Source organism: Bacillus sp. M6-12, from assembly GCF_002860285.1.
Taxonomy (GTDB): domain Bacteria; phylum Bacillota; class Bacilli; order Bacillales; family DSM-1321; genus Peribacillus.
The window spans coordinates 173,015-287,555 of the sequence record NZ_PGVF01000009.1 but is presented as its reverse complement, the minus strand read 5'-3'; the positions used below and the strand labels follow the sequence as shown (position 1 = coordinate 287,555).

The following is a 114,541-nucleotide window of genomic DNA, read 5'->3' as shown; positions in this document are numbered from 1 at the left end:
ATGCGGTTTTTGTATTCATTTGGTATTGGTGTTTGTGCCAGCAATTAACCAATAATTAAATCCCAATATGGTTCAGTGCTTTTTCAACATTTGTATACGATTCTATTGCAGTTAAGCTGCTTCCTATCGAAACACTTTTTGATGCCAGGTCGGGGCGGATTCCAGTGAATACCACTCTTATTCCTAATAAATTAAGGACCTTGTATAGATTAAAGATATGGTTTGCTGCCTCCGTATCAATATTTACGATACCGGAGAAATCAATAATCAGAGTTTTAACCCGGAGTTCACTAATCCTTGGGACAGTAATGGAGAACAGATGCTCTGCTCTTTCAAAATCGATTGAACCGATCAGCGGGAGGACGGCTATCCCATTGTGGATTGGCACTACTGGAGACGCTAGCTTCAGAATCTCCGCACGCCTTTTTTTAGTCTCCTCTTCCGTGTGGGTTTCAAAATCAATAATGGCCTTGGTTAGACCAAGATCGAGCATATAATTTAGCCTGCTTTGTATCATGGCTGCTTCATCTATAGATAAATGATGATTTTTGCTGATAATGGTCAGGCGTTTGTTAAAGAACAACCGGACGTCTGCATAAGGGGCTACAATGCTCGATACTTTCGCACCTGTAGCTGGCCGATTCTGCAGTTCGTATTTTTTATGCCATTTATTAAATTCTGATGCAACTTTCTCGTTATCCTCAATGGTAATAACCTTACCCAGCAGCTTAATGAAATCAGTCTGAAACATAATAGTATAGTTTCTTACGGCTTCGGGCACTTCAAACTCTAATTTATTGATATTATACTCAACAACTTCCACCGCAATCGTATTTGCATTTTCAATTAAATATTCAGAAACCTTGGAAACAGAATTCATTGGTCTCCCCTATCTTTAGGTATGTATATTTTTTATTTAATGATGTTTACACTTTAAAGATACAATAAACTTTAGGATTATAGCAAATATGCTGGAATACTTCACATCATCCGGATCGGAATCATAAGAGTAAACTGGCGCATATAAGAGCATACAGCCAATTTGAGCCTATGGTATGATTTCGTGACAAGCTTTAACAGCAATGCTGCTGGCAACAAATTGATGATGAAATGCCTGGAATGTTGGCTGGTATTTGTCTTCTTCTTTTTGGATAGAGAATGGATTGGCAGCTTGGTTTTACCTTTTTATTAGGAACATAAATAATTCGTGTAATAATAACAGTTATATAGGGTAAGGAATAATAGTAAGAATAACAGAATATAAATAAGATTTTATTGTTGTAAAGGTTAAAAAGCCTTAAAATAAAGATAACTTGTAATTGGTGGACGGTGGTTGGTCATGGATTTGATAAAAGATTTGTTTTTCAATCTTTCAATCATAACGCTATTAATGTTCATCTTTAATCTGTGGGCTGAAAAGTACAATACTGAACCACTCCCTCGTGTCCTCTGTGGAACCGGACTTGTTCTGTCGGTTTTGGTTTGCCTTTTATTTTCTACACCGCTGTATGGAGTAATGATAGATATGAGACAGATTCCTATTATTATAGGCGGGCTTTATTATGGATTTGGCCCTTTATTATCTGCTTTGTCTCTCCTTTTTAGAGGATTAATGTATGGTTTTGACAGTGGTTTTTGGACAATACTCCCACTCTATATCACTTTGGCCATTTTTTTATATTTTGCTCACCCTTGGTTCCAAATGCAAAACTCAAAAAAGCGTCTTTTTGTATCTTTATCAGCTTTGACTATCATGAACATTTTCATGTTATGCAGCTTATTAATATCCGGGCTTCCATTAGAGGGGTTTAAAGCTGTGGCTATCACAACTCTAATTCAATATATCGGGATTTGTTTGCTGTTTTATCTTATAGAAGAAATGAGAAAAAATGAATTTTTCCGGGAGCAGATGGTAAAAGCACAAAAAATTGAATTGGCCAGCCATATGAGCGCGGCTATTTCTCATGAAGTCAGAAATCCTTTGACCGCTGTCCAAGGTTTTTTACAGCTTGCTGCAGAGGATCAAAACATGAATGAGAAAACAAGAGGGTATATTGATATCGCTTTAACCGAGTTAACTGCAGCTGAGCTTGTTATTAAGGATTACTTAACATTTGCACAGCCTGCCATGTCCAAAGCAGAAAAATTTCAGGCGAGCAGCGAACTTAACCAGATTATTAAATCCCTGCAGCCGATGGCTAACATGAATTCAGTAGAAATTATCCAGGCAAACAGCGATAGTTGTTATATTTATGGAGATAAAAGCCGTTTTCGCCAGTGCTTCCTTAATATTATGAAAAATTGTATCGAGGCAATGCCAAATGGGGGCGTTCTAACCATTCTTACTAAAGTTATTAATAACGAAGTAAAAATCAGTATTTCAGATACAGGTATTGGTATGACAGCCGATCAGATTAATCGTTTAGGTGAACCGTATTACTCAACAAAAGGAAAGAAAGGTACTGGTCTCGGCCTAATGGTTTCCTTTAGCATTATTCGGGAATTTAAAGGGAATATAAAAATTAATAGTAAGCCTGGTAAAGGTACAGAGTTTTTAGTCACCTTCCCTGCTCTATAGATATGCCACCAATGAATAATTTTTTGTGCCCAGTTTTGATTGCACATATGTTTCTCTTGCTGTTTTCTCTTACAGAATGTAAGAGTTCCAAGGTTTACTGCTGCTTTATATCTTGGCTTTTTTCAAAATACTCCTCCTAAAATCCACTATGTTATAAGTATGTTAGGTTACACTTCTGTTATATTCCGCTGGATTATACCATTTTTGACCCTCCTTTTTTAAAGGCTTGTTTAAACGATTATGTTGATATTTGAATAAAGCGAACTGTTGTTCTATAATGGTTATATAAATAAGGACAAAAGTGAGTGGTTTCAAGTGGCATTAACGGACATTATTAAGGAGATTGAAAAATAAAAATCAAGACCGAATATAGGGTCCTTAATTTTTATTTGATTAACAGCAATAATTATTTAAAAGTGCTTTTTCAAAAAAATAGGAGAAGTTCAGAACTTCCCCCGCCAACGGCTGCTAATCGTATACTTTAGAAAATGCCGCGTATAATCCTTCAATCACATCTATCCTTACATTATTAATATCCAATTGAGAAAAAGAATGAACCCAATCATAAATAATGTTAGAAACCCCATGTTACTTTTGGTACAACTATATTCGCTATACAGTATTTTGTAATCATTTGATAGGACAGTGCTTTATTGTCCCTTTTTTTCAATTAATTCATTAACATGATGTACTGCTGATTCCAATCTTTTTTGATAATTACCTTTAATCGTTACAAATTCAATTCCATGCTCTTTTAAAATCGATTTAAGAAGTCCATTATTATTGTCACGTATTTCCTGTTGCCCAAATGATCTCGTTCCATCATCAACCCATTTAACATCTGGCTCTAAGAAAAGCCATAAATCATATTTTTGAAGTTTAATAATCTCATCTAAAATGGGTTGTCTTTTACTTAGGTATGCTTGCGAAAAATACTGAGTAACTGCAGCCTCTGTATCAACAAATAATACTTTGTTTGCTTTTTGAAGCTGTAGTTTTTCATGATACTTATGTTCAAACGCTATTTCTGGATAATCCTCAGGGATAGTAATTTCTTCACATCCACCCAGTCGTTCATAGAAAGTCCTGCCATATTCTTCAACATATGAAGTATTATATAAATTAGCTAAGTTCTTAACTAAGGTTGATTTACCGCAGCTTTCTGTACCTACAATTACAACCTTTTTTGCAAAGTATGGCTGAATTATTTTAGGAATCATCTCCCAGTGTTTCATTACACCTTCTTCGCGTAATTTAGTGCCTGAAATCGGATAGGCATCTCTTTCCGAATCAATGATGATATGCTGTGCATTTGGATACAATTTATTAAAAATTGAGCTATATGTGTGTTCAGAACTAAATACCACATCGATTGGCCGTCCTATCTTCTGTTTAATTCCCTCTGCACCTTTTTCCCAGTCAGAGAATTGTCCGGTTTGTTCTTCATAAACCTGATGTACATGAACATGGTCTAAATCATTTGTTAACTGAGTCCACCAGCGTAAACGCATAGTAAAGTCAACATGTTCAATTTTCCCGCCTTCACAAAGTAACTTTTCATATTCAGTATCATGAGAAACGATTACATGCAGCTCATCTACCATTGTAGAAGCTCTGATCATCGCATATACATGACCCAAGTGAGGAAAGGGAAGAAACTTCCCTCCATACATTCCAACTTTACCTGCTGTCAACTAAACCCCACCTGCTTCTTTGACATTCTTATCCAGTTAACATAGCCATAGATGCTATTTACTAAGAAGGCAGACCACATAACCATCATTGACCAATCATTTCCTCCAGTTTTAACAAGAGTAATGACCCATAGAATAATAGATAGTATGTTTACAACAATCCATAAAGCCCATTGTTCTGCAAAACGCTGTAGCATTAATAATTGAGCTACTATAGATAGCACAACGGCTACAGAATCCAGACGAACCTGCTGACCGCCAATTAGATGAAGAATATACGCATAGCCTGCTGAAGATACTGCTGATATTAAAACTAAATATACCCAGCCCTTTGCTGATAATCTCTTTACAACGACATCTTCACCAATGGTGCTGTCAGGGGTTTTATGTTTTGACCACGTGTAAATGCCGATAAATTGAATCGGAAAATAAAATAGGCCATTCAGCATCGCTTCTCCATATAGACCATATGTATAAGAGATATAGGCATAAGTCCCAGTTTGAATAATCCCGAAATAGTAGTTAGCTATTTTCCCTTTAGCGACCAATACGACACAAATCATACCTGTGAGTGAAGAAACAAACCCTAAAAGGGAGTCGTCCCAGGCAAAAAACAAATACACATTAATCAAAGTGAAAATAACAATCCATACCTTTTCAAATAGTGTCCAATCCTTAAATATTTTCATAACCTGCCTCCATTTGAAATTTTAAGTTATTTCTCTTACTGAGATTACCATATCTTGGAGTACTGCACTATGCCTTCTTAGGTGCTAAGTCGAAAAAGAAACCTGTAAAAAAGAATTATTTTACAAAAAGCAAAGCCCTTCTCGATTGAAAAGGGCTTCTGATTTATTATTCAATTGCTATTTTATTTGTTTAGCCCCCATAAAGAGCTTTTATCATGTTCTTGGATAATGGAATTAACAATGTGATCAGAACTCCATTCCCCTGATGAAAAAAGGGTGATTGGATATTTTTTAGGAAACAAAATCTTAGTAATATTACTTGGCGGCAATCCATCTTCGTGGAGCTTTTCCACTTTCCCTTGAAGCTCCACCAAATAATCCAGCTTTCTCTGCAGGGCAGCACGCCCTTCATTCAGGTATCCTGCATGACAGCAAAACACATCTCCAAAATCAAATGTTAATACCTTTTTTAAAGACTCAATAATATCAGGAATGTTTTCATCCCGTAAGATAACCTTTGTCCTTTCCTGACAAAATAAATCTCCGGTAAAAAGCTGACCTGTCTCACGATTGAAGAATGCAAGATGGTCCAAAGAATGGCCTGGCGTTTGGATGACATCCCAAGTGGCGTTGCGTGAAGTAAAAGTTTTCCCGATGGTTTTCGCATGAAACGGTTCCCGCTTACCCCAAAATAATTTACGGTACAACGGATAATCTGCCTTCTGTTTACAATTTTCAATATGTAAATCATTCATAAAAACAGGTAAATTAAACTCCTGCTGCAAAAACGCAGCACAGCCTGTATGATCTTCATGAAAGTGTGTGACTACGACTTGATCAATATCCATTTCTTTAAAAAATGATTGAAACTTTTTTTCTAGTGATTTTGCCCCTGTATCAATTAAAACGCCGTCTATGGCGAAGCAATATACATTTAATTGTATTCCTTGTAACGCTAGAGTTCCATTGCAAAATTGAACACCATTCACTGTCCCCTGTATGAAATTCTTTTTAATTAGCATGATGCCCCCCTCAAACCTTCTCTTTTCCATATTTTAGCACCAAATGAACGTAAGCTTCAAAAAATTACTCCATCATCATATATATAAGCTAATACATTTTTATTAGTTGAGCCTCTGTTTATTTTGTTATAATGTGGTTTGTTATCAAAAAAGCTTACAGAATGGAGAAAACATGAAAACAAAATTCATGCTGCTGACAGCAGTTATCATCAGCACATTTGTCCTGGCTTCGTGTTCAAATAGCGGATATGAGGATGCAATGGATAAGGGAATTAAGAGTCTTGGAGAAAAGGATTATCATGGAGCGGCGATTTATTTTGAACTGGCACTGGATGAAAATGAAGGTGATCAGAAAGCTTCCGCTTACTTCAATCAAGCCAAACAGATGGAAAAGGCCTTGGAAGCTGCTGAAGACAAAGAATTTGATACAGCGCTGGAATCACTTGATATGGTCATTGATAATAAAGACGGGCTGAAAACTGTTCAGACGGACGCCAAGAATCTAAAAAGCCAAATTAGCTCCGATAAGGATCTTATTACTTCGGTTGAGGAAAAAATTAAATTGGTTGAAAGCCTTATAGAAAACGAAAGCTACAATGCAGCACAAGAGCATATGCAGCTTTTGCAAAAGGAGATAGAATCAGAGGAAAAACTATCAGGCTACCAATCTGAAGTCACTGAGCTAAATGAACAAGTGGAGCTGGCTTTGAAGGAGCCTGAAATACCTGAAACTCAGCCTGCAGCAGAAAGGGAGACTAAGGAAAAGAAAACTGCAGGTAAGAAAACAGACGACAAGAACAAAAACAAAAAAATGGCTTACTCCTCTTATACCAATGGCCGTTTTGGCTTTAGCATGCAATATCCGACGGGTTTAGCAATGGATCCTCCACCAACCAATGGCGATGGAGCCAGATTTTATAATGAAGATTTTGAAGTCACAGCCTTTGCCGGCCACTCAAATGTTATTAGTGAGGGAGAAACGATTGAATCCTATTACCAGGATGACATCAACAGCATTCCGGTGGAAATTGCCTATAAAAGATTAGCAAAGGATTGGTATGTTCTCTCATATAAAGAAAACGGAAGGATTTATTATAAGAAAGTGTACTTTGGCCAGGTGGCCTTTAACACGTTTATCATTTCATATTCTGAAAGCATGCAGGAAACATACGGTCCAGTTACTGAACATATTGCAAAAACATTTAGTGCATCCGTTAATTAAACAAAAAAGGTCCCAGGTGTTGTACACTGTACCCTATAGAGTAGACACTTTTTGATAAGTAGCATCAAAGATATTGTTAGCTGTCTCTAACAAAAATGCCAGGAATCATCCCTTTTCGGGATTAGTTCCTGGCACTTCTTCTATTTATTTACTTGATTTGCTGCTCGGTGTGCAGGTTAGGCAGTTTTTGCTTCTTGCCTTTTTCCGCCTTAGGTCCCTGGTTTTCAGGGCGGACCAAATCGTACATGGCTGTTCCGACGATCTCGGCAACATCCTGCAGCTTTTCTTTGCTGATTTTATCAATTGTATCTTCTGGAGTGTGGTACCAAGGCTCAAGTGGTCGATGAATAAATGATGCTGAAGCAATTCCTGCTTCAGTGAACGAAACATGGTCGCTGCTTCCGCCTTTCTCCAGAGGTGTTGGTTCACCGTTTAATCGGGCGCTTGATGCTTGGGCGGTATCCGAGACGATATTTGGATTACCGTCAGCTACATTGATGACCAGATCACCCGCATCCCGGCTGCCAACCATATCGAGGTTAAAATAACCGACGAAGCGATTCTTTTCATCTTCAGAAAGCTGGCTTGCATAATAGTCTGAGCCAATCAGCCCCAGCTCTTCCGCACCAAATGTAATGAACCTCAGCTCTGTATTGGTCGGCAGATCCTTCATTACACGGGCAAGCTCAAGTGTCATGGCCGTACCGGACGCGTCATCATTCGCACCCGGTGCATACTCGACAGAGTCGTGGTGTGCTCCAAGTGCTACGATATCATTTGTAGCTTTGTTTTTATTGGTCGGATTCTTTGTGGCAATAACATTATGCGAGGTACGAATTCCTCCCTCGGCACCTTCAATATTAATGTTAGCAGAACGGGTCACAGTATTATTATTTAAAGAATTTTTGAGAGCTGTTCCTACTTCCTGCGTTACAGAAACAACAGGAACATATTTATCGTTTTGCCCACCTAGTGTACCGTTAATTACACCTGGAGCATTGTTAAAAATGATCACTCCCTCTGCACCTTTGCCAGCGGCGTTTAATACCTTTTCAGAAAACGAAATGGATCCGCGCTCTACGAGAGCAATTTTACCTGTTAAGTTTACATTAGCAACTTCCTCAGAAGTACCTAAACCTACATAAAACAGATCACCGGTAACATTGCCATTAAGCCCATATGTAAAGGACTTCGGCTCCAGCTCTCCAGCATGTCCGCTTATAGACAGTTCAACGGTTTTTGGTGCAGTGTAGCCATAGAATTCGAATTCCTGAAGCTTCGTTTTGTAGCCATACGATTCAAATTGCTCCTTCACAGAAATAGATTTATTTAATAGAAATTTAGACAGTAACCGGCATTTTTTTAAAAAATTTAATAGGACCACTGCCTGAAACAGCAATAGCCTCTCTTACCTTTTCAGATTGAGGAATAATCCCGCTGGAACAATTATTTTTTTCCTATTAGGGGTTGATTTTACAAATATCTACTTCATGTCTGGTATCCTGATTTGCAATTAAAATGGAAGCATGGATGGTAAATCAATGGTTGATGATACTATGTTTTACAATCTTAAAATTAAAGTACTAACCTTTACATAAAAAGTACAACATTCATACACTTTCTAGTTATTTCTAAGTTACTCACAAAATGCTCTTCACTCGAGGAACGTTTTTACATTTCTTTCGTCTAATACAATAAACAATGAAGCAATTTTTTATTTGAGGTTTCTTATGAGGTGGTTATTTGAAGAAAATCCTTTTGCTGACAACGTTTACTGTGGTTCTATTGATAGGCATTTTTATCTTTACATTTGGAAGTGCTTTAACTCAGGAGGGTAATCCTGCTCCAATCTTGACATCCATCATGAAACTTGAACTTTTTAATAATGGATATGAAAAAATTTCAGACAGCCATAATATGGTTACATATGTATCGGAAAAAAAAGGGAAATATGCATTTAGATTTACAAAGAAATTCATGAAAGATCACGGCTGGTCATTCAAAGAGCAAATTGGTTCTGGACTTTTATTTGTGAAAAATAAAAAAGTAGTGACCATTGAAACCAGGCAGTATACAAAGAATTATTATCTATGGAAGCTTCCAAAAGAAGCATTAAAATAAGATTGTAAATCTATAAAGATGGAATATTTTATGAAGGGTTCCCTTCATTTTTTCAAAATCCTTTATTACATTTCCATTGGCTTGACAGTAAATTATAATTTATTTATATGGACGATGTTAGGGAGGATTTATCTAATGATTGGCGATCGCATTAAAGCTTTACGGACATTTAAGAATATGACACAAGATAAACTGGTTGACGGGATTGCTTCTATTGCCTATCTAAGTAAAGTCGAGAACGGCCAGGCAAAGCCTTCTGAACTATTCTTAATGCAAATAGCTGAAAAGCTGTCTATAGATGCAGAGGTATTATTAAAGCCTTCTTTGTCTTCGGTAACTGAAGTGCAGGTTGAAAAGATTTTACATGATTACTGGAAAAGGAAGATCCTGCATGACCGGGATATCAGTCTATTTAAACTATTATCAACTGAGCTCCCAAACAATAAAATTTTGCTGATGGTTTTTTCTGTATTGATCAGATTCTATTACAGCGATTCAAGATTAGCCGAGGCTAAAGAAGCTTATTATTTTTCCAAACGGATTGTAAAGCATGAAGAAGTCACTGATGATGAGAAGGAAGCAGCTTTTTATTATCTGTATGCCTGTGGGGTTTTGCATATAGAATTATATGAATTTCAAAAAGCGAATGAGTATTTTTTGCGGACGGAAACATATCTCCCCAATGATAACCGCGAGAAAGCCAGGGTATATTACAACCTCAGTCTCGTAAATGAAAGGATAAATACAGATAAAACGCTTTGTCTCTATTATTCTGAAAAAGCGTATGAGTTCATTAAAAAAACTGGCGACGCCAATCGGACTGTCAAATTTCTGCTGTTTCGTTCTATTCAGTTTTTTTCCATTAACCAGCCGGATAAGGCGATGGATTGTGTACTGGAAGCGCAAAAATTAGTCCCTTTGAACGACAGTGATCTAAGATTAAAGTCTTCTATCATTTATAGTTTTGGCAGGATCCATCAATTGAAAGGTGAAATTGCCGAATCCATCCAGCATTTCAAAGAATTTATTAGTCTAGTGGAGCCTCATTTTCCCGAAAAAGCAAGCAGGGGCTATAAACGGCTTGCAGAAATCAGCATCCAGCAAAAGGAGTGGGAATCTTCTGCAAATTATCTTGAGCAGGCCCAAAACATAGCAAAAGAATTTAAAAAAGTTTTCTTTGATAAAGAGATAAAGCTATTAGAAATATTCACCTATAAGATTAAACAGCAGAATGATAAATATGAAAAAGAAATGCAAAAACTGCTCTCCTATTGTACTGAACAGCATGATTATGATTTGGGCAAGTATTTAGCATCTGAACTCGGTGTGTATTTTTATGAGCAGCAGGCCTATAAAAAGGCTGCATCGGTTTTTAAACAATCTTATGAATTTGAAAAAAAACTGAATCAGGAAAAGGTGCAAATAGTTGAAGGGTACCGGTTTGAATTTTAATTTTATTTGAGACCAATGTACTTCAAGGAACCTCACATTGGACCTAGCTGTTTAAGAGAATCTTACGGCTGTACCCGGATCATTGAGATAAATAGAATATTAAAATGAATATCTCCCAAAACAGTGAACTCTTTGCTAAAGCGGACTGAAATCAGAGCTCCTTTAGTTATCTTGTAATATACTAAATAACTTATTTGAAATAATTTTTGAGTCCTAATTTTGGTTTAGTTTGAAAGAGCTAATCAAGCTTTAGTGTTAAATATTACCTTATTCCAGGCTCCTGGCCCTTCTATCTCTCTTTAAGGAATTCAAGGGCTAGATTTGCTGTGATTTCTGGTGCCTCCAAGGACATTAAGTGCCCTGCACCTTCGACTATTTTAGAGGTTATATTAGGCATTATTTTTGATCTTTCCATTACCTGAATAGGATCATACATTACTTCGTATTCCCCTAATAGCAACAAAAGCGGGGTCTTTATGGAAGATAACTCCTGATCGGTGAATACGTATGGAAATCCAGTTTTTTTGGGCTTCCCTCCCCTTTTTGTGTCCAGCCACATCATTCCAGCGATTAATTGATTGGCGATTTGTTCTTTTACAGTATATCGGTCTTCAAATATCCAATTAAGGAATTTTTCTACCCCTTCTTTATTTTGGATCATTCCAAATGCATATGTGTAGAATTCAGGAGTAAAGTGGACAAAAGTCTCTGCCGGACTCATCACGACCACCCGGTTTGCCCTATTCGGCGCATGCACCAGGAAGTTAATCAGATTAAGTCCTCCATAAGAAAGCGCCACGAAATTTGCCTTTTGAATGTTTAATTTATCGAGTACCTCCTCAAGCCATTTTGCATGACCTCTTCGGTTCGTAAATTCCTTGGCAGGCACACTCTTATTTTTATCTCCCATGATATCGACTGCAAACACCCTGTATTCCGAGCTATAATTTTCCACATTAGGATACCACATTGTTGAGCTCATACTTGCTCCATGCAACAAAACAAGTGGCGGTAACTCAGGATTCCCACATTCAATAACATTAGTCAAACCGAACGACGTTTCAATAAAGTGCTCTGTATAACTTACCGGCCACAGTTTTAAACTTTCATCATAAGCATTCATAAAATTTCTTTCCTGTTGTTTTATATCTGGCTTACAGCACATTATAAGCTCCTTTCTCCTTTATTTAGATACTTTCAACTTTCTATTAATAGTCTTTCGAGCGGTTCTTCTTAACCTTTACTTCTTCATCAAGCGCGTCAGCTAATTTATTTAGGACAGCGATAGCCTTGCTGTCAGTTACTTCTCCCAGTTCATTGAATTTTAATGCAGCATGCGGGATCAGCACTTCCGGTCTTCTGATTAGATCTGCGTTTAGTGCAAATAAGATTTCTCTTAGATGCAGCTGTCCCTTGATCGTTCCGAGCAATCCAGGTGTTGCTCCCATAATAGCCACCAGCTTATTTGCTAAAGGCGTGTTCACTATCGGCCTCGAAAGCCAATCCAGGCTATTTTTTAGCACGCCAGTGATCGAGGAATTGTATTCCGGTGAACTGATCAGGACCGCATCTGCCCTGCTGACCTGTTCTGCGAGTATTCTAACCGGCTGCGGCAGATTGGACTCTAAATCAGTATTATATAGAGGCAGAGCGGATAGATCGGCCAGTTCAAACGAGTAATTTTCAGGCAGCATTTTGCTCATATGCAGCAATAGATTTTTATTGATGGATTCTTTTCTAAGGCTGCCGCAGATTCCGAGAATTCTAATATTGTTCATTTTCTTGCTTCCTCCCTTATTTTTTTCCAAGTGGTTCTTTCCTGCTCACATGAAAGATGTATCTATCGGCAGAATTTATAACAGCCTCTTTTGCATTGTTTTTTATATTTTTGTTAAATGCATCATACATACCAGCAAAGTGATAGTTTTCCAATGAATCTCTCATTCGTTGAACTTCAAAGGAAGGAAGCGGGATTCTGTTTGGATAGCTGTACATAAAGGTTACCCAGCGGTTGTCAGCGACTATATATATTGTATCTCCGACTAATAATGACCCTCTGCCTTCAGAACCTTTGCTCCAATGTAAGACCGAGCTTCCGGCAAAATGCCCGCCTAAATTGATCGCTGTTATTTCCGGATTTATACTAATGGCTTCCCCTTGCCAGAATACATATCGGCTTGAACTTCTCGTGGCCCACTCTGAATCGGATTCATGTATATAAATAGGGCAGTCAAAGGCTTCTGCCCATTCTGCGATAGTACTGTAATAATGAGGATGGGAAAGTACAATGGCCTGCAATCCTCCAACATCCCAAATAGCCTGCTTTGTTTCTTCATCCAGCAAAGTTATACAGTCCCAAAGCACATTTCCATAAGTTGTGGTAATTAAGTAAGCATTCTGGCCAATTCCCACTTCAGGGAAAGTCTTTATGGTGTATAGATTAGACTCTACCTCGGAAATGCGATTTTTGCAGCCGCTTTTTTGAAGATCCGCCAACGTCGTCCATTGCTGGCCGCTTTCCGGGATATATTGTCTTTCGTCAGAACAAATAATGCATATTTTTGGGTGATTTTCAGATTGGTCGTACTGTACACCACATGCAGAGCAAATATAATTTTCCATAAATCCTCCCTTTAACCTTTTTTGCTTTATTAAGTTAAGTACATTTCAAATATAAATCTAAATTCAGTAAAGAAGAATATGTTAAATTGCATAAAAAAAACACATAAAAATGTGTTTTTTTTAAAAGCGGATTTAACTAATTGGAGTACAACTTTGTAAATAGTTATTACTTACTACAACCCAGTACTTACCCTACACATACTCATTCCGACTAGAACCCACTCCCGCAATCGTCATAATCAAACCAACGGCTAAGATGATTATGAGAGGAATTGTCCAGGAATGTGTCAAGTCATAAAGAAAACCAATGAAAAATGGCCCTATCGCCGCAAAAACATAACCGACAGATTGTGCCATCCCTGATAGATCGGCTGCTTGTTGTGCATTCATTGCACGCATTCCTAGAAGTACTAACGCGTAGCTAATGGTACCACCTAATGCTATACCTATACAAAATATCCAGATGAATGTGAAGATTACATTTTTGCCAACAAGTAATCCGCCATACCCTGCTACAAAGAACAGACCAAGGACTATTGGTATTATGCGCTGGTCTTTCAATCTTCCAGCGATTACCGGTGTGATAAAAGTAAATGGTACGCCGATAAATTGAAGAAGAGAAATCATCCATCCAGCTAACTCAATACTTAATCCTTTAACCAGCAGAATGTCAGGAAGCCACGTTACAGTTACGAAAAAACCAAAAGACTGCAATCCCATAAATAAGGTAACCTGCCATGCAAGAGATGAGTGCCAAATCCTAAACTCCCCTGGCTGAGTTTGTTGGGTGACAATCGGTCCTTTATCATGTACCCGTAATTGAGGAAGCCATAGTAAAACTGCAATTACGGTTAGAATAGCCCAACAAAATAACGCTTTTTCCCAGCCTAAACCAAAACCTTGGGCAAGCGGAACGCTTAAGCCGGCACCCAGCCCTGCAAAGATAACCAGAACTGTAGAATAAACACTAGTCATCAGGCCCACCTTAGCAGGGAACCGGGATTTAATAAGACCTGGCAGGAGCACATTACATACAGCGATTCCTATACCAATGAACGCTGATCCTATATATAGCATAGGGACCGATGAGATGGATCTAATACACATGCCACAGAACAAAATGATTAAACCCGCAAATAACGACCATTCGTTCCCAAATTGTTTTCCTATTTTAGGTATTAAAAATGAAATAATTGCAAACCCGATTAACGGTATGGTTGTTAATAAACCTGCAAATCCGTTTGTTAAACCTAAGTCTGTCCGTATTGATCCTATTAACGGTCCGACAGCTGTTATAGCAGGACGTAAATTGGCAGCAACCAAAATGATTCCCGCGATGAGAAGGACTTTCCGGGCAGGCGATGATTGAGTTACTGACAATGGGTTATTTTCGTTAATGTTTATTACCTCGCTTTCTATGGCTAAAAGGTCTAAGTAGAATAATAATATATGGTTTTTTTGCCCTTTAATTTTGTAAAGTTTTCGCTTTTTATCATTTCAATTTCTTCTTTAATAAAGAGATATAAATTTGGGGGATTCGGATTATATGGTGGAATACCGTTTCGTTTTGTTATGTCACTATATTTTCGTACTGTTGATTAATTTGTTGTCTATTTTTATTTACCATCAATTGGTTTGAAAATAGAAATATGTTTAAATAGTCGTACAACAACGTTGGGGGTAGTATTTTTGAATAAACCTGCCTTTAAAGTTACTTTCTTAAGTTTTATGTTGAATGCCCTGCTTATATTTGCTGGACTGCTCCTTATTCTTCCCTTTCTTGCCCAGCCTGTGCAGGATATTCACCCAGCATTATACATCCATTTTTATAAATATTATTTTGATTTGTATACGATTGTTATTAGTATTTGATTTGCTGCTTTGCTGTCTCTCGGATTCTACAAAATCGCATTTATTACAAAAGCTCGAATTGTTTTTCTTGGCTTTCAACTTATTGTCTTGATGCTTTAATCAAGATTGTTTATTTTAACCTTGATGATCTCAACATAATGATAAGTTGTCCTAATTTCGAATAATCAGTGAGGAAATACTATTTAAGCAGAGAACATTTGAGCAACTTTTCAAATCGTGCTTTTTTATTTGGTTGTTAAAACTGCCACCTGCGTTTGGATTATAGCTGCTTACCTGTATGAGTCTACTGCGTAATATTTGGTATTTTAATAAAATGTTAAAATATATTTTCCACTACATAATCCGAAGAGCCTAAATTCCTCTAAATGGCAATTTCCTTGTTCCAACAATAAATCTCAATCTGATCCTTACCAAAAATCATTCTCACATTCTAAAGTTAGTATATTTTTTTAATTTAAAAGAACGTTATAAAGATTTACACACACTAAAGCGACACAGATCTCTTGATGTTAAGCTAGACGCTCCTTCAACTTCCGCGGTTCGGGACTTCATCCTATTATACATTGGACACACATGCTGGGTGCAAAAAAAACGTTCCTTTTGATAAAGGAACGTTGTTTACGTACGAGTAAATCATTTATTCATTGTTTCTTAATCATCAAATGCTTTTAACGCATTAACTCCATGAGCAAGTGCGGAACCAGCTTTTAATGCTGTTGCCACCATTATTGCTTCAGTTACTTCTTCTTTAGTGGCTTTTGCTCTTTTCGCTCCTTTTGTATGGATATCTATACAATAAGGACACCCTGTTGTGTGAGCAACCGCCACCGCGATAAGCTCTTTTTCTTTAATACTGAGCAAACCCGGTTTCATAGTTTGATTATCAAACTCGATAAAAGCTTGGAAAACATCTCCATTCAGTTGAGAGAATTCTTGAAGACGATTAAAATAAGAAGCCTTATATAAATCTTCATCACCTGTTTGATCATAGGCATTAAGGGCGTTTACACCATGAGCAAGTGCAGAACCAGCTTTTAAGGCCGTTGCCACCATTATCGCTTCTGCCATTTCTTCTTTTGAGGATTCCTGGGCTTTAGCCTGTTTAACGTGTACTTCAATGCAATAAGGACATCCTGTTGTATGAGCAACCGCTACGGCAATCAACTCTTTTAACTTTATAGTCAATTTACCTTCGGTTAGCGCCTTCTTGTCAAAGGCCAAAAAAGCTTTAAAGGTATCAGGTGCTAACTTGCCGAATTCAGAAATACGGGGAAAATATGATTTCTTGTATAAACTATCATTACTCATTGTTTTTTCCTCCTGTCATAAAAACTACTATTTTATTTCGTTCCTTTCCATTCACAATGATATTCTTAAACGTTTTTGTGTACATAAGGTTGATCATTTCTTGTGAGGTTGACTTTATTAACACTCATTTCGATTGTGATTATGATTAGGCACTCTTCAATAGTTTTTGGTCAGTAACAGTGGTAAAACAATAAGAAACCCATGATTACATTTGATATATTTATTTATTAAGTTCTAGTCCTCCAAAAAATAAAATACTAATTACCGTATAAAGGCCCCAATATTGCCAACCTAATTTCACCATTAGCTCATCTACTTGAGATTGAATTGATTTTGTTTTGCCTTCTCCCAATGTTGAATTCCAACTTCCAGTCGAACCGCTTGAAACCCATAGGATTTCAGCAGCTCTACGGCTTCAGTAGCAGATACACAATAGGGTCCTCGACAGTACGCAATTATTTCTTTATCTTTTGAAAGTTCTGATAATTTTTTATTTAAGTCTTCAATTGGTATAGAGATAGCACCTGGAATATGCCTGGCATCATATTCGGACTTAGGGCGGACATCCACCAATGTAATATTCCCGCTGTCAATTCGCTTTAACAAAGCTTCCAAACCGATACTTTCTAATTGATTGGGTCGTTCAATGAAATCTTTACGTAACTGATTTATTTCCTCAAAACGATCTTCTGCCACCTTTTGAAGAGATTGTATTAAATCGCACACTTTTCTGTTCGCCAATTGATAAACTGCAAATGTTCCTTCTTTCCGGAATTTGACCAATCGCACTTCCAGTAAAGTTTGTAAATGCTGAGAAGTGTTTGCTACACTCATTTCTGTCTCTTTGGCTAACATCTCAACCGATTTTGGACCTTGGGAGAGTATGTCTAGTAATTCAATTCGCTTTGGACTATTTAGTGTTTTGCCGACTCTTGAAAAATGGTAATAAATAGAATCTTTAAACTCTCGTGATTGCACACATGTTTTCCTCCTTAATCTAATTCCTATTTCCTAAAACAGGATAAAGTCTTCGATTTTTCTAGCTCTCCCTAAATGATAACATGGAAAAATACACCTGTCATTTCAGTGAGCAAACAAACTCTTGATACCAAAGACTTGCCCCTTAGCAAGGAAAATAGGTAGTGCCAGTGAGGACGGAGAGACGTAAGTTGAAATTAATTATAATTAAAAAGAACCACCTGTATTGGCAAAGTAAGGAGGGTTATTTTTCAATTAACTTTGATATTGAAGCTTCCTTGAGAAGCTTTTTTAAGAAAATTACTTTTTTTAGTTGTAGATGTTTTCCCGACTGTATTCGATTCCTAATTTGAATTTACAACGATTCCCCCTCCTTAATATCCTGTTTACTATGTTTCATATTATATAAGCGATGCATCGCAATAAAACCTCCAATAGGTCCAGGTAAAAGTATAAGAAATACAAAGCGCCAACCTATGACAGATTCAAGAAACGGGATGATCCATATAACAAACATGGTTAGGGCAAATCCGATAGCTAATTGAAATGTTAAGGCAGTCCCTACATATCTTTGGTCAGCATGCTCAGTGATAAGGGCTGAAAACTGTGCTGAATCGGCTATAATGCTAATTCCCCAGATAATACCTAAAATTACTAGCAACCAAGGTGAACGACCGTATATTAGTCCAATAAGTAAAGTAATAGATCCCGAAATGGAGAGAGACCATAAAGTTAATCGTTCACGTCCAATCCTGTCAGATAAAATGCCTCCTATCCATGAACCAAAAAATCCAGAAGCTATTACAAGAAACGTTAATATTGAAGATAAAGTAGGTTCGCTGTTCATACCGCTTGATTCCAAGCTTTTTGCTGCAAAAATTCCAAACCATGACCACATTGCATACAGTTCCCACATATGTCCAAAATATCCATAGTTTGCAAGTCTAACAGGTCTATGTTTAAGTAAACGTGGAAGTGCCATTGGCTCAAACTTACCAGCAGGCAAAGGATATGGTCCAACATAAACAAAGAATCGAACCAATAATCCTGCAATTATAGAAGTTGTTCCAGTTATTATTAAGACAACTTCCCAGGAAGCAGTTCCCACACCTCTAAATAGGTGTGGGAACGCGGATCCTAGTGTAAGTGCGCCCACTAAAACTCCTAATGCCATTCCTCGTCTTTCTCGAAACCATGTTGATAGTAATTTGATCCCTGGACCATACACGCCTGCTAAAGCGATCCCAGTAATAAAGCGCATTATTAATGCTCCTGTAAGCGTATGGACAATTATTGCTGTTAAGATCGTAGAAACTCCGGCTATGCATGCAGACCAAAAAAATAACACGGGTGGTTGAATTCGGTCAGGTAAATTAATAAAAGCTGAAAGTAAGCAACCAATAACAAACCCTGCCTGCACCATTATTGTAAAGAAGCTTCCCTCTGTCGCAGTTAACTCCCAAAGTTTGATTAAGTCAGGTAACACAGCTGTCATGGAAAACCAAGTAGTCATAGTACCTACCATTGAAATCGACAGTGTTAATAAAATTCGTAAATGGGGTTTACTGTATTCGACTTTATTATTTAATTTGGAATTAACCATTTAAAGCAGCAGTATAAGTCACCGCAGTTCCTTCTAAACATAATACGCCTTTCTGGTTATAAACAGTGGTCTTAATGTTACAAATCGGTTTATCGTCTCGCACTTCCACTATTTCTACCTGTCCTGTAATGGTGTCACCAATGTACACTGGATTGGCAAATCGCCATTCCACTGACAAAAACACAGATCCTGGCCCAGGTAAATGCTCTGCTACGATAGTATTTAGTATCCCGGTAGTAACGCCCCCCTGAACAATTAACCCTCCAAAGCGAGATGCTTCCGCTGCCTTCTTATCTGTATGAAGCGGATTTCTGTCCCCTGTCAAAGCGCTAAACAACTCGATGTCTGCAAGAGTAATATCTTTTGATATTTGTGAGGTCGCTCCCTGTTCCGGTTTACCAAAACGTGTATAAGTCCAACCATTCTTCATATTAATGTCAGCCATTTTATCTCCCCTTAATAATGGTTTAATATTTTACTTACACTTCTATTAAAACAGCTACTCCTTGGCCTCCACCACCACACATGGACGCTATACCCCTCCCGCCCCCGCGCCGCTTCAGTTCTAGGGCAAGCGTTAATAGTAAACGAAAACCACTAGCTCCTAGAGGATGACCGAGAGATATGGCCCCCCCATTCACATTAATCACATCTGTAGGTAATCCTAATTTCCGTTGACTAGCTATAACCACACTAGCAAAGGCTTCGTTAATCTCAAATAAATCAATATCGGATAATCGCAATCCTGTACGCTCCAATACAGATTGGATTGCATTTGCAGGTTTTAGATGTAAAGTAGGATCTGGACCTGCTACATTTGCCCAATCGACAATAGTTGCAAGGGGAGCTTTACCTATTTTTTCACAAAATTCTAAACTTGATATCAAACCAGCACTTGCTCCATCCGACATCTGACTTGCATTCCCTGCTGTAATCGTACCCTCTTCTTCAAATGCCGGGTTAAGCTGTGCTAATTTTTGCAAGGTAGATTGAGGTCGAATACACTCGTCTTTGGAGATAAAATGATTAGATAACTTTACTCCAACGATCTCTTTTTCAAACCTTCCTTCGGTTTGAGCTTGAACTGACCTTAATTGTGATAGCAGGGCATATTCATCTTGAGCTTGCCGTGAAATATTCAAATCCCGATTTGCCTTTTCAGATATTCCACCCATCGATGTATCCGAAATTGCACACCATAATCCGTCGTTAAGAGTATCACAAAACTCTACGTGTCCCATTTTTATTTCTTTCCGTAATACAGAAACATGGGGTGCATTTGACATCGATTCAAACCCTCCAACGATGAACAACTCCCCTTCCCCTCTTTCAATACGACGAACTGAATCTGAAACAGCTGCCAAACTAGCGAGACAAACATTATTCAGAGTCATCGCCGGTGTAGTTGGGTCTATTCCAGCCTTATAAGCCACCTGACGTGCAGGATTTTGCCCTTGGCCAGCTTGAATTACTTGACCGAGGATAACACCCTCAGCAGTAACTGATTCAGGAACACGGCGGATAAGCTCTGTCACTACACTAGCACCAAGTTCGACAGCTGATTTTGAGTATAGACCTCCTTTAAACCGGCCTATAGGTGTACGCACCCCGTCTATTAAAACAGCTTTTTTCATTTAATCCTCCCCGTATGATATATTTGAAAACGCAGATCAACAAAAAATTCATGTGCTAAATAAAGGATATTAGCAGCTATAATAGTTGAGTAACTTTGTTTCAAATAGCACATGTCTATTCCTTACATGGTTATTATTGTTGACCTACGTAAACCATCTACTTCATCTGTTGTGCTGCTGAAACTATGTTAAGGAGTCACGGAATGTTTCGCGTGCGAATAAAGTTGAAATAATGCTCAGCACTCCAAGCGCGATAAGATAAAGGCAGATGGGCCAGCTTTTACCATCAAATTCTGCTAACAACCAAGTGGCGATTATAGGCGAAAACCCACCTGCTAGAATGGCACCTATCTGGTAGCCTATTGATGCACCACTCAGACGCACCTTGGTGCCGAAGAGCTCCGAATAATATACAGCCTGAGGTCCGTATACCGCATCGTGCAAAACGTTCAATCCTATCACAATACCAATTGTGATAAAGATGACCGAACCAGTGTTCATCAACCAGAAAAAGGGGAACACAAAAAGTGTTGAAGCTATTGTCCCAAACAAATACACCGGCTTACGCCCAATTTTGTCAGATAGGTAAGACCAAAGCGGCAGGGTCCCTAAACCTATCACTGAGGAAATCATAACTGCATTCAGTCCAACCGAGCGATCCATATTAAGAGTGCCCACAATGTAGCTAAGCACGAATACGGTATAAATATAAAACACTGCGTTTTGTAGTAATTTCATACCAATTGTCAAGAGTAAAGGCTTTTTCTGTTCACGCAGAACTGTACGAACAGGTTGTTCCTCCTGCTGTTTTTTCTCCACTGCTTCCAGGAACACCGGTGATTCACTAACCTTTAAACGTACAACGAGACCCACCATAATCAAAACAGCACTGCACAAGAATGGAATTCGCCAACCCCAGGCCAGGAAAGCATCATTCGACATACTATTTGTCACTATCGTGAACGCCAATGTGGAGAGCAGTAAGCCTGCAGGCACACCCATTTGAGGGAAGCTACCGTATAGTCCTCGTTTACCAGGCGGAGCATGTTCCACTGCCATAACCACAGCCGCACCCCACTCACCGCCAACTGCAAATCCTTGTACCACGCGGAGGAGACTAATCAACAAAGGTGCTAATAAACCAACCGAATGATAAGTAGGGAGTAAGCCCATGAAGAATGTGGCTAATCCCATAAGTATGAGAGAAATCGTCAGCATTTTCTTACGACCAATTTTGTCTCCATAATGTCCAAATACCATACTACCGAGTGGACGGGCAATGAATCCTGCTGCATACGAGCCAAAAGCAGCCATTGTACCATAAAGAGGATCGAAATTCGGGAAAAATAGTGCTGGGAAGACCAAAGCAGCAGCCGTTCCATAAAGATAGAAATCGTACCATTCAATCGTAGTGCCAATAAAACTTGCAATGGCTACTTTGCGATGCTCTTTGGTATGAACTTTGCTCGGAACTACGTCAGGCTGATTTAATTGGATTTTTGTCATCTGACTATATCCCTCCTATATTTAGTTAAACCCATTAAAAAACTTTCCCTTTAGCAAATATCTAGCGCACTCCTGGTATGGAAAACAAAATTTAATTAATTTTGGAACAAAAGCAGGTAGAGTAAAATTCAATTCAATTGGTATAAATAGAGTTGTTTTAGTAATGGTGATTACAGACGATTTTCGAAAAAGGGAAGCCAAACATTATAGCATTTTTGATAGCATACACTTAACGGCATCCCTATTTGTAATTGCTGAAGAGGTTCAATTAAAAGCTGGCTAAGCATTGTTGGACCCTCCTCCAATTCAACGATTCCTACCACGTAGGGAGTGACTGCCGCCCATGAAGGATGACCTGGCTTATGCACAACACACCAAGTTTTTAGTTTTCCATTCCCAGAAGCCGGTGTCCACTTCAAGCGGTCGCTCCAGCAATGTGAGCAGAGGGAACGTGGATAAAACACCCATTGACCGCAATCTTCGCATCTTTGTAATACGAATTCACGCCTTGCGACAGCATCCCAAAATGGTTTTGTCACCGGTGTGATTGTAGGAGCCGGAACAGTCAAGTTTGCTAACATCTGGTTCATGATTCCACCCCCAGGATCAAAGCTGTAGCTTCACTAAGCGTAGCTCCATTTCCGGTAACAAGTGCTAGTTGCGCATTAGGAATTTGACGAGGATGCGCTTGGTTGCGTAACTGCCGCACCGCTTCGACTATATGACTCATTCCCCCGGCAAGGTCTGGTTGACCGAATCCCAATTGTCCTCCGTGAGTGTTTAGCGGCCAATCCCCATCGTGACCGAATGTATGCTCCTTCATCCAAGCACCAAACTGCCCCGGGGGACACAAGCCAGCGTTTTCCAGGGTGGTAGCCACCACACTGGTGTAGCAATCGTAGAGTGACAGTAGATCCATGTCCTGTACGCACACACCGGCTTGATCCAAGGCGGCCGCGATCGCATACTTTAATGGTGCAGATGTAAGAAAGGGTGCTTGACTGACTGCACGATGTGTGACTTTTTCCCCTGCTCCAAGTAAATATACTGGTCGACTGCCTCCGGACACCACTCTATCAGCTGAGGTTACGACGAATGCCGCACCGCCGGCAACTGGCATAACAATTTCATATAAATGCATTGGGTCAACGACAAAGGGGGATGTCAGTACATCTTCAACCGAAACTGGTTTGCCATAGAAAATTGCATTTGGATTGAGCTGGGCATTCCTACGGGCCCAGTGCGCTATGAGTGCGAATTGTTCCTGAGTTGATCCGTATTCCTCCATGTGTCGTTTCTTAAGCAATGCATATGAAGTATTTGCCCCCGATGCACCAAAAGGTACGTCAAATTCCCGAATCGGATTACGATTGGGAGAACGAGGCGTTATTTGATTCTTTTCATGCGTGTTCGCCAGCACACATACCACTGTTTCACACATTCCAGCTTCTATCGCGGCTCCGGCACGCCACAACATTCCTGCACCGGAAGCACCGCCCAAATCGACAACATTGGCCATTCTGGGCTGAAGGCCAAGGTATTCCGCTACTGTGGCTGGCACATGTTGTGGAGTTTCGCCTACTTGTGGACCAACTAACAGTCCATCGACTGAATCCTTGTCGAGGCCGGCATCTACCACTGCCATCCTAACCGCCTCCGCGATCATTCCTAGGGTAGTGGCACCATTGGTGTAACGGACCGGAGCAAGTTCCCCGATCCCCACTATTGCACATTTCGGCACCTTCCGTTTGTTCATCACAAGAACTGCCTTTCGGACAAATTATAATAATCCTCAAGACAATTTGGGTTAATCAGAGAGCCCTTATTCTTTATCGGCTCCCCTAGCACCGTTGATCTTACTGCACCTTCCACTTTCTTACCATTAAGTGTATAAGGTACCTCTTTAACGCTGTAAATACGGCGAGGTACATGTCGTGGCGAAGCCTGTGCTCGCACTTCGTTACGGATTTTGTCAACTAAAGCCTGGTCTAGTTCCCCCTCATTGATAACCACACACAACACGATTTCTTCATCATGATCAACTGGAAAGCCAAAAACGATTGAGTCGTTTATCTGTGGGATTTGCTCGACTACACGATAGATTTCAGACGTACCGATTCGTACTCCGCCTGGTTTAAGTGTGGTGTCGGCTCGACCATAGATAATCATTGTCTGCTCGATTGTTTGTTCTGCAAAGTCACCGTGGGTCCAGACTCCAGGCCGTTTTTCAAAATAAGACGAATAATAGCGTTCATCCCCGGAGTCTCCCCAGAACGTAATCGGCATACTAGGAAACGGTTTTGTGCATACAAGGTCGCCCTTTTGATGGAGGACCGATACTCCGTGTTCGTCAAGCACATCAACGGCCATACCAAGTGACTTGCAAGTAATCTCTCCACGCCTGACAGGATGCACAGGAGAGCCCATAACAAAACATCCTATTATTTCAGCTCCCCCTGAAATGGATGCTAACATCATGTCCTGCTTAATGTGATCATAGGCCCAATCAAAATGTTCTGCTGATAGGGGTGCGCCGGCTGAAAGAACGCTCCGTAACCTTAATAAGTCGTGATTTCGACTAGTGTCGTAGCTCAGTTTCTTCATGGTGTCAAGATATTTTGGGCTTGTGCCAAAATGAGTAACTCCAACTTTTTCGGCGATATGCCAAAGTATACCGGGATCATCTTTTGGTAATGGTGAACCATCATAAAGAAGTATTGTAGCTCCGCTCGCAATCCCTGACACCAACCAGTGATACATCATCCATGCAGTATTTGTGTACCAAAACATGACATCGCCAGGTTTTACGTCACAATGTAACTGGTGCTCTTTAACATGCTGAATTAAAGTGCCACCAACCGAGTGAACGATAGCTTTCGGTTTACCTGTAGTCCCCGAAGTAAAAAGAATATACAAGGGATGATCGAACGGAACACGAGTATATTCCGGCAAGGATGGACCGCTTTGACACAATTCCTGCCAGCTCAAAATTTTCGTCGTTTTATCGGTCGTTAAATCTGCATCTTCTGTCAAAGTCACTATTGCAGAAACACCTTCGAGCACTTTACATACGGCACTGATATTTTCACGGATATCATATAATTTCCCATTATATCTATAATCGAGTGAGGCAATCAGCACTTTGGGGCTAACCTGGCCAATTCGATCAACAATACCTTGAGCTCCAAAGTCAGGAGAGCATGAAGTCCAAATAGCCCCCAAAGAAGTTGTTGCTAATAATGCTACTAACCCTTCGATACCGTTTGTAACTACCCCAGCAACACGATCTCCTATGCTCACACCCAATTTGCGTAAACCTTCTTGCGCACGAGCAACCATGCTACGTAGCTCACCCATAGACAAGCTACGGGAAACTCCACCCTCTCCTGCCTCTATCACGGCTGTACGTAAATCGTCGCCCCGCAAAAGGTTTTCTGCAAAGTTCAATTTAGATTCAGGAAACCAGCGGGTGCCCAACATACCCTTATCTGCTGAATAGCTGACCACCACTTGGCCCTTTTTTCCAATAATATCAGCAAAATCCCAGATAGCTGCCCAGAACTCCTCTTGTCGAACGATTGACCAGCGATGAAAGCGTTCATAGGGCAGGAGTGGATATTTGACCTGCTGTGTGAACTTCATCAAATTCGACTTGGAAATCCAATCTTCACTAGGCTGCCATAGAATCTTGGACTCGTTAATGCTGTTTTGAATCATTTTGATCTTTCCTTCCCCGTATTAAGATGAGTAGTATTTCTGAAAGAATTAAGTACTGATTTTCATCTAACCGTTGCATCTAGAATATTTAAGATAGCTACAATGCAGCCTATCTTTTTTTATTACATCTACCGTTCCTGTTGTACCAACACTAAAGCATGTTTTGCTGTGTTAACGCTTCTTTTCATGATTTAAAGTAACACCCTGACTTAATTAATTGATTAATAAATTTAGTTGTAAGTAAAAATGCCGATGAGTAGGTGAGAAACTAATTGTGATAGAGGTCATTTGTGAGTAAGTAATAATTGAATTGTTTGTGGTGTTGAATCGATACTGAACTTTCTAGGCACTAAAAGTGATCAACTTGAGGTTTGGTTTGTTGGGCTTCCTCTATTCTGTACATGTTGATTTATATTTCATCACTCTCTAAGCAAAACGCCAAAATTGTTTGACCATTACAAAGGTTTGCTCCTTTCCTAATTTGTTATTAAAGTATTCAATTAAATTATTGAATATAACTAATAACTGAATATTTCTAATGTTAAAAATGTTTTCCTTATTAATTTATTAAATTATTAGGAGCAAACCGGTTATGCCACTCTCCATCCTTACTGCTTCAAGACCTTAATCATACGGATGCTTCCAAAAATAAACGTTAGGCAGAGAATTTATTAGTTGAACATATGGAGAGAGCTATGGTTAAATTTAGAAACCTCTAAACCGTAGAGTTTAGAGGTTGGGAGATTTTTACACAAAAAAAACACTCATTCTAATGAACAAAAAAATGTGTATTCAGAGAATACATTCGTTCAATACAATGAGTGGTTCCTATCATCTCTCCGGCATAGGGGAGATAGCTAAAACAAAAATAAATAACCAATCTTTCCTTTGTTCACCGTTTTAATAACCTACTTCCACTTATACTGCAGTAATCAGACGAGTACTTTAGATAGATTTTTCACTTCAAGCGAGTATAACTCAGTATTATAAGCCTAACATCTTTTCGGCCATTTCCGGAAAATCGATAAAGGGGTTCCTGTTTCCCTGCAGTTCATAGATTGCCAGATTCCGGTGCTTTTCGTAAATTGAAACAGGAAATTGTTTATGCCATTTTATTAATAGCGGTATATTCACGTTTCCGCTGTCAATTAAGTTTATATATCGAATCAAGAAATACATTGTGGCCCTGGCAACGATTCCTTTACCGTATTCCGGTTCGAATTGCCCATCCTCTGCCTTGCCGCAGCCTTCCGTTATTCCCAATATCCGATTTTCGGGGGCATAATCAAAGAAGTCAAAATAAGGACTGTTGCTCCGGCGGCTGTTGCAGCCGGGTTCACAGGCAAAAAGATGATGCAGGTCCCCTCTCATAGGCTCTTTTTTGTCGAACCAAGATTGTGGCACAACATGCTCACAGTTTAATAGATTGGTACCCGAGAAGGAGGCAATAAGGCCTCTTTCCCGGGATTGTTGCAGTTTGATATCATGTTCAATTACTTCTGCCGGTTCCATCCCTTTACCTGAATATAAGCTCTTCAGTTTACCATTTTCCTGCAGGTCAACCCATGGGTAAACATAACGATGCGGGGAGTAATTTAGTTTTTCTGTATGGGTTTTGTCCAGCAAACTATGCATACTGCTAGTTAGTTCCTTATTATCAAAAGAAATACTTTGATAATACATATCCCTGTTTTTAATGTCTTGTTTAACATCGTAGTAAATACGTTTTTCAATATTTTCTTTTACAGCATTCTTCAGCTCTTCCAATTCTTGTGCAAGGAAGTTTAAATTACTCATGATATAGACATCACTTGAGCGGTTAATTCCTTGCTGAATACTTCTGTTAAGTGGTCAACTGCGGTTAAATACAGCAAACCATTTCCTTCGAGCTGCGGTGAGTTCCCTAATGGGACTGTCCGTTTAATTAGCTGTGCATATAGCTCAGGCACAGTAAGATTTCGCTTAAAACTTTTGCTGGAAATGTCTTTTATTAGAGCAAGGGCCCCGGATACATGCGGGGTCGCCATCGATGTACCTCTTAAAGTTGCAAACTTCCCATCTAAATAGGTTGATAGAATGCCCTCACCGGGAGCAACTAAATCGACCTCGTTGTTCGAATTTGTAAATTCTGAGGATCGGCGCTCCAGGTCAATGGCTCCGACGCTGATGACCTCGTTATAGCAGCCAGGATAACCTAATTCATCTGTGGCATCCTTTCCGTCACCTTCATTGCCAGCGGCACAGACAACCAGGATATTATTAGAGATGGCCTTTTTGATGGCATCGTGCAATTCAGGCACATCCACCGGGCCCCCCAGACTCATTGAGATAATATCCGCCTTTTGTTCAATGGCGTATAAAATGCCATTGATGATCCATTCATATTTGCCCGACCCATTCTTGTCAAGAACTTTAACAATTAATAGGTTTGCTTTCGGGGCAACACCTACGACTCCCGTATTATTTTGTACAGCAGCAACGGTTCCTGCAACATGTGTGCCATGCCCGTTGTAGTCCTTATAAATTTCTGTATTTCCCTGGTCATCGCCAGTAAAATTCCGTCCCCCGATTATGCGTTCCTTAAGGTCAGGGTGGCTGATATCACAGCCTGTATCCAAAATGGCTACGGTCATCCCCCCTCCCTGACTCTTTTCCCAAATCTTAGGAGCCTGAATGAGTTCAACACCCCTTGGGACTTCTGCTGCTTCATCCACTTCATTCATAACCTGGTACGGAATTAAACGCATTTTGTGTTCCATTAATATCCCCCCATTTTGAATTACTTTGAAGCAAACGCATGTTGTTACCAGTAGTTTACCAGCAGAGGAACCGCATAAACAGTTACCAATGGAGCAGTTTTTGGCCAAGGAAAGAACCATTTTTAATAGAGGTGAAGGAATACGTGCTGTTATGTGCCTTTTTAGGTGACAGCGGATACTATAAACTATCAACAATATCCTTTAAACTACTAAAAAAAATTCTTCAAGGTTTCTGCCTCAATCTTCTAACTTGTCCCCAAAATGAAGGTTATATATCAAAAGTTGCCGTTGCTTTTGCTTTTTCACACAAAACTGATTCCCATTTACTTGTTGAGTATTATTAGTTCGATTAACCGTTTATTAGGATAAGTTTTGTAAATTTCGATGAATTTTCCGATTTGTGATGAAATAGCTTATAAGTGGTGGTACAATTTTCCTAGTCTGACAAAATTATGAATTTGGAGGTTAATTATGACGTGGTTTACAAAATGGGCGTTACGGAATAAAGCAGCTTTAGCTTTTTCCGTAATTGCCTCAATGGTTTTTGGAATTATCAGCTATTTTAACATCCCAATGGAATTGATGCCTGCAGCAGATCAGCCATACGTAACGGTATCCGTAGTCGGAAACGGTATTGACGCTGTCAGCATGGATGAACAAGTAACAAAACCTATTGAAAAGTCACTCTCAGGAATTAAAGGAAAACGGGATGTGCTGTCGGAAACGGGTAACAATTTTACCCAAATGACATTGACTTTTGAATCGGACACAAATTTAAAGGAAGCAAAACAACAGGTACAAGAGGCAATTTCCGCCGTTAATTTACCAAAAGGTGTAATGAAGCCATATGTTGTCCTCTTGAACACTACACAAATACCAGTGGTATATACTGGACTAACGTTTGACAAAGAGATTGGCAATAAAGAAGTAAATCTTGTTGAAAATGACATTCTTCCAAAGTTCAAACAAATTAAAGGTGTAGGAAATGTCATGACCTATGGTGGAAAAAACCAACAAGTTTTAATCAAATTAGACATGAAAAAGTTAACTTCTTCCCAAATCCCACTCCAAAATGTGTATACACTTTTACAGGGAAGAAATGCATCTGTCGCTGTGGGTGAACAGACGCTAAACAATGAAGCAACCAGTATCATTGTAACTGGGAAAATTGAAAGTATAGAGGATTTACAAAACTTACAGATTAACGCTGGCACAAAGCTGAAAGATGTGGCTGATGTTACTTTGGAGCAGGATACACAAAGCATTGTGCATATGAATGGCAAAAACTTTATTCAAATTATCGTTCAAAAAGATTCAACATCCAATGCTGTATCAGTAGGAAAACAGGTAGACGAAGTAGCAAAGGACATAAATAAGGAATATAAAGGTACGCTAAAAGCGATAGTTTTTATTAATTTGGCAGATACCGTATTAGAATCGATTAATTCTATGACACGGGAAGTATTAATTGGAGCATTGTTTGCAACAATTATTATTTTAATATTTTTGCGCAGCATAAGAATGACACTAATTACGATCATCAGTATTCCGCTTTCTCTTTGTATCACTATGTTGCTGCTATCGTTTTTCGGTATCACATTAAACATTTTGACACTAGGCGGCATTGCCGTTTCTGTCGGACGACTTGTAGATGATAGTATTGTAGTCGTTGAAAATATTTACCGGAGAAAAACAGGGAATGAACTAACACCTCAATTTTTAATCGATGCAGTAAAAGAAGTTGCAGCAGCCGTTACATCTTCAACACTCACAACAGTAGCTGTTTTCCTTCCAATGGGTCTTGTTTCAGGAAGTCTTAAAGACATGATATTGCCATTTGCTATCACGATATCTTGTTCTCTGCTTTCATCGCTCCTTGTTTCATTAACTGTCGTACCGGCGTTAAGTGCAAGAATGATGAGAAATGTGAAGATAAAAGAGCATGCACCGAATACATTCTATCCCTCCTTACTTCATTGGACGCTGAATCATAAATGGGTGCCGATCGTATTATCTATTTTGGTTGTCGGAGGCTCTATTGGTTTATTTGCGGCTATGCCAAAAGGTTCAGTTGATCAATCGGATAGTGCGTACATAACCGTTATGCTTCGTTACAATAACGGTACACCATTTGAAGAAGTGAAACATGGATTAGCAAAAATGGAGGATATCCTTTCTGAGGAAAAAGGTGTCAAAAATCACATCGTACAGGTTGGTAATAATGCAGATGCGGCTCAATTTGGCGAACTTCAAGACAGTAACCAAATTCAATTTATGGTTTTCCTTGAAGAAGATGCGAATTCTGCGGCAATCGTAAAAGATTTACGTAAACATAAGGAAGAATTCAAAGGTGCGGTACTTACTGCAGATACAGCTGGTTTAATGGGTGCAAATACAACTACAGTATCCATCGATGTACTTGGAAATGATGATGAAAAAATTAAAAAAGCAGCAATCGTCGTTGAGAAGAAATTAAAATCAATCGACGGTGTACAAAAAATTGAAAACAATGATAAAAATACCAAACCAACCGTAAAAATAATGGTTGATTCAAAAATAGCAAATGCAGAGGAAATAGCACAATCGCTTGGTGCGATGCTTCAGCCAGCCATCATCGGTAATATGAAGATAGATGGCCGGACGACAACGGTTAAACTTGGTGCTGTAAAAGAAGTAAGCACTTCGAAAGACTTAGAAAACTTACAAATTATGCTGCCAGGCGGAATGACAGCTTTATCTAAAATCGCGAAAATAGAAGATGTAAAAGAGCCTGGAACCATTTACTCAAAAAATGGACACAATTATCTTCAAGTCAGCGCAACCATTGATCCGGAAAAAATGGTTGACGTCACAGGGACGATTCAAAAAGAATTGGCAATATGGAAAAAAGACAATACATTTGGTGATGGCACAACAGCCGAAATTACCGGCTCTTCCATGCAGTCGACAGATGATTTAAAAGAACTTGGAAAAATGGCGTTTTTCTCTATCGGATTGGTTTTCCTGATTCTATTAATAACGTTAAAATCTTTCCGGGCAAGTATAGCAATATTAATTTCTTTGCCACTTGCAGCAATGGGTTCACTTTTAGGGCTTGTCATTTCAAAATCAAGCATAGACATCTCATCAGGAATTGGCATGCTGATGCTCGTTGGTATTGTGGTGACAAATGCGATTGTATTGGTTGACCGCATTCGTCATAATGAAGAAAAAATGAATATACGCGAAGCGATTATTGAAGCAGGAAGCGTACGGCTTCGTCCAATATTAATGACCGCGCTCGCGACCGTTTTCGCCATGGTGCCGCTTCTTTTCGCGCACGAATCCGGTATGAGTTTGAATCTCGTCTCAAAAGGGTTAGCTGTTGTTGTAATTTCCGGATTAACTCTATCCACTTTATTAACACTTATCGTGATTCCAACTTTTTACGAACTGTTTCACTTTAAAAAAGCTAAGAAACAAAGACAAAATGAGGTAAAGAACAAGCCAGCAGAAGATCTTGCCTCATTTTGAGAGAAAAAAGGAAAGTAAATATGTAAATGACATTAAAAACAGCAAATCCTGGTTTGCTGTTTTTCTTCTTTTATCAAAACGGCTTACAAGCGCACAAAAAAAACGCTCAAATCACTTCGAACGTTTTTCACACTCTATTTTAGACATTCCGTTATTGAAGGTTCCCTCCCCTTTCGTTATGCCGCAGCTCCATCCCGCTGCCTTCTGCCGGGTCACCTGACAGCATCCACATGCCTACTTGCTTTATTGCTTCGTTTTCAACTTTATATGCATAAACGATTTTCGGCTCACTCTCAAAAATAACATGAAGATTGACAACGGGCTGTATTCGATGTTCATCTGTATCTGTTATCCGCCATGAATCATTTGGGTATAATTTTCTAAAGTGATTTACCAATTTCTCTGTGGCATTCTTTGTCTGGTATTCTACAATAAATGGTCTTGTTCCATAAAAGATGATCCCCGCAAGAACAATAAAGCAAGATATACCCCATGCAATTTTCCTGCATTCTTTAGGCAGCAGAAACGCTATCAAACCGATGACTAAAGCAGCCAGGAATATTAAGAAAAGATCAATAATGGTGGTAGGATGCACAGGGCAATCGCTCCTTATTCAGATAGCACTAGTATATTTTTATTTTATCTAACACTCTATCTATAATAATAATAGTTTTATCATTTCTTCTTTTTAGCCTGTTCAGCTAAATATTTTGCATAATGAATGGTATTCCTGGCAACATCAAGCTCACAATTAAAGATGACCGGCGGGCCTGGTCTCCAGTTTACTTCAATTAGCCACAATTTCTGGTTTTTATCTATTCCCACATCGATACCTAATTCATCAAATGTTACGTCATCATATAAGGTATCAAAGTGGGTGGAGAAACTTAATGCGAATCCCTCCAATGTTCTTTTCATATCATACCAGAATTCCCCGAACTCCCGCTTTAAAAAAACATCCGGAAAGCAGGTATAGCCTCCGCTGCTCATGTTTGAAGTCAGGAGCCCAGATGCTCCTATTCGGGGATAGACAGCTGTAATGACCCATTTTCCGTTTCCATTTTTTTGAACATGAAGCCTGAAATCATAAACCTGGCCAGATTTAGTCTGGAATGTAATAAATGGCTGAACAAGGTATTCCTGTTTTTGGATTTTCCGAGAAACTATATCTAATAATTTTTGTTCATCAAGAATTGTTACTTTTCCTTTTTCTTTAACCCGATAGCGGCTGTTTATCTCTTTTTCGATAAACAGTATCCCGCTTCCCTGGTGCCCTGATACTGGTTTAATGAGATATTTTGAATAGTTTTTTACAATTTTGCTTAAATCAGCTGCATTTGTAAGTTCAAAAGTGGGAATCAAAAAATCCTTGAATTCGGTTCCTTGTTCAATTCTTTGATAAACACTTAATTTATTGCCAATTGAGTGGCTTGTAAAAGGGATTCTTTCAAATAGGTGATTAAAAATTACATCAGCTTTTTCGCTTGCAGCATAACTCGCATTATAGATAGCATCTGGAAAAGGAAAGGTCTTATCAACCCACCTGCCATTTTCATAAACCTTGCCGGCAATTGTTTCGTTTGTAATATTAACCATTCCGGGTGTAAAGTAAAAAAAATTTATACCCTCAGCCCCTGCAACAACGGAATAGGCATACGCCCTTCGTACTTTATTTGGATCTGCTCTGTGGTGAAGCATACCAATTAATGTCATAACGAACCGTCCCACCTCATTGAAAATATTTCTTCCCAAACAATATTCCATTCAGGCTTTTCCATATTCCTATTTTTTAATGTTTAATCACATTTTCACAATGAAGTTATATCCTATAGTAAGTCCAATAAGAAGAAAATATTGCCTTGGGTGGGAAGTCATGAAAACAATCGTATTTATCGGGACAAATAAATCAGGCTCAAGCAGAGAAGCAATTAATGCAGCTCAGCAATTGGGTTATGTAACGGTGCTGTTTACAGACAACAAGAAATTTTTAGAGGAAAGGCTCGAATTTCCGGACGTGAATCAAATGATTTATGCCTCATTAACTAATGTCAGTAAATTGAAAGAGAGCATAAGAAAACTGCAAAAACAGGGAATGAAAATAGAGGCGATTTTAAGCTTTATTGATCCATATGTCAACGTTGCCGTATCATTAGCTGAATTCTTTGCTGAAAGTGTTGTATCGTCCAAAGTGATTCTTAATATGGAGGATAAGGTCCTGACCCGCACCATTATTAAAGATCTGCCGGTCTCGCCTTATTTCGCCATTTATAACCCTGGGCAAGATTTACAGGCTTTTATCAGGAAACAAAAGGACCATCTCCCGCTGATCGTAAAGTCCCCTATATCTGCTGGATCAAAGGATGTTTTTTTGGTGAAAACAGATATAGAGTTAATGGAAGCTATAGTTAAACTACGTAAAAAAAGCGGAGTTTCATCTATTTTAGTAGAACAGTATCTTATGGGACCGCAATATTTAATAGAAACCGTTGTATATGACGGGAATGTTCATATAGTTGCTGTTATTGAACAGGAAATTACCTTTGATAAGCGTTTTATCGTTACTGGTTACAGCCTGGCAGCAGAGATAGAACCATCCTTTTATGATGGTATTAATATAGCAGTAACATCCATAATAGATAGCTTTGGAATGAAGAACGGGACCTGCCATCTTGAAATGAGGCTTGTTGATGATGAATGGAAACTGATAGAAATCAACCCTAGAATATCAGGGGGTGCTATGAACCGAATCATTGAGGAAGGATTTGGGATAAGCTTAGTAGAACAGACAATTAAATTATATTTAGGAGAAACACCTGATCTTACTCCCAAACATAAAAAATATGTTTATGTACAATATATAACAGTAGATCAAGAAGGACGGCTAAATAAAGTAACCGGAAAAGAACGGGCTTCCGAGTATCAAGGTGTTAAAGAGGTATTTATAAAAGCGCGAAAAGGAAAATACGTAAGACCGCCATTATCTATGGGTCATCGTTATGGCTATGTATTAGCAATCTCTGATGTTAAGGAAGAAGCAAAAAAAATAGCTCAGGAAGCGGCAGAAGAAATTTACTTTCACATTGATCGGACTGTTAGCAGCATACGATATAAAAAACCCTATCAATACTAGTATTAATCAGGAAGCAGCTTATTGAAACCCGCGTGAAAATTAACAATAACACTCTGGTTTCATATAACCACGGTTTATTTTAAATGGAATGCCTTTTTTTTAATAGATTACCAGCAATATAAGTCAATATATTGCAGGCTGTTGAAATGTTTCCTCAACAGCCTTTTTCTGTGGCAAAGGGGTGGAGCTGCGCCGAATGTCGGCTCAACAAAAAACCAATGAAATTAAAATGAAAAATCTCTTAGAAGTTGTATCATTCAGCTTCGCTCATACCACCTTTATTTTGTTAGCACTTCTTATTGCCATGCAAGGAGATTGGGAGTTTCATAGTTTATGCTCCATTTAGATCTAATTGTGATAATGCTATTGGAGTTCTTCGTCCAGAAAAGAATGCAAATTTTAGTCAGCATGTAGAAAAACATGCTGCAGTTTTTCCGGATTCCTTACAATATAGATGTTTGCAATTTGATTATTTTCTACATGGAAGCAAATGACCGTTTTGACATCGTCCTCCCCATTAACGAGGAGGCCAGTTTGACCATTTACATTGACCATTTTAACAAAGGCTGGCTTCTCTTCACTATGATTTTGTGCCAGCAAGAAACCGATAAAACGTACAACCTGAGCTTTGGAATGTACTGGCTTTAAGGCAGCATATACTTTTCCGCCACCATCAGAATACAAAGTAACATCGTCACATAATAATTTTTCTATCGTCTGAGTTTGACCGTGATGTAAGGCTAACACAAATTTTTGTATGATCTCATCTTTATTGGGATCTAAAAATGCTTGATCCTCTTCATTTTTTAGCGGGAATTTGTTTTTCGAGCGGCTAAATATCTTTCTGCAATTTGACTCGCTCCTATTTACGATTTGAGCAATGGTTCGATAATCATAGTCTAGAACTTCCCTGAGTATGAAAACAGCCCTTTCCATTGGTTTCAGTTTTTCCAGCAGCAACAAAAAGGCAAACGATATCATTTCTTCGTTAACCACTTTAGTTTCAGGGTCGTTCTCCGTAAAAATCAATGGTTCCGGAAGCCAGGGACCTGTATAGAATTCACGCTTGCGTCCAGCCGATTTTAGATGATCAATACATCTATTTGTAACCATTTTACAAAGATAAGCCTTCTTATTTTGTACATGGTCAATCGTAATTTCTTCAGCGTGCACATACACATCCTGAACAATATCTTCTGCATCAGAAACGGTCCCAAGCATTCGATAAGCGATCGAAAAAAGCAATGGATGAAACTGTGAATAGTGTTCCTGCAACCCCATACCCTTATCTCCTTCAGTTAGTTCATCAAACTGGCAAGATCCCACGTGTACTCTCTTATTTTTTGTGCTAGTCTGCCTGTAAGCACGAAATTCATTCCCCATTTTTGTGTCCATACAAAACCATCATGCGGGCCAAGACCTATACAAAGAAAATCAGGATAATTTTGATGGGCGTTTGTTTCTATTCCCTGTATATCTGCTTTAATGATTTTTACGAGTCTCTGTGCCTGGGAAATGGCCTCTTTGCAGCTCATTCCTGCAGCCTTTCCGCTTATAGGATCAACGGCTTGCACACAGTCTCCGATGCTATAAATATTTTTGCAGCCGATTAACCGGTAAAAAGAATCTGCCTTTACCTTTCCGTCTTCAGTTAGAGACAAACCTAAATCAGCAAGGCACGGATGAGGCTTTAATCCGACTGTCCAAACACATACATCTGCTTCAAGATTGGAATTATCATTGAAAAGGACTTTGCCATCTATAAATTTATTTGCCTTTTTATTGTGTAATACATGAATCCCCTGTTTCATTAGCCGATTTTGAAGCTGCTCACTGATTTTTGCAGGTGCTTCACATATTAATCTTTGTTTATCATTAATAAGGACTACTTCTACGTTCTTCGGCGTGAACCCTTTTTTTAACATATCAGCTTTGATCCATGAACTCACTTCTGTGGCGGTTTCAATACCTGTAATTCCACTGCCAACGATTGCTACTTGAAGTTTAGGTTTGGGTGAATCCATCTGCTCCAGCAAATTCTGCCGAATGTATCGGGTACTTTTTAGGCTATTAAGCTGTATTCCTCCGCTTTTTGCTTGAATATCACGCATTACACTCCCCAAGGCAAGAATCAGCCTGTCATAATCCAAATAAATGGCATCTCCACTTTTGCAGGTGATCTTTATCTTTTGTTCTTCAGGATCTACTGCTGTCAGTTCTCCCTCAATGAATTCAATTACTGAGCCGCAATAATGCGTTAGAGGCACATGTAAATCCGACACATCTTCATTAACAATCCCCTTAAATAACTTTACCTTTTTAAAATGGAAAGCATTTTTATCAACAAGGATTACCCTTAGGTTTTTCTTCATTTCTCTATGAAACTCTTTCTTAATCGCTTCTATAACATGAATCCCGGCGTACCCTCCACCTACTACAATCATTGTTTCATCAATTTTCATAAGAATCCTTCCTTTCATCATCATTCTAATCACATGACGATTAAGGAATCCGATTTGTGACCAAAAGTCCTTTGAAATCACTATTTCATTGGCTAGGGTAAATTAGCTTATTTACCTTTATTTATTAGGTCAGTACCGTATGAATTGTCTATTGCACACAGCCATTCGCCCTCCTAATTTTAGAATTCTTAAATATTCATTTCATTAATGTTATTAGTGAATTTGTACAAAGATTAATATTATTAATATCAAAGTTATTTAATGTTATTGTTTGTTCAATTTCCTTTTCATCTGATTCATCACCAAGCCAACAAGTGTACAGTTCGCAATAATCTCCTTCGGTTAGGTAAGTTTCCAATAGTTCACATAATGCTTGAAAATTTTTATGTTGTTCCGAGTAATCATTTTCGTAATCTTTATCAAACCATATACTTCCAAATTTTTTTGAAGTTACTTCATAAATATATTTAGTTGAAAATTGTTTCCTTACATTCTCCCTCATTTCTTCATCAGAAAAATAATTACCACCTATTAATATTTCTTCTCCACTTTCTTGATTACTAAGAGGTAATGTAAAATTGCAGCCAAGATAATTTACAATGCTCATTTAACTCACTCCCTTGTGTTGTCCAAACCTACTGCTTAACAAAAAATTGCGATAATAATGCGTTGCATGGGACTGCTGCGGCATACTCTTAATCCTTTATTGAAAATAACCTTTTAGCACAACAAAAACAACCGAAAATGGAAGCAGGACAGATAAATAAAGTACCCGTTAGCCATCCATACATCGGAAAAATCGGGAGAATGTAAACAAAACTGTCCATACTGGTTTTTAATCCAGTCGCCGGTTCATTAAGTAACATACCCGGTAATTTAAGTACAATGATTTTCAAGCTTTTTTAGCCATAAAATAAAAAATCAAAATATTTCCAAAAATTTATATTTTTCGACTATTTTTTCCATAAATCACGTAAAATCAATGTTATTCTAGGAAGAAAGGAAATATTACTGAAGTGAAAATGAATAAGTGATCAGCGGATGCACTGTAGCAAGGCATCCGCACAAAATATACCGGTCTCAAAGTAAAATATTGTGCTAAATTTTGAATGGGGTGCTGTTTTGGAAAAAAAGAATTTTAAAGTGATAAATCAGCTGAAAAGTCTTACAGAGGGGCATATATTATATTGTTTTGAGAACGAAGAAGAATATATAAAAAATATTGTTGACTTTGTTATTTCCGGATTGGATCAGAATCAATATTCCATAATAATAGAAAATGACCGAATAAGTCCATTGCTGAAAAAAAAGCTTGCATCGATGTTGAACGAAAGCCAATTATGTAAACTACGGTACATCAATAATTTTGACTTCTATTTTGCCAAGGGGGATTTTCGATGTAATTCTATTTTCGAGTTTCTCCCGAGATTAATTGAAGGTTATGCAGAACAGGAATTTGCTGTCCGGACCTGGGCTCACGTAGAATGGCGAGATGAAAGGGAAGTGCACAAACAATTATTAGATTCCGAAAAGGAAGCTGATGTAATTGTCAGTGAAAAAAGACTTCTCTCTGTTTGTGCCTACGACTCAGATAGGGTCAGCGAAGAGCTTAAGGGAAGCCTTCTTACTCGCCACAACTTTCTTATGAATGATCAGGGCAATAAACAAGAAGTACTTATTATTTCGTAGAGAGGTAATTATTCTGTAATGCATATGGACATTAAACGAAGTCAGGTTCTCTTTATTCACTAATTAGTGATTTATTGAAGTAACCTGCTTCTTTAGCTTATAAGGTACAAAAAAAGACCCCTAATTCTTCTAGGGTCAACGCCACTTTAGTCAAAATGGATTATGTCAAAATTATTAAAAAGGCCCCCTGCTATTTAACCAAACACGTCTCCCCTTTCATCAAAAGCGTGCTTAAAATCAAACGCAAAAGGAGTGGGTCCATACTGAATATAAATGAAGACACTTAAGACTTTTTCGAAGGAAGATTTAGTTGCCAAGATACTCCAAACCGATCATTTAGCCAACCAAACCTCTGACTAAAACCATAATCACCAATTGGCATAAGTGCTTGACCGTCCTCGATAAGTGCCTGATAAAGGCTGTTAATTTCTTCTTCAGTATCACAAGTAACAAAAATTGAGAATGAAGGAGTAAAGGAAAACTGGTGCTTCACATTACTGTCAATGCACATAAATTCTTGCCCTTTTAAGGAAAACGCAGCCTGCATAACAGTTCCTTCGTCTCCAGCTTCATTCGCTCCATACCGGACAATACTTGTAATTTCTGAATCGTCAATGATTGAGATGTAATAATTCATCGCTTCTTCTGCTTTACCATCTTGAAACATTAAGAATGGTGTAACTTTTCCCATTAACAATCAACTCCTTTAGTTACTTAATAAAAGCCTTCATTAATTAATATAATATAATGAATATACGTAAGGTGACTTTTATTTCATAATGACATTCCATAAAACATAATTCAATCCGAATCATACTATTCTTCAATTCCCCTGCCCCTTTTGTGCAAAAAGAAACGCCACTTTAGTTTTAGCAGCTTGACCTTTAACTTTCACACCAGTTAGTTAAGAGGGAATATTCCTATAAACCTACCACTTTTTATTCCCCCTACATAATAAAAATAGTGCCAACTTCTCTTTTATAGAAATCGGCACTTCTTTGATTCCCTTTACGTTATCGTGCAGCTTTTGGCGGTTGGCATACGTCACATTTACGCTGGTTATTATTTTTAAATTTCGTAAATGTTTTTTCAAAGTTGCTGCCACATGCACATTTAAATAGTAACTTTTGAGAAAAACCGTGATATTCCGTTGATAGCAACTTACTTTCCGAATTGTTCAAAACAAATTCTTTAATTTTATCAATTGTCCATCGTTTATTCATTCTCTTACACCTCCATTTTTTATTGCTATACGGAGGCTTTTTGGGCTTCCGTTCAATTTTTATCCTAAGTTCCTAATTATAACATCAGCTGGCACTCAATTAAACAGATGGACGGATAACGGGTGCGTCCGTATTATAGGGATAACCAGTTTTTACTGGTTGCTCTTTTTTTATTGGCCTATTATTTCAGTAGATGCAGGAGCCAATTTTGAATATTTTGTGGGGTGATTTTATTTAAGGTCTTTCACAAAAGCTTAGAGATTGTCCGGTCCATATTTGATAACCTTCCAGCGTTGCTTTATCCTAGTAGAAAGCATTCCAGCATCCTAACACTGCAAAATAGACCATCTGCTACGATGGTCTACTAGATTTACTAATTCTTTATTGTTTTTAGCACCTTTTTATCTTTACTCTCAATCTCAATTTCATAAATATCATCCTGAATTACTTTTTGAGCTTCTTCTGTTTGAAGGAAATCGATGATTGCCTGTTCAATCCTTTCAACAACCTCTTTCCGATTAGAATCTTTTGATGAAACCGTAGTCCGCACTACCATGTAGAAACGTTCTCGTTTATTTGTGTAGCCCACTCCCGACACTTTATATTCAGCCTTGGCTGTTAAGCCTTCTGTAATCGTATGAAATAAAGGAAGGATTCTGCCTTCTCGCTCAACATGTTCTGGATTATATAGGTAGAGTTTAATTTTATAACCTGTAAAACCTTCTTGTTTTAACTTATTTGTAATATCACTCTTCATCTCGTCTATTCGCTTTTCTGTACTTGGAATATAATCAATATAGATCTTTCCTTCTCGAACACCGATCCCTTCGATTGGATGTCCATATTCCTTCAGTACTTCTCCAGTTAATTCCGTGACCCTATTAAAATCTTTTTCTTGTTCTTCTATTTCATTGCTTTTGTTAGGAAGTTCCTGTAATTTCCCTGCATCTGGATCATAGAACACGCGTACTTTGTAGGCATCATTGTTTCTTGCTTTCAAAATATTCGTGATGAGATCTTCGACAGCTGGTTTCACTTCCTTGTAATAGTCTTCTGATTCCTCAAACCGTACGCTGATTTCTTTATCAGAAATACTCATACCTAATGAGCCGTATTCATAGTTCTCTTGATCGAGTGCTTCTTGAACCTCCTCATAAAGAGGTTTCGACTTGAATAAAGAGCTTAAATAAGGTATTGATGAAGCAAACTCAGCCATTGCAGGTGATACAAAGACAGAACCAACTAAAAGAAATATAGCAGCTGTCGATGATAATGAAAATGCGATCATTTTTTTCTTAAACCTTGTCTTTTTTTGCCCGCTGCGAAAAGTATGCCACTCTTTATCTATTTGGTTTTCAATCTCAGGATTGATGTCTCCATTTTCATATCGTTCTGGAAGCTCGGCTATAAACGTTTCAAGACTGGCAGGAACCTGTAAATGGTCTAGTGACTCTCGCTTTTCTTCATTTTTATAAGCCATTAGCCTTAACCTCCTGAATAAAATTTCTTGATTGTGATAAATTCTCAGCAAGCTTTTTCTTCCCTCGATTGATTCTCGTTTTGACGGTGTTGACATTTTCATTTAAGACGAGGGAAACATCCTTGATCGTCAAGTCTTCATAAAAGTGGAGAATAAGAGGGATGCTTTCTTCACGTCTGAGCGTCATAATATGCGTTAACATTTCCTGCTTGTTTTCTTTTTGAATGACAACCTGTTGGGTCGATACTTTGGCTGTGTTGTTATTTCCTTGACTTTCCTCATATTCCATATGTATGACTCGATTATTTTTTCGATAAAGTTCAATCGCTCTTGAATAAACAACTCGGTAAAACCAAGCTTTAAAATTGGTAATATCTTTATTTTTCATAATACTGACGTACGCACCCTCAAGAGCATTTTGCATGGCATCCTCAGCATATTCTTTAGATTTTAAAACTAAAAATGCAGTTCGATAAGCTGATGGTAATAAATCTTTTACTAAAAGACTAAAAGCCTCGTTATCTCCCTTCCTTATCCTGTTTAATAATTCTTGTTCTTTCTTCAAAAGTGGGCCCTCCTTTAGTGTAGCTGCAACTATATGACGAAATGATTAATAGATAAGGTTTCATTTTTTAAGATGTTTTTATACTTGGAGTGCTAAAGATTTTTAGGGGATGGTAATTGCTAGCTATTAAACAACAAAAAAGAGTGCTGGTCATTTTTGCCGCGGGATTTTTAACAAGTGGAATCGGGGAATTCCAGCATCTTGGCTGGTTTCCGTTCGGTCATGCAACCCTATGGGATACAAGTTCGTTCTTGAGCAGTGAAAGTGTTACGGGTCACATGTTGCACGCACTGATAGGGTATACCGATAAACCAACTGTATTACAAGGTCTCGGTTATGTAGTGTATTTGTCTATTATCGGTGTTTTGACACTCAAGCGCAAAAAACGGGCGCAATAAATCTAATTCGTTGTCCGTTTACAACTCAGTTGTCACACAGATAACTTAAAATAAATAATTCAAAGAAAAAGGAAAAAGCCTAAGCTCTTTCCTTTTTAACTATAGACAAATCCCAGCAGCTCTTCTGTGCATTCCTTAGGAGGCGAAAAGTAATGTGTTTAATAACCGTCTTGTATATGCTATATACCATTAATTTTACTCGCCTTCTTCTTTTCTTTCTTTGTTACCTTTATTGATTCATTTTTCATTAATGATTGATTGCCCGGTACAAACAAGCCTATTAGAGCAGGTTCAACAACGGGTGCGGCATACACGCCTGCTTAATAAGTTTTCCAGTGAATCCGTCACAGATTTCCATGCCGGTGACAAAGGATTGATAACCCTAAAGTGTTCTATCTCCGGGAGCACTGCCAGTTGTACAATATCTCCCTTTTCATTAGCCCTGCGATGATACTCGATACTTAAATCAACTGGAACATGTCGGTCTAACTCACCATGAATTAAAATTTGCTCAACATTCAGGGGCAGCTTTACCGAAGAATATGTAAAGAAACCGCTCTTACATGTTACATGTTCCTTACATGTAAAAACCGACCATTCTAATGGAAGAAGGTCGGTTTGAAGGTAAGTTAAATTATGCAGTTTAAGAGATACTTTTAACGATTTGTGTTAATCCCTCACTAATTGGTGTAGCTGGACGCCCAAGTAGTTTTTCGAAATCATTGCTCTCGATTTCCAGTGTGCCTTCTCGAATGTCTTTCTGGATGTCAACAACCATTGGAATGAGAAAATCTGGTACGCCAGCAGCTTTCATAATATCACCATAAGTAGCGTCATCAACCTGTTGCACAGGTACATGTTTACCAAGTACAGTGCCAAGAGCAGATGCAAATTCTTCCTGGGTCAATAATTTGCCAGAAAGTTCATAGATTGTTTTTTCGTGTCCGTTACCAGATAATACTGCTGCCGCAGCTTCTGCATAATCTTGTTGCAGTGCCCAGCCTACCTTGCCATTTCCTGCTGATGTTACCCAAGGGGCCCCTGCTAGGACACCTTGAATGCCTGAGCTTTCATTCTCCAAGTACCAATTGTTGCGTAAGAAAGAATAGGGAATGCCTGTTTCTAAGATAGCTTCTTCTGTTGCCCTATGCGTAGGAGCAAGGAAGTTTTTACTTTCCTTTGCGTTCGCTATGCTAGTATAAGCAATAAATTTAACTCCAGCACGTTCTGCTGCAGCTACCGCATTAGTATGCTGCCTAATTCTTGTTTCATTGTCTCCATCGGCAGAAATAATTAAAAGTCTGTCAATACCTGCAAAAGCAGAATCTAAAGTTTGCGGCCTGTCGAAATCTCCTTGGCGGACTTCAATTCCACGAGTCCGTAAAGCTTCTGCTTTCTCTGGATTACGAACACTTACAGCCAATTGATCTGCTGGTACAGTTTTCAATAAGGTTTCTACAACTTTCGTTCCCAATTTTCCTGTTGCTCCTGTTACTAACATTTTCATTTTTCCATTCCTCCAAATTAAATTTTTTTAATATCTTCAATTATCTTGTATTCAAATTAAATACCTGTATCAATAATAGATACTTCTAGTTGTTTTGTCAATTATACCTTTTTTTATTTTTTACGAATTTTAGGGTATAATACTTTGTATTCAAATTAAATACATGATATTTACTTTTTTATTAGGCAGGTGAATGATATGTCCATCAGCAGCCGATTTACCGTTGGTATTCATATATTAGTTCTTATTGAATTAAATAAAGAGGGGATAAACTCTTCGGAATTTTTGGCAGGAAGCGTAAACACGAACCCAACCTTGATAAGAAAAATTATGGGTATGCTAAAAAAAACAGGGTTAATTGAAGTACAGCCTGGTATTGCAGGGGCAAAATTAGCCAAGGAACCATCCTTTATAACATTACTTGACGTTTATAAGGCGGTCGAAGTTGTGAAGGAAAAAGAATTGTTTAGTGTGCATGAAAAACCGCACCCTGACTGCCTTGTGGGCAGGAACATTCAGGATTCTATCACTCCTGTATTGTCAGCTGCTCAATTCGCATTGGAAAAAGTATTAGGAAATGTAACTATTGAAGATATTGTTAAAGATATTGTTGAAAAAGAGAATCTTAAATTAACATAATAAGAGACATTCTTGAAAACAGAATGTCTTTATTCGCAGTTCAAATCCCTTCTTCAACTGCCCGTTCAATAATAACAAAAAGTGCATTCAATCCTTTTGGATCAATAGACCCCCGTTATTTCAATTATTTAATGGTTTTTAAAGACAAACTGACTTAAATATTTCGATTGTTTCCAGCTAGGTCTTCTATTATATCTGCCGAGTAGATACTAACTCCTTTCTTGTCCATTTGAGCAGCATAATACATTGCTTGAGCAACAGTTTTTGCTTCAACTGCCAGGCGGCTTTTCCATGAGTCTTTAAGGAGATATGATAGCCCTTGAAAAACTTTAGCAGCAGCATACTCTCCTAACCTGAATTCCTGGCGGTTTCCAAGCAAAAGGGAAGGACGAAAAATAGAAATCGAATCCAAGGGGATAGCAACTAACTTTTCCTCGAGAATTCCTTTCATCCTGGGATACCATAGTGAAGATTTTGAATTTGCATTCATTGAACTGATAAGCAAAAAATGATTGGAACCCTTTTTTTGTGCCAATTTGGCCATTGTTAACGGATATTCAACGTCTACCTTATACATCGCTTCTTTTGTCTTTGCCTTTTTTATTGTTGTACCTAAACAGCAAAATACCTCTTCCGCATCAAAGTATTCTTGTATTTCTTCAAGTTGGTCAAAATCACAAACCACTTCGATTAATTTTGGATGTTCTACCCCAAGAGGCCTCCTAACGATTGAATAAACCTTTTCGTATCCCTGTCCCTTCAGGATTAAATGAAGGAGTTCATTTCCGACTAATCCACTGGCTCCCGCAATAAGTGCAGTTTTTCCTTTCATCAGCTAACTTCCTTCCCCTAACTTTAATCTTGTTTGTATGCTAACTTAAACTGAGGTCTTATTCAATTAAATTTCCCTGTTTATCATAATAAAAAAAACTGCCAACAATCGCAGACGTCTCTTGCAGTACTCAAACAGACTAATCAATATCATCTATTTTTATTACTGCTTCATCTATTTAGAAACGTCCTCCATCAAAACCACCCCTTATTATCAAAATTCAAGACGTTTGGTATGACTCATCTACCTAATGATAAATGGTATTGCGTTCTGCTCTAAAGAGTTAAAGTCATCCTGATGGTCCAGAATGAGGAACGGTTTGTCAACGGGCAAGTCAACTATTTCACGCATATACAAAAAGAAGATACTGCTTTCGTTGAAGAAAAAATGATTTCTGCAGGTTTTTATCTCTGTGAAATGCTTTGGTCTAAAAGGCAATAAGGGTTCCGCTGATTCACTTACTTACTTTTTTGTAAAGGAGACACCCTGAATGATATACATCCTTCATTTCAAACGGCAAAATCTAATCTATACTCTTCCAGCTGAAGTTGCCACCACGGATATTGCGCGGCTTCGCGGGCTGATGGGTACCAACCCCGGATCGGTTCCAGGAATGCTCCTCGTTCCGTGCAAAGCAGTTCACATGTTTCATATGCGCTATCCGCTTGTAATCTCCTATCTTTCAAGGGATGGAACGGTCTTTCATCAGGAAGTGCTTTATCCATGGCAAATCGGAAACACCTATAAGGAGGCCCATGCGGTTCTGGAGATCCCGCTCGATCTGCCTTCACCAGAGATTGGGGATGTGCTGCTTTTATCATTTTGCAATAATCCCTAATTAATCCTCATTGCCGAATGCATTCCCCCACATGAAACTCATTATTATCACTTTTATATCCTGTAAAGATTATAAAATTCCTTCTTCAGCCTGTCCCGTTATGGAAACAAATAAAAGTAGGGTCCTGTTACATTTATTCACCCGATAGTTGAAGAATGTTAGTTATTCAAAAGGCTAGTAATAGGAATATTTTGTCTCACTGTTGGTGACATTAATGATGTAAGTTGTGAAAACTCCATCCCTAAACAAGATATGGTAAAAAAAAGCTACCCTCACTTAAACTTGGTCGGTAGCCTTTTTTCCGTATTGAACTTCTCCAAGGATGTGTGGTAACACAACAATTTTGATTGAATTAGGCAACTAATGTAAATACTTATCAGGAAGAAAGGAGTGGTCACTTTTTCCATATGAAAATAATATGAAATCTAAAGAATTTGGTTTACAAATTAATGATGAGCAGCTATTAATGATAGCAAAAAAAACCTATGAACATGTAATAAGCATGAAAAAGCAAGATGAAAAGTAAACGGTGGTTTAGAAATGCCATTATCCACCCTTGATTATACGAAACAGCTGATGAATATACGTCTTTTAGCAAGATCGAAAAGAAAGAATAGAAAGGCTGTGTTTAAAGATGATACATGAAAAAAAATGCAGGGATTCTTTTGTTGTGAAAACGAGTAAGGTTTTGCCTTCAGATACCAATAATAACGGAACCTTGTTTGGCGGAAAGCTCATGGCATATATAGATGATATAGCCTCCATCTCATCCATGCGTCATTCACGAAGAAACACCGTAACAGCTTCGACTGATTCAGTGGATTTCCTCCATCCAATTGATGAGGCAAGTGCGGTTTGCCTGGAGGCATTTGTAACCTATACCGGGCGTTCCTCCATGGAAGTATTCGTGAAAGTCATCGCTGAGGATTTATTATCAGGAGAACGAAATGTATGTGCCCTTTCCTTTTTAACCATGGTTGCCATTGATGAGAACGGAAAGCCCACACCCGTGCCCCAAGTGGTTCCTGAAACAGATGTGGAAAAAGACTTGTTTAATACGGCAGCAGAGAGAGCAGAAAATCGCAAAAGAAGGAGAAAGGAAAGTGGCAACCTGGCAAAGGATTTTGGTACCGGTTTGCCTTGGTGATAAAGGTGACTAGGGAAATTCTGTATCAAGCTGCCACTCAGGCAGCTTTTTCTTGTCTGTTGTTACGTATGTTACTGAATCAGATAATACCAAAATAGACATTCGTCGTGTTCTTCGTCTGAAAGCGTGACTGAGGACATAGTTTGTTCCATAGCCGAACTAAGTCTGTACAGCAGAAGGCTATGTCAATGAGAGAACCTGCCGCCTTCTTATTCTTTCATTTTTTTAATGGTGACATGAAACACAAAGAAGTATTTGTTAAGTGGTATAAATGTAATTCCCATCAATTTCTCCCTTACTGCACTCCCCTTTTTTTACTAAATATTCGAGATGGGCGATCGTTTCTCCTATTGCAAATCTCATTTCGTGAGAATTAAATGCTTTGCCAAATAACTTTTGACAAGCATCATAGACAGTAGCGGGAGTACTGATTATTTCGTGTAACTTTGAAAGTCTTTCGTTATGATGGCCAATAATCTGGTCAATTCTCGAATTTGCGTCTTTAAAAGGCTTCCCATGGGAAGGAATTATGTACTCGGCTTCAAGCCGTTTAAATTTATGGAGTGACTGCAGGAATCTTTCTAGCGGGTTGTCCTCCCCATAAAAATCATAAGAAATATTTGGTGTGATTTTAGGCAAAATATGATCGGTGGAAAATAACACTCGTTTTTCTCTATTATAAAGACAAATCAACCCACTGGAATGCCCGGGTGCCTTTATCACCTCATATTCATATTTCCCAAACAAAATCTTATCGCCTTCATTGAGGTGACTGTCTACTCTGGGATGCGGGGAAACCTGGGAAGCAGATTCTTCATCGGTTTCGGCCATAGCATCCGCAATTACTTTAGGGATGCCGCATTTGTAGTATTTTTCCCTTAAAAAATGGCTAAAGCCTTTTCCCCAAATTGTCCGTGCCGCTTTTTTATCGGTTTCTGTCATAAAAACATTCGCGCCCGTTACTTCCTGGAGCCTGCCGGCATAACCGTAATGATCAGGATGATAATGAGTAATTATGATGTTTGTAATGTCATGATTTGCTAAAATGGGTGTCCAGCTTTTTTCGGTAACTGTATTGTTCAATCCTGAATCCATGATGGTCCATCCATTTTCTCCTTTCGCCACAAAACAATGGACATGATTTAATCTGAAAGGCAGATCAATCGTTATACACGATACTTCTAATTGTTCAAGCATTGCTCTTCCTCCATTTTGGTACGCTATTTATTTATCAAAGCCATTTTTCAATAACTTACTCATTTCTCTTTCAGTGCCTTTATTTCCTTCCTATTTTTACTTTTTATTGTTTGGCTTTATTAACTTGGCTGTTAATTTCCGCTCTAGTGGCGGTGTCTCTGAATAATTCCCAATAAAAAACCCTGCTCAAAGTTCGAGCGGGGAAATGGGTACAGGTATGTAAAAAGATTTAAGGTTAAAAAGTTTGTTTTCAGGATAACATTCTGCATTGTCAATATGCCGGGTGTATTCGTTATGTTATTTTTGAAAAACACTTCATTCTATTCAACAGTAAGTTGTCTGCTTTAAATAAGTAAAGCCTGCTCAAAGCAATACAGCCGCTTTTTCAGATCAGCAAACTTTCAATAAATTTCTTCGCACTTTCAATTTAAGTGAATACTCACTTAGATCATGATAGTAAATAATGGAATCTAGGGCTTATATAGGTTATTATACCTATGTAAAGGAGTGGATCTGCTAAATGGAGAGTAAAATGGACTATGGCCATTTCCTTATTAACAGGGAGCTTGGACGCTTGCTCATTGATCTTACTAACTGTAACGATATTCAGGTACGCGACTGCATCTATCAAGATATTCTTTTGCTACGACAAGCATTGGTTTTGACTGCTATTTAAATAGTAGTCATTTTTTTTCATTCATAATGAGACAAAATTAGCGAAGCTGTTTTTGTCTTATTTTTAAAACATTTGTCGAAACTATTAACAAACTGGAATATTATCTTATAATAAAAATTATTGTTTATTTCTTTACCTTATTAAAGTCAGGAGTAATTTTTAAATTGAAAAGTGATACAGTTAAGAAGCATCTATTAAAGCGAATTGCAAAAAAGAAGGAAATGTTGTTACTGATTGTGCAAAATACAGGTCTTGGGAGTTCAGAAACAGTAGCTTGCAGCAAAGAATTAGATAGATTTATTTTACTCTATCAAAAACTTAACCAAAGACTTGATTCTTAACGATCATGACAATCCTAAGATTTATTTGGCATCGCCAAATACATTCAGACAATATTTTCCACTTAACATCAGAGCCATGCTTCATAAATCTCTTTCTAATTGTTAATGGAAGCAGGCTGGAATTTTACATTTTTCCGCTTGCAATGAAATTTAAATTTTTGGTACTGATAAAAAGTAAAACATAGCCTTACCCCTTCCCTTATAGCAAACCTCCCTCTTAGTTCGACACAACTATTAAAATTAAATAGCCTTTTTATTCTTCCCTTTTGTATTCCAGAATATCGCCAGGCTGACAGTCCAATGCCTTGCAAATAGCCTCTAAGGTGGAAAATCTTATCGCTTTTGCCTTTCCATTTTTCAAAATAGAAAGATTAGCCATCGTTATTCCCACTCTCTCCGAAAGTTCCGTAACGCTCATTTTTCTTTTTGCTAACATCACATCTATATGGATTATAATTGCCATCATCTCACCTCAAACTGTCAAATTATTTTCTGATTTTATTTCTATTGCACTTTTTAACAGTTCCTGCAGGACAGTCGCAAAAAGGAAAATAACAAAGGCTGCAAATAAAATGACTATCCCAATAAAGGCTATTCCGGGATGCAAGGCACTTTGGGTTATAAGCAGCATCATCCCGATTACATACAGAATGATGATTGAAAAGGCGCATTTCTTAATATGCCCTAATGAAATAACAGTCAGTTCCGAAAAGGTATTCTTACTTTGAATAGCATTTAAAAGCTTCACTGCCTGATATAAAGCAAGAAAAAATGGTATGGCAGTAGTGAACAAACCTAAAAGAACTGGAAGTTTCAGATAAGCGAATGAGGTTTCTTATTCATCATGTATGCAATCCTATTTTTTCTGACAATTCTTGCGCTCTATGCATTAACCTATTTCTTTGTTCCATTTGAACATTTATTGGTTATGCTGTTTGCTGTAGCTGGAAGTATTTATTTATGGGTGTTCATTAATAATGCATGGCAAGGTACAAAAAGAAATCGTATAAAGATGAGTGCTGTCGGAAGCAGTTTTTATATTTTCTTGACAGTAATGTTCATGTATTGGTATATCAACTTAAAACCTTCTTATCCTGGCGAAGATACTTTTATGAGCGCTATCGGATTATTTTTTGCCATTATAGTTACAACAGTAGCGTCTATTACTTGTTTTGCCGTCACTGGATTTTCCAAAATAAAAACGTCTTCCATATAAAACCTTGGAAAGCAAAAGGCCCTCAATCGAGGACCTTTTGCTGTTCTTTAATAAGCTGGATTACTTGTTCCTTATTCGGAAGTGCGGAAATGGCTCCTTTGCCGACAGTAGTTAAAGCACCACTGGCATTAGCAAACTGAAGGATTTCGATATGCTTCTCGGAAAGGATCTTTACTAAATTGTCAGGAGCAGCCTTTGATTCCAGCAGTTTAAATAAAAATCCGCCAATGAAAGCATCCCCGGCACCAGTTGTATCCATAACATTAACCTTATACCCGGTTGATTCAAACTTTGTTCCCTTTAAATAAAGCTCTGCACCGGCAGCACCCTTCGTATAAACAACAGCCTGCACATCTCCAATAAATAAGGAATGAATGGCCTCCTCTACCACGCTGATTCCCGTAATGAATTCCAGCTCCTCATCCGATATCTTTACAATATGTGCGTTTGGCAGGAATTCAAGAATGGCAGACCTGCAATCCGCTGGATCATCCCATAGCGGCAGTCTAACATTCGGATCAAAGCTAATGAGCCCGCCCTTTTCTTTCATTAACATGATCGCTCTTTTATGTGCATTCTTCATCGGACTTTCCACCAGATCAACGGAGCAGAAATGAAGCATATCACCTTCTTCAAACCAGTCAGGATTTATCTCTTCCTTGTTAAAAAGCAAGTCAGCAGACGGTTTACGGTAAAACGAGAAATCACGCTCGCCGTTCTCTTTTAAAGAAACAAAGGCGAGTCCCGTATTTGCTTCTCTCGTACGCAGGATCTTATCGGTCTCCACACCCGCATTCCTTAGCTGTTCGATCAGGAAGTCGCCAAACGAATCCAGGCCAAGCTTCGTGATCATCGCTGCTTCATGCCCATACTTGGCAACTGCAGCTGCAACATTTGCCGGCGCACCGCCGGGAGCACGCTCAAAGGAAACAACATCCTTTAACGCGCTCCCCTTTTGCTGAGGGATAAAGTCAATTAATACTTCACCGATTGAGAATAGTTTAGTCATTATCTCACCCTTACATTAGAATTCCTTGAGCTAGTTCGTATTTCTTATAGCTGCAGCTTATTTTCCCATCGCTGAATAGCTTTATCACTTTTGGTCCTTCTTTTGGGAACACTCTAGCAGTGAAAACAACTTCGCCGTTATTAATAAAAATCTCTGCAATACTGCGATCGACAAACGCGTGCACCTTTATCGAGCTGCCGAACTCAAGGTCAGAACTTCTTACAAAACCGTATTCTTCCCCAAAAGCTGATTGGAATTTTTCCCGATTCAAACTCACGGTTTGCTTTTTGCGGTCAAACTCCAGCATAAGTCCTTCCGTTTCTGACGCAAACAATTCAAGACCGAATGCGCTTGCTCCCACTTCATTAAAATCAAGCTCGAACTCATACTGTTCTGAGCTGCACTCGATCTCTCGGCAATCTTGGCTAATTACAAGTTCACCTGTTTTCAAGTCTTTTCTTAACTTCTTCAGCTCTTCTGCCGGTTTTTGAATCAGCCTGCCGTCTACAATATCCAGTTCACGGGGAACTGAGAGGCAATGCGCCCAAGACTCCTTGTCTGATGGATACTCTATTTCTCCCATTCCAGCCCAAGCATATAAAAGGCGTTCGTTGTTTTTTCCGGCAAATGTTTGTGGTGCGTAAAAATCAAAGCCCTTTTCTAATTCCTGATAGTGATGCACTTCAAATGAAAGATTGTCGATATCCAATATTCCGATTACATAGATAACATTATAAAGATTTTGGTAATTATGTCCCTCTGCCGCTAGGCCTTGTGGGGAAACGACCAGAACGTCGTTGCCGTTTAGTTCAAAATAGTCCGGGCACTCGAGCATATATACTGACTCCGGCAAATCAAGCTCCAGTTTTAGCTCCCCTTTAAAGGTCCAATCAATTGCATCGTCAGATTCATAAACAATTATCGCTCCGGTTAAATCTGTTCTTTGTGCACCCAAAAACATATAATAGCGGCCATCTTTTTCGAATACCTTTGGATCGCGGACATGCCCTGTATACCCTTCAGGAACTCCTTCGATAATGGGATTCTTCTCATATTTTATGATTGTACCATCACTATTCATGACTGCCAGACACTGGTTGGCGGATCTTTCCTCTGTGCCATATTTGATATTTCCTGTGTAGTACATATAAAGCTTCCCGTTGACTTCAATTGAAGCACCAGAATAGGCACCATGAGATTCATAATCCTCTACAGGGACAAGTGCTACAGGAAGGCGCTCCCAATTAATTAGATCTTTTGATTTTACATGTGCCCAGTGCTTCATGCCGTGAATGGCATCGAACGGATACCACTGGTAAAACACATGAAACTCCCCATTAAAGTAAGCAAGTCCATTTGGATCGTTCATCAAGCCGTACTGGGGGTGAATATGAAAGGCCGGTTTCCAAATAGAATCAGCCGATTTTTTTTTAAGGTTTTCTAATTCATTTTCTTTTGCTTCATAAATCGTTCTATATTTTGGTTCAGTATAATTCGCCATATTGTATCCTCTCATCAAAAGTTTAATCTAAGATTGGTTTTTTAATTTTTAAATAAACAGCTGTTAAAATGGCTCCAACTGCAAGTGCTAAAACATTCGCGATTACATAGTGAAGATGTCCGTTTCCCTTTGCTGCCATAATCGCAAATCCAGGGATTGCTGTTGCCCCAAATCCTAGTGCTTTAATTCCTGTCAGGTAGACATAGGCTCCTCCTATCGCACCGCCAATGCTTCCCATTATAAGAGGAAACTTATATTTAACGTTTACACCAAAAAGTGCAGGTTCTGAAATTCCAAAAAGAGTTGATCCAAACGCTGATACACCAATCTGTCTTGCCTTCTTATTTTTCCAAAGTGCAAGAGTGTATCCAAGTACAGCTCCACCCTGGCCCATTAAGGCTACTGACATAAGCGGCATAATAAAGTTGAAGCCTGTATCGGCAATCAGCTGGGCCTCTACTGCCCCAATAACATGGTGAAGACCTGTAATAACGATAATCTGCTGGATACCAGCAAACAGCATAAAACCAACAATGCCAAGATTATCAACTGACCACATCAATCCAGACGTAATTCCATCTGCAAGCAGACGGCCGAATGGACCAATTGCTGAAAACAATAGTAATCCTGAAACAACAATGGTTAAAAACGGTGAAAGGAAAAGTTTAATCATATCCGGTACTTTCCTGCTAAAGAACTGGTCAAGCTTTGCTACTACTAGACCCATCATTAACGCAATAATAATACCCCCTGGAAAGCAACAAGAGAAACCTTCAATCCAAACAGATTGATAACTTCCGGTTTAACTGTTCCATTACCAACAAGATAAGCATTTGCCAGGTCAGGGTGAAGCATAATCGCACCTAATACAAGGCCGAGTACCGGGTTTCCACCGAAACGCTTTGTGGCAGAATAAACAACCAGAAGCGGCAATATCGTGAAAATCCCAGTAGACATAATTGAAATAAAGCGGTTAAAGCCTGCAATTACAGGGAACATTTCTACAACTGACTGTGGACCGAAAATTCCCTTTTGGCTTAGCAGCCCAGTAAGACCCATTAAAAGTGCCGCTGCCAAAAGGCCTGGAATAATTTCCACGAACACATCGGATAGCGCCTTGATACTTCTTTGGAAGGCATTTTGTTTCTGGGCCGATTGCTGTTTAACATCGCCAAGAGACATTCCCGAAATTCCTGCTTCCTCAACGAATACTGCATAAACATCATTTACAGTGCCTGCACCAAAAATGATTTGAAGCTGGTCACCGGCTACAAACGAGCCTTTTACAAAGTCGAGCTCGCCGATTGCCTTTGTGTCTGCCAGAGAATTATCCTTCAATACAAGCCGGAGCCTTGTCGCACAGTGAGCTGCACCTTGTAGATTTTCTTTTCCGCCTATTAATCTAATAACTTCTTTAACTGCAGGCAGGTATTTGGACTTTATTTTTTTATTAGCCATTTTCTATTTCCTCCCTTTACTTTTTGGAACCGGTTCCAAAAATATTTAAAAAAATAACCGCTCGCTCCCGCCAAAAAACTTCTCTTTAACGGGAACCGGTTCCGCAAATTCATTCTAATACAGTCGAAAGCAATTCGCAACACTTTTTTGAAAACGTTATCACAATTTAATTTTCTTTACACTTTCTCCTTCGAGAAAATCAAAACCGGTTACCTGGAGCAGCGGGACTTCTTCTCCATCAGTCATTTTCATGATCGCCTTAGCGGCCATGACACCAGTGGCTTGATTTTTAAATCGGATTGTCGTAAGAGCAGGATGGATGACTTCAGAGATATTGTATCCGCCAAATCCAGTCAGTGAAATATCCTCCGGAACCTTTTTCCCCAGCCTCGAAATTGTTTTCATGGCACCAAATGCAATAGTATCTGTTGCACAAATGATCGCTGTAGGAGTATACGATTCAAGCATATCTTTCGTGACTCTGGCAGCATCTTGAAAATCAAAGCCGGATAAGAACGTGTGAACATCGGTGACACCTGCCTGTGCCAGTGCATCCATAATTCCTTGTTTCCGCCTTTGCCCAACCGCGATATCACTTTCTGTTACTCCTATATAAGCTACTGATTGATGCCCTTTTCCAGCGATATACCGCCCCATTTCATACCCCGCATCATAATCATTATTAATGATACAATTGCATTGATCTACTTCCTGAGCAACAATCAAAACCGGAATCTGAATCGCTTTAATTGTTTCAATATGTTTATCTGTAACCCCAGTTGCGATAAGGATAATGCCATCCACTTTCTGGCGCGACAAGCTGATTAAGCTTTCAATTTCCCTGTGCACATGCTTGCTGGTACTTATAATAAGTGTTGTATATTCTCGTTTTCGGAGTTCTTCATCAATCGCCATGAGCACCGTAGAAGTAACAAATGAATCAAGCGTTGGAGCGATTACACCGATAAAGTTCGTCTTTTTCGCTTTGAGACTTTGAGCAAAGGAGTTGGGTTCATAATTGGTTTCTTCGATTACTTTCCGTATCTTGGCTTTTGTTTTTTCACTGACGTGGCCGCCATTCAAGTACCTGGACACCGTACTTTTTGCAACACCCGCTAGCTCTGCAATATCATTAATCGTTGTATTCATGGTTGGTTCACCTATTTCTCTATATGCTAGAATGCCTTTATTATATAGTATCGTTATGTTTGTTAAAAGAAGCCCTTCTCTTTTCAGGTACTCGAATCTATAAACACATGTTATTAAAACAACTTTTTTAAGGCTTAGCATTAATAGACATAGCAAAAATAAACATCATAAAGGTAAAGATGAGAATAAACGTATTCAATCCTAATCCCCACCAGGCGAACATTCTGGACCTTTTTCTTGTTAATAAACCAACAATGCCCAGGAACACGCCAATAAACGGAAATTGTATCAAAAATATATTAGGAAAAACGTTTGTTTTGATTAATAAAGCTGCGTTAACTCCTGACAGCGCAATCAAAGCAGTTAAAAATGAGAGAAAGCCAGAAATCGTCTGGGCCCTACCAGTTTTTCTTTGTGTTTTTTTTACTCCCAGTTCCATAATTTCACCTCTCCCATTCTCATTATGCTAATTTCCTTCATGTTTTCAAGCTTCCTTAATTCAGGAGTCGGCCCCGTTACAACTGCTCCATAAATTGAAATGCCATGCTTCTTGACATAGGCCAGGCGATCTTCTAAAGCAAGAGATTTTGCTCTCGCCACAGTTGTTGAAACCTCCTGATTTTCTTTCAGCAGCTCTAAAATATCCACGAACACTTCTTCATTGGATTGCTCGCGTCCATTAAACGGTGACCATATTGTCGTGTCAATTTGGGCAGGATATCCAAGCGGGGTAATCGGCACTCCCTCTGAATCGACCTGCTTTTTTTCCATTCCAGTATCGACCGCCAGCCACCGGACCTCCACATTAGACGGCATTAAATCCTCGACTTGTTTAGGTGACATTAGCTTTGATAAGGAGAGATATACCTCGGCTACCGTTCCATCCGGTATTTTATTTAAGGTCGTCCACTCAGAGGAATAAAAACCGAAGTTACTCGCATTCGGATGAAACAATCTTTCGGTTTCTGGTTTAGGATTTTCCGAAAGCGGATGTTCAAGCAAAAGCTCTTTTTTAGGAAAGTCCGGTTCATCAAGTGCAAACCGAATATCATAGTCTCCCATCTTATAGTCCTCATTGCCAATACGTTTATAAACGTCAAACAGAATATTCATTGAAAAGAAACCGATTTCATCCTCAATTTCCATCTCTTCCAGACTCATATTTGGTTCTGTTACATAAATTGTTTTGGCAGCCACATCAATAAGCTTGTCGGCTCTCCCTCCAATAGAATAAAATCCATAGGTTAATATAGTCATCACTGGGATTATAAGCAGAAGAATTGCCAGGCTAACCATAATATTGGTTGTTCTTGCGGTATTTCTGCCTGTTTGAATAATTCTTCTTTGCTCTCCTTCTGAAAGTCCAATATTATCCTTAAAGTCCTGTTTTGTTTCATTCAGGAAAGTTTTATAATCTTTTTCTTCATTATCGAAGTTATCCGCCATCTTTGTTCATCCTTTCTTTCACGACTTCCATTAATTTTTTCCTTCCCCTGGATAAATGGCTTTTAAAAGTATTGAGTTTTAACTCGAGAATTTCGGCCGCTTCCTGATAGGGAAGATCATGCAAATCACAGAGCAATATAGCATGCTTTTCATTCTCCTGAAGGGAATTCACATCCTTAATCAGCAACTTAAATGCTTCCTTCTCTACCATCATTCTTTCAGGAGTCTCAAGGTTGGCATCCAAATGATCCAGCACGCCATCCTCGAATATTACTCTTTTATTTTTCCGCTGATAATCAACAAACGCATGGTAAGCTACTTTAAATAGCCAAGCTTTAATGTTGCTGATTTCATAATCGTCCAATGATACATAAGCCCGGTAAAATGCATCCTGCACCAAATCCTCGGCAATATAATGATCTCTGGAAAGGGAAAACAGATAACGATATAAATCGTTAACATATAATTTGTATGCCTCCTCAAGCTGCACCCTTGCCCCCCCTTTCATATAAACCACGTATAAGAATGCTAAAAAGTTGCAGCTCATACAAAGTTTTCTATATTATTTATGTAATGTGAACAAATAAAAAAGAATCACAGTGCTCTTGCACGTGATTCCCAAATATTAGAACCTAGCAATCTTTTTCGATAAATCAGGCGCTGATAGATTCATTATATACCTCTTTTGACACCATTTCTAATTGTGATGCTGCTAGCTCCAGTAATATTTAAATAAATAAAATCGATAAACAAACGTTTATAAGCCTGATGATTGGAGTGGAGGGCGCGAGATCCTCGAAAATGCATTCGCATTTCCTTCGTACGGTGTTTATTCTAGGATGCTTATTCAACGTCCTGCGGGAGCAGCTTGACAGGTGAGACCCCGCAGGAGCATGCGACGAGGAGGCTCACCTGTCCCGCCCGCGGAAAGCGAAGCGACTGGAATGGAAATCAACAGACCCCATTAACAGGCCAAAAAAATAACTGCAGGCAAACTCCATTTCATCGAGTTTGCCTGCAGTCTGAGAGAGTGAATTTATTTTCATTCTCCTTTGTCTTGCTTATTTTCCATCCACAATGTCTTTAAAAATTTCATACGAACGCTTTTGTTTTTCTTCGTCATAAATATAGGACACGGCCATGATTTCATCAACATTATACATGTCCTGGAACATTGTCAGCTGGTGTTTGACTGTTTCCTTACTTCCCATAAGCGTTACACTGGACATCCCTTCAGCTGCCTCTTTTTCCATTGGGCTCCAAAGGGAATCAAGATCTTCCACTGGAGGCATTAGCTTCATTTGCGACCCTCTTACAACATTCAGGAAGAATTGCTTCATGGTTGTTGATAAAAATTCTGCTTCTTCGTCTGTTTCAGCTGCAATTACATTCAAGCAAATCATCATATAAGGTTTATCCGAATACTTGGATGGCTTAAAGCGTGCACGGTAAATCCTGATGGCTTCTTCCATATATCTTGGTGCAAAATGTGAAGCAAATACATATGGAAGGCCCAATTCAGCCGCTAAATAGGCTGAATCCGTTGATGAACCCAGGATATAAATCGGGATATTGGTTTCAACTCCTGGATGGGCTTTCACATAGCTTTGATCCTCTAATGGACCAAAGTATGTAAGCAAAGCCTGGACATCCTCTGGAAAAGTATACACAGAATCATTTTTCGAACGGCGAAGTGCGCTCGCTGTCATCATATCCGTGCCAGGTGCTCTGCCAAGACCGAGATCAACTCGATCTGGATAAATCGTAGCCATTGTGCCAAATTGTTCAGCAACAACCAATGGTGCATGATTAGGCAGCATTATTCCTCCGGAGCCAACACGGATTGTATTGGTATGTTCCAGCACATGTTTGATTAAAATCGACGTGGCAGAACTTACAAGCGTCGGAGTATTATGATGCTCAGCTATCCAATAGCGCTTATACCCCATTTCCTCCGTAACCTGTGCCAGGTCCACAAGATCTTGTATAGCCTGCTTGCTGTCCTTACCCTCGCGTATCGGAGCCAGATTTAAGACAGAAACAGGGATTTGTATATTAGTCATTTGAATTACCCCTTAGTGAAGAATTGATTTTATTTTAACAATCGAAATAAATAAAACAAGTTTAATGCTTAGTATGAACTAGATAGACTAGCGGCATCCGAGGTCACGAATGGATACCCAGGTTTAATCTATCAGCCAAACTCTTTGGTAACACGCGGGCAAATGGAGGCTTTTATGTATAGGGCACCACGATATTGGTCAAATATTAATTTATTAACGACTAATATAACCAGTAGCGGAACCAGAGAGGCGAAAGTGGATATAAGGCATTGCATTTCGGGATCTATTGAACTTCATAGAGCTTGAGGAAAACGTATCGTATGTCAAAATATACGGTTATATGGACGGCGAACGCTTTGGATTTTCAGCAAACCTCTCGCTTGCTGACTTGCTGGGGGATGATTTTTTATTTGCTTAACGCTGGAAGGATAGTCAAGCACCAGTTGGAAGACCTTTCACCAAAGCCCGGTGATCCGCTTCGTTTTATTCCGCCTAAAACATTTTATTTATGGAAGGGAACCAAATAGTTCTCCGGGATCCGGTTTATGAAGCATGATGAAGCGGGTTTTTGGGAGGATCTGGGGTACTCCATAACCGCCAATCCATTTAAAGAAGAAAGATATCGGTAGCCAGAAAAGCGGAAGCGACCTGGTCAGCCCAGAATAGGGTTGTGCCGGTTCTTGGGTCACAACATGCGAAGGGCTGGGCGCTGGAGCCGGATATCAGGAAAAAGTGAAAGCGAATAGTCAGTCTAAAGGATTGCCTGGAACAGAGACACGACGTTCATTTTAAAAAACCTGAAATCAGCAGCCAAACTGAATCCAGGTTTTTGTATAGTCAGTGCGATTGTGCAATTGAAATATGAGTAAACCTTGTCACATCAAAAAGTCCCAAATCAGTTAATTTCAATTCAGGGATAACAGGCAAAGCGAGAAACGAAAGTGTCAAAAATGGGTTGAAGGATGTGTTGGCTCCAATCACTTCCAGAGAGGACGTTAATAAGTTTAACTGTTTATACACTTCTTTATAGGATAGATCCGACATAATTCCCGCGATCGGAAGTTTCAGGGAAGAGATGACCTGTCCATTTTGAATAACAACAATACCGCCTTGCAGCTCGTTAATTGCCATAGCAGCCGTAATCATATCATCATCATTTGTTCCAGCTATTATCACATTATGGGAGTCATGTGCTATCGTGCTTGCAATCGCTCCTGATTTAAGCCCAAATCCCTTAACGATTCCAAGACCGATGTTGCCAGTCATTCGGTGCCGCTCAACAACCGCGAGTTTAAGATGATCTTTGCTTATGCATGTCTGGAAATAACCTTCTGCATCCTGTGTCGTTTCTTCAATTACATGTTTGGTCAACAAACTATTGGGGATCACCTGAATTATATTTGCCAGGTTGGAATCCAGCTTGATTTTCAGTTGTTGTTTTGAAATTTCTTGAATATGGACAGTTCCGGAAAATTGTAGAGCAGGCTTATCCTGTGAGGATGCAGCAATATCGGCCAGTTTACCCTTATCTGCGACTAACTTGCCGTTTTTAAATACTTGCGTTATATTTACTGAATCAAGATCATCAAGGAAAAGGAAATCAGCTATATATCCTGGGGCAACTGCTCCCAAATTTGCTAGTCCAAAGCATTCTGCTGTATTAATTGAAGCCATTTGGATCGCGGTGATCGGTGCTATTCCTTGGGCGATAGCTAATCGCACATTAAAATCTATGCTGCCTTCATGGAGCAGATCGTCCAAATGCTTGTCATCCGTGACAAAAACACAGCGGCGGGAGTTGCTCTCGGTTACAGCCCCGATAATATTTTTCAGGTCTCTGGCAACCGTTCCTTCCCGGACCATAAGGTACATGCCTTTTTGAATCCGTTCCTTTGCTTCTTCCAATGTTGTCGCTTCATGATCTGTTCTGATTCCTGCTGACATATAGGCATTAAGCTCATGGCTTTTTAACCCTGCGGCGTGGCCATCAACTTTTTTTCCGGCCATTTGCGTCTCAGAAATTTTTTTCATCATGGAAGGCTCACAATTCATAACCGCCGGAGCATTCATTACCTCAGCAAGTCCCAAAACACGGGGGTGAGTAAGAAATGGCTCCAAATCCTCCATCTCCAAAACTGCTCCAGCATTCTCATATGGTGTCGCTGGAACACATGAGGGCAGCATAAAGTAAAAATCAATTAGAAGATTTTCAGTGGAATCCAGCATATATTGAATTCCGGCAGCTCCAACAACATTCGCAATTTCATGTGGATCGGCAACGATTGCTGTTACCCCATGCGGAAGCAGGACCTTCGCCAGCTCTGCAGGTGTCAGCATGGATGATTCGATATGAACGTGGCCATCAATAAAGGAAGGGGCAACGAATTTACCTTGCGCATCAATGACCTTTTTTCCTTCATAATATCCTATGCCTGCTATATAACCGTCTGCAATAGCAATATCTCCGCTAATGATCTCTCCATTAAAAACATCCACTATTTTTCCGTTTTTGATTACACAGTCGGCAGGCTCACTGCCGTTAGCCACTGCGATTCGCCGTTCCATCATCAATGCTTTCCACCCCGCTTAAAAACTTGACTGCTCATCGTTAATATTACACTTCCGGATCGGATAAATGCACCATCATTACTCGGGCAGAAAAATCTGAATAGCAGCATAATTTATCCCAATTTTCATTTATTCTTCCGAATCGCAAATTAATTTATCGGAATTCAAATTATTTCATCCAAAACGCATGTTAATTCATCCGAATCGCAGATCAATACTAATCGGGACAACATTATCTCCCTTCTCCCAATTTTTGAATAGGAGCTTTTTAAATAATGAAAATCTCCTGGATTTATCGTAACCAATAATATGAAAGAATCTTTTCCTCTTCCAAAATTGACTAGTTCCTTCTATTCATATTTGAACTTTATCTTTTGTAATGGCCTGAAGCTATTAAATTGTCTAACGCAAACCTGTTCTTATGGTATAATTACCCAAAATGGAAGGAGCTTATATTTATATGGACGCAGCCTTTGCGATTTTACCTATCTTATCTATCTTCTTTTACTTAGCCCCTGTAGTGTTTATCATTTGGTTTTTGGTAAAATTCCTGAAAATCCAGGAAGAAAAAAACCAAATTCTACGAACTATATCTGACAAATTGGATAAGAAAAATGATTAGACCGGGAATCCCATCTTATTTCATGTCAAATTTTATTTCGTAATATACAAATCTATAAAATCGCGGGTCCCCTTTTTATTAACCCTGCCTTTTTAAGATGGATAAAAAAAAGCCTCCTTATTTTTAAAGTGGCATTTTCTTCGTTCGTGAGATGTGTATTTATTAGATTAAATTGAACCCATAATAATTTGTTTGTGCTGTAATGATTTGGAAATGGAGTAAAAAGTTTTATGCAGGTACTTATTTTTCTAAAAGAATTACTTTGGATCATTTTATGTCTTAGTTGGATTTATTTATTCTTTCATCACAAGAGAAAAAACAACACCTTAACAATATAAATATCCTGAAACGGAAATAGACTATACAATAATCATTGTTAATATCCAGTTTTTATCAATAGATGAAAACACCTTTCATATATTTTACGCAATACCATTAGTATCATAATGACCGAGAAATGTTTTGTTACTAATTGTTTAATACTTCTTCTGGAAGAAAAGGTTCTTCTAACATACGAAAATCCGCTGTATTATGCTGCAGCGGATTTTCATATTTTTCACATTCCTTCCCGAGCATCAACTTTCGAAAAGAGGCTTGTTGCTTTAGCTCTCCTTGAATAGTTCCCCACTGTCCAGTTAGATAAATATTTTTTATATCCATTCCTTTCATCAAAAATCAGAGAAATAGCAATTAATTGCAAGCGCCAAAGAGTAAAGCTTTATTCCCAATTTTGATAAGGCAATCTCACTAATGGAGATCGCTAACAGCAGTAAGATTAGAATATATACTGCGGAAAAGTAAGCACTGATTGGGTATATACTAATTTAAAAAATGATCTTCTAAATCTTTGGGTTAATAATTAATTTTGACTTTAACCGTGACCTTCGTCCTTATCGTTTTTTTCAGAAGTCACTTTTTTGTCTAATTTATTTGGAAAACCAAATTGATCATTTATTTCTCTCGCCAGATCATCTAAAAACTCATTAGAAAAGAAAGGAACCTTATCTTTATCCATTTTATCACCCTCCTTTTTCCTTCGTTATTAAATAGCCAAAAACTTGAATACAAAATTCCACAATAAAATTGCTTATCTTTACATTTTTATCATTTACATTTTCTTTATACAGGAGTATTATAAACAACAGTTTCATATTTCTAAATCGCTGAAATCATATGATGCGGGGGAACCATTATAGTGGAATTGTAAGAATCCATGGGGTGAATCCTTTTAAGGTAGGGCTACTCTGGGCCCGAATCCGACAGCTAACCTCGTAAGCGTTATAAGAGAAGGAAGGTGGAACTTGTGAGACAAAATTTTAATGTCTTCAGGTCTATTTAACCATGGCCTGAAGACTTTTTTATTTTCTTACAACTTCTTAATTCATTAGTAAATACTAATTTAAAAAATTTGGTGGTGTAACTGCATGATTTCTTCCATAAAGAGGTTTTTAATTGGGCGACCTTTAAAATCCACTGAATTAGGGGAGCAAAAACTTAACAAAACAAAAGCATTAGCTATTCTATCTTCTGATGCATTATCATCCGTGGCATACGGTCCTGAGCAAATTCTGATTGTCCTGGTAACCATTAGCGCAGCAGCATTCTGGTATTCTATTCCTATTGCCGTTGGCGTCTTAATTTTACTGACAGCCCTTATTTTATCTTATCGGCAAATTATTTTCGCCTACCCTCATGGAGGAGGAGCTTATGTTGTTTCAAAGAATAATCTAGGTATAACTCCAGGCTTAATCGCTGGCGGCTCTTTATTAGTTGACTATATATTGACAGTGGCGGTGAGTGTCTCTGCCGGAACAGACGCTATTACATCTGCATTCCCTGCTTTACATGAACACAATGTATTGATTGCCAGCATCTTTGTTATTTTTATTACAATTTTGAACTTAAGAGGTGTGACTGAATCCGCTTCTATATTAGCTTATCCAGTGTATTTGTTCGTGCTCGCGTTATTTATCCTGATTGGCGTAGGGATTTACAATATCTTAACAGGCCAGGTTCCCGCTGAACATCATACACCCGTAGGGACACCAATTGCCGGAATTAGTTTATTTATTTTACTGAGAGCGTTCGCGTCTGGCAGCTCTGCTTTAACTGGAGTAGAAGCTATCTCCAATGCTATTCCCAATTTTAAAGATCCTGCAGCAAACAACGCTGCCAAAACATTAATGGCTATGGGAGCACTCCTTGCAGTACTGTTCTCAGGGATTGTTTTCCTGGCTTATTACTATGGAATTGCACCCAGGGCAGAAGTAACTGTCGTTTCGCAAATTGGAGAAGAAATATTCGGGCGTAACTTTATGTACTATTTTATTCAGGGGACAACTGCCTTGATATTAATTCTTGCTGCCAATACAGGTTATACTGCCTTCCCTTTACTGGCTGTTAATTTAGCAAAAGATAAGTTTATCCCAAGAATGTTTACAGTTAGAGGAGACAGGCTGGGTTACTCCAACGGAATCCTGATCCTAGGACTTTTTTCAATTATGCTCATTATTGCATTTAAAGGGCAAACAGAACATCTTATCCCACTTTATGCAGTAGGTGTTTTTATTCCGTTTACACTCTCCCAGACTGGGATGATGCTCAAATGGATTAGAGAAAAGCCTCAAGGCTGGGTAGCTAAATTCATTACCAATACTACTGGTGCCTTTATTAGTTTTACCGTCACCATGATATTCTTTTTGACAAAGTTTGCACAGGTATGGTCAATCTTGGTTTTCCTTCCAATCATTATCATTATATTTCATCGCATTAGAAAGCATTACGAAGCGGTGGGAGATCAATTGAGATTATCAACTTGTGAGCCAGTCTTGCCGATAAAAGGAAATGTTATCATTGTTCCTGTCGCTGGGATCACACATGTTGTAGAAAACTCATTACAATACGCTAAGTCACTTTCAGCAGATCAGATAATTGCCGTTTATGTTGCTTTTGAAAGAGATGATGAGAAGAAATTTGAGGAGAAATGGAAGAAGTGGCAGCCTGACGTGAGACTGGTGACTCTTCATTCTCATTATAGAAGTATTATTCAGCCATTGACTAAATTTGTGGATACAGTTGAGCATAAAGCCAGTGAATCGAATTACCGTGTTACGGTTATTATACCACAATTTATACCCAAAAAAGGCTGGCATAATATCCTTCATAACCAATCGAGTTTGCTAATACGGACATTTTTGCTTTATCGAAGAAACGTAGTAATCACGACTGTTCCTTTTCACCTAAAGAAATAAGATTATTGGATATTGGATTCCACAATCCTCCAAGTCATTTACATTTATCCTCTTGAACAGGTTCTGCTCTCTTTTAAAAAATGGTTCTGTTAAACTTTGCTGTTGATTTCCGCTCTAGTGGCGGTTGGGGAGCCTCCTCGGCGCTTTGCTGAATCTTTTCATTTAAGCTCTTATTTTTCCATACTTTCCGTCTTATGGCTGAAAATGTGAAAAATAAGGGCTATTTATGTATTCAAGTTTTTATGGGAATAATGAAAAAAAGGAGGTTAGAGAGTTTGTATTTTCTTTTGAATGCAATTGGAGTATTAGTTGTACTGGGTCTAGTTTATTTATGCTCACCAAATAAAAGAAACGTAAAATGGAAATTCATCTTGCTGTTATTAGTGGTAGAATTTCTGATTACATGGTTTATGTTATCGACCCAAATCGGTACTTGGGTAATTAATCAAATCGCATCTTTCTTTACATGGCTAATCTCATGTGCAAATGAAGGGATTTCTTTCGTCTTTCCTTCTGCTATGGCAAATGAACAAGTCGATTTCTTTTTTAGTGCCTTGATGCCTATCATCTTTATAGTCACCTTCTTTGATATACTGATGTATTTCGGTATACTAACCTGGATTATTGACAAAGTTGGCTGGATCATCGCAAAAGTGTCAGGCTTGCCAAAACTAGAGAGCTTCTTCTCAATTCAAATGATGTTCTTGGGAAACACGGAAGCACTTGCAGTACTCCGGCATCAGCTTAGCGTCTTAAGTCAGCAGCGGTTGCTGACTTTCGGAATCATGGGTATGAGCAGTATAAGCGGGTCCATCATAGGAGCTTATTTAACAATGGTTCCGGCTACATATGTCTTTGTAGCGATCCCGTTAAACTGTTTGAATGCGTTATTGATTGCAAACATGTTAAACCCAGTTGACGTAAGCAAAGAGGAAGATATCGTTTATGTTCCGGATAAAGGGCAGCGTAAGGATTTCTTTTCGACCATCTCGAACAGTATGCTCGTCGGTATCCGTATGGTTATTGTCATCGCGGCAATGGTTATCGGATATGTAGCTCTGACAGCTAGTTTAAATGGAATTTTAGGATTCTTTGCTGACGGATTGACCATTCAGAAAATATTCTCCTTTATTTTCAGCCCATTTGCATACTTGCTCGGTCTGTCTGGAAAGGATGCCATGTATGTCGCTCAATTGATGGGAATAAAGCTTGCTACAAATGAATTTGTGGCAATGCTGGACTTAAAGGATAAGATTAACACATTGGCTCCGCATACAGTGGCGGTTGCGGTGACCTTCCTAACTTCATTTGCAAATTTTAGTACAGTTGGAATGATTTACGGAACGTTCAATTCCGTCGTTGATGAAGAAAAAGCACACATTATTGGAAGAAATGTTTGGAAGTTACTAGTAAGTGGAATGGCTGTATCACTTCTAAGTGCAATGGTAGTCGGATTGTTCATATGGTAATCAATAAAAATAATATAAATGAAAATAAAGGGTTGCGTATGCAGCTCTTTTCTATTGCTTTGGAAATTTTAAACAGTTAACCTTTATATTACGAAGCAAAAACCAAAAAATAAACTCAGGTTAGTATGGTTAAATGAGGCTGTGTCTTTTTCAACATGTAAAATAACTTACAACTAACGGAAAAAGAGAGTTAATGAGATATGAGATATCAACAAAAGGATTTCACTGGAGAATTAAAAGATAAGATTAAAATTACTGAATTGGCGTTAAAAGAACATGCCGTGAGATTGTTAAATGAATATCAATCTTTCTTTGCTCAGAAGTACCGTTTTGACGCTGAGTTCAATATAGAGGGCGAGGACCCTTTTATTCCTGGATACAGTTCCTCTTTTTCAATAGGATTTGCAAATGAAGAAGGAGAACTTATTGATTTACATATCATTAAAATATGGGAATGCGAACGGTTCTTCCTCGGTATGCCCACTTCTAAGATGCTTCCTGGAAGCAAAATTATCGGTGAATTACTGGATGAAACGGTGGAAGAAGTTAAAGAAGAATTGAAGCAATATATTGAGGAATATTCGAATGAGTAACTGAGGGTTTGCCTAAAAATGGATGCACTAATTCCAAAATGAACACTGATTCAAGTTTAACTTTCATATTCATACCTATATAAGCCCAAGTTGCAATAATTCCTGAAGCCCCTAGTATTCCCCGCCTTCTTTTCCGGTAAGATCTGTTATCTTTTAATCGCAAAGTTCTGCTAAAATTTCCTGTTGATATCCGCTCCAATCAACAAAGTGCCAAAATTCAACACAGGAACAAATGTTCGAACGTTAAACTTGAAACAGAATGCATGTTCGTATAAAATAATAATAAAAGGAGGGATTGTATTTAATGAACTATTTATTGAATAAGTCTCTAAAGGAAAATATAGCTGTAGAAATTATTTATCAAAGCAGGAAAAAGGAAATCACAAAAAGGACAATATTAGTAAATGCCCTTAATGAGAAATACATTCACGCCTATTGCTTAGGCAAGCAGCATGTTAGAATATTTAAAGTCGATTCCATTCTTGCTGTTGCGACCGTCAAGGAAAAATGGGCTCAACGCTCTTACGCATGATGTAAAACCCGCAGGATAGCTTACAGAAATCAGTTAAAAAGAGATCCCAGGTCTTCAATTCGTTTTTGAACTCCGCTGCATTTCCATGTATTACTTTCATTAAGATAGCGCCATGCTAATCAATAACATAATTACAAAAACAAACCGCCTATAAAGCGGCGGCAATCTTTTTTCCCCTTGTTTCCAAACCAGATCCGAACTCAACCAAGAATTCAGCAGGATACGCTTTTACTTTTTAAGATTCATCCTGATAACTAAAATGGCCTGCAATTTTAACTACTATAAGTGATCTCTCATTTAACTGCTCATTCTTTCTCAAAAGCGTACTGGCATTGTTTTATCTTCTTCGGATTAAATCAGCAATACCCGGGCTGTGATGTGCGGCAAAAGCGGCTCTAAAAACGCATGAACTCAACTTACACATATAGGCTGTATCTCTCCCTGATTTTGATAAATCTGAGTCCAATTCTGTTTAGAGGACGAATTTATTTCTAATCCCTTATCCCCTTCCTCTCCTGGGATGAAAAACTGAATATTAAAAAAGTAATCCGTCTATAACCATATAAACTCCAGTAAAAAGCAGAATTATATATGTAACTATTCGAAAAAGATCTTTTTTAATCTTCTTAAATAATATTTGTCCGAGAAACAAACCGAGTAATACAATTGGGAGAGCCATTCCACTGTAAATCCAGACTGTTTTATTTGTTTCCTCTTTATTCTTACTTTGCCTGATCCGAAACTTAAGTATCAGCATACCTGTTAATGCCAAAATAATGACGCCTATTCCTGTACTTAAAAAGTTCATGTTAACTAGCAGAAAAATGAGCATTCCGATTGGAAGGCCTGCAATGCTTCCTGCAACAAATCGTTTCACGATTGCAAAATCAATTTCCTTTCGAATTTTGGCAAAGCACAAGAAATCACTAAAGATAAAATTAGATTAATTTGGATGGATTCCGCTGGATCAAATATCAATAGCAGAAACGGAGTTGCCAGTATGGAAAACCCAAAACCCGTACTCGTTTGCAATATGGAGGCAATTAAAATGATAACAAAAAATATCCATGTATCCATATCCGCACCTGCTTTTTCCATACTTGAATCTTTTTTTCGTTTTTTATCTATATTTTATACAAGAATGGAATTTATCACTTTTCCCAGCTTTTGAATTCCACTAATAATATTTGCTTCATCCTCATAACTAAACGAAAGGCGGAGAAACTCAATACCGTCTTTTTGATCCAGGAAAAAGTATTTGCCCGGAATATATGAAACTCCTACCGATAGAGCTTCCGTTAACATTTGCGATGTATCGACACCAGGGATTTTCACCCATACAAAGTAACCCCCTTCTGGTACATACCAGGTAACTGATTCTGGAAGGAATTGTTCCAGTGCAGAGAGTAACACACCACATTTAGCCTGATACGTGTTTGTTAAATGCTGGAGCCTTTCCTCAAAATTAGTGTTTTCCAGGTATACTGCCATAGTAGCCTGAGCAAAAGGATGGTCCAGGTCTTTTTTAAACCATGCTAGAGCCGTGATTAATTCACTTGATCCTGCTATCCAGCCAATTCGCATGCCTGGAGCAACAACCTTTGATAATGAACCAACATGCAGAACCCGGCCTTCTTTATCGTATGCTTTAAGCGGCTTGAGATTTTTATGGAAGCTTAGTTCACCATAAGCATCATCCTCTAGAATGAGGAAGTTATATTTGCTGGCAAGCTCCAAAACATGCTTTTTCCTCTCTGCCGCCATGGTCGTACCTGTAGGATTCTGAAACGTTGGTATAGTATAAAGAAAACGCGGAAGAGTTAGTCCGTTGCGTTTCCTTTCGGCCAACACCTTTTCCAGCAGATCTGTCTGTAGTCCATTTTTATCTACTGGAATACTAATAAAATTCTCCGTATAGTTCTTAAAAATCTCTATTGCCTCCATATAAGTGGGAGATTCTACAGCCACAACTGCTGTATTGTCCAGGAGAATACGCGCAATCAGATCGATCGCCTGACAGGCGCCAGCTGTTATCAAGAGTTCTTCATTTGAAATACTAATATTCCGTTCTGATAATCTTGCTTGTATCTGCTGCTTTAGTTTAGATATACTTGGACTTCCCAGATAATGGAGCGGCAAATCTTGCTCCTCTTCTAGCAGGTTGGTGACTGCAGTTTTTAGCTGTTCAGCAGGAACCAGCGCAGATGCCGGATAGCCTGAGCTCAGGCGAATACAGCCATCCGGAAGTAATGGCATCCATTCTCCTGGTGGTTCATTATTAAGGGCCGATTTTATGTTTTCAGGAAAAAAAGACTCTATCTTCACATTAACCATACACCTTTCCGTTATTCAAACATAGTTTCTATTATGTACAATTTTGCAGATAACTAGATAAAGACTGCTTTATCATTTAAAAGCGAATTTAATTCCTATATTGATTTTAAACTTTCTTCTCTGATGAGCGACAGCAATTCGTCCTTATAAAGGGCAAATTCAGATGTACCTTTTATACTGAATTCCCGTGGCCGCTCTAGGGTAATTGGAACTTTTTTCTTCAATTTCCCAGGTCTTGCGGTCATCACATAGACAGAATCGGCCAGAAAAATAGATTCATCCACATCATGTGTGATAAATAAAATTGTTTTTTTGCTCTCATCCCATGCTTTTAACAGGACTTCTTGCATGATATTTCTTGTTTGGGCATCCAATGCGCCAAAAGGTTCATCCATCAATAGAATCTTAGGATCGTTAGCAAGCGCGCGGGCAATGGCAACACGCTGTTTCATACCGCCCGATAATTGGATTGGATAATGTTTTTCAAAGCCTTCCAAACCAATCAGCTGCAGGTAGTGTCTGGCCACATCGTCCCGTTCTTTTTGCGAAATACCATTTAATTTTAATCCGAAGGTAATATTTTCTTTGACATTTAACCAAGGATATAACGTATAAGATTGGAAAACCATGCCTCGATCAGGACCTGGCCCATGGATGAGTTCACCATCAAGCAGCACTTGTCCAGAAGTGGCTTCTTCCAAGCCCGCAACAATTCGAAGAACAGTCGATTTACCGCACCCCGAAGGTCCTAAGATGGTGACAAACTCCCCTTCGCTTATTGAAAAGGACGTTTTTTCTAAAGCTGTTGTCTCCCCGCTTTTTGTTTTAAACACTTTTCCAACATCTTTAATTTCCAGTTTCGGTTTTCCCATCTGAGTCATATTCTTATCTGCATATACTGTTTTTGGTGAGAGCATCTTACAAACCATCCTTTCTCATCCATGAAAATGAAGCCCGATAAATTGCTTTAAAGATCATATCTGTTAAAAGTCCCAATAGACCGATGATTAAAATACCAACAATAATTTTATCCGGCTGCAAGAAACGGGACGCCTGCATTATCATATAGCCTAATCCGCTGGAAGCCCCGACAATTTCCGCAACCACTAAATACGTCCAAGCCCAGCCGAAGGTAATCCTTAATGTATCTACAATGCCTGGCAAAGAAGCGGGTAAAATTACTTTCGTAAAGACTTGCACCTTTTTTGCACCTAATGTATAAGAAACTTCAATTAGCTCATTTTGAACATTTTTTGTTACATCCATTATCATAAGGGTCAGCTGAAAAAAGGTTCCCAGGAAAATGACGCTCATTTTCTCTGCTTCCCCTAGGCCAATCCACAAAATTAACAACGGAATAAAGGCAGATGCGGGCATATACCGGATAAACCCAATAATGGGTTCAAAAGCGCCTTCCATAATTCTTAATGAACCCATTAAAATGCCTAACGGGATTCCGATGGCAGCAGCCACAAGAAATCCTACTAAAACCCTCGAAAAAGAGATGCCGATATCGGAAAGAAGATTTCCATTGGCAAATAAATCAATAGCTGTGGCTAAAACGGCCGTTGGTGTTGGTAAAAACAACGCATTTACAACTCCGCCATATGTTAAGGCAGACCAAACGGCTAGAAATATAATAAACGTAAGTAATCCTGCCGAAGTATAAAGCTTTTTGGGTATTTCCTTATTTGGTGTAAAATATTTTGCTAGCATTCAACCCACCCAATTCTCTTAATGTTTTAAAAAAGCCCAACATATGAGAGTCTCATAAGTTAGGCTCTGAAATTAATCAAAAATATCTTACAAAATCAGAAATTATTATTGGAAGCTTGGGTTAATAATGTCTTCCGCTTTTGGTTCTTTTGTGATGATACCCTGTTCTTTATAGAAGGTAATAGCATTTTCTGCTGCTTCATAGATGGATCCCTTTTTGCTTTCTGTTCCCAATAATTCTGCATTGTCCTCTTTCGAGTAAAACTTCAAGCCCTCTTCCGTTCCCACAAATTCTGCTGTATCGATCTTAAGGCCTTTTGCCATAATTTCATCTGCGTCTTTTTTATTTTCTTTCCAGTAATTCATTGCTTCACCCATTGCCTTTACAAATGCTTTTACATCGTCTGGGCGTTTTTTGATAACGTCTTCTTTAAAGCTTACTGTATCTACAATAATTCCAGGCAGATCTTTTGTTGTTAATAAAATCTTTCCGTTTGCTTGAGACCCCTTTGATAACCAAGGTTCCCATGTTACAGCTGCATCTACTTTTCCGGCTGCAAATGCAGCACCGGCATCACCTGCAGACATTTGGATTACTTCTACATCCTTTTCTGTTAAACCACCTTGCTTTAACGCTGTTAATGCTAGCATATGGCTGGTTGAACCAACTTCAAATGCCATCTTTTTCCCTTTTAAGTCTTTCACATCATTGATTCCTTTTTTGACAAGAATTCCATCCCCACCGTAAGAATCATCTAAAATCCAGACCACATTTACCGGTATGTCAGAAGCTGCTAATGTTACTTGAACATCCAGAGCCGTAGCCATGCCATCAATTTTCCCGCTAGCTAAAGCTTGTTTACGTTCTGCTAAACCCTCAACGATTGAAAGATCAACATCAATACCATTTTTTTCAAAGAATCCTTTTTCTTTTGCTAAGAATAAAGGTCCATAGCCGGTCCAGGTAGGCAAGGTAACTTTCAAAGGCTCAGAAGATTTCTTTTTTGAACCTTCAGAACCGGATGCCTGCTCTTTCCCGCAAGCTGACAATGCAAAAACTAATAAAAAGCTACATATGATAACTAACCACTTTTTCACGATAAATCCCCCTGTTTTCTATATATATGTAATAAATTAAAGCATCTCATTTCCATATTTTTCAGCCTGGCTGACTGCTGATATAACCATATCCGGTGTAACCTCAAATGGCATATTCGCCATATCCTCAATGGTAACGGTGATTTCACCGAGCTCTTTCCATTGGAGCTCAGTTAAGCCCTTGATCCCCATTTGGTTTAAGGTAAATGGCAAACCAACTTCCTGATAATACCTAATTAATGTTTTGACTTCCTCTTCATCTGAACCTTCCATACATAGCTGAGCCAGAATACCAAAGGCCACAATTTCACCATGGTAGGTTTGGTGAACTTCAGGAAAGATGGTTAACCCTGAATAAATAGCATGTGCCGCAGCGGTCCGGCAATCATCCCCGCCATATCCGCTTACACTGCCACTCACTAAAATGATAGCATCTACCATATCTTCTAATTCTTTTGTTAACTTTTTCGTTTGAATGGAGGTAACAGCATCTTTCCCAGTGTCGAGCAAGGTCTGATAAAGATTGGCAGCGATTGAAATGGCTGTCTGGTTAATAACAGTAGGCACAGCCTTTTTAATAGAGCTTCTCGTTTCAAACCACTTTGCTAACGTATCGCCAATCCCGGCGATCAAATAGCGGACAGGTGCATGCAAAATAATATTTGAATCTACAAGCACTAGTTCGGGAGCTTTAGAATCCCGGCTAATCTCAAGAAATTGACCTTCATCGCTGTATATAATAGAAATCGAAGTCGCCGCTGCGCAGGTAGCAGCAATGGTGGGAATCACCACCAGCGGTTTGTTAACGCGATAGGCAACTGCTTTTGCTGTATCAATCGCCTTTCCTCCGCCAGCTGCAATAAGAACATCATAGTTAGAAGGATTCAATTGTTCTGCCAGCCTATTAATATTAGCTGCAGAACTTTCGCCTCCGTACCAAATAGATTGCATTAGTGATATCCCTTTTTCAGATAAACTCTTTGATAAAGTCTCTTCAACGATTTGTCTGCTGGTATTACCTCCGATAAGTACTGCCGTACGACCGAGTTCTTCTATGTATATTCCTGCTTCGGTTAATAATCCCGCTTTTCTGACATATTGGCCAGGCCCTGTTGATACCTTCAATAACATTCTTCCTTTCTTGTTGCAGATGAATAAATATAAATATTATTCTACTAATATTAAGTTAATGATATTTCTATGTCAATGAAGTTTTAAAATATTTAAAAAACTTATTATTAATAGTATCTATGAATAAATATTCCTTTTTTAATATTATTTTATTACGTAGAAATAGAAAAGACAGAATCTGCAAAACCTACAATACTTAAAATAGCGGTTATGTTTATAGATATGGATTCCAGGAAAAAGAAATGGGCAGAAATAATTTTCAAGTATATCATAGGGCATGAGCTCGGTATTGTACCGGGGTCATGCCCATATTTACCATTAAAGATTACAAAGAATTCATAGATCTCTATTCTTCTTTCAATAATTCATTTATGTTTTTCGTAATTTCTTTAAATTTTTTGTCGAGTTCTGTGTACTCTTTATCTTTTGGAGTCATAAAGCTAAGCTTTCCTAACACTTCTTGTCTCTCCGTTTCAAGCATTAATGGTAATTCATCCAGATTATCTCTTCTGGGAGAAAATTCATTCAATTGCTTTTGTATGCTGTTATTCGAGATAACAAGTTTGCTGCTTGTCGTTTTTTCGAGAAAATAACGATCATGCGATACGACGATTAGCGTTCCGTTATACTTTGCCAGGGTGTCCTCCAGCTGTTCTCGGGAACGCAGGTCAAGATGATTCGTCGGCTCATCTAAAATAAGAACATCTTTTTCTTCTAAGTATATACTCCATTAACTTACACTTCACACGCTCACCCATACTCATATTCCTGATGGGTTCTGTCCAGTGAGATGTCATAAATCCTAAATGCTTCATTAAGTTTCGGACTTTCCCTCTCGCCTCGAATGTTTCTTTATAAAATAGCTGCTCGGGTGTTTGTTCTAGCGGTAAATCAAACACTTCCTGCGTTAAGTAGCCCATTTTTGCAGATGGTGAAATCCAAACTTCCCCTTCAGCCGTTTCCTGCCCAACCATTATTTTCAATAAAGTCGTTTTTCCACTGCCGTTTGGACCCATTAACGAAACCTTTTCACCATGCTGAATCGTAAAATTGACGTCCTTAAATAGTATTCGACCACCAAAGGATTTTGCTACATTCCTAACTTCCAGAAACCGTTTCCCTGTCTTGTTTTTTGCTTTAATTGAAAAGCTTACAGTATATTCTGGTTCAACAGGTTCAGCCTTTGCTTTTTCAAGCTCTTTTTCAAGACGCTTTTGCTTTGATTTTACTTGTGCATCCATACGCTTTGCTTTTACGCGATAATATTCTTTAAATCCTTCCTTATTCGTTGATTGTGCGTGAGCTTTATTCGACCAGGAAGTGAGCTCTTTCATTTGTCCTTCGATCCGTTCAACCATTTTTTGCTGTTTTTCATATTCCCTCTGCTGGGTAAGTCTTTTCTGTTTGCGAGCCTCCATATAGCTGGAATAATTTCCTTTGTGTACAATAAGCGTTTTCCCTTCAATCGACCATATTTTTGTTGCAACAGCATCTAAAAAATAACGATCGTGCGTAACAAAAATAATGGTACCTTTGTAATTCTTGATTTGATTCTTGAGGAATTCGACACTTTGCTCATCGAGATGGTTTGTTGGTTCATCTAATAATAAAAGCTCTGCATCTTTTGAAAGACCTTCTGCAAGTCGTAACTTCAATTTTTCCCCGCCGCTTAATTGGGAAAAATCGCGGGCAGGTACGTTCCATTTCTCAAGTAATTTGGCTTCAAAAGAATTCTTATCTTCAGAAGAATGAAACTCGGTTTCTTGTTCGACCATAACAATTATCAAGTCTTGCTTCAGCCACTGTATTTGTCCTTGTGCCGGCACCAAGTCGTTGTTAATTAATTGCAGCAATGTAGATTTGCCAGCACCATTTTTGCCAATAACACCGATAATATCCCCTTGCTGTACTCTCGCATTTATAGCTTCAAAAACATTTAAATCATTTACTTCAAAGCTAATATTGGATAATTTTAAAAGTTCTTTCATATAATCTATCCCTTTCATTAAAGGGAGAATAAAAAATCCTCCCAGTTCATTTGGGAGGATTAGCCGTACCTTTTCATATCAAATAAGCTATTTCATTAATAGCTGGACAATTTATTGAAAATGGGCAGACTAATCCTATTTTTTATGATTTGAAATATGTGATTTCAAATTTTAAAAATAAGATTAGAACTTCATCGTCCGCCCATCATCCCTTCCGGTTTTATTAATCACAGTATAGCACAAACTTATCAGGAAAAGTGAAAGGTTACTCATTATTTGAGGAACGCCATGATATAAATAAGACTTTCTGTTACTTCTGTTTTATACTTTGCCTTAATTCTTCAGTCATTAGCTCAACTAAGTCTGGTCTCCCGTGAAACTGAGCAGGTGTATTTTGAAAGAGCTGAATTTTCCAATCATTGTTTATCTTTTCAGCAACCAAAGTTTGGTGGGCATTTACCTTAGGTTCAATATCGTTTTTTCCTGGTGGAATCATTCCTGCAATGGCATGTAATATTGCGGCATCCGATCCTATGTGGCGCACATCTTTTACCTTGGTTATAAAAGAAGCTGTAGGATGGCTTTCAAAAATTGGGTTAAGATGTGAAAAAATCTCTTTTGATCCGATTACCTTACTGCCATCAAATCCAATTTGCACTCCCTGTTCAGTGAATAGTACAGCCATTCCCTTCGCGTCTCTATTATTCCATGCATTGATTATTTCTTGATAAAGTCCTTCCATTTCCTTGCGTACATATTCATCCATCTTATTCCCGCCCTTAACTGTCCTTATATCCACATATTTTGCTAATTAATCGTAATATATCATTGTTATCATAAACAAGTTCTTTTCGATTTTTTTGTTCGAAAATTAACAGAGACCTATTTTGTTTAAGACACAAGCAATTTACTATTTTTTTATTTGCTTTTAATCAATAGTCAAGGCCATGTCAGAAGATAGGCAAAAGCCCTTCTACCACGAAGGTCCCTTTTAAGATCAACAAAACAACAATATTATTTAACATAGCCTAACTCTTAAAAGAAAAATTGATGAACTATTCTTTGTTGATGTGTTATCTGGCCCGGGCTGGATCTATGTCTATCAGTAACCCTTCAAAAAATCAACCTTATTTGGCAGCGGTTCGTTATTTTCTACTTTGCTTAACGTTTCTAGAAAGCATGTGATGGCTTCACTTAGTTCTGTTAAAGCGGAAATATGAGGGGTAATGGTAACATTCTCTCTTGCCCACAGGCTTGAATTTTTGGGAAGTGGTTCCTCCGCTAATACATCAAGGATAGCGGACTGCAAGTTCCCGGTGTCCAGTGCTTCGATAAGAGCATCCTCATCCACTGTTGCCCCCCTGCCAACATTAATGAAAGAACCATTCAGCTGGCTGAAAAATTCTTTATTAAACATCATGCTAGTTTCCTTTGTCAGCGGCAGCGTACTGATAACCCAATCCGCTATAGATGGTAAATGAGCTGCAGATGCTGTATCGGAAACCTCATTAAAATGATGCTTTGATTTTCCGCTTTGAGACACTCCGATAACATTGGCACCAAAAAAATCAAAAGTTTTCGCCACCTCTTGGCCAATAGCCCCTGTCCCATAAATTACAATTGTCTGGTCGCGCAGCATTTTAGGTGTTCTCTGCTCCCATGCCTTTTCCCTTTGCTTTTGCTGAAATTCCTGATGATATTGCAGTTCACGGAGTATATAGCTTAAGCAGTATTCACTGATCCGCTGGCCAAACGAACATACCGTACGAGTAAGCAGGACATTATGATCCTTCAAGCCTTCAATCTCCAGATAGTTATTTACACCAGCATTAAAGGAATGAACCCATTTAATATTCGCTAAATGAAACGATGGACATGGTTTGAACCCGACATATGCGTCAGCCCAGCTTAGATCATTTTCCGTAATATCCTCGGCAGACAAAAACCGGAACTCCTTTGACAGATATTCCGGAACATATTTTTTGAATTCCTCTTCATAATTTCCTGCTATAAGTATATTTTTAATCATCATATGTACACCCCGTTTTTAAAGGATCATGTTTTAATAAACACATTTTACCATTGAAAACCAGGGATGGTAGCTGTAAATAAAACTATTCCTGCTAGATTAAAGGTATTTTAATATCCTCGCCAACTTCGAGGATGGGTCCTTAACAGGATCGAAAATCATAATATACTCATTTTGGCCACTCTCTACTGCACCCTTATTAAAAATAGGAACAATGTTCCTCCCGCTGATTGTAAAAATACACCGGATTGCTGTTTATCAAATTTTCTAGCATTAAGGAGTTTGTGCCCGAGCCTGCTCATTACTTTGAATTCCATTTCGTCAGAATCTCTCATCAGTTTTGTATCAGAACCAGTCAGAACTACTCGTGTTTTTGCAGGGGTTTGAAAGTTTATGCGGTTATTCATTTCTAATGGTAAACAATTCTCTTTACTTATCGTAATTATTATATTAATATAATTAGGTCTTAATTCTTACTAAACTTATCGGTTATGAGGTGAAATAAATTGTCACATACAACTTTAGATACAGCAGCAAAATTGGACCATAAATCATGGAATCAAAAATCTACTACTTTTGTTACTAACCTAAGCCCGATGCAAAAGGGATTAGTTTCACTGGGAATTCTAGCTTCTATTATTCTATTGATTGCTATCGTCCAATCCGTTAATTGGATTCAGGGGAGTCTTTTTATTATTGGATTATTGCTTGGAGCTACATTGCTTTATGCCCGTTTTGGTTTTACATCTGCTTTTCGCCGGCTTGTTTCTGTCGGTAATGTTCAGGGGCTCCAGGCTCACATGGTATTGTTAGCCATCGCTTCCACATTATTTGCCATAATCCTTAGCACAGGTTTTTCTTTTACTGATGTAACACCAAAGGGTCTTGTTTCCCCTGTTGGAGTTAGCCTCTTGGTTGGTGCCTTTCTATTTGGAATTGGCATGCAGCTTGGAAATGGATGTGCTTCAGGAACACTGTACAGCCTGGGTGGAGGTTCTACAAGCATGATTTTAACACTTGCAGCCTTCATTACAGGTTCAACTGTTGGTGCTTACCACTTTACATTCTGGATGGAAGACACTCCATCCCTTCCGCCGATTTCTTTGGCTGAATCAACTGGCCTTGGCTACTTTGGGGCATGGGTGGTTCAAATGGTTCTCTTTACTGCGATTTACTTTATTACGATTGCGATTGCGAAAAAGAAAAACCCGCCAATGATGAAGCCTCTTCCGACTACAACTGGCTGGAAAAAGGTATTGCGCGGTTCTTGGCCATTATTTGCAGCTGCCATTGTTTTAGCGTTACTGAACGCTTTAACCTTAGCGGTAAAAGGATCTCCGTGGGGAATCACTTCTGCTTTCGCTCTTTGGGGCGGAAAAGCGCTTATGGCAACAGGTGTTGATGTTTCTGCCTGGGGTTACTTTGCGGGTCCAAACGGAGCGGCTCTTAAGAATACGGTACTAGCTGATCCTACAAGTGTTATGAACTTTGGAATTATCCTGGGTGCATTTATTGCTTCTTCTTTCCAAGGTACTTTTAAACCCAAGAAGATTAAGCCTGGTGTAGCCGGAGCGGCTATTGTCGGCGGACTTTTGATGGGATACGGAGCACGCCTTGCATTCGGCTGCAACATTGGAGCCTACTTCAGCGGAATCTCATCCTTCAGTCTTCATGGCTGGATTTGGGCCGTTATGGCGATGCTTGGAACCTTCGCAGCTCTATTTATTCGTCCATTGTTCGGATTGAAAAATCCATCATCAAAAGATACTTTCTGTTAATAAAAAGTCAAAGGGCTTGGTTTCTAACCGAGCCTTTTTATTGTGTTCAGTATACTTGACCGTCAAAATTCTTTGGATATCCATATTGAGAACTAAAGTCCGTGTTTTGTTTTGTTCAGTTCAGTAATCTCTTATTTACAAAGAAGCATCCTAATGAAATTTATTAAATAAAAAGTACCCTCTAAAGCAGATACTTTAAAAAGTCTGCCTATAGGGTACGGTTTTAGTTTGAATTTTTCTGGAGTGAAACCGATTATTACATCCGTGCATCCCATCATTATAATATTATAACTTTTCAATAATTTTCTTCGCCGTGCTTTCGCCGTTTTCAATGCAGTCTGGTATGCCGACTCCATAATACGAGCAGCCGGCCAGCCAAATACCCGGATAATGCTCACCAAGCCTGTTTTCCAAAGCGGCTACTGTTTCCGGATGGCTAATCAAATAGTTGGGCATGCTTTCCGTCCAATTGGTTACTTCGCTTACGACCTGCTCTGCTTTTATGCCGAGACTCTTTTCAATATCCTTCAAAGCTTGCTTAAGCATTTCCTCTTGGCTCATTTCTTTTAATGAAGCGAATTCGGGAAGGCTGCTTTTATAAAATAACCTTACAAGCAGGTTTCCGCTTTCAGATGTATGTTTCCATTTCCGGCTTGTCCATGTGCATGCATTACATAATATATCGTCCGAATTGGCAGTGATAAAGCCCGTTCCGTCCGCTGGAAGCTCACTGTCCGGAATATCAAAGCCGACATATACCGAGATAAGGGAGCTGTTCTTCAGTCCCGCAAATTCTTCTGCCAGTACCGGATCTGCGATCAATGGTTCAGCCGCATTATGTGGTATGCTGAGGATGACATGATCTGCTTCAATGATTTCCCCAGTTGATAAAGCAACTTGATAACGTCCATCAGACTTTTCGATTTTTTCAGCACTTGTGTTCTTAAAAATCTCTGAAGCATCCAACTGGTCTTCATAAGCATTGATTAATGCTCCGAGTCCGCCTTTAAATGAAATAAATTTACCTTCACCTGAGCTCTGCCATACATTCTTATTGTCTTCAAAGCCTTTTATGATGCTGCCGTACTTTTCTTTGTAATCGAACACTTGAGGAAGGGTTTTTGCAATCGTTAAGTCACTGAGGTCCCCGGAATAAACGCCTGAAAGCACCGGAGCGATTTGCTTTTCCACTAATTCTTTTCCAAGAAAGTATTCCAAAAATTCACCGATCGAACTATTCTTTGTAAAGTTTTTATTTTTAGTATATAAGTCCTTTAAGGCTTCAACTTTTCCCTTTGCTGAAACAAGTGTACTTTTTGCCAATGATTCTACGCTGGCTGGAATACCGAATACAGCATCCGGCGGGATTAGCTTTAACTCTCCATCACTGTAAATGAATGACTTTCCAGCAGCATTATATGCTACTTCCTCTTCCAAACCGAGCACCTTGATAAAGTCCATTCCAATTGCTTTTCGGGTCACCATCGAGTCTGCTCCTGCCTCCATCACAAAGCCGCCCTCTTTAACTGTACGGATTTTTCCGCCCAGCTCAGGTGACGCCTCTGCAAGAACCAGCCTTACATCAGCTTTATTTTCCTTTTTCCATTTATTCAACTCATACATTGCGGCCAGCCCTGTAACGCCTCCGCCGATTACAACTACTGTTTTCACGTACGAACACCTCTGTTTATATCCAATAATACCTAAAGTGTACCATAATATAGATTGAAGATAACGTTTTGCCATGACCCCTCAACCCTCATAAGATCATTTTTCACAAATTTGCCCCAACTGATTTGAACCATTGGTACATCAAAGTGAATATATGTAGAATAAAATCGCAAATAAAACATAATGTAACTCTGGGATTTCAGTTTTCTTCCTATGGGCATGAGCTTTTCTTTCTCGATCCCCTCTTTTTTTAACAGTGGAGCATAATACTCATATTCTCTGGAATTTAAGAAGCTATTAAAACTGCGGGTAACCATAATTAAATTGGCTCCAAATATCATATAGTAAGCTATTAATTGTTCATTAAGCTCTGGAAAGCGACCTGGGTGATAGAGAATCATGTCTGGTTTTTGGAAAAGATGCATTCTTTCCATAAACACCATTTCATTTATACATGCCACTGCTGAATATTCACTGTCTATTCCCCCGAAAAAACTTTCTTATTGAATCGGCATAAAAGCTACCTGCCATATGCCACCTTCATTTTGGATCATTTGGAAGCCAGATTTCACTCCTGAATTTTTACTTGATTCAAATTCAATATACCCTTCGAAATCGCTTGTTTTTACAAAGATTCCTTTTTCCAAATTTTTATATTGTGCCGCAATCTGTTCTCTCGTTCCCCTATCTGCTGCAGGGATATTTTTATCCTCTTCCATCGACCATTGGATGCGATCCTCCCTATCTGTATAGAGAGCGTATACTACTTCAGTGTCTTGAACATAAGCTGCATAAACATATAATTTTGCGACGTTTATCGGTCCCAAGTCCTTTAAATGCCTTACATCTAAATCCTTCTTAAAACTGCTGTAGGCCTGTTCTTCTGCTGCACTTAATACAAATAGTTCCCCTTTACCCTCTTCTGATTGAGTTGCAGGGGTTTGCTCTGATGCCAGCAAAGGTTCCGCATTTTCTTTGGAATCATTCAGATTGTCTTTTACAAAATAAGCACCAACAAGCACTAAAATGATTGTTGCAGCCACGCTTAACATCCGGGAAAACAATCACTTTGCTTTTTCTGACGCTTAATATTATTCAATATGTCTTGTTTGTGCTGAGGCAGAAACTTTTCACCCTGGAATACTGTCTTGTCCATGGCAATGCGAATATCTGACAGTTTATCTTTCATAAGAATTACCTCTCTTCTAATATTCTCCCCAATATCTCCCTGCCCCTTTTTAATCGGGTTTTAATGGTATTTTAAAATTTTATCTCAGACCACTGGCACTTTTTTCATATTAAAGATACTCCCGCCATCTTCGATATATCTTTTATATTTGCCATATACACACCTTTTTTAACTTTCTGCTTGCTCTGAAATGCGTTTCATAATTTAAGCTTTCTGTATTAATAAGGAAGAGGTTTTTAATATGATTTTCCTAATAGGAATTCACTCTTACCTTTCTAATATAGTTCTAATCTGATTATTATCATCATTTACTATTTCAAAGTATCAGAAAAGGTCACTGGTTAAAAATGTATCGGAACAAAAGATAAAAGATTATTACAGCCTTTTGTTTGATGTATATTAGTAAACATTAAATACAATAAGATAAAATGAAATCCAATTTGCCTATATCAAAGCCTCTTTAGAAAATAACTCAAAGGGGCTGTTTTTTTGGATAAAAAATCCAAACATGCAGCTCCCTGCTAAGTGGTTTAATATTTTCATAACTAACCTGTCCCTTTAGTGAAATCACAAAAGACTCCCTGCTGGCAGGTTTTACCTTCTTCTTGATTTACTTGCGTTTTTTTATGGACAGCAGTCTGGACTTCGCGTTTTGGAAATCAAAGTTGTCCTCAATCCTAATGAGTGTATCAATTAGTTCCTTATCTGCCTCTTGAACAATGTTATCTAACCTTTGTATTATTCTCTCAGTTTCCTCCAAGCTCATTCCGTTATCCTCTTTTGTTTCTTTTATATATGATTTAAGACTACCAACCTCATCCAGGATCTTTGTCATTGTATCGTATAATTCTCTATTCATCTGCTGCATCTCCTTAGCTAATTATTCTTTTCATTGCTTTACCCTCCATAGTTATAAAAAAACAGAGAAAATGAGAAATTCAACAAGTTAGGCAGTTATTGAAAACTAATTTTTCGCAAAGAAATGGAAGCATATGCAACACATTTTGGAGCCGTCGAAGAAGAACTAAGAGCAAAATTATATGAAATAGAAGAAAGAGAAAGTGAGAAAGAAGAGAAAGAGCTGGAAAAAATGGAGGAAAATCTTGATAGCATATACGCTAAAGAGGCAAAGAAGCTGGAAAAGGTTAATGCTTTTATAGAGAACGATCTTGAGGAACTTATTAACCCCCTAATAGTTGATGAACTCGATCTAGAATATACAGTTGAGGCTGATGAGCATATCATTGGAAATATTGATGTATTGTTTGATTTTGAGCAAGAAAGCAGACAAGGAAAAGAATTGCGCAAAGCATCAATCCAGGAATTTGGCGACGGAGATCCCGATGCTGAGTATCAAATTTCACTTATGTCTAGTGACGATAAAGTAATTGCATGGATAGACTGCCCAATAGAGAATTAGCTATTGTGGAAGTAGTAGTTGAAGAAGCAAATCTTAGCTGAAAAAATTCTGGAAGAGGCTACTATAATTCGACAAAACCATCTTTTTTCCTTTTAGATAGAAACTTTATGGTTAATTAATTCACTTTTTATAAGTTGAACCATGAGCTTTCTTTGACATCTTAAGTCCTCATCTCAATAACTGCTATAAGCCATAAAAAAATTGAACCATCTGAAACGGTTCAATTCGCATGTATTTTACCAGGGCAGTTATACCGTATTAAATGTACTTTTTTAAACAATCAAGACACTGTTTAACTTGGCTGTTGAATTCCGCAGTGACGGTTCGGGAGCTTCCTCGGCATCTAACAAGATTCTCTTTCTTTGCCCTATAAGTAAATCCTTTAGGAATGACTAATTCATCATTAGGTTCGAGCATAGTAATTTAATTGTTATTTTTATAATAGAAGATAGTCGCGGCCAATTCACCATTCGCTGATTTGGCATAGTTGGGAATCCTGCCTGCTTGAATATAATCTAATGAAGTATATAGTTTATTCGAAGTATCTCCTTCTCGTGTATCAAGAACGATTAATGTCCTCTCCTTCTTTTTTGCCATTTCTTCAGCACTTTGCATAAGAGTACGGCCAATACCGTTTCGTCGATAATTAGGGTGTGCCATTAATTTTGCAATTTCAGCTCTATGCTTTCCATTCTGTTTTTCCGTTAAATGAAGCTGAACACTTCCAACTATCTTCTTGTTTAATTTAGCCACAAGTAAGATCACTTCCGGGCTAAGGACTGTTTCCCAGTATTTTACGGCATCCTGTTTACTCATTGGCGGTAAAAAACCAATCGAAGCGCCTTCTTCAACCACCTTGATTAAAAGCTCTGAAAGCTCTTCAAGATTTGCTTCCAATGAAAATATTTGTTCAATTTTTAAAGTTTCGCCCAAGACAATCACCTCTACTTGAATTAGTTGATATCTATAGATTATGGAATTATTATCTAATTTCTGCAACTATATGTTAATAGTTGAATAGAAAATTAGTTAATTATCTTTACTCCAGTTCCATAGAATAAAAAAAGAGCTGCCGCAGCAACTCGTTGTGAAACTTTTGCATCCCCTCATTACCTTACTTCTAAAGAAACAGTGTCCATGCTTTCATATTGTGTTATCACATGGTCTCCTTTTTTTAACATTACAGCCTCTGTGATTCCCCCCGTTAAAATGACCGACCCTTTTTCGATTTTTCTTTGTCCGTCGGTATATAACATGTTAGCCAGCATTGCTGCAGAGTTTGCCGGGCTCCCTAAGACCGCTGAACTTACACCGCTTGCCCGTAATTCTCCATTTATTATCATTGATACCTTAATTGAATCAACTTCAAAATCCAAGGGATCGAAATATTTATTACCAAAAACCACCTTTGATGCAGACGTATTATCGGCAACAACATCAGGCAGTTTAAACTTGAAATTTTCATATCGGCTATCAATTATTTCTAAAACAGGCTGGATCCATTTTGTTTTTGCTAATACTTGTTCACCAGTTATTCCAGGCCCTTCAATGTCTTCTCCGAGGATAAAGGCAATCTCAGCTTCCACTTTTGGACGTATGAAATCCTCAATTATTATATGATTATTTTGAACATTCATATAGTCAAAGATATACCCGTAAATAGGTTCATGAATGTTCATTTGTTTCATTTTTGCCGGACTAGTAAGACCCATCTTGTAAGCAATAACCTTGTGGCCCAACTCTCTTTTTATGGTAACTAGTTCATTTTGCACCTTATATCCCATTGAAAGATTAAATTCGGGATTCTTATCTGTAATACAAGAAACCGCCTGTATCTTTTTCTCAGCATGTATTAAAACTTCCGCCAAGTCTCTGTAGTCGAGCATTCATATTCCTCCTAATCCGGCATCTCGCTTTTTAATGTGTCGCCCACTGCAAAACGGTTTTTCGGTACTTCACTTACAATGACACGGATACTTGTTAATGGCGCACCAAGCGATTCGTGAACGGTGCGTGCAACATTACGGATGCATTTTTCAATCGTCTCCTGATCTCTTCCCTCGAGCATCGTAATTTGAATAATTGGCATACTTTTATCCTCCTGATTCAATCTGCAAAAAGAAAGCATTACCTCTGTAAATGAAGTAATGCGTTAGATAAGAATAGTTCTTTTCTTTTTAATAAATTAATTTACGGATCTTGCGTTTACTGTTTCTTTCCCTTTGAAGATAAATTGATCAAGTGAATAAGCCTTAGAGCCAGTGACCGCAATCGATAATGCCATCGCCAAGAAAGCTAAATCTAATTCATAGCCGGCCGACTGGCCATTTCCTAAAAAGCCTGCCGCTAATTTCACTTTAACAATAGCTCCAACCATTAGTAACGCGTACAAGCCTGAAACAGCTCTGCTAAAAAAACCAACTACTAATGCAATTCCGCCCACAACTTCTAATAATGCCACAACATAAGCAAGAAACCCTGGCAGTCCGATGCTGCCAAACCACCCAGCTGTATTTTCAATTCCTCCTTGGAATTTAACTAATCCGTGAATAAAGAATGATACGCCTAATACGACCCTTAATATCAAATTACTTATTTCAAATTTTTTTTCCATTTTTTGCACCTCCAAGTGTTGTTGTAATTGAAATTGATTGATTAACTCTATTTAGACTCACCAAATTGCCAAACACTGTGGCTAAGGTTTCCATAACGGTAGCTGAGATGCAGAAGTTTTGCGCTTCTGTCCTGATCGGCTGCACCCATCGCATAAAAAAGCGGAATAAAGTGTTCATTCCCGTATGGCGGGACGGCAAACTCAGCTGCCGGAGCCAGTGTGCTGTAGTTAAACAGGTCTTCCAGATCCCAAGTATTTATACGCCGTGCCAGCCATTCATCAAAACCAAGCGCCCACTGATCGATAGTACCCTGATCACTGCCCATTCTTACAGCCCTAAGATTATGAACAGTTCCCCCGCTGGCAATGATCAAAATTTCATTTTCCCTTAATTGTGATAAAGATTTTCCAATTGTGTATTGCTCCTCAGGTGTAAGGTTAGGGTTTACAGACATTGAAATGACCGGAATATCAGCATTAGGATAAAGCATCTTTAGAACTACCCAAGCCCCATGATCTAATCCCCGTGTTGTATCCTCTTCAAAAGGAATACCCTGTTTAGAAAACAATTCAGCAATACTGTTTGTAACTGTCCCGCTGCCCTTGGCCGGGTATTTAATACGGTATAAAGCTTCTGGAAATCCGCCAAAATCATAAATAGTTTCAAATTCATCCACATTGCTTACTTTTTGAACATTTGACTCCCAGTGTGCTGAAAACAGCACTATTGCTTTTGGCTTAGGCAAAAGAGTACCTAATGATTGTAAAAACTGTGTGTATTCGTTATTCTCAATCGCTAATAACGGCGCTCCATGAGCAACAAACAAAGATGGCATCATAACTTACTTTTCCTCCCAAACTCTTTATTATTTTTCTAAATCATTAAGCAGCCATTTTGTAAAATCCTGCTGATTCTTTAATGAAACAGTATGCCCTTCTTTATAGGATTGAAAGGTTACATTTGCTCCTAACTGCCGGAAAAACTCATTGCTATCTAATCCCCATTCATAAGGAAGAATATTGTCCAATTCTCCGTGTGAAATAAACAAAGAAAGCTTATCAACTGGTTTTAAGGAGTATTCTTCCTTAACGAATCCTGGTATATATCCGCTCAAAGCTATAATCCCTTTTATTCGATTTTCCAATGTTAAACCTAGTGTCATGGAAACGATCGCACCTTGGCTAAACCCTAGCAGATACAATTGGCTGGCATCTATTGGATATTGCTCAGTTGCATAATCAATAAAGCTGGTTAGCTGGCTTATTCCATAATCAAACACTTGTCTGTCAGGTTTCCCATAGCCTTGAATCGTAAAATAAGCGAAGCCTGGAGGTTGTGACAAATGACCGCGAACACTAAAAATATAAAATGTATCTTCCAGCCCATCGACAAGCGAAAGCATGTTTTTTTCATTGCTGCCCATTCCATGCATTACAAAAAGGGCTGGATAGGTTTTATTTGGTACAATCTGAGATGGTTTTTTAAGTTCATAAATCATCGGTGAATTCAACCAGAATCATCCCTTCTTTTTAATTTTCCTTATATGAAGATCTGAAAGGAATCATTTTCATATAAGAATATAATATTCGTATTAGGAAACAACCAGACAAAAAAATATTTTTAAAAAGTTTCTTAATATGAATAATTGTTATCCATAAGATAACAAGAACAATTATAGATTGTCAATGTTTTTTTTGCTAATATATAAATATGTTTTTTATTAGGAAACTTTGAGGTGGTAAAATGGATATTGGTTCCAAGATCCGTGCAGTACGAAATAGAAAAAAAATCACCATTGCTCAAATGTGCGCAGGGACAGGTTTGTCAAAAGGATTTATTAGCAATGTCGAGAACAATAACACATCACCTTCGATTAACACACTAAATACTATTGCAGGGTTTCTGGGAGTACCTTTACCTTACTTGCTGCTAGAAAAGAAACAACACATGCGTGTCGTTCGAAAAGACTCGAGAGCAAACTCTTCTTTTAACAATTTAAAGATCGAGCATTTGAGTTCAAAGGGAGGAATTAGAATGATGATAGTTGAATTCCCTCCCGGAACCTCGATTGGAGAACCGCATGCACATGAGGGTGAGGAGTGCCATTTAGTTTTAGAAGGAAAAGTTTTAGCAGAACAAGGAGAAGATTCCTTTATTGTAGAAGAAGGTGATTCCTTCAGCTGGAATGCAAGTGTACCACACTACGTTAAAAACATTGGAGATTCCAAAGCTGTAGTTTTAATCTCGATTTATTCAGACACTGAATTGCATGATGTATTATAAAAAATCGAAAAGTGTTGGAAAAAAGGCTTCACCCTAAAGTCAGCAATATTGCTGACTTTTTTGGGCAGTTTTTTTAGACGAATTGGGCACTCTTCTCTTACATTTCCAATTAGGATTTCTTTAGTTTTGCAGACATTGGTGCAGCATCAAAAAATTAAATTAACACAAAACCTTAAGCATAAACTTAATAAGAATTTTAAAGTAAATGGTAAAAAGAGGAGCGTTTGTATGAATAATACAGATCCAAACTCAGAACAAAATGACCAACAAACAATACCTTCCAGCCTAAGGCTTGCCCTAATCGCATCCATACTTACAACAATTGCTGATGGTATTGGAACCATATCAGCTCTGGCAGCTATTGATGAACAAGAAGCTGCTAATGAAAAAGAGAAACAAGCTCAAAAAGATTTAGATGATAAATTTCAAAAAGTACAACTGCAAATTGATAAATTAACAAATGAATTATCCAGATTGAAATATCGGAGTTTTAAATAATGATATAAAATGGGTCATCTCCATGTAAATCAGGGCTCTTCAATAATTAATGTATTGCGTATTTTGTGTTTAAAACGACAAAACAGCCAGTTTTTCTTGAACTAACCTGTCCCTAAAGTTCGGTGAGAAAAGGCCGTTAACAGCCGATTCTTCAGGAAACGTAACCGTTTAGTCAAAAAGCAGCAGTGCTGCACCATAGAGCAGGGAAATTAATAACGTCCTTCCATAGCAGGTGAACAAGAATGTTATTTCTATAAACACTCCATCTTATCCTTGGTTCCAAAAGCACCGCGATTACATTGTTTAATAAAGCCTTTATTCTTCATTAACTATCTTTGCAAAGTCATCAAGAGTAGTTGAATTCTTAATATAGATTCGCGGTAAAAGATAGAGTTCATCTTTAATGCCCTTCCCAGAAAACGATTCAGGAGTTGTCGTAAGTCCATACAAGTAGTATTTCTTCGTTTCTTCTACAACCTTTTTATTACTGTTCCCGTAAGGATACGCAAGAGCAATAACAGGTTTGCCCGTAATTTTTTCTATTTTATCTTTGGACTCTTTCAGTTCATATTCATAATTTTTTATTTTCGTTAAATCAGGATGTGTGGCTGTATGAGACTGGATTGAGATGATTCCCGAATCAGCCGCCATTTTCAAATCCGACTGTGTTAATCGGCTGGGACGGCCTATAAAGTCAGAAATAACAAAAAAGGTACCAGTTGGCTGAAAGCGTTCGTTTTTCAGTTTTTGAAAGATTGCAAATGCATTAAGATTGTTTTTGTATCCATCATCAAAGGTAATGAAAATTGGTTTGTGTACTTTATTAATGTCTTGCCACCTATCAAATGTTAATAAAGTATAGCCGTGCTCTCGTAAATAAATCATTTGCTTCTCGAAGTTTTTCGGGGTTACATATAACTCCTTAGAACCCTTCCCTTTAAACTCATCGATAGAATGATAAATTAAAATAGGAACTTTTCGTTGAGCAAAAACTGGTGATGGAAGAATTAAGATAAAAAGAAATAGGAAAAACATTGCAGCCTTTTTCATAAAATTCCTCGCTTTATATTCTTTTTCCATTTATTCTTCCTCATTATTTTGTTAAATATGATTTCTCCAATATTTCATTCCTCTTCTTTTACAATAAGAAAAAGCTGCCAATATGGCAGCGGTATCTTGAAACAAAGTTATCTCAATAAGAATTTTTAATTTAGTAAGCTGGCTCTCCGTTTTCTGATTCAGTATCAAATCCCATTCCCCTTAGCAGCTGCTGGGTATAAGCTAAACTTTGCTCTGCCTGCCGCTGCCAGTTTATAACAGAATCCATAAACCCTTTATATTCACTTGGAGCATTTTCTCGCATAACCGCTAACCATTTCGTTACTTCCTTGTCTTGCTTTGACCCATTATTAACACATGCAACCATAGCTTTAATAATGGAATCATGGGATTCACCATTCTGCAATCGTTTTGCGCAGCCAACTGCTGTAACCCGGTGATAGGAGGCTGGAACAAGATGATTATGCATTTCTGAATTTCCTTTCAGATTTCTAGTGACAGGTATATGAAATAATTGCGTCGTCATTGAACAAACCATTTGTTCGCCGTTCAGACTGTAGTTTAAATACTCCAAAACAGAAGACCAGTCTTGCCTGTAGGGATAATAAAAGCTCAATACATTCACCCACTTTAATAAATTCCCTAACATTCTATGTATCATTTTATATTTTTGCCCCTATAGGTTATCAATTGGTCAAATTTATTGTATTAACCTGCTGTTAGTACAATTAGAAAAAGCAGCAGATAATGGCAGCAGTAAAATCAGTCTGCCGCCATTACGAGGCTAAACAAAAATCTGCCAATAGAATGGAAAAAAAAAGACCGATAATTTGAAATAAAAAGTGTTATAATTTAGTTAGAAAACAGAACAGAGCAACCTGGTTTTATCATTTTATCTGTATTGTCCTTTTTTCTAACCGCTTTTTCTTGCACACACCTGGCCCCCTTAGTTCAATATTAGAGGATTTTTATTTGAATAATTAAAATAGATGCTTTCTTGATAATAAACCGTTATTATTATAAGGAAGTTAAGACAAAAGAACACGAAGGTGATTAACATAATAGAAATAAAGCCATCACCCCTCAGCGATGGGGAATTCAATAGAGGCGTATTTGCGACAGTTGATATAGCAAAAGGTGAACTTATACATGAAGCCCCGGTCATACCTTATCCTAATAGAGAACATATTTTAATTGAGCATACGGTACTTGATGATTATGTGTTTGAGTATGGTAAAAACCACACGGCAGTCGTATTAGGATATGGCATGCTTTTTAACCATTCATATAAGCCAAATGCCACTTATGATATTAATTTTGAGAACCATACATTTGAATTCTATGCATACACAGATATAAAAGCAGGAGAAGAGATACTAATCAACTATAATGGTGATGTTGATGATAATGAGTTGCTATGGTTCGATAAAGATAAAGATGAAGCAGAAAATGACAAGGATAAAACCGAAAGCTGATATTTCCTTACTTACTTTGAGCATTCATTTCATTTAGGTTATAATTCAATTGAAAAAGCCCCTTTGGTTTTGATTCGTCCTTTTTGCATTCAAGCTGGACATTAGTATCAAACCAAGGGCTTTTTTTTTATGCTCAAATCTCTTTTTTTATTTAGATGAACGTCGTCTATTTAGCACTAAAAAGAAGGTAGTTGTTTTCTCTAACTAGGACCCTTGTTTAGTAAATTAGAAAGTTGTGGATATTATAGTTTTTCCATCAAAAAATTCGTTCGTATCCATTTGAAAACTCAATATTTTTCCCTCTTTAGTTTAAGTATTTGTATACCTTCCCCTTAATGTTAGTTTGGATCCAAACTCCAACCAACGAACACTCTTATATGCTATTTTAAATGGTAAACCTTATACTAACCTCCCGTTTGATCAATTTGAGAAGCCTCCAGATTGGCAGCTGAGTCTTTAAGCATTGCCGATGCAAAAGATAAAAACGTATCGTTATGGTAACCACAATCAAAAGTTAAACCAGGAGATTTTTATTTTATTGCAAAATCAAATTGCCACCGTTATATTTAAAAAGAAACTAACAGGAAGTGTTTTTATATGAAACAGGCACTAATAATCATTGATATGCAAGAAATTTTCTTTAATCTTCCACAAAACTACTTATTTAATAATGAGCAATTAGTTATTAATATAAACGAGCTAATTAAGCAGGCAAAAGAAAAGAAAATACATATTATTTTCATTCAACATACTAGTCAAAACGAACAAGACGCACTTTTTGAAGGGAACCATGACTGGAAACTTCATAAAAATTTATTAGTAACCTCTACCGATAAAATCATCAAAAAATCAAAATGGGATTCATTCTATCAAACTGAACTCTTAGATTACCTAAAAACCAATGAAATAGAACAACTTATTTTTGCAGGCGCACAGACTGAGTTTTGTCTCGACACAACTATTAGAGCTGCCTATAGTTTAGGGTATCAAAAAAATCTGCTTTTCAAAGAGACACATAGTACATTAAATGGTGTAATTTTAAATGCAAGTGATATTATTAACCATCATCAGTCTATTTGGAATAATAGATTCCTAACTGTCATTGATGGTGATGCAAACTTATAAATTTCTACTATAAAGACGGGTTATTCTCGGTCCAAAATAAAGCTAATTGTTTCCAATTTTGTTTTTGAGTCTCACTGCATAATATGTTCACCTTGAATTAAATTCCATTGGAATTCGCTTGTTTTCTTCTAATATATGAGGCTATAATAGCTCAATTCCTGCCAAATAGGAGAAAAATATAAAAATCACCAAAAGGGGACCGGAATGAGACCATTCCGAACCCCTTTTGTCGACAATCTGCCTTGACTAGTTCTTTTAAATTAATCAAATATTTCAATAATGAAACACCAAAGTGCGGGTTTGTCGCCCACAAAAGACGGCTCTTCTAATTTATACATTATACTCCTTGAATCCATATTCAAATTTCCACAAATTCTTATACTTTTTTCCATCCCATCCCAGGGTTTAACAAAAGTACCTTCTAACATTTCAAAATCTAATTTCCCCTTAATCCATCTATTATTATAATAAGATAACCAATTACATATTCTCTTCGTGTTGTTTCTTAAATATCTCTGTTTTTTGGGAGATCCAAACAGCATTTAAGTGAATTTAGGGAATAACCCTCTCCTTAAATGTCCATTATTAAGTGACGGACAGATGCTAGTTAAATGACTTTATGACACGATAAAGAACACTATGTTTTTTATCCAATGTTGCCAGAAACTCATTTTCGGAGGCATCTTCACTCAAAAATTTCGTTCTGTTGATTTTCTGGGCTTTTACGTTTTTGTTAATACTCCATACTTCTTGGGTAACCTTGAGTGTTATTCCTTTTAGGCCGCCATTATCCTCTGGAAGTTTGTTCAATTTAATCTCAGTATAAGATTTTCTCTCATTAAAGTTTTTATCTACTAATATATCTGTTTTTAAAAAATTTCTTTTATCAAACATTCCTGATTTTTTCATCTCAGGTAGCGACTTATTAAATTCATCCTTAAATTCCTTTATCAATTGCTTTAGATCCGTTGCAGAAACGACGGTATCATCGCCTGTCATTTTGCTTAATTCATTCATAGCAGCTGCAAGTTGATTGAGGGCATTTTGATCCTTGCCCAAATTATCGAGGAATTTTATTAACAGACCAGGTACTTCATTGGCATATACTTCTGCATGAATCTTGTGACCTTGTACATTGTCACCATGGACTTTATAATTCACATTCGTTTGGACGTTAATATGGTTTGGATTTGGTAGATCCTTGACCACAGAAGGAAGCAATTTGGATTGTATATTCTGAACCAAAGTTTTATTTGATCCCGCACCCTGTACAGGTATGCGGATGGCCTTAGAAGCTTGATCTAACAGTAACACCATCTGCTTATTATCAGAATACAGCTGGAATGGAATTTTCCCTTGTGAAAGCTGGACAAATCCTCCCATGGAGAAGGTGTCAGCTTTTTGCATTTTTGTCTGAACATGCAATTTCATGTTATTCAATAGATTCAAAACCTTTAAATATTCTTTATCTTTTACGTCTGATTTATTATAAGCAAGGTTCAGTGAAACAACTGTATAGCTCTGAGCTGACTGGATCTTTGAGTTATTCAAGAACATTTGATTTAAATTAACACCTTTTACTGAATCGCATGCGGTCATTAAGAAGATAGAAGCAATGATTACTAGAAACAGTTTCTTAAACATAGAATTTCTCCTTTTTTCTTTTAAATAATTAGTTTCTCTCCCTAAAAGCTTTCCTTCGGTGAGATGCTTATAGGAATTCATTTTTTGCATTATTTTGCTATATATAACAACTCAGACTATTGTACCACCTTCCCATTTATTTCTAATATAAATTTAAAAAAACACACAATTGATTTACCCAGATTCTCTTGAAAATTCTATATACGCTGTTGTCATAATTCATTCGGCTATAAAAACAACAATGGCAAACGAAACATCAAGACATGGACCAGCCAAGATAAGCTTTTTCTCCGATGAAGATATTGAAAGTGCCTGTCCATTATTTCTCCCTCTTCATCTGTAATGGTATCTATAAAATTACTTCTTCCGGTTTGATAATGTAAACAAATTCATTCACAGTGAAATACTCCTTTCGAATATCTTTACTAAAATCTACCTTTTAAAATTCTCTTTTACTTTAACTATTCCTTTTTTTTGAAAAAATTAAATTCCATTGATTACCTCATAGGAAACCTGCCAAATCAGCTGAAAAAATTAAAATCCGGCAAAAACCGCCGGATCTTACAATAGAGTATAATCTATAAAAGTAAAGCTGCTTATTAGTCTCCACCACTTGTATTTTAAAATTTTTGTTATAGATTATATATTGCGCTTCTTATACCATTGGGGACATCCTCCGGTTCAGATTGCCTATTTTCTGTGAAAATATTCATTTTGCTGAAGTCTGCATAAAGCAGTTCGCCTTTTTCTAATGGACCGATTTCCTGATACTTTTCTGCACTAAGCTCAGCTTCAAAAAACCCGTCTATATCAAGACGTTTTAGTTCAACCCGAACGGCGCATCCAACTGCATGTATGTGAACAACCTCGGCAGGACTGCTGTGAGCCGATAATCTTCTGCTTAATCTTATATCATGGGGCCTAATAAACCCCACCCCCTCGTCAGTGAGCCCGTTTTCATGAAGCAGGGATTCACCCCGAAATTCATTTACTCTTCCTAAAATGCTATAAACGAAAGCATTTACGGGATCATTATATACTTTTTCCGGGTTTCCGATCTGTTCGATTTGCCCATGATTCATAACAACGATTGTATCAGCCATTTACTTCCCTGATTTCCTGGCGGATTCTTAAAACTTCGAATATGGCTTCAAGTTTTATCCCTTTTCAACTATCGATATAAATAATGGCTATTTTATAATTAATTTCCATTGGTAAAACTCCTTTATTCTCATCAAATAACCTCGTATTTACAACAACAAAAGGCTGCCTACGCAGCCGGATAATCTTAAACTAACGCACCCGTTGTTGAAGAAATAATCTACAGCAATCATTAACAGAGCTTTATTTAAAAGAATTCTAGTATTTATCTTACTCGTTGTCTCCTCATCCACTGTGTTGCAACCCATTTTTCCCCAGCAATAACTGGTGCTCCACCGTGTAATGTTTGCTCGTTTAATTCTGTATCGTTATAGAAGTATTCGAAATATACCGCCATACCCTTTTGAGGGAATACTGAAAAATTTAGTTTAGGAAAAAAAGTTTCTCCGCCTTGCTCCACATCATTTAAGTAGATTACGATTGTGCTAATTCTATTATTGAAACTTGCTCCACTTATTGGTGAAAAAAAATCAAAATGAGCTTTATACTCTTGACCAGGAGTATATTTAAGTATTTGAATACCGTCGCCATGTTCCATCGGTATGTTCATAATAGACGATATTCTTTTTTCGATTTTGATAATAGTGTTGTTTTCATTTTCTTGAAAAAACATACCACTGCTTGTTCTAATCTGATTAATATCGCGTGTTGCTCCAATTTTTGAACGCTGCATTTTGGCTTTTGACAACATAATTAGCTCTTCACATTCTTCGTCGCTCAAAACGTTGCCCAAAATTACTATTAGCGGTTCTTCTAACCTAGTAATTATATTAATCTCTCTATCTTCTGTTTTGATTTTATTTCCAATGTGATGAAAAATAGTTTGTTCCTTAATTTTAGTATCCGGTGTCAACTTTATCAGCTCCTTTAATTTTCACTGTTTTGTAGCAAAAGAATTTTAAAATAAGCATTTATATAAGTAAGTATTCTTTAAAAATATTAATACTCCTTTGTACTCTGCCTTGTTAGTTCAGTAAGCAAAAAGCCACCAATTCGGCAGCTGTGGATCTTGAACTAACGCAACCGTTAGTTGAGTATCTATTTGATATCACTTTTTAATTTTATCTAAGATTAATTTTACAAAATTAGTTTTATCATTTGCATACTTATGTTTATTATCTTTATTTATTTTTGAAAGTTCCAGTTTAAGTTGTTCATATTGAATTCTGGCGGCTTTATTGCTCCTTAAATAATCTCTAAAATTCAACTGTTCAAGTAGATATTTATTTCTGCTTTGATACAAATGAATTTGGTGTGTTCTTGGTTCACCTTTGTTGAAATAATATCTGTCTGGTAAAATATTTGTTCCCTTATATGAGTAACCCAATGATTCTAAAGGTTTGACACACTTTTCACCATCCTGGAATGCTTTGATTTCGACGGCAATATAAATAATGGGTTTTGCTCTTAAATATTTTACTGCTGTACTTCCAATATGATGAATTGCTAATATATGCTGACCAATTACCTCTTGAATTTTCCCTTTCTCTGATAAAAATTCCTTTTGCCAATCATCTGTCCAAGGGATTAAAAAAACTTCACCTTTCGGTAATCCCAGCATTTCATTACCTCCCTAAATTAATTTTATCAATGTCTATTTAATCTATTTATAACATTATTTTATTTCTACATCTGCCTATTGCACTAAACTCCCTCAATAAAAGAAGCTAATACGGCCGATTTCTTCGTTTTTCTTAGATTTTCATAGTTGTTTACCTAACGGTAAATGTTTTATGTTGGGGAATTATCACTGGAAAGGGTATATTTGGATCCTCAAAGGAAAAAGAGATATAACCCATTAAGCCACCTATTACAGAAATTGGCAGATTAGTAAAAATATGATCGCACTGGTGGATGTCCACATTTCTCATGGAGGTCAACCCTCCCAACCTCACAGATTCTTCGCTCTCAAATTCCTTCGTTCAACCTTTCCATGAGGTGGATGTCGGCCATGCTGCCCCACAGGGTCTTAGCCCGTAATTAGTTGCTTTGCCGACTAATCCGTCCAAAATCGTAAAACAACACTATTATTCATCCAAAAGTAAAACAGAATTTAAGCGGCCCTTTCTGCCTTCTTTGAAACTATGAGGGATATCTTTTAACATTTTTTCTTCACTAAATTCAAATTGCTTTTACTTATACTAAAGAAGATACGGATCAATTTATTACCAAAGCAAGAAGAGACTGCATCTTTTTTAATGGATTACCTGAGCGTTTCGTATAGTTCATGTAATGCCTTAAACGCTGAGTTTTTAGCTACGAGAGTCATAAAAACCCGAAACATCAGGGCCCTAAGCTTTTTGCGTCCTCTCTTTGTGATGGTTGTTTTCCCCTTGTGTTTACCAGAAGTATTTTCTTTCAAACTCAAGCCGGCCAGCTTAATAATCTGCCGGGGATGAGTATATTCTTTCAGATCACCAACTTCCGCAAAAAAACCAGCGACTTTGTCTCTCCCAACACCCTTTATCGCCAACATTTGTGGAACACCTGGTATTTCATCAAGTAATGTATCTATTTTTGCATCCAATTTGGCCATATTAGATCCTTGCCGAAGTCCGATGGACTTACTCGCTGCTTTCTTTAGTTCCCGAATCTTACTAATTCCCACACTCTGGGTTACGGATTTTCTTAGTTGAGAAAGTAACGCGTGTTCTTTGAAATTTACTATCTCATGCGGTAAAGCATATAGCCGTAAGAATTGTAATGCAGCCTTGCCCTCCCACTTCTTAAAGACCGTTAGAAACTCTGGAAAGTACCGATCAATCCAGTTATGCATCTGGTCTTGGACCGTTTGAAGGTCCTCTGTTAAAAGATCGCATATTTTCTTTCCCACACGGAGCTCGGCATAAACTCCTTGTGGTATAGTAGGTTCAGCTTATCTTCCGTCTTTGACCAAGCTGTGCAATGACTTTAGCATCTTTCACATCATTTTTAGGGGGAGAATTATCGTCAATCTCCTGCTATAGAGTATACAGTGACTAAATCTACTCAACTTCCTCAATACTTATACAGAAAAGCGATCAGACGTTGTTCTGATCGCTTTCTAGTACTTATTCTCGCTATTTTTTATTTCATGACTTTTTCCATTTGTTTTTCTATATTTTTAAGTGCTTTACTGTCTTACTAGTTCTTGAAATGATTTGTAATTTTTCGGCGCATTGGTCTTGTGTTCGATGCAGATTTGGCTAGATCGCTTTTTATTTTTTTGGGTAATATCAATTGGCTTGGTTCTGACACTTTCTCCCCCCTTATTTCACTTCCTGTCATAAATTTTTTCCATTCTCTTACTCATTTATACATATAAATTATAAAAATATTGAATTTATTAAGGCCTACGCCTGATACCACGATACCACTGGTGCTATCCATCCCAACTTAATTATAACTGAAAGCGCTTTCAAAAAAATAAAAAACTTTTAATTTATTCACTATATGCCTAGCAAAGACTGTTTCTTCACGTTCAAACACAATCCAATTGCAATGCCTCCTGGTAAAATGAAAAAAGTGTTAAAAGTATTTATAGATTTTTTAAGGTATCTCCTATCCTTTCCTATTAAAACTACATTAACAGGAAGGACCATTCTGTTTATTATATATTCTGAATTAGTGTTATATTATGGTTGTTAGAGTAATTTAAAGGAGGAAAAGCTGAAAATCTATCTTTAATTTGCCTCCATAATACACTAGTGTGGCTCGTTTACATTTTAAGTTCTATCTCTCTTTCAAGTGCCCTATTAAAACTGAAGTCGGTGTGAATTTACGGTATGTGTTACGAATAAATTTATCAACAAACCTTGCAAGATCTGTGTTTTATTTTTCGAGCCCGCATCATATATCTCATCTTTTAGGTGGTTAAAATATGGAAATGACCAAGCAATTGCTATTAAATCTTTCTCTGCTACTAGTGCTGCTGTTCTTCTTTTCATTTTACATGGACAAGAGGAACTTGACGACATTTCCGCGCGTGAGCACTTTATATTATTTTATGTTTTCGATTGTATTGTGCATCTTATTAACGAACAAAGTAAACAATTCCCTATTTTTTGACCTTCGGCATGTTCCTCTAGTGATTGGAACACTGTACCTGGGAACTGGTTTTCCACTTATGTGTGTCGCGCTCTTGGCTAGATCGATGTTAGGTATCGATTTGGGCTTCTGGATATCTTTTATCACCTTTTTGCTGTTTGTACTCTTGTCCCAATGGATTCATCCTTGGTTTCTGAATCAGAATTCACGGACGCGGTATATGGTCTGTGCCGCTTTCTCTATTGGACTTTCCATATTGGTCATGTTGGAAACTGCCACTTTCTTTGGAATATCCTTCGATTTGGAACACTGGATAGGATTTGTCGTGATCCCTGTAGTCGGCACGCTTATAATGGCACATGCAATGGAAATAATCAAACGTACTATATTAATGCAGCAACAACTAGTAAAAACTAAAAAGTTAGAAGTGGTGAGTCAGATGGGCGCTGCTATTGCCCACGAAGTACGAAATCCTCTAACTTCGGCTAAGGGTTTTATTCAATTGATCTTGGAGGATTCCAGTCTAGAGAAAAACAAACGGGAAGAATATCTTTTGATTACTCTCCAGGAATTACATCAGGCTGAAACAGTAGTACATGATTATTTAGCATTGTCTAAGCCGTCAATGGACAAAGTTGAGGAAATACAAACCAACAAAGAAATAGAAAAAATGTTAAAGTCCTTAATTCCACTGTCAAACCTAGATGGAATTGAAGTGAAAACCGTTCTGAAGTCAAGTGGTGTATTACTGGGGGATCGGCAAAAATTCCATCAATGTTTTTTCAACATTGCTAAAAATTGTATTGAAGCCATGCCAGCTGGAGGAAGTCTTACAGTTGAAACGTATGATAAGCCTTCAGAAGTGGTCCTTTCCATTTCAGATACAGGGATAGGAATGACCAAAGAACAAATTCAGCGCCTTGGTGAGCCCTATTACTCTACTAAAGAAGGCAAAGGCACCGGTTTGGGAATGATGGTGGTATACGGAATCATACGGGCAATGAATGGTACTATAACAGTAAAAAGCCAACTGGATACCGGAACTACATTCATCATTGCCTTTCCTAAAGTTGAAATTGGTGATACTTAATCCGGTCAGTTAGGGTGGAAAGGCAATTAGATTGCGACAATTATTAAAAAACATAGAGGTGAGGGAGTAATTGTGTACATACCAGATTATTTAAAATTACCGAATAAAATGCTGTGATTTTATCAAAAGAAACAGTTTTGAAATTCACTCTTCCAAGAAAAATACACATTTACCTTTTTTAATTGATGAAAAAAAGGGGTGAAGCTAATGTATTAATAGTCATATGACAAAACCACCCCCCTTGGAAATACTTAAACAATAAAGAAGTGATTTTCTCTAGACCAAACGATTATATTTGACCAACTTGGTTTAAGGAAGATATTGACCTCTCTCTTTTGATTCTGAAAACTGTGGTTTAGATAAGAACCAACCACCTAAGGCGATGAGTATTAGGACAAACCCGATGAAATTGAGTTTGCCTGCAGTTATTTTTATTTGGCCTGTTAATGGGGGCGGCTGATTTCCGTTCCAGGCGCTTCGCTTTCCGCGGGGCGGGCAGTGAGCCTCCTCGCCGCAGGCTCCTGCGGGGTCTCACCTGTCCCGCTGCTCCAAATATCCTGGAATAAACACCTCACAAAGGAAATGCGAATGCATTTTTGAGGATCTTGCGCCTTCCACTCCAATCAACTGGCTTTTAAACGCTTATAATGGAACGTACCTAAAATATTTTTTAAATTGATACATAAAATGATTGAGGTGACAAAGATGCTTTCGAAAAACAATCCTATCCAGCGAGATCAATTAGAGATATTTATGTATTTTAATAGGACAAACGTTTTATCAATCATTGTATCTTCCCATAACAATGGTGTTATAGTATTTGCCGTCTGAAAGGATTTTGTCTTTTTTTAAGATGCCTTCTATTTCAAATCCAAGCTTTTGATAAAGTTTAGCAGCTTTGTCATTTGTCTCAAGCACATGCAAAGCGATTTTTTTAATACCATTAGAGTCAGCCCAGGTAATACATTCGTTTAAAAGGTTTTTTCCAATGCCATATCCCCAGAATTCCTTAAGTACGCCTATTCCAAATTCTACTTTATGGGAGAATCTCTTTAGATGATTACCTTCGCATCTGGAAAACCCGACGACCCGTTCATGAACTACGGCAACTAGAAATAAGTTTCTAGGACTTTCTGTGTCGGTTTTTATGATTTGTTCAAATCCCGCTTTATCTATGAACGCTTCCCCTTTTTCTCTGTCCAGATTTTCGGTCTCTCCATCAATCTGTAATCTTAAATCAGACAATTCTTTTGCATCTTTAATGATTGCAGACCTGATCGAATAATTTATCCCATTCACATAAAATTCTTGATTGTCAATTATCATGAAATACTCCATTCATACTTATTTATTACATTCCTCGGATACATTTTAGAATATTAATATGTCTTGGCAATTTCACCAATACTTTATTTTTATGAAAATCTGTTCAACTCTCAATAAGGGTTTAATATCTCCAAATTAAGAAATACTGCTTTATAAGGTGGTGTACTTAATGGACTTAGTAGATTTCCCAACTATACATACAAACATTTGGGATGCTGTGATAGCAATACCTGTCATAATGATTCTAACTCAAATAATTAAAATTTTTTTCCATGTTCCAAAAAAATTTGTACCTTCGATTGCACTATCACTTGGCTTGATCATTTCTATATTCATGAGTCACCGGCACAGCATAGTAACAGGGGCTTTCATGGGTTGGTTCTATGGTTATGCTGCGATTGGTAATTATGCTGCTTTAAAAACAGCCATAAAAAGTTATAGGAATAATTAGTAAGCTGCTTTCCAGCAACGAGCTTTCTGGATTTATTTTTCAGACTCAAATAAATGTCCAATTTCAGGACACCCCTTCTAAGGGGGCTTGTTAAATTACTTCGTTTTATGTGTCTAATATTTCGTCCTGTTCTTTAACCAGTAATGTTTTCTTTTTGACTGTTTTATCAACTACAGTTTATTAACAAATGCCTGAATCACTTCATACAGTAGTAAATAAAATGGAGTTGATTTTCTTGGCGAGATGGATTGATATATCAACATCAAAGCATCAATTAAAGCTTTTTAATGGAAACCGCCTTATAAAAACTTACCCAATTGCAGTTGGTAAAATGCTGTCACCAACACCTTCCGGGACATATAAGATTATCAATAAACAGCGTAATCCGGGCGGACCCTTTGGAGTACTTTGGATGGGGTTGTCAAAACCTCATTACGGAATACACGGTACAAATAACCCAGCTTCTATCGGAAAGAATGTCTCTCACGGATGTATTAGAATGTTTAATCGTGATGTACTTGAATTATCCTCTAAAGTTCCGATTGGTACTAATGTAGTTATTCATAAATGACTTTGTTAAAATGAAGATTCATTTAGGATTGAAGGAAGGGTGAATCAATTGCTCTTCATAATCATTTTTAATATCATCCCTACCTCCAAACTCGTTTGCTGCATTCTCTCTATAAAGCCTCAAAACTTTCTTCTGTTACTATTTCAATAGTGCTTTCTTGCTAGTAATAATAACTTCCCAAGTATTAATCAAGTAATTCTGAAATGACGTCTTCATTTGTTCTTTGTAAGGAATCTGGAATAATGCCTCGAGACGAAACTAAACCAAAATATTGAGTTGATCTAGTATTATTGTATAGTTTGTATTCAATTTTCGGATTGCTTATATTGAGCCGGCTTAGAAGCTGTTCGATAAAATTTGAGTGAGCAGACATGTCGATTGTACCAAGGTGAATAATGCCTCTTTTATCATGTTGTATGATGTAATGTAATTGTTTAGCTAAAAGCGTATCCGAAATATTATTACACTCCAGATTACTGTAACAGGAAATAGTGTCATTACGTTCAATGCTTTTTATTAACGACATTAATCTTGGAGAAGACTTCCCGCAAACTTGCGGAATTCTAATAATAATTGAGGTCTCCCCTAAAATCTCATTTAACAGATTTTCACATTCTGTTTTAAACCGGCCGTATGATGACTCATGCACTGGCAAATCCATTTCAGAATGATGCTTTTTATAATCACCATCAAATACATTTACTGACGATAGATAATAAACCTTTGTGTCTGTATTTTGTAATTCCATGGCTAATTGCTTATGAAATGCCAGCTGTTGATTGAAATCGCCTCGCAAACAAGAAACTATTATTGCAGGTGCTACTTTCGAAATGATTTCTCTTAATAACTTTATCTCATGAACTCCTAATGAAAATCTATTATTCTCCGGAAGATCAACGGGTGAAGAAACATAAGAACCAAATACTTCAAAATCATGCTCGAATTGCTCAATCAAAGCCTTACCAGCTAAACCGCTTGAACCAAGTATCAGCATTCTCTTCAATGTTTATGTCCTCCCTTTTTAAGTTATAATTGAATACCGTTTTTTTAGCCTTCTTCCTAGAAGATTAAAGAGATTATTATTGTTTTAGTTTTTCTGAAATAATGCAAATGAATTCACTTAAAGTAATCCCATTTAAAATCAACTGTTAAGATACCTACAGACTTATCTGATACTGGAAGGATTCGTTTTTTGGCCATTTCAGGTTTACGAAAACAAACAAGTTCTTTATAGTACCCAAACATTCTGCAAATTTCAGGTCTTACTATATGAATTCCGCATTGGTCTTTATCAATATCATAGAAGATACATGTACCATAGTATCTTTTTTGATTTTCTAATTCCAAACGTTTCTTAAGGGGCATTAATTTAATCTTCTTTTTAATCTTTTTAAGTTCTGATGCGGTGACAGGAACCGGACCACAGCATAACCCCTTGCATCCATTACACGGTAAACTATCCATATTTGTCCCCTTTTTTTATTGTGAATTAATGTCTGTTATAAAAAAATAGAATTCCCCCGTAAAAGGGCTAAAAATTTAATACTATATCAGGCGATTCTGCAAATTTAAAACACAGGAAATATAGCAGCGTTTCAGTTACGATTAAACACTAACGTTCGTTAGTATTATAGAAGGAATTTCCAAAGATGGCAATGGGCTTTAATTAAATAATTTTTAAAAACTATATTCCTATTGAACGATCAATGCGTCATTTGCCATTACACCCTATCTTAAATTCATGCTGACAGTTACTTCATTTTTGTTTGTAATATCCATTATGATGTCTGCTTCTTTGTATTTAACGGGAAAAATTGTTGCCTGTTTTCCCCTAACGACTTCATTTTCCTTTACCCATCCCTGTAACTGTATTTTAAAAACATTTCGGAGAAACATCTATAATTCCTGCTAAGACTAGTTTCATATTTTAAGGATCTAAATAGGTTAATAAAAAGGTGGTTAATGCTACTGATGAAGGACTAATAAAATTAAAGATGGCAATGGAGGTATATGTATGGTGAATTTAAATTCATTTCGCGGTACAGTCACAATGATTAGTGATTTTATGATAAGTCCAAACGATGAAAAAGCTGGATGCTACAAATTATTCACTGTAGAAAATGAAACCGGAGAAACGGTTAATTTCGTGGTTTCCCCCACAACTTATGTTGTAGACCACGCAATGGTTGCAGCGGGTGACAGGGTAACTGGATATTATGATGCCAATGCGCCTGTCCCTCTTATTTACCCGCCGCAATATAGAGCACTAGTGATGGTAAGAGAAAGCCCGTATCAAAATGTAAAAGCTGATTACTTTAACGAGCAGCTCATAAGCAGTGATGGCATGCTGAAATTAAACTTATCTCCTAATACTCTAATTATTTTGCCAAACGGGCAAGCCTTTTCAAGATATCCGGCCAACCGGAATCTTATTGTTATCTATGGACCTTCTACGAAAAGCATCCCTGCCCAAACCACTCCCTATAAAATAATCGTTATGTGCTGGGAATCTGTGTGAACAATTGTCCTCTGAAGCTTAGTTTAACGTAATTAAACTGATTTTCACTGAAATGCAGGTCATTTTCTGGGAATTATTTAATCCTCACGGAATTAAATTTATTTTCACGGAATTAGTTCTTAGTTTCATGGAATTCAGCTTTACGGCAGTTGAATCATACACCAACTCAAGGAGCGAAGCCCAAGCAGAATAATAAAACTGCTAAGCTTCGCTCCAATTTTACTGTAATCAGGTGATAAATTCATCCCTCTCCTATCCCGCTATTGTTTGGCGCCTCTTTTATTAAATCAAGCAAATAAAGCATTTCCTGTCTATTAAGTTCTTCTAATGTAGCCGTAAATTGTTTTACAAGCTGAACCATTTCCGGACTGATTTCTTCACTGGCTGATTCTATAATCATGCCTATGACAGCTCCTACAAATGCAGTCAGCTTTATAACAGGCGTATTTGAAACATTAATTAAATTGATGGTCAGCTCTTGTATTCTTTTTCCTTCCCTGTTTAAGTAAACTAAAAGGACACCAATAAAATACGCACATAACTCGACCTTTAATTCTGCTTTTGCAAGTGTATTAAATAAAGGCCCAATTGGTTTTTCAGCCTCTCCGGCTTTATTCACAAATCCGATTACTTCATTTTTAATTTGCTGCCACTCCTCTTCATTGGACAGGGAGTGTCTGTTTTTCTCAAATAATATTTTTGATTTTTCTGTTGGAGTGTAAAGGATGATCGATCTTCCAGTTTCATGCTGATTTACTGTATATGACCGTTCCAAGAAATCCTGCTTTTCCAATTCTTTTAATACATCGTAAGCTGTCCATTTGCTTACACCTATAGACTTCGCTATCTCGGAATAATGAATTGGTTCATTTGTTTCCGAATACATATGAACAATCACTTCTAAAAATTGTTTCCGGCGGTTTGTAAGCTTCATTTAACGGCCTCCAAGCGCTATATAAACAGCTAATCTTTAAGAATCATTCCTTGCTTTCTGATATTTCCTTTTTTTACAGGGGTGCTGGGATATAATAATCCCACCCGCTTAACCGTTCGCTCAAGCTTTGTTCTTGACACTTTCCAGAATAATCAGCTATAAAAAGTATATACACTTTTTGGGTTTTTTGGGTAAATTTTTATTTTTTTCAATAATTTTTTTGCAATTTTTAGATATTTCTTCCCTTTAAGAATTTGAATAAGAATAGGACGTGAAGCATGATACTGTACAAAATGTATTGCAGATTGTATCAAGGCGTTTATCGAATCGTACTTCCTATGCTGCCATGGAGGCAACCCCAGCTGTTAGAGGGAGAAAACAGTTTAACCAGGCTGCCTGCCCTCATAAAAGACCACAAAATTGAAAGCGTATTAATTGTTACTGATAAAGGGATTATTTCACTTGGGCTGATGGATGGTTTGCTCAAAGGATTAGACGATGCAGAAATCCAATATTTTGTTTATGATAAAACCGTTACAAATCCTACGATTGATAATATTGAAGAGGCTTTAACGATTTACAAGGCTAACAATTGCCAGGGGATTATTGCTTTTGGAGGAGGATCTCCTATGGACTGCGCAAAAGGTGTAGGGGCCCGCGTAGCAAGACCCAAAAAGAGCATCTCACAGATGAAAGGCCAGTTAAAGGTTTTAAAAAAGATCCCCCCACTCTTTGCAATTCCGACAACTTCTGGTACCGGAAGCGAAGCGACTCTTGCTGCTGTTGTCTCCAATAGTCAAACTCATGAAAAGTACGCTGTTAATGATACTGTGCTGATTCCTCATTTTGCTGTACTGGATCCGCTGCTTACAGTTAAACTTCCGCCGCATTTACGTCGTCAACCGGGATGGATGCTTTAACCCATGCGGTTGAGGCATACATTGGCAGAAGTAACACTGATGAGACAAGAAAGTACAGCAGAGAAGCAGTTTCCTTAATTTTTGAAAATCTCTATGAAGCTTATTCCAACGGTACAAATCTAAAAGCGCGCCGAAACATGCAGAGGGCTTCCTATCTTGCGGGGATGGCGTTTACCCGAGCCTATGTTGGCTATGCGCATGCAATCGCCCATACTCTCGGAGGGTTTTACTCCTTCCCTCATGGTTTAGCCAACGCTATTATCCTGCCATACGTGCTGGAGTACTTCGGAGAATCTGCGCATAAACCGCTTGCTGAGCTCGCTGATCTTGCAGGGCTTGGACAGGCAAATGACACCGATGCGCAAAAAGCTGCAAAGTTTATCGACGCCATCAAGAAACTAAACGAAAGTATGAAAATACCTAAAAAAGTGAGAGGCATAGTGGACAGTGATATTCCAGTCATGATAAAGCGGGCTTTAGAGGAAGCCAATCCGTTATATCCCGTGCCTCAAATATGGTCAAAAGAAGATATGCAAAACCTTTACCAAATGATAAAGGAATAGAAAAATGAATGTAATAGTAAGCAGCCAAAGCAATGAAGAATTAAATAGAGTATATTATAGAAGTTAGGAGGTTGGACATGTGGAAACTTATCATTTACTCGCAGAAAAACAAAAGGCGTTTTTCCGTTCCGGTAAAACAAAGGATATAAATTTTCGTGCAGCAGCACTGGAGAAATTAAGAGAAGCCATCCGTACCAATGAAAAACAGTTCACTGATGCATTAAAAGCGGATTTAAATAAATCAGAGTTTGAAGCTTATTCCACTGAAATTGGTGTTGTTTTAGAAGAAATACGATTTATGGTCAAGAATTTCCGCAAATGGGCTAAGCCGCAAAAAGTAAAAACACCTCTGACCCATTTCGGCTCCACAGGCTATATTTATCCTGAGCCATATGGTACAGCACTGATTATAGCTCCATGGAATTATCCATTTCAGCTGGCTGTCGCACCTTTAATCGGAGCAATTGCTGCGGGAAATTGCGCGATCTTAAAGCCATCCGAATTGACACCGAAAACATCTGAAATATTAGCAAAAGTTATTTCAGCCATTTTTCCCGAGGAGTATATTTCAGTCGCAGAAGGCGGCATAGAAACAAGCCAGGCACTGCTGGATGAAAAATTTGACTATATTTTCTTTACAGGCAGTGTTCCAGTCGGGAAAGTTATTATGGAGGCCGCTTCCAAAAATTTGACCCCAATTACATTGGAATTAGGCGGAAAAAGTCCATGCATTGTCCATGAAGACGCCAACATTAAGCTGGCTGCCAAACGAATCGTCTGGGGAAAGTTTATGAACGCCGGTCAAACATGTGTCGCACCCGATTATTTGTACCTTCACCGAAATATCCGGGATACATTTCTTCATCACTTTGTCGAGGCCACAAAAGAATTGTATGGGGAGCATCCCTTAAACAACCCGAATTTCACACGGATTGTCAGCAAAAAACACTTTGACCGGCTGCAATCATTTCTAAATGATGGTGAAACATTGCTTGGCGGGGGCATAAACGAAGAAACCTTAACGATTGAGCCGACCGTTCTTACTAATATCACATGGCAGCATCCGGTGATGCAGGATGAAATTTTTGGCCCGATCCTGCCTGTACTGGAATACAAAGAATTATCCGAGGTTATTGAGGGAATACATAAACATCCTAACCCGCTTGCCCTCTACCTCTTCTCCCAAAGTGAAGCAGTTCAGCAAAAGGTGCTGAACAGCATTTCTTTCGGGGGAGGCTGCATAAATGATACGGTTTACCATCTCGCCTCCCCCTACTTGCCCTTCGGCGGAGTTGGAAGCAGCGGAACCGGCGCTTATCATGGCAAAGGTAGCTTCGACACCTTTTCCCATCAAAAAAGCGTCCTTAAACAAACAACCAGATTTGACATTCCGGTAAGATACCCGAATGTTAAAAATGGGCTAAAAATGATAAAGTACTTTTTAAAGTAAGCGCCATTATATAGAATATGTTATGCGCGAAATGCTGATGGTATTTCGTGCATCTTTTTGTAGAGTTGCAAAGGCAAATTGAATTTTCCGTTCATTTTATTTCAGAGCTTCATTTAAATGCTGTTGTAATTCTCGTCTAATACTTTCAGGAATTGACTCTGACTTCTGGGTTTCAAGATTAAAATTCACATACACAGCGACACCTTTTGCACATAATCGATTGTCCTGGTGGATCTCCTCGTAAAGTTCTAAGCTAGAATTTCCAATTCTCTTAACCCATGTCCGAACTTCAACATCTCTACCAAAATACATTTGGTCTATATAGTCAACGTTCATATTGAGGATTATCATTTTCCAGTTTTTAAATGAGTCATCAGGTGTGAACAATTTAAAAAGCTTATTTCTTCCGGCCTCAAACCATATTGGGACAGTAGTGTTATTAATGTGGCCAACTCCATCTGTTTCAGAAACTCTTGGTTCTATGATTGTCCTATACAATTTTATCCTCCTTATTATCAATTAAACTCCTATTTGATTTTTAACAGCATTTTGTTCATAATTCGCCTATTGCCTTTTATACCAATCTTTAATTCATTCCTTTATTTCTAGTTCAAATGGTGTTTTACCTTCTTTAGCTGCGATAAATGCTACAATATCTTCTTCATCGTCAATTTTTGCTTAAATTGAAAAAATGGCACTTACCAGCAACAGCTTTGGATGGTGATTAATATAGTACTCTACTTGGAAGAAGAGACAAACTCTCTTTTAACTCTTATTAGACCACCCATACGATTGAGTAACAATACCTTACAGAAATAGACCTAGAATTTAAAATAATATAAGAGCCTTCTCCACTGGAAAAGGCTCTTACTGATATTTCCTTAAAAGTATAACTTTAGGTTCTTGAAATGTATAGCTTGTGCTCAGTATTTTGCGAGGTTATGCAGTTTACCCTCCCTTTCACGTTCCGCAAAAAGTCTGATATGGACGATTGGATGGCGCGGGCAGCTTGCAGTACTCCTCTTGTTCCGGAGAATGCGCGTAAGGATTTGAAAGAACATCCAAGAGCTTCTCCAATACGCTGTAGTCTCCATTTTCTGCGGCTTCCAGTGCTTCTTCAACCCGATGGTTCCGAGGGATGACCGCAGGATTGCTGTTTTGCATCAGCTGTTTTGAGGCAGCTTTTGATTCTTCCTGCCTGCCTAATCTTGCCTGCCATTGTTCGTTCCATTTTTCAAATTCAGGGGTTCCCTGCAAATCAGTTTCACTGATTTTATCAAATGTTAATGCCCGGAAGGTATTGGTAAAATCCGCACGATATTTCTTCATCACATTGAGAAGGTCTTCAATAAGGGACTTATCCTCTGTCTCCTCATTAAATAAGCCAAGCTTTGCTCTCATTCCCGCCAGCCATTTCTGGTTATATAACTCCATAACACCAGAAATTTCATTTTGAGCTATTTCTACAGCCTCTTCCTGATTTTCATGGAGGAGCGGCAATAGGGCTTCGGCAAACCGGGCGAGATTCCAGCCGCAAATAATTGGCTGATTGCCATAGGCATAACGCCCTTGAGTGTCTATGGAACTGAATACCGTTTTCGGATCATATTCATTCATAAAGGCGCAAGGACCATAATCAATGGTTTCGCCGCTGATGGTCATGTTGTCGGTATTCATTACTCCGTGGATGAAACCAACCAGCTGCCATTTGGCAATCAGCGCGGTCTGTCGTTCGATAACTCCCTTAAGCAGCGTGAGATATTTGCTCTCATCATCTTTGATGTCTGGATAATGGCGTTCTATTGCATAATCAGCCAGGTTACGGAGTTCTGCAGCTGTGCACCAGTTGGCCGCATATTGAAAAGTTCCAACACGGAGATGGCTGGCAGCCACTCGGGTCAGAATGGCACCTGACAAAACTGTTTCCCTGATAACAGATTCACCGGTTGACACAACTGCCAGACTCCGGGTAGTAGGAATTTCTAAACCATGCATGGCTTCGCTTATGATAAATTCGCGCAGCATTGGCCCAAGTGCCGCTCGTCCATCGCCACCCCGGGAATAAGGGGTTCTGCCTGGTCCCTTCAGCTGAATATCATAGCGTTCACCTTTAGGTGTTATCTGCTCGCCAAGCAGCACCGCCCGGCCATCACCCAGCTTGGTAAAATGCCCGAACTGATGTCCGGCATAAGCTTGGGCAAGAGGATGCGCCCCTTCAGGAATCCGATTTCCGGCAAACACTGCTGCCTCTTCCTCACTATGCAGTGCCTCGGCGTTCAGCCCCAGGGATTCAGCCAGCGAATCATTAAGTATGATCAGCTTCGGTGACCGTACAGGGTCAGGGTTATGACTTGTAAATAATGATTCCGGCAGTCGTACATAACTATTGTCTAAGTTCCATCCGGTTACTTTTGTCATCATATCTCCTTCCTCTAACTTTTTTATTTTTTTAAATATCTTCAGGCAGTCTTTACTAATGTCTGCTTCTTCCAATGGATTATACTCTATACGGACTGAGAGAATGCCCTGTCAAGTTCCTATATAAATCTTTAAATTCATCTCAGACTCCCATTTCCTCTATCATTCGATCTGCTGCCCGTACTAGAAAACACCTGCACTGGTTTCTTACTCCATTGGTTTCCTCTAAAATGCTCTTCAGTTCATCTATTTTTACACCAGGAGCAAGAAATGTAAACACAAACCATTAGAGATATTGCTTATGAAGTTTTTCCTATACAGTACCCTTTTTCTCGCATCGTCGCACTCTATAAAAAATCTATTCTTCTAGAAATATCTAAACATATCAATGCATATTTTTCCACCAAATTTCGAATGCAATTTCAATGAACATCAAGAGGAAGGGCTTAAACTAGTTCCACTTTTGCTGCATTTGCCTTTTCAATATATTATTCCCCTGCTCCTGCTTACCATCGCTTTAATTCAAAATAGGAAAAAAAATCGAGACCAGGCAAGAGTTAAAAACATGAAAAGGGTAGGTCTAGTCATAATTAGCTTATAATTTTTGAGGTTTACCCATATGTTATAAGCGGAATCTTCTATTTCAGCATAAAAAGAGGATGTCACCGCTGCTTTAGGGACATCCTCTTTCTACTATTTTTTTGCCTCGGTAATCGGTGATTCTATTCCTCGGTTGCTCTTTTTACGCCTTTGCTTTTGTACGGTTTGG

General features: G+C 38.1%; 106 protein-coding genes, 8 pseudogenes and 1 riboswitch (1 of these 115 only partly in view). Of the genes and pseudogenes, 33 read left to right on the top strand and 81 right to left on the bottom strand.

Features of this window, described 5'->3' with window-relative positions; translation table 11 throughout:
* Positions 1-55 precede the first annotated feature (55 nt).
* Positions 56-880: an STAS domain-containing protein gene (locus CVD28_RS13150; RefSeq protein WP_101592815.1), complete on the bottom strand. Its 825-nt coding sequence runs from the start codon at positions 878-880 to the stop codon at positions 56-58.
* 93 nt (positions 881-973) lie between these two features.
* Positions 974-1,159 (bottom strand): annotated as a pseudogene (locus CVD28_RS29110) (family 1 glycosylhydrolase); the annotation flags it as partial.
* A 180-nt stretch (positions 1,160-1,339) separates the two neighbouring features.
* Here CVD28_RS29110 and CVD28_RS13140 point away from each other — a divergent pair.
* Positions 1,340-2,578: a sensor histidine kinase gene (locus tag CVD28_RS13140; RefSeq protein ID WP_101592814.1), complete on the top strand. Its 1,239-nt coding sequence runs from the start codon at positions 1,340-1,342 to the stop codon at positions 2,576-2,578.
* Positions 2,579-3,228: 650 nt separating this feature from the next.
* On the opposite strand, the gene nadR is transcribed toward CVD28_RS13140, so the two are convergent.
* The 3 genes from nadR to CVD28_RS13125 form a co-directional block, all read right to left on the bottom strand.
* Entirely contained in the window at positions 3,229-4,272 is a 1,044-nt protein-coding gene (gene nadR, locus CVD28_RS13135) for a multifunctional transcriptional regulator/nicotinamide-nucleotide adenylyltransferase/ribosylnicotinamide kinase NadR (RefSeq protein ID WP_257985858.1), read from the bottom strand.
* Positions 4,269-4,961 carry a nicotinamide riboside transporter PnuC gene (pnuC, locus tag CVD28_RS13130; RefSeq protein ID WP_101592813.1) on the bottom strand — a complete coding sequence of 231 codons (693 nt, stop codon included), beginning with the start codon at positions 4,959-4,961 and terminating at the stop codon, positions 4,269-4,271. The genes nadR and pnuC overlap by 4 nt, the downstream gene beginning before the upstream one ends.
* A gap of 182 nt (positions 4,962-5,143) precedes the next feature.
* Positions 5,144-5,983, bottom strand: a complete 840-nt coding sequence (locus tag CVD28_RS13125; RefSeq protein ID WP_101592812.1) for an MBL fold metallo-hydrolase — start codon at positions 5,981-5,983, stop codon at positions 5,144-5,146.
* 172 nt (positions 5,984-6,155) lie between these two features.
* Between CVD28_RS13125 and CVD28_RS13120 the strand changes: the two genes are divergently transcribed.
* A complete protein-coding gene (locus tag CVD28_RS13120; RefSeq protein ID WP_101592811.1) occupies positions 6,156-7,205 on the top strand; it encodes a hypothetical protein in 1,050 nt (349 codons plus the stop codon).
* A 148-nt stretch (positions 7,206-7,353) separates the two neighbouring features.
* Here the strand turns inward: CVD28_RS13120 and CVD28_RS29105 are convergent, their stop codons facing one another.
* Positions 7,354-8,604, bottom strand: coding sequence for a M28 family peptidase (locus CVD28_RS29105; RefSeq protein ID WP_101592810.1), 1,251 nt, complete (start codon positions 8,602-8,604; stop codon positions 7,354-7,356).
* 344 nt (positions 8,605-8,948) lie between these two features.
* On the opposite strand from CVD28_RS29105, the gene CVD28_RS13110 reads away from it, so the two are divergent.
* Entirely contained in the window at positions 8,949-9,326 is a 378-nt protein-coding gene (locus CVD28_RS13110) for a hypothetical protein (protein ID WP_101592809.1), read from the top strand.
* A 135-nt stretch (positions 9,327-9,461) separates the two neighbouring features.
* Positions 9,462-10,778 (top strand): helix-turn-helix domain-containing protein, encoded by a 1,317-nt coding sequence (locus CVD28_RS13105; protein ID WP_180954156.1) that lies wholly within the window; start codon positions 9,462-9,464, stop codon positions 10,776-10,778.
* Between the two features lie 289 nt (positions 10,779-11,067).
* On the opposite strand, the gene CVD28_RS13100 is transcribed toward CVD28_RS13105, so the two are convergent.
* The 15 genes from CVD28_RS13100 to CVD28_RS13025 all read right to left on the bottom strand — a co-directional run bounded on the left by CVD28_RS13100 (position 11,068) and on the right by CVD28_RS13025 (position 28,777).
* Positions 11,068-11,901 carry an alpha/beta fold hydrolase gene (locus CVD28_RS13100; RefSeq protein ID WP_257985857.1) on the bottom strand — a complete coding sequence of 278 codons (834 nt, stop codon included), beginning with the start codon at positions 11,899-11,901 and terminating at the stop codon, positions 11,068-11,070.
* Positions 11,902-11,986: 85 nt separating this feature from the next.
* Positions 11,987-12,556 (bottom strand): NADPH-dependent FMN reductase, encoded by a 570-nt coding sequence (locus tag CVD28_RS13095; RefSeq protein WP_101592834.1) that lies wholly within the window; start codon positions 12,554-12,556, stop codon positions 11,987-11,989.
* A gap of 16 nt (positions 12,557-12,572) precedes the next feature.
* Positions 12,573-13,400, bottom strand: a complete 828-nt coding sequence (locus CVD28_RS13090) for an MBL fold metallo-hydrolase (protein WP_101592806.1) — start codon at positions 13,398-13,400, stop codon at positions 12,573-12,575.
* Between the two features lie 192 nt (positions 13,401-13,592).
* Complete coding sequence (locus CVD28_RS13085) at positions 13,593-14,780, bottom strand: CynX/NimT family MFS transporter (RefSeq protein ID WP_257985856.1); 1,188 nt, start codon at positions 14,778-14,780, stop codon at positions 13,593-13,595.
* A 1,143-nt stretch (positions 14,781-15,923) separates the two neighbouring features.
* A complete protein-coding gene (locus CVD28_RS13075) occupies positions 15,924-16,580 on the bottom strand; it encodes a carboxymuconolactone decarboxylase family protein (protein WP_101592804.1) in 657 nt (218 codons plus the stop codon).
* 312 nt (positions 16,581-16,892) lie between these two features.
* The gene (locus CVD28_RS13070) at positions 16,893-17,558 is read right to left on the bottom strand and encodes an ArsR/SmtB family transcription factor (protein ID WP_101592803.1); all 666 of its coding nucleotides are present in this window, start codon (positions 17,556-17,558) and stop codon (positions 16,893-16,895) included.
* Positions 17,559-17,913: 355 nt separating this feature from the next.
* A complete protein-coding gene (locus CVD28_RS13065; RefSeq protein ID WP_101592802.1) occupies positions 17,914-19,161 on the bottom strand; it encodes an MFS transporter in 1,248 nt (415 codons plus the stop codon).
* On the bottom strand, positions 19,154-19,606 hold the full coding sequence (locus tag CVD28_RS13060) for a MaoC family dehydratase (RefSeq protein WP_219621195.1): 453 nt from the start codon (positions 19,604-19,606) through the stop codon (positions 19,154-19,156). Before CVD28_RS13060 ends, CVD28_RS13065 begins: the two co-directional genes overlap by 8 nt.
* Positions 19,607-19,640: 34 nt before the next feature.
* Positions 19,641-20,795, bottom strand: a complete 1,155-nt coding sequence (locus CVD28_RS13055) for a thiolase family protein (RefSeq protein ID WP_101592801.1) — start codon at positions 20,793-20,795, stop codon at positions 19,641-19,643.
* Positions 20,796-20,978: 183 nt separating this feature from the next.
* A complete protein-coding gene (locus CVD28_RS13050; RefSeq protein WP_101592800.1) occupies positions 20,979-22,301 on the bottom strand; it encodes an MFS transporter in 1,323 nt (440 codons plus the stop codon).
* Positions 22,302-22,471: 170 nt separating this feature from the next.
* On the bottom strand, positions 22,472-22,891 hold the full coding sequence (locus CVD28_RS13045) for a Zn-ribbon domain-containing OB-fold protein (RefSeq protein WP_101592799.1): 420 nt from the start codon (positions 22,889-22,891) through the stop codon (positions 22,472-22,474).
* Entirely contained in the window at positions 22,888-23,946 is a 1,059-nt protein-coding gene (locus tag CVD28_RS13040; protein WP_257985855.1) for a thiolase family protein, read from the bottom strand. The genes CVD28_RS13045 and CVD28_RS13040 overlap by 4 nt, the downstream gene beginning before the upstream one ends.
* 110 nt (positions 23,947-24,056) lie before the next feature.
* A complete protein-coding gene (locus CVD28_RS13035) occupies positions 24,057-26,018 on the bottom strand; it encodes an acetoacetate--CoA ligase (RefSeq protein WP_101592797.1) in 1,962 nt (653 codons plus the stop codon).
* Positions 26,019-27,002: 984 nt separating this feature from the next.
* Positions 27,003-27,815, bottom strand: a complete 813-nt coding sequence (locus tag CVD28_RS13030; RefSeq protein ID WP_180954155.1) for an endonuclease I family protein — start codon at positions 27,813-27,815, stop codon at positions 27,003-27,005.
* Positions 27,812-28,777 carry a S8 family peptidase gene (locus CVD28_RS13025; RefSeq protein WP_101592795.1) on the bottom strand — a complete coding sequence of 322 codons (966 nt, stop codon included), beginning with the start codon at positions 28,775-28,777 and terminating at the stop codon, positions 27,812-27,814. Before CVD28_RS13025 ends, CVD28_RS13030 begins: the two co-directional genes overlap by 4 nt.
* Positions 28,778-29,248: 471 nt before the next feature.
* Here CVD28_RS13025 and CVD28_RS13020 point away from each other — a divergent pair, with 471 nt between their 5' ends.
* Positions 29,249-32,290, top strand: coding sequence for an efflux RND transporter permease subunit (locus tag CVD28_RS13020; RefSeq protein ID WP_101592794.1), 3,042 nt, complete (start codon positions 29,249-29,251; stop codon positions 32,288-32,290).
* A gap of 151 nt (positions 32,291-32,441) precedes the next feature.
* On the opposite strand, the gene CVD28_RS13015 is transcribed toward CVD28_RS13020, so the two are convergent.
* Entirely contained in the window at positions 32,442-32,885 is a 444-nt protein-coding gene (locus CVD28_RS13015; RefSeq protein ID WP_101592793.1) for a hypothetical protein, read from the bottom strand.
* A gap of 80 nt (positions 32,886-32,965) precedes the next feature.
* Positions 32,966-34,003 (bottom strand): YheC/YheD family endospore coat-associated protein, encoded by a 1,038-nt coding sequence (locus CVD28_RS13010; protein ID WP_101592792.1) that lies wholly within the window; start codon positions 34,001-34,003, stop codon positions 32,966-32,968.
* Positions 34,004-34,163: 160 nt separating this feature from the next.
* Between CVD28_RS13010 and CVD28_RS13005 the strand changes: the two genes are divergently transcribed.
* Positions 34,164-35,420 carry an ATP-grasp domain-containing protein gene (locus tag CVD28_RS13005; protein WP_101592791.1) on the top strand — a complete coding sequence of 419 codons (1,257 nt, stop codon included), beginning with the start codon at positions 34,164-34,166 and terminating at the stop codon, positions 35,418-35,420.
* Positions 35,421-35,616: 196 nt separating this feature from the next.
* The gene (locus CVD28_RS28110; protein ID WP_180954154.1) at positions 35,617-35,766 is read left to right on the top strand and encodes a hypothetical protein; all 150 of its coding nucleotides are present in this window, start codon (positions 35,617-35,619) and stop codon (positions 35,764-35,766) included.
* Between the two features lie 53 nt (positions 35,767-35,819).
* Here the strand turns inward: CVD28_RS28110 and CVD28_RS13000 are convergent, their stop codons facing one another.
* The 3 genes from CVD28_RS13000 to CVD28_RS12990 form a co-directional block, all read right to left on the bottom strand.
* Complete coding sequence (locus CVD28_RS13000; protein ID WP_180954153.1) at positions 35,820-36,701, bottom strand: RNA polymerase sigma-70 factor; 882 nt, start codon at positions 36,699-36,701, stop codon at positions 35,820-35,822.
* Positions 36,702-36,718: 17 nt separating this feature from the next.
* The gene (locus tag CVD28_RS12995) at positions 36,719-37,882 is read right to left on the bottom strand and encodes an NAD(P)/FAD-dependent oxidoreductase (RefSeq protein ID WP_180954152.1); all 1,164 of its coding nucleotides are present in this window, start codon (positions 37,880-37,882) and stop codon (positions 36,719-36,721) included.
* A 196-nt stretch (positions 37,883-38,078) separates the two neighbouring features.
* Positions 38,079-38,489, bottom strand: a complete 411-nt coding sequence (locus CVD28_RS12990) for a hypothetical protein (protein ID WP_101592788.1) — start codon at positions 38,487-38,489, stop codon at positions 38,079-38,081.
* 515 nt (positions 38,490-39,004) lie between these two features.
* On the opposite strand from CVD28_RS12990, the gene CVD28_RS12985 reads away from it, so the two are divergent.
* On the top strand, positions 39,005-39,571 hold the full coding sequence (locus tag CVD28_RS12985) for an MEDS domain-containing protein (RefSeq protein ID WP_101592787.1): 567 nt from the start codon (positions 39,005-39,007) through the stop codon (positions 39,569-39,571).
* A 283-nt stretch (positions 39,572-39,854) separates the two neighbouring features.
* Here CVD28_RS12985 and CVD28_RS12980 read toward each other — a convergent pair whose 3' ends face one another.
* The 4 genes from CVD28_RS12980 to CVD28_RS12965 all read right to left on the bottom strand — a co-directional run bounded on the left by CVD28_RS12980 (position 39,855) and on the right by CVD28_RS12965 (position 42,839).
* On the bottom strand, positions 39,855-40,262 hold the full coding sequence (locus CVD28_RS12980) for a VOC family protein (RefSeq protein WP_101592786.1): 408 nt from the start codon (positions 40,260-40,262) through the stop codon (positions 39,855-39,857).
* Between the two features lie 322 nt (positions 40,263-40,584).
* The gene (locus CVD28_RS12975; RefSeq protein ID WP_101592785.1) at positions 40,585-40,794 is read right to left on the bottom strand and encodes a hypothetical protein; all 210 of its coding nucleotides are present in this window, start codon (positions 40,792-40,794) and stop codon (positions 40,585-40,587) included.
* A 373-nt stretch (positions 40,795-41,167) separates the two neighbouring features.
* The gene (locus CVD28_RS12970) at positions 41,168-42,274 is read right to left on the bottom strand and encodes a DUF4030 domain-containing protein (RefSeq protein ID WP_180954151.1); all 1,107 of its coding nucleotides are present in this window, start codon (positions 42,272-42,274) and stop codon (positions 41,168-41,170) included.
* Positions 42,264-42,839 (bottom strand): RNA polymerase sigma factor, encoded by a 576-nt coding sequence (locus tag CVD28_RS12965; protein WP_180954150.1) that lies wholly within the window; start codon positions 42,837-42,839, stop codon positions 42,264-42,266. Before CVD28_RS12965 ends, CVD28_RS12970 begins: the two co-directional genes overlap by 11 nt.
* 116 nt (positions 42,840-42,955) lie before the next feature.
* On the opposite strand from CVD28_RS12965, the gene CVD28_RS12960 reads away from it, so the two are divergent.
* A complete protein-coding gene (locus tag CVD28_RS12960) occupies positions 42,956-43,237 on the top strand; it encodes a hypothetical protein (RefSeq protein ID WP_101592782.1) in 282 nt (93 codons plus the stop codon).
* A 643-nt stretch (positions 43,238-43,880) separates the two neighbouring features.
* On the opposite strand, the gene CVD28_RS12955 is transcribed toward CVD28_RS12960, so the two are convergent.
* Entirely contained in the window at positions 43,881-44,744 is an 864-nt protein-coding gene (locus CVD28_RS12955) for an SDR family oxidoreductase (RefSeq protein WP_101592781.1), read from the bottom strand.
* Positions 44,745-44,942: 198 nt separating this feature from the next.
* On the opposite strand from CVD28_RS12955, the gene CVD28_RS12950 reads away from it, so the two are divergent.
* Positions 44,943-45,383, top strand: coding sequence for an Rrf2 family transcriptional regulator (locus CVD28_RS12950; RefSeq protein ID WP_101592780.1), 441 nt, complete (start codon positions 44,943-44,945; stop codon positions 45,381-45,383).
* A gap of 154 nt (positions 45,384-45,537) precedes the next feature.
* Here CVD28_RS12950 and CVD28_RS12945 read toward each other — a convergent pair whose 3' ends face one another.
* Entirely contained in the window at positions 45,538-46,215 is a 678-nt protein-coding gene (locus CVD28_RS12945; protein ID WP_101592779.1) for an NAD-dependent epimerase/dehydratase family protein, read from the bottom strand.
* 490 nt (positions 46,216-46,705) lie between these two features.
* Between CVD28_RS12945 and CVD28_RS12940 the strand changes: the two genes are divergently transcribed.
* Positions 46,706-47,053 carry a DUF192 domain-containing protein gene (locus CVD28_RS12940; RefSeq protein WP_101592778.1) on the top strand — a complete coding sequence of 116 codons (348 nt, stop codon included), beginning with the start codon at positions 46,706-46,708 and terminating at the stop codon, positions 47,051-47,053.
* Positions 47,054-47,687: 634 nt separating this feature from the next.
* The gene (locus CVD28_RS12935) at positions 47,688-48,200 is read left to right on the top strand and encodes an acyl-CoA thioesterase (protein ID WP_101592777.1); all 513 of its coding nucleotides are present in this window, start codon (positions 47,688-47,690) and stop codon (positions 48,198-48,200) included.
* A gap of 258 nt (positions 48,201-48,458) precedes the next feature.
* On the opposite strand, the gene CVD28_RS12930 is transcribed toward CVD28_RS12935, so the two are convergent.
* Positions 48,459-49,397: an MBL fold metallo-hydrolase gene (locus tag CVD28_RS12930; RefSeq protein WP_101592776.1), complete on the bottom strand. Its 939-nt coding sequence runs from the start codon at positions 49,395-49,397 to the stop codon at positions 48,459-48,461.
* 520 nt (positions 49,398-49,917) lie between these two features.
* Here CVD28_RS12930 and CVD28_RS28105 point away from each other — a divergent pair.
* Positions 49,918-50,073: a hypothetical protein gene (locus CVD28_RS28105; protein WP_180954149.1), complete on the top strand. Its 156-nt coding sequence runs from the start codon at positions 49,918-49,920 to the stop codon at positions 50,071-50,073.
* A 164-nt stretch (positions 50,074-50,237) separates the two neighbouring features.
* The gene (locus CVD28_RS12925; protein ID WP_101592775.1) at positions 50,238-50,414 is read left to right on the top strand and encodes an aspartyl-phosphate phosphatase Spo0E family protein; all 177 of its coding nucleotides are present in this window, start codon (positions 50,238-50,240) and stop codon (positions 50,412-50,414) included.
* A gap of 253 nt (positions 50,415-50,667) precedes the next feature.
* Here CVD28_RS12925 and CVD28_RS12920 read toward each other — a convergent pair whose 3' ends face one another.
* Positions 50,668-50,877: a helix-turn-helix domain-containing protein gene (locus CVD28_RS12920; RefSeq protein ID WP_101592774.1), complete on the bottom strand. Its 210-nt coding sequence runs from the start codon at positions 50,875-50,877 to the stop codon at positions 50,668-50,670.
* Positions 50,878-50,886: 9 nt separating this feature from the next.
* Positions 50,887-51,231 (bottom strand): DUF2975 domain-containing protein, encoded by a 345-nt coding sequence (locus CVD28_RS12915; protein ID WP_101592773.1) that lies wholly within the window; start codon positions 51,229-51,231, stop codon positions 50,887-50,889.
* A gap of 27 nt (positions 51,232-51,258) precedes the next feature.
* Here CVD28_RS12915 and CVD28_RS12910 point away from each other — a divergent pair, with 27 nt between their 5' ends.
* The gene (locus CVD28_RS12910; protein WP_101592772.1) at positions 51,259-51,630 is read left to right on the top strand and encodes a hypothetical protein; all 372 of its coding nucleotides are present in this window, start codon (positions 51,259-51,261) and stop codon (positions 51,628-51,630) included.
* Between the two features lie 22 nt (positions 51,631-51,652).
* Here CVD28_RS12910 and CVD28_RS12905 read toward each other — a convergent pair whose 3' ends face one another.
* The 8 genes and pseudogenes from CVD28_RS12905 to CVD28_RS12865 all read right to left on the bottom strand — a co-directional run bounded on the left by CVD28_RS12905 (position 51,653) and on the right by CVD28_RS12865 (position 60,256).
* Positions 51,653-52,639: a carbohydrate kinase family protein gene (locus tag CVD28_RS12905; RefSeq protein ID WP_101592771.1), complete on the bottom strand. Its 987-nt coding sequence runs from the start codon at positions 52,637-52,639 to the stop codon at positions 51,653-51,655.
* Positions 52,640-52,649: 10 nt separating this feature from the next.
* Positions 52,650-54,140 carry a glycoside hydrolase family 32 protein gene (locus CVD28_RS12900; RefSeq protein WP_101592770.1) on the bottom strand — a complete coding sequence of 497 codons (1,491 nt, stop codon included), beginning with the start codon at positions 54,138-54,140 and terminating at the stop codon, positions 52,650-52,652.
* A 22-nt stretch (positions 54,141-54,162) separates the two neighbouring features.
* Positions 54,163-55,598, bottom strand: a pseudogene (locus CVD28_RS12895) (PTS transporter subunit EIIC).
* A 159-nt stretch (positions 55,599-55,757) separates the two neighbouring features.
* A complete protein-coding gene (locus CVD28_RS12890; protein WP_101592769.1) occupies positions 55,758-56,747 on the bottom strand; it encodes a LacI family DNA-binding transcriptional regulator in 990 nt (329 codons plus the stop codon).
* 127 nt (positions 56,748-56,874) lie between these two features.
* Complete coding sequence (locus tag CVD28_RS12885; RefSeq protein ID WP_101592768.1) at positions 56,875-57,186, bottom strand: hypothetical protein; 312 nt, start codon at positions 57,184-57,186, stop codon at positions 56,875-56,877.
* Positions 57,171-58,193 (bottom strand): anti-sigma factor, encoded by a 1,023-nt coding sequence (locus CVD28_RS12880; protein WP_101592767.1) that lies wholly within the window; start codon positions 58,191-58,193, stop codon positions 57,171-57,173. Before CVD28_RS12880 ends, CVD28_RS12885 begins: the two co-directional genes overlap by 16 nt.
* Positions 58,183-58,683, bottom strand: a complete 501-nt coding sequence (locus tag CVD28_RS12875; RefSeq protein ID WP_101592766.1) for a sigma-70 family RNA polymerase sigma factor — start codon at positions 58,681-58,683, stop codon at positions 58,183-58,185. Before CVD28_RS12875 ends, CVD28_RS12880 begins: the two co-directional genes overlap by 11 nt.
* A 571-nt stretch (positions 58,684-59,254) precedes the next feature.
* The gene (locus CVD28_RS12865) at positions 59,255-60,256 is read right to left on the bottom strand and encodes an LLM class flavin-dependent oxidoreductase (RefSeq protein ID WP_101592764.1); all 1,002 of its coding nucleotides are present in this window, start codon (positions 60,254-60,256) and stop codon (positions 59,255-59,257) included.
* Positions 60,257-60,352: 96 nt separating this feature from the next.
* Between CVD28_RS12865 and CVD28_RS29285 the strand changes: the two are divergent.
* Positions 60,353-60,562: pseudogene (locus CVD28_RS29285) on the top strand (hypothetical protein); the annotation flags it as partial.
* Positions 60,522-60,885, top strand: a pseudogene (locus CVD28_RS28790) (molybdopterin-dependent oxidoreductase); the annotation flags it as partial. The pseudogenes CVD28_RS29285 and CVD28_RS28790, both read left to right, overlap by 41 nt.
* Before the next feature lie 208 nt (positions 60,886-61,093).
* On the opposite strand, the gene ade reads toward CVD28_RS28790, so the two are convergent.
* From ade to CVD28_RS28100, 3 genes are all read right to left on the bottom strand, one after another.
* Positions 61,094-62,824 (bottom strand): adenine deaminase, encoded by a 1,731-nt coding sequence (gene ade / locus CVD28_RS12855; RefSeq protein ID WP_101592763.1) that lies wholly within the window; start codon positions 62,822-62,824, stop codon positions 61,094-61,096.
* A gap of 1,090 nt (positions 62,825-63,914) precedes the next feature.
* Positions 63,915-64,106 carry a hypothetical protein gene (locus tag CVD28_RS12850; RefSeq protein ID WP_142384773.1) on the bottom strand — a complete coding sequence of 64 codons (192 nt, stop codon included), beginning with the start codon at positions 64,104-64,106 and terminating at the stop codon, positions 63,915-63,917.
* A gap of 211 nt (positions 64,107-64,317) precedes the next feature.
* Positions 64,318-64,461 (bottom strand): hypothetical protein, encoded by a 144-nt coding sequence (locus CVD28_RS28100; RefSeq protein WP_180954148.1) that lies wholly within the window; start codon positions 64,459-64,461, stop codon positions 64,318-64,320.
* A 136-nt stretch (positions 64,462-64,597) separates the two neighbouring features.
* A riboswitch (cyclic di-AMP (ydaO/yuaA leader) is annotated at positions 64,598-64,740 on the top strand.
* Between the two features lie 130 nt (positions 64,741-64,870).
* Between CVD28_RS28100 and CVD28_RS12845 the strand changes: the two genes are divergently transcribed.
* The 4 genes from CVD28_RS12845 (at position 64,871) to CVD28_RS12830 (ending at position 69,291) form a co-directional block, all read left to right on the top strand.
* Entirely contained in the window at positions 64,871-66,697 is a 1,827-nt protein-coding gene (locus tag CVD28_RS12845; protein ID WP_101592761.1) for an APC family permease, read from the top strand.
* A 275-nt stretch (positions 66,698-66,972) separates the two neighbouring features.
* Positions 66,973-68,166 carry a NupC/NupG family nucleoside CNT transporter gene (locus CVD28_RS12840; protein WP_101592760.1) on the top strand — a complete coding sequence of 398 codons (1,194 nt, stop codon included), beginning with the start codon at positions 66,973-66,975 and terminating at the stop codon, positions 68,164-68,166.
* A gap of 200 nt (positions 68,167-68,366) precedes the next feature.
* Positions 68,367-68,759, top strand: a complete 393-nt coding sequence (locus CVD28_RS12835) for a hypothetical protein (protein ID WP_101592759.1) — start codon at positions 68,367-68,369, stop codon at positions 68,757-68,759.
* Between the two features lie 304 nt (positions 68,760-69,063).
* A complete protein-coding gene (locus CVD28_RS12830; RefSeq protein ID WP_101592758.1) occupies positions 69,064-69,291 on the top strand; it encodes a WYL domain-containing protein in 228 nt (75 codons plus the stop codon).
* Positions 69,292-69,826: 535 nt separating this feature from the next.
* On the opposite strand, the pseudogene CVD28_RS12825 reads toward CVD28_RS12830, so the two are convergent.
* The 9 genes and pseudogenes from CVD28_RS12825 to CVD28_RS12785 all read right to left on the bottom strand — a co-directional run bounded on the left by CVD28_RS12825 (position 69,827) and on the right by CVD28_RS12785 (position 79,590).
* Positions 69,827-70,368 (bottom strand): annotated as a pseudogene (locus CVD28_RS12825) (sulfite exporter TauE/SafE family protein).
* A 54-nt stretch (positions 70,369-70,422) separates the two neighbouring features.
* Positions 70,423-71,616, bottom strand: a complete 1,194-nt coding sequence (locus CVD28_RS12820; RefSeq protein WP_101592757.1) for an aminotransferase-like domain-containing protein — start codon at positions 71,614-71,616, stop codon at positions 70,423-70,425.
* Between the two features lie 104 nt (positions 71,617-71,720).
* Positions 71,721-72,542, bottom strand: a complete 822-nt coding sequence (locus CVD28_RS12815) for an ABC transporter ATP-binding protein (protein WP_257985854.1) — start codon at positions 72,540-72,542, stop codon at positions 71,721-71,723.
* A gap of 1 nt (position 72,543) precedes the next feature.
* Entirely contained in the window at positions 72,544-73,341 is a 798-nt protein-coding gene (locus CVD28_RS12810; RefSeq protein WP_101592756.1) for an ABC transporter permease, read from the bottom strand.
* A 105-nt stretch (positions 73,342-73,446) separates the two neighbouring features.
* Positions 73,447-74,439 carry an ABC transporter substrate-binding protein gene (locus tag CVD28_RS12805; RefSeq protein ID WP_101592755.1) on the bottom strand — a complete coding sequence of 331 codons (993 nt, stop codon included), beginning with the start codon at positions 74,437-74,439 and terminating at the stop codon, positions 73,447-73,449.
* Positions 74,440-74,475: 36 nt separating this feature from the next.
* Positions 74,476-75,564, bottom strand: coding sequence for an iron-containing alcohol dehydrogenase family protein (locus tag CVD28_RS12800; RefSeq protein WP_101592754.1), 1,089 nt, complete (start codon positions 75,562-75,564; stop codon positions 74,476-74,478).
* A gap of 352 nt (positions 75,565-75,916) precedes the next feature.
* Positions 75,917-77,558: pseudogene (gene abc-f, locus CVD28_RS12795) on the bottom strand (ribosomal protection-like ABC-F family protein).
* A gap of 310 nt (positions 77,559-77,868) precedes the next feature.
* Complete coding sequence (locus CVD28_RS12790; protein ID WP_101592753.1) at positions 77,869-78,324, bottom strand: SgcJ/EcaC family oxidoreductase; 456 nt, start codon at positions 78,322-78,324, stop codon at positions 77,869-77,871.
* A gap of 336 nt (positions 78,325-78,660) precedes the next feature.
* Complete coding sequence (locus tag CVD28_RS12785) at positions 78,661-79,590, bottom strand: D-2-hydroxyacid dehydrogenase (RefSeq protein ID WP_101592752.1); 930 nt, start codon at positions 79,588-79,590, stop codon at positions 78,661-78,663.
* A 503-nt stretch (positions 79,591-80,093) separates the two neighbouring features.
* Between CVD28_RS12785 and CVD28_RS12775 the strand changes: the two genes are divergently transcribed.
* Complete coding sequence (locus tag CVD28_RS12775; RefSeq protein ID WP_374702524.1) at positions 80,094-81,365, top strand: YeeE/YedE family protein; 1,272 nt, start codon at positions 80,094-80,096, stop codon at positions 81,363-81,365.
* Positions 81,366-81,650: 285 nt separating this feature from the next.
* Here the strand turns inward: CVD28_RS12775 and hemG are convergent, their stop codons facing one another.
* The 5 genes from hemG to CVD28_RS12755 form a co-directional block, all read right to left on the bottom strand.
* Complete coding sequence (hemG, locus tag CVD28_RS12770) at positions 81,651-83,036, bottom strand: protoporphyrinogen oxidase (RefSeq protein WP_101592750.1); 1,386 nt, start codon at positions 83,034-83,036, stop codon at positions 81,651-81,653.
* 32 nt (positions 83,037-83,068) lie between these two features.
* Complete coding sequence (locus CVD28_RS12765) at positions 83,069-83,470, bottom strand: hypothetical protein (protein WP_142384772.1); 402 nt, start codon at positions 83,468-83,470, stop codon at positions 83,069-83,071.
* Between the two features lie 66 nt (positions 83,471-83,536).
* Positions 83,537-84,079: an RNA polymerase subunit sigma gene (locus CVD28_RS12760; RefSeq protein ID WP_101592748.1), complete on the bottom strand. Its 543-nt coding sequence runs from the start codon at positions 84,077-84,079 to the stop codon at positions 83,537-83,539.
* A 2-nt stretch (positions 84,080-84,081) separates the two neighbouring features.
* Positions 84,082-84,225 carry a hypothetical protein gene (locus CVD28_RS28095; RefSeq protein ID WP_180954147.1) on the bottom strand — a complete coding sequence of 48 codons (144 nt, stop codon included), beginning with the start codon at positions 84,223-84,225 and terminating at the stop codon, positions 84,082-84,084.
* Between the two features lie 610 nt (positions 84,226-84,835).
* The gene (locus tag CVD28_RS12755) at positions 84,836-85,084 is read right to left on the bottom strand and encodes a hypothetical protein (RefSeq protein ID WP_101592747.1); all 249 of its coding nucleotides are present in this window, start codon (positions 85,082-85,084) and stop codon (positions 84,836-84,838) included.
* A 123-nt stretch (positions 85,085-85,207) separates the two neighbouring features.
* Between CVD28_RS12755 and CVD28_RS12750 the strand changes: the two genes are divergently transcribed.
* Positions 85,208-85,645, top strand: coding sequence for a hypothetical protein (locus tag CVD28_RS12750; protein WP_101592746.1), 438 nt, complete (start codon positions 85,208-85,210; stop codon positions 85,643-85,645).
* A gap of 423 nt (positions 85,646-86,068) precedes the next feature.
* Here CVD28_RS12750 and CVD28_RS12745 read toward each other — a convergent pair whose 3' ends face one another.
* The 6 genes from CVD28_RS12745 to CVD28_RS12720 all read right to left on the bottom strand — a co-directional run bounded on the left by CVD28_RS12745 (position 86,069) and on the right by CVD28_RS12720 (position 89,770).
* Positions 86,069-86,578 carry a GNAT family N-acetyltransferase gene (locus CVD28_RS12745; protein WP_101592745.1) on the bottom strand — a complete coding sequence of 170 codons (510 nt, stop codon included), beginning with the start codon at positions 86,576-86,578 and terminating at the stop codon, positions 86,069-86,071.
* A 176-nt stretch (positions 86,579-86,754) separates the two neighbouring features.
* Positions 86,755-87,531: a 2-keto-4-pentenoate hydratase gene (locus CVD28_RS12740; RefSeq protein WP_101592744.1), complete on the bottom strand. Its 777-nt coding sequence runs from the start codon at positions 87,529-87,531 to the stop codon at positions 86,755-86,757.
* 11 nt (positions 87,532-87,542) lie between these two features.
* Positions 87,543-87,773 carry a 2-hydroxymuconate tautomerase gene (locus tag CVD28_RS12735; protein ID WP_257985853.1) on the bottom strand — a complete coding sequence of 77 codons (231 nt, stop codon included), beginning with the start codon at positions 87,771-87,773 and terminating at the stop codon, positions 87,543-87,545.
* A 57-nt stretch (positions 87,774-87,830) separates the two neighbouring features.
* Positions 87,831-88,259 (bottom strand): DoxX family protein, encoded by a 429-nt coding sequence (locus tag CVD28_RS12730; protein WP_101592742.1) that lies wholly within the window; start codon positions 88,257-88,259, stop codon positions 87,831-87,833.
* Positions 88,260-88,306: 47 nt separating this feature from the next.
* Complete coding sequence (locus CVD28_RS12725) at positions 88,307-89,098, bottom strand: dioxygenase family protein (protein ID WP_101592741.1); 792 nt, start codon at positions 89,096-89,098, stop codon at positions 88,307-88,309.
* Positions 89,099-89,125: 27 nt separating this feature from the next.
* Complete coding sequence (locus CVD28_RS12720) at positions 89,126-89,770, bottom strand: alpha/beta hydrolase (RefSeq protein ID WP_101592740.1); 645 nt, start codon at positions 89,768-89,770, stop codon at positions 89,126-89,128.
* Between the two features lie 233 nt (positions 89,771-90,003).
* Between CVD28_RS12720 and CVD28_RS12715 the strand changes: the two genes are divergently transcribed.
* Both CVD28_RS12715 and CVD28_RS12710 read left to right on the top strand, forming a co-directional pair.
* On the top strand, positions 90,004-90,543 hold the full coding sequence (locus CVD28_RS12715) for a helix-turn-helix domain-containing protein (protein ID WP_101592739.1): 540 nt from the start codon (positions 90,004-90,006) through the stop codon (positions 90,541-90,543).
* A 228-nt stretch (positions 90,544-90,771) separates the two neighbouring features.
* Entirely contained in the window at positions 90,772-91,041 is a 270-nt protein-coding gene (locus tag CVD28_RS12710; protein WP_101592738.1) for a hypothetical protein, read from the top strand.
* A gap of 315 nt (positions 91,042-91,356) precedes the next feature.
* Here CVD28_RS12710 and CVD28_RS12705 read toward each other — a convergent pair whose 3' ends face one another.
* Positions 91,357-92,091 carry a polysaccharide deacetylase family protein gene (locus CVD28_RS12705; protein ID WP_101592829.1) on the bottom strand — a complete coding sequence of 245 codons (735 nt, stop codon included), beginning with the start codon at positions 92,089-92,091 and terminating at the stop codon, positions 91,357-91,359.
* A 160-nt stretch (positions 92,092-92,251) separates the two neighbouring features.
* Positions 92,252-92,761: a hypothetical protein gene (locus tag CVD28_RS12700; RefSeq protein ID WP_257985852.1), complete on the bottom strand. Its 510-nt coding sequence runs from the start codon at positions 92,759-92,761 to the stop codon at positions 92,252-92,254.
* 397 nt (positions 92,762-93,158) lie between these two features.
* On the opposite strand from CVD28_RS12700, the gene CVD28_RS12695 reads away from it, so the two are divergent.
* Complete coding sequence (locus tag CVD28_RS12695; protein ID WP_101592827.1) at positions 93,159-93,575, top strand: SET domain-containing protein; 417 nt, start codon at positions 93,159-93,161, stop codon at positions 93,573-93,575.
* Positions 93,576-94,172: 597 nt separating this feature from the next.
* Positions 94,173-94,700 (top strand): isochorismatase family protein, encoded by a 528-nt coding sequence (locus CVD28_RS12690; RefSeq protein ID WP_101592737.1) that lies wholly within the window; start codon positions 94,173-94,175, stop codon positions 94,698-94,700.
* A 603-nt stretch (positions 94,701-95,303) separates the two neighbouring features.
* On the opposite strand, the gene CVD28_RS12680 is transcribed toward CVD28_RS12690, so the two are convergent.
* The 5 genes and pseudogenes from CVD28_RS12680 to CVD28_RS12660 all read right to left on the bottom strand — a co-directional run.
* Positions 95,304-96,344, bottom strand: a complete 1,041-nt coding sequence (locus tag CVD28_RS12680; protein WP_142384771.1) for a hypothetical protein — start codon at positions 96,342-96,344, stop codon at positions 95,304-95,306.
* Between the two features lie 632 nt (positions 96,345-96,976).
* Positions 96,977-97,447, bottom strand: a complete 471-nt coding sequence (locus tag CVD28_RS12675; RefSeq protein ID WP_101592734.1) for a TOBE-like domain-containing protein — start codon at positions 97,445-97,447, stop codon at positions 96,977-96,979.
* A 263-nt stretch (positions 97,448-97,710) separates the two neighbouring features.
* Positions 97,711-98,358: a 2OG-Fe(II) oxygenase gene (locus tag CVD28_RS12670; RefSeq protein WP_374702523.1), complete on the bottom strand. Its 648-nt coding sequence runs from the start codon at positions 98,356-98,358 to the stop codon at positions 97,711-97,713.
* A gap of 195 nt (positions 98,359-98,553) precedes the next feature.
* On the bottom strand, positions 98,554-99,066 hold the full coding sequence (locus tag CVD28_RS12665; RefSeq protein ID WP_101592732.1) for a GrpB family protein: 513 nt from the start codon (positions 99,064-99,066) through the stop codon (positions 98,554-98,556).
* A 466-nt stretch (positions 99,067-99,532) separates the two neighbouring features.
* A pseudogene (locus CVD28_RS12660) lies at positions 99,533-100,465 on the bottom strand (transposase); the annotation flags it as partial.
* A gap of 899 nt (positions 100,466-101,364) precedes the next feature.
* Here CVD28_RS12660 and CVD28_RS12655 point away from each other — a divergent pair.
* Positions 101,365-102,621, top strand: coding sequence for a sensor histidine kinase (locus tag CVD28_RS12655; RefSeq protein ID WP_101592731.1), 1,257 nt, complete (start codon positions 101,365-101,367; stop codon positions 102,619-102,621).
* A 780-nt stretch (positions 102,622-103,401) separates the two neighbouring features.
* Here CVD28_RS12655 and CVD28_RS12650 read toward each other — a convergent pair.
* A complete protein-coding gene (locus CVD28_RS12650; protein ID WP_101592730.1) occupies positions 103,402-103,947 on the bottom strand; it encodes a GNAT family N-acetyltransferase in 546 nt (181 codons plus the stop codon).
* Between the two features lie 169 nt (positions 103,948-104,116).
* Here CVD28_RS12650 and CVD28_RS12645 point away from each other — a divergent pair, with 169 nt between their 5' ends.
* Both CVD28_RS12645 and CVD28_RS12640 read left to right on the top strand, forming a co-directional pair.
* Positions 104,117-104,398: a hypothetical protein gene (locus tag CVD28_RS12645; protein ID WP_101592729.1), complete on the top strand. Its 282-nt coding sequence runs from the start codon at positions 104,117-104,119 to the stop codon at positions 104,396-104,398.
* Between the two features lie 235 nt (positions 104,399-104,633).
* A complete protein-coding gene (locus tag CVD28_RS12640; RefSeq protein WP_101592728.1) occupies positions 104,634-104,969 on the top strand; it encodes a L,D-transpeptidase in 336 nt (111 codons plus the stop codon).
* A 184-nt stretch (positions 104,970-105,153) separates the two neighbouring features.
* On the opposite strand, the gene CVD28_RS12635 is transcribed toward CVD28_RS12640, so the two are convergent.
* The 3 genes from CVD28_RS12635 to CVD28_RS28090 form a co-directional block, all read right to left on the bottom strand.
* Positions 105,154-105,963: a sugar nucleotide-binding protein gene (locus CVD28_RS12635; protein ID WP_257985860.1), complete on the bottom strand. Its 810-nt coding sequence runs from the start codon at positions 105,961-105,963 to the stop codon at positions 105,154-105,156.
* 122 nt (positions 105,964-106,085) lie between these two features.
* Entirely contained in the window at positions 106,086-106,433 is a 348-nt protein-coding gene (locus CVD28_RS12630) for a YkgJ family cysteine cluster protein (protein WP_101592726.1), read from the bottom strand.
* A gap of 264 nt (positions 106,434-106,697) precedes the next feature.
* Complete coding sequence (locus tag CVD28_RS28090; RefSeq protein ID WP_180954146.1) at positions 106,698-106,865, bottom strand: hypothetical protein; 168 nt, start codon at positions 106,863-106,865, stop codon at positions 106,698-106,700.
* 118 nt (positions 106,866-106,983) lie between these two features.
* Here CVD28_RS28090 and CVD28_RS12625 point away from each other — a divergent pair, with 118 nt between their 5' ends.
* Complete coding sequence (locus tag CVD28_RS12625) at positions 106,984-107,487, top strand: hypothetical protein (protein WP_101592725.1); 504 nt, start codon at positions 106,984-106,986, stop codon at positions 107,485-107,487.
* 241 nt (positions 107,488-107,728) lie between these two features.
* On the opposite strand, the gene CVD28_RS12620 is transcribed toward CVD28_RS12625, so the two are convergent.
* Positions 107,729-108,421, bottom strand: a complete 693-nt coding sequence (locus tag CVD28_RS12620) for a transscriptional regulator (protein ID WP_101592724.1) — start codon at positions 108,419-108,421, stop codon at positions 107,729-107,731.
* A 284-nt stretch (positions 108,422-108,705) separates the two neighbouring features.
* Between CVD28_RS12620 and CVD28_RS12615 the strand changes: the two are divergent.
* A pseudogene (locus CVD28_RS12615) lies at positions 108,706-109,904 on the top strand (iron-containing alcohol dehydrogenase).
* A 79-nt stretch (positions 109,905-109,983) separates the two neighbouring features.
* Positions 109,984-111,354 carry an aldehyde dehydrogenase gene (locus CVD28_RS12610; protein WP_101592723.1) on the top strand — a complete coding sequence of 457 codons (1,371 nt, stop codon included), beginning with the start codon at positions 109,984-109,986 and terminating at the stop codon, positions 111,352-111,354.
* A gap of 96 nt (positions 111,355-111,450) precedes the next feature.
* On the opposite strand, the gene CVD28_RS12605 is transcribed toward CVD28_RS12610, so the two are convergent.
* From CVD28_RS12605 to CVD28_RS12590, 3 genes are all read right to left on the bottom strand, one after another.
* A complete protein-coding gene (locus tag CVD28_RS12605; RefSeq protein ID WP_101592722.1) occupies positions 111,451-111,852 on the bottom strand; it encodes an acyl-CoA thioesterase in 402 nt (133 codons plus the stop codon).
* Between the two features lie 462 nt (positions 111,853-112,314).
* Positions 112,315-113,772, bottom strand: a complete 1,458-nt coding sequence (locus CVD28_RS12600) for a protein adenylyltransferase SelO (protein WP_101592826.1) — start codon at positions 113,770-113,772, stop codon at positions 112,315-112,317.
* Between the two features lie 722 nt (positions 113,773-114,494).
* Positions 114,495-114,541 carry the end of a DUF3934 domain-containing protein gene (locus CVD28_RS12590; protein WP_101592721.1) on the bottom strand. It continues 94 nt past the right edge of the window, so 47 of the gene's 141 nt are visible here — the last part of the coding sequence; its start codon lies beyond the right edge, outside the window; it ends in the stop codon at positions 114,495-114,497.

Bases quoted from the DNA above. Each gene is read 5' to 3' on its own strand.
- CVD28_RS13150 (WP_101592815.1), bottom strand. From the start codon at position 880: ATGAATTCTGTTTCCAAGGTTTCTGAATATTTAATTGAAAATGCAAAT.
- CVD28_RS13140 (WP_101592814.1), top strand. From the start codon at position 1,340: ATGGATTTGATAAAAGATTTGTTTTTCAATCTTTCAATCATAACGCTA.
- pnuC (WP_101592813.1), bottom strand. From the start codon at position 4,961: ATGAAAATATTTAAGGATTGGACACTATTTGAAAAGGTATGGATTGTT.
- CVD28_RS13125 (WP_101592812.1), bottom strand. From the start codon at position 5,983: ATGCTAATTAAAAAGAATTTCATACAGGGGACAGTGAATGGTGTTCAA.
- CVD28_RS13120 (WP_101592811.1), top strand. From the start codon at position 6,156: ATGAAAACAAAATTCATGCTGCTGACAGCAGTTATCATCAGCACATTT.
- CVD28_RS13105 (WP_180954156.1), top strand. From the start codon at position 9,462: ATGATTGGCGATCGCATTAAAGCTTTACGGACATTTAAGAATATGACA.
- CVD28_RS13100 (WP_257985857.1), bottom strand. From the start codon at position 11,901: ATGAATGCTTATGATGAAAGTTTAAAACTGTGGCCGGTAAGTTATACA.
- CVD28_RS13095 (WP_101592834.1), bottom strand. From the start codon at position 12,556: ATGAACAATATTAGAATTCTCGGAATCTGCGGCAGCCTTAGAAAAGAA.
- CVD28_RS13090 (WP_101592806.1), bottom strand. From the start codon at position 13,400: ATGGAAAATTATATTTGCTCTGCATGTGGTGTACAGTACGACCAATCT.
- CVD28_RS13075 (WP_101592804.1), bottom strand. From the start codon at position 16,580: ATGAGTAATGATAGTTTATACAAGAAATCATATTTTCCCCGTATTTCT.
- CVD28_RS13065 (WP_101592802.1), bottom strand. From the start codon at position 19,161: ATGGTTAATTCCAAATTAAATAATAAAGTCGAATACAGTAAACCCCAT.
- CVD28_RS13060 (WP_219621195.1), bottom strand. From the start codon at position 19,606: ATGGCTGACATTAATATGAAGAATGGTTGGACTTATACACGTTTTGGT.
- CVD28_RS13055 (WP_101592801.1), bottom strand. From the start codon at position 20,795: ATGAAAAAAGCTGTTTTAATAGACGGGGTGCGTACACCTATAGGCCGG.
- CVD28_RS13050 (WP_101592800.1), bottom strand. From the start codon at position 22,301: ATGACAAAAATCCAATTAAATCAGCCTGACGTAGTTCCGAGCAAAGTT.
- CVD28_RS13045 (WP_101592799.1), bottom strand. From the start codon at position 22,891: ATGAACCAGATGTTAGCAAACTTGACTGTTCCGGCTCCTACAATCACA.
- CVD28_RS13040 (WP_257985855.1), bottom strand. From the start codon at position 23,946: ATGGCAGTGGTAGATGCCGGCCTCGACAAGGATTCAGTCGATGGACTG.
- CVD28_RS13035 (WP_101592797.1), bottom strand. From the start codon at position 26,018: ATGATTCAAAACAGCATTAACGAGTCCAAGATTCTATGGCAGCCTAGT.
- CVD28_RS13030 (WP_180954155.1), bottom strand. From the start codon at position 27,815: ATGAGTAATTTAAACTTCCTTGCACAAGAATTGGAAGAGCTGAAGAAT.
- CVD28_RS13025 (WP_101592795.1), bottom strand. From the start codon at position 28,777: ATGGAACACAAAATGCGTTTAATTCCGTACCAGGTTATGAATGAAGTG.
- CVD28_RS13020 (WP_101592794.1), top strand. From the start codon at position 29,249: ATGACGTGGTTTACAAAATGGGCGTTACGGAATAAAGCAGCTTTAGCT.
- CVD28_RS13010 (WP_101592792.1), bottom strand. From the start codon at position 34,003: ATGACATTAATTGGTATGCTTCACCACAGAGCAGATCCAAATAAAGTA.
- CVD28_RS13005 (WP_101592791.1), top strand. From the start codon at position 34,164: ATGAAAACAATCGTATTTATCGGGACAAATAAATCAGGCTCAAGCAGA.
- CVD28_RS28110 (WP_180954154.1), top strand. From the start codon at position 35,617: ATGTCGGCTCAACAAAAAACCAATGAAATTAAAATGAAAAATCTCTTA.
- CVD28_RS13000 (WP_180954153.1), bottom strand. From the start codon at position 36,701: ATGGGGTTGCAGGAACACTATTCACAGTTTCATCCATTGCTTTTTTCG.
- CVD28_RS12995 (WP_180954152.1), bottom strand. From the start codon at position 37,882: ATGAAAATTGATGAAACAATGATTGTAGTAGGTGGAGGGTACGCCGGG.
- CVD28_RS12990 (WP_101592788.1), bottom strand. From the start codon at position 38,489: ATGAGCATTGTAAATTATCTTGGCTGCAATTTTACATTACCTCTTAGT.
- CVD28_RS12980 (WP_101592786.1), bottom strand. From the start codon at position 40,262: ATGGGAAAAGTTACACCATTCTTAATGTTTCAAGATGGTAAAGCAGAA.
- CVD28_RS12975 (WP_101592785.1), bottom strand. From the start codon at position 40,794: ATGAATAAACGATGGACAATTGATAAAATTAAAGAATTTGTTTTGAAC.
- CVD28_RS12970 (WP_180954151.1), bottom strand. From the start codon at position 42,274: ATGGCTTATAAAAATGAAGAAAAGCGAGAGTCACTAGACCATTTACAG.
- CVD28_RS12955 (WP_101592781.1), bottom strand. From the start codon at position 44,744: ATGAAAATGTTAGTAACAGGAGCAACAGGAAAATTGGGAACGAAAGTT.
- CVD28_RS12950 (WP_101592780.1), top strand. From the start codon at position 44,943: ATGTCCATCAGCAGCCGATTTACCGTTGGTATTCATATATTAGTTCTT.
- CVD28_RS12945 (WP_101592779.1), bottom strand. From the start codon at position 46,215: ATGAAAGGAAAAACTGCACTTATTGCGGGAGCCAGTGGATTAGTCGGA.
- CVD28_RS12940 (WP_101592778.1), top strand. From the start codon at position 46,706: ATGATATACATCCTTCATTTCAAACGGCAAAATCTAATCTATACTCTT.
- CVD28_RS12935 (WP_101592777.1), top strand. From the start codon at position 47,688: ATGATACATGAAAAAAAATGCAGGGATTCTTTTGTTGTGAAAACGAGT.
- CVD28_RS12930 (WP_101592776.1), bottom strand. From the start codon at position 49,397: ATGCTTGAACAATTAGAAGTATCGTGTATAACGATTGATCTGCCTTTC.
- CVD28_RS28105 (WP_180954149.1), top strand. From the start codon at position 49,918: ATGGAGAGTAAAATGGACTATGGCCATTTCCTTATTAACAGGGAGCTT.
- CVD28_RS12920 (WP_101592774.1), bottom strand. From the start codon at position 50,877: ATGGCAATTATAATCCATATAGATGTGATGTTAGCAAAAAGAAAAATG.
- CVD28_RS12910 (WP_101592772.1), top strand. From the start codon at position 51,259: ATGTATGCAATCCTATTTTTTCTGACAATTCTTGCGCTCTATGCATTA.
- CVD28_RS12905 (WP_101592771.1), bottom strand. From the start codon at position 52,639: ATGACTAAACTATTCTCAATCGGTGAAGTATTAATTGACTTTATCCCT.
- CVD28_RS12900 (WP_101592770.1), bottom strand. From the start codon at position 54,140: ATGGCGAATTATACTGAACCAAAATATAGAACGATTTATGAAGCAAAA.
- CVD28_RS12890 (WP_101592769.1), bottom strand. From the start codon at position 56,747: ATGAATACAACGATTAATGATATTGCAGAGCTAGCGGGTGTTGCAAAA.
- CVD28_RS12885 (WP_101592768.1), bottom strand. From the start codon at position 57,186: ATGGAACTGGGAGTAAAAAAAACACAAAGAAAAACTGGTAGGGCCCAG.
- CVD28_RS12880 (WP_101592767.1), bottom strand. From the start codon at position 58,193: ATGGCGGATAACTTCGATAATGAAGAAAAAGATTATAAAACTTTCCTG.
- CVD28_RS12865 (WP_101592764.1), bottom strand. From the start codon at position 60,256: ATGACTAATATACAAATCCCTGTTTCTGTCTTAAATCTGGCTCCGATA.
- ade (WP_101592763.1), bottom strand. From the start codon at position 62,824: ATGATGGAACGGCGAATCGCAGTGGCTAACGGCAGTGAGCCTGCCGAC.
- CVD28_RS12850 (WP_142384773.1), bottom strand. From the start codon at position 64,106: ATGGATATAAAAAATATTTATCTAACTGGACAGTGGGGAACTATTCAA.
- CVD28_RS28100 (WP_180954148.1), bottom strand. From the start codon at position 64,461: ATGGATAAAGATAAGGTTCCTTTCTTTTCTAATGAGTTTTTAGATGAT.
- CVD28_RS12845 (WP_101592761.1), top strand. From the start codon at position 64,871: ATGATTTCTTCCATAAAGAGGTTTTTAATTGGGCGACCTTTAAAATCC.
- CVD28_RS12835 (WP_101592759.1), top strand. From the start codon at position 68,367: ATGAGATATCAACAAAAGGATTTCACTGGAGAATTAAAAGATAAGATT.
- CVD28_RS12830 (WP_101592758.1), top strand. From the start codon at position 69,064: ATGAACTATTTATTGAATAAGTCTCTAAAGGAAAATATAGCTGTAGAA.
- CVD28_RS12815 (WP_257985854.1), bottom strand. From the start codon at position 72,542: ATGCTCTCACCAAAAACAGTATATGCAGATAAGAATATGACTCAGATG.
- CVD28_RS12810 (WP_101592756.1), bottom strand. From the start codon at position 73,341: ATGCTAGCAAAATATTTTACACCAAATAAGGAAATACCCAAAAAGCTT.
- CVD28_RS12790 (WP_101592753.1), bottom strand. From the start codon at position 78,324: ATGGATGAATATGTACGCAAGGAAATGGAAGGACTTTATCAAGAAATA.
- CVD28_RS12785 (WP_101592752.1), bottom strand. From the start codon at position 79,590: ATGATGATTAAAAATATACTTATAGCAGGAAATTATGAAGAGGAATTC.
- CVD28_RS12765 (WP_142384772.1), bottom strand. From the start codon at position 83,470: ATGGAAAGAATGCATCTTTTCCAAAAACCAGACATGATTCTCTATCAC.
- CVD28_RS28095 (WP_180954147.1), bottom strand. From the start codon at position 84,225: ATGAAAGATAAACTGTCAGATATTCGCATTGCCATGGACAAGACAGTA.
- CVD28_RS12755 (WP_101592747.1), bottom strand. From the start codon at position 85,084: ATGAATAGAGAATTATACGATACAATGACAAAGATCCTGGATGAGGTT.
- CVD28_RS12750 (WP_101592746.1), top strand. From the start codon at position 85,208: ATGGAAGCATATGCAACACATTTTGGAGCCGTCGAAGAAGAACTAAGA.
- CVD28_RS12740 (WP_101592744.1), bottom strand. From the start codon at position 87,531: ATGCTCGACTACAGAGACTTGGCGGAAGTTTTAATACATGCTGAGAAA.
- CVD28_RS12735 (WP_257985853.1), bottom strand. From the start codon at position 87,773: ATGCTTTCTTTTTGCAGATTGAATCAGGAGGATAAAAGTATGCCAATT.
- CVD28_RS12730 (WP_101592742.1), bottom strand. From the start codon at position 88,259: ATGGAAAAAAAATTTGAAATAAGTAATTTGATATTAAGGGTCGTATTA.
- CVD28_RS12725 (WP_101592741.1), bottom strand. From the start codon at position 89,098: ATGATGCCATCTTTGTTTGTTGCTCATGGAGCGCCGTTATTAGCGATT.
- CVD28_RS12715 (WP_101592739.1), top strand. From the start codon at position 90,004: ATGGATATTGGTTCCAAGATCCGTGCAGTACGAAATAGAAAAAAAATC.
- CVD28_RS12710 (WP_101592738.1), top strand. From the start codon at position 90,772: ATGAATAATACAGATCCAAACTCAGAACAAAATGACCAACAAACAATA.
- CVD28_RS12705 (WP_101592829.1), bottom strand. From the start codon at position 92,091: ATGAAAAAGGCTGCAATGTTTTTCCTATTTCTTTTTATCTTAATTCTT.
- CVD28_RS12700 (WP_257985852.1), bottom strand. From the start codon at position 92,761: ATGATACATAGAATGTTAGGGAATTTATTAAAGTGGGTGAATGTATTG.
- CVD28_RS12690 (WP_101592737.1), top strand. From the start codon at position 94,173: ATGAAACAGGCACTAATAATCATTGATATGCAAGAAATTTTCTTTAAT.
- CVD28_RS12680 (WP_142384771.1), bottom strand. From the start codon at position 96,344: ATGTTTAAGAAACTGTTTCTAGTAATCATTGCTTCTATCTTCTTAATG.
- CVD28_RS12675 (WP_101592734.1), bottom strand. From the start codon at position 97,447: ATGGCTGATACAATCGTTGTTATGAATCATGGGCAAATCGAACAGATC.
- CVD28_RS12665 (WP_101592732.1), bottom strand. From the start codon at position 99,066: ATGCTGGGATTACCGAAAGGTGAAGTTTTTTTAATCCCTTGGACAGAT.
- CVD28_RS12655 (WP_101592731.1), top strand. From the start codon at position 101,365: ATGGAAATGACCAAGCAATTGCTATTAAATCTTTCTCTGCTACTAGTG.
- CVD28_RS12650 (WP_101592730.1), bottom strand. From the start codon at position 103,947: ATGATAATTGACAATCAAGAATTTTATGTGAATGGGATAAATTATTCG.
- CVD28_RS12645 (WP_101592729.1), top strand. From the start codon at position 104,117: ATGGACTTAGTAGATTTCCCAACTATACATACAAACATTTGGGATGCT.
- CVD28_RS12635 (WP_257985860.1), bottom strand. From the start codon at position 105,963: ATGCTGATACTTGGTTCAAGCGGTTTAGCTGGTAAGGCTTTGATTGAG.
- CVD28_RS12630 (WP_101592726.1), bottom strand. From the start codon at position 106,433: ATGGATAGTTTACCGTGTAATGGATGCAAGGGGTTATGCTGTGGTCCG.
- CVD28_RS28090 (WP_180954146.1), bottom strand. From the start codon at position 106,865: ATGTTTCTCCGAAATGTTTTTAAAATACAGTTACAGGGATGGGTAAAG.
- CVD28_RS12625 (WP_101592725.1), top strand. From the start codon at position 106,984: ATGGTGAATTTAAATTCATTTCGCGGTACAGTCACAATGATTAGTGAT.
- CVD28_RS12620 (WP_101592724.1), bottom strand. From the start codon at position 108,421: ATGAAGCTTACAAACCGCCGGAAACAATTTTTAGAAGTGATTGTTCAT.
- CVD28_RS12600 (WP_101592826.1), bottom strand. From the start codon at position 113,772: ATGACAAAAGTAACCGGATGGAACTTAGACAATAGTTATGTACGACTG.